General features: G+C 65.3%; 97 protein-coding genes and 3 tRNA genes (2 of these 100 cut by a window edge). 32 read left to right on the forward strand and 68 right to left on the reverse strand.

Annotated features, from left to right (window positions below; translation table 11 throughout):
- A protein-coding gene (locus G6032_RS09050; RefSeq protein ID WP_165281812.1) for an AbgT family transporter crosses the window boundary here: on the forward strand, window positions 1–45 show its final stretch. The gene continues 1,506 nt to the left of window position 1, outside the view; only the last 45 of its 1,551 coding nucleotides appear in the window; the start codon falls outside the window, past its left edge; the stop codon is at window positions 43–45.
- A 52-nt stretch (window positions 46–97) separates the two neighbouring features.
- Here G6032_RS09050 and abc-f read toward each other — a convergent pair whose 3' ends face one another.
- The 3 genes from abc-f to G6032_RS09065 form a co-directional block, all read right to left on the reverse strand.
- The gene (abc-f, locus tag G6032_RS09055) at window positions 98–2,062 is read right to left on the reverse strand and encodes a ribosomal protection-like ABC-F family protein (RefSeq protein ID WP_165281813.1); all 1,965 of its coding nucleotides are present in this window, start codon (window positions 2,060–2,062) and stop codon (window positions 98–100) included.
- 85 nt (window positions 2,063–2,147) lie between these two features.
- Window positions 2,148–4,574 carry an OmcA/MtrC family decaheme c-type cytochrome gene (locus G6032_RS09060; RefSeq protein ID WP_206211902.1) on the reverse strand — a complete coding sequence of 809 codons (2,427 nt, stop codon included), beginning with the start codon at window positions 4,572–4,574 and terminating at the stop codon, window positions 2,148–2,150.
- 222 nt (window positions 4,575–4,796) lie between these two features.
- A complete protein-coding gene (locus G6032_RS09065) occupies window positions 4,797–6,176 on the reverse strand; it encodes a TIGR00366 family protein (protein ID WP_165281815.1) in 1,380 nt (459 codons plus the stop codon).
- A gap of 138 nt (window positions 6,177–6,314) precedes the next feature.
- Between G6032_RS09065 and G6032_RS09070 the strand changes: the two genes are divergently transcribed.
- Window positions 6,315–7,871: an AbgT family transporter gene (locus G6032_RS09070; protein ID WP_165281816.1), complete on the forward strand. Its 1,557-nt coding sequence runs from the start codon at window positions 6,315–6,317 to the stop codon at window positions 7,869–7,871.
- A 15-nt stretch (window positions 7,872–7,886) separates the two neighbouring features.
- Here the strand turns inward: G6032_RS09070 and G6032_RS09075 are convergent, their stop codons facing one another.
- Window positions 7,887–8,558 carry an ABC transporter substrate-binding protein gene (locus tag G6032_RS09075; protein WP_165281817.1) on the reverse strand — a complete coding sequence of 224 codons (672 nt, stop codon included), beginning with the start codon at window positions 8,556–8,558 and terminating at the stop codon, window positions 7,887–7,889.
- Between the two features lie 150 nt (window positions 8,559–8,708).
- Between G6032_RS09075 and G6032_RS09080 the strand changes: the two genes are divergently transcribed.
- The 6 genes from G6032_RS09080 to G6032_RS09105 are packed head-to-tail and all read left to right on the forward strand — an operon-like array spanning window position 8,709 to window position 23,686.
- Window positions 8,709–11,183, forward strand: a complete 2,475-nt coding sequence (locus G6032_RS09080) for a glycogen/starch/alpha-glucan phosphorylase (protein WP_346763783.1) — start codon at window positions 8,709–8,711, stop codon at window positions 11,181–11,183.
- A 3-nt stretch (window positions 11,184–11,186) separates the two neighbouring features.
- On the forward strand, window positions 11,187–13,385 hold the full coding sequence (gene glgB, locus G6032_RS09085) for a 1,4-alpha-glucan branching protein GlgB (protein WP_165281818.1): 2,199 nt from the start codon (window positions 11,187–11,189) through the stop codon (window positions 13,383–13,385).
- Window positions 13,382–15,496, forward strand: coding sequence for a glycogen debranching protein GlgX (gene glgX, locus G6032_RS09090; RefSeq protein ID WP_165281819.1), 2,115 nt, complete (start codon window positions 13,382–13,384; stop codon window positions 15,494–15,496). Before glgB ends, glgX begins: the two co-directional genes overlap by 4 nt.
- Entirely contained in the window at window positions 15,489–17,639 is a 2,151-nt protein-coding gene (gene malQ, locus G6032_RS09095; protein WP_165281820.1) for a 4-alpha-glucanotransferase, read from the forward strand. Before glgX ends, malQ begins: the two co-directional genes overlap by 8 nt.
- Before the next feature lie 36 nt (window positions 17,640–17,675).
- A complete protein-coding gene (locus G6032_RS09100) occupies window positions 17,676–20,336 on the forward strand; it encodes a PD-(D/E)XK nuclease family protein (protein ID WP_165281821.1) in 2,661 nt (886 codons plus the stop codon).
- A complete protein-coding gene (locus G6032_RS09105) occupies window positions 20,333–23,686 on the forward strand; it encodes a UvrD-helicase domain-containing protein (RefSeq protein ID WP_165281822.1) in 3,354 nt (1,117 codons plus the stop codon). Before G6032_RS09100 ends, G6032_RS09105 begins: the two co-directional genes overlap by 4 nt.
- A gap of 9 nt (window positions 23,687–23,695) precedes the next feature.
- Here the strand turns inward: G6032_RS09105 and G6032_RS09110 are convergent, their stop codons facing one another.
- From G6032_RS09110 to gspG, 8 genes are read right to left on the reverse strand one after another with little or no spacing between them, the layout of a single operon-like run.
- On the reverse strand, window positions 23,696–24,442 hold the full coding sequence (locus G6032_RS09110) for a type II secretion system protein N (protein ID WP_165281823.1): 747 nt from the start codon (window positions 24,440–24,442) through the stop codon (window positions 23,696–23,698).
- A complete protein-coding gene (locus G6032_RS09115; RefSeq protein WP_165281824.1) occupies window positions 24,439–24,927 on the reverse strand; it encodes a type II secretion system protein M in 489 nt (162 codons plus the stop codon). The genes G6032_RS09110 and G6032_RS09115 overlap by 4 nt, the downstream gene beginning before the upstream one ends.
- Window positions 24,924–26,168: a type II secretion system protein GspL gene (gspL, locus tag G6032_RS09120; RefSeq protein WP_165281825.1), complete on the reverse strand. Its 1,245-nt coding sequence runs from the start codon at window positions 26,166–26,168 to the stop codon at window positions 24,924–24,926. The genes G6032_RS09115 and gspL overlap by 4 nt, the downstream gene beginning before the upstream one ends.
- 13 nt (window positions 26,169–26,181) lie before the next feature.
- Window positions 26,182–27,105, reverse strand: coding sequence for a type II secretion system minor pseudopilin GspK (gene gspK, locus G6032_RS09125; RefSeq protein WP_165281826.1), 924 nt, complete (start codon window positions 27,103–27,105; stop codon window positions 26,182–26,184).
- 1 nt (window position 27,106) lies between these two features.
- On the reverse strand, window positions 27,107–27,706 hold the full coding sequence (gene gspJ / locus G6032_RS09130; RefSeq protein WP_165281827.1) for a type II secretion system minor pseudopilin GspJ: 600 nt from the start codon (window positions 27,704–27,706) through the stop codon (window positions 27,107–27,109).
- Entirely contained in the window at window positions 27,703–28,218 is a 516-nt protein-coding gene (gene gspI, locus G6032_RS09135; RefSeq protein ID WP_165281828.1) for a type II secretion system minor pseudopilin GspI, read from the reverse strand. The genes gspJ and gspI overlap by 4 nt, the downstream gene beginning before the upstream one ends.
- Window positions 28,215–28,763 carry a type II secretion system minor pseudopilin GspH gene (gene gspH, locus G6032_RS09140; protein ID WP_276610993.1) on the reverse strand — a complete coding sequence of 183 codons (549 nt, stop codon included), beginning with the start codon at window positions 28,761–28,763 and terminating at the stop codon, window positions 28,215–28,217. The genes gspI and gspH overlap by 4 nt, the downstream gene beginning before the upstream one ends.
- The gene (gspG, locus tag G6032_RS09145; protein ID WP_165281830.1) at window positions 28,753–29,217 is read right to left on the reverse strand and encodes a type II secretion system major pseudopilin GspG; all 465 of its coding nucleotides are present in this window, start codon (window positions 29,215–29,217) and stop codon (window positions 28,753–28,755) included. The genes gspH and gspG overlap by 11 nt, the downstream gene beginning before the upstream one ends.
- Before the next feature lie 191 nt (window positions 29,218–29,408).
- Here gspG and fabD point away from each other — a divergent pair, with 191 nt between their 5' ends.
- The 10 genes from fabD (at window position 29,409) to G6032_RS09195 (ending at window position 37,998) form a co-directional block, all read left to right on the forward strand.
- On the forward strand, window positions 29,409–30,347 hold the full coding sequence (gene fabD / locus G6032_RS09150) for an ACP S-malonyltransferase (protein WP_165281831.1): 939 nt from the start codon (window positions 29,409–29,411) through the stop codon (window positions 30,345–30,347).
- Window positions 30,348–30,349: 2 nt separating this feature from the next.
- A complete protein-coding gene (fabG, locus tag G6032_RS09155; protein ID WP_165281832.1) occupies window positions 30,350–31,096 on the forward strand; it encodes a 3-oxoacyl-ACP reductase FabG in 747 nt (248 codons plus the stop codon).
- 119 nt (window positions 31,097–31,215) lie between these two features.
- Window positions 31,216–31,452, forward strand: coding sequence for an acyl carrier protein (gene acpP / locus G6032_RS09160; protein ID WP_165281833.1), 237 nt, complete (start codon window positions 31,216–31,218; stop codon window positions 31,450–31,452).
- Between the two features lie 73 nt (window positions 31,453–31,525).
- Window positions 31,526–32,773, forward strand: a complete 1,248-nt coding sequence (gene fabF, locus G6032_RS09165) for a beta-ketoacyl-ACP synthase II (RefSeq protein WP_165281834.1) — start codon at window positions 31,526–31,528, stop codon at window positions 32,771–32,773.
- A gap of 32 nt (window positions 32,774–32,805) precedes the next feature.
- Window positions 32,806–34,176, forward strand: a complete 1,371-nt coding sequence (locus tag G6032_RS09170) for an aminodeoxychorismate synthase component I (RefSeq protein WP_346763784.1) — start codon at window positions 32,806–32,808, stop codon at window positions 34,174–34,176.
- Entirely contained in the window at window positions 34,176–34,988 is an 813-nt protein-coding gene (gene pabC / locus G6032_RS09175) for an aminodeoxychorismate lyase (protein ID WP_240902163.1), read from the forward strand. The genes G6032_RS09170 and pabC overlap by 1 nt, the downstream gene beginning before the upstream one ends.
- Window positions 34,976–36,004 carry an endolytic transglycosylase MltG gene (mltG, locus tag G6032_RS09180; protein ID WP_346763785.1) on the forward strand — a complete coding sequence of 343 codons (1,029 nt, stop codon included), beginning with the start codon at window positions 34,976–34,978 and terminating at the stop codon, window positions 36,002–36,004. Before pabC ends, mltG begins: the two co-directional genes overlap by 13 nt.
- The gene (gene tmk / locus G6032_RS09185) at window positions 36,001–36,666 is read left to right on the forward strand and encodes a dTMP kinase (RefSeq protein ID WP_165281837.1); all 666 of its coding nucleotides are present in this window, start codon (window positions 36,001–36,003) and stop codon (window positions 36,664–36,666) included. The genes mltG and tmk overlap by 4 nt, the downstream gene beginning before the upstream one ends.
- Complete coding sequence (locus tag G6032_RS09190; protein WP_165281838.1) at window positions 36,653–37,657, forward strand: hypothetical protein; 1,005 nt, start codon at window positions 36,653–36,655, stop codon at window positions 37,655–37,657. Before tmk ends, G6032_RS09190 begins: the two co-directional genes overlap by 14 nt.
- Window positions 37,654–37,998 carry a PilZ domain-containing protein gene (locus G6032_RS09195; RefSeq protein ID WP_165281839.1) on the forward strand — a complete coding sequence of 115 codons (345 nt, stop codon included), beginning with the start codon at window positions 37,654–37,656 and terminating at the stop codon, window positions 37,996–37,998. The genes G6032_RS09190 and G6032_RS09195 overlap by 4 nt, the downstream gene beginning before the upstream one ends.
- Window position 37,999: 1 nt before the next feature.
- Here the strand turns inward: G6032_RS09195 and G6032_RS09200 are convergent, their stop codons facing one another.
- From G6032_RS09200 to G6032_RS09220, 5 genes are all read right to left on the reverse strand, one after another.
- Entirely contained in the window at window positions 38,000–39,088 is a 1,089-nt protein-coding gene (locus G6032_RS09200; protein WP_165281840.1) for a cyclic nucleotide-binding domain-containing protein, read from the reverse strand.
- A 142-nt stretch (window positions 39,089–39,230) separates the two neighbouring features.
- On the reverse strand, window positions 39,231–41,261 hold the full coding sequence (locus G6032_RS09205; RefSeq protein ID WP_165281841.1) for a 3-hydroxyacyl-CoA dehydrogenase NAD-binding domain-containing protein: 2,031 nt from the start codon (window positions 41,259–41,261) through the stop codon (window positions 39,231–39,233).
- Window positions 41,258–42,580 carry an acetyl-CoA C-acetyltransferase gene (locus G6032_RS09210; protein WP_165281842.1) on the reverse strand — a complete coding sequence of 441 codons (1,323 nt, stop codon included), beginning with the start codon at window positions 42,578–42,580 and terminating at the stop codon, window positions 41,258–41,260. The genes G6032_RS09205 and G6032_RS09210 overlap by 4 nt, the downstream gene beginning before the upstream one ends.
- Before the next feature lie 3 nt (window positions 42,581–42,583).
- Entirely contained in the window at window positions 42,584–43,282 is a 699-nt protein-coding gene (locus tag G6032_RS09215; protein WP_165281843.1) for a TetR/AcrR family transcriptional regulator, read from the reverse strand.
- 66 nt (window positions 43,283–43,348) lie between these two features.
- The gene (locus G6032_RS09220) at window positions 43,349–44,083 is read right to left on the reverse strand and encodes an endonuclease/exonuclease/phosphatase family protein (protein ID WP_165281844.1); all 735 of its coding nucleotides are present in this window, start codon (window positions 44,081–44,083) and stop codon (window positions 43,349–43,351) included.
- Window positions 44,084–44,222: 139 nt separating this feature from the next.
- Between G6032_RS09220 and G6032_RS09225 the strand changes: the two genes are divergently transcribed.
- Window positions 44,223–44,675: a hypothetical protein gene (locus tag G6032_RS09225; RefSeq protein ID WP_165281845.1), complete on the forward strand. Its 453-nt coding sequence runs from the start codon at window positions 44,223–44,225 to the stop codon at window positions 44,673–44,675.
- A gap of 43 nt (window positions 44,676–44,718) precedes the next feature.
- Here the strand turns inward: G6032_RS09225 and G6032_RS09230 are convergent, their stop codons facing one another.
- A complete protein-coding gene (locus tag G6032_RS09230; RefSeq protein WP_165281846.1) occupies window positions 44,719–45,648 on the reverse strand; it encodes a DUF808 domain-containing protein in 930 nt (309 codons plus the stop codon).
- Between the two features lie 113 nt (window positions 45,649–45,761).
- Between G6032_RS09230 and G6032_RS09235 the strand changes: the two genes are divergently transcribed.
- Window positions 45,762–46,949 (forward strand): hypothetical protein, encoded by a 1,188-nt coding sequence (locus G6032_RS09235; protein ID WP_165281847.1) that lies wholly within the window; start codon window positions 45,762–45,764, stop codon window positions 46,947–46,949.
- A gap of 101 nt (window positions 46,950–47,050) precedes the next feature.
- Here the strand turns inward: G6032_RS09235 and G6032_RS15490 are convergent, their stop codons facing one another.
- Entirely contained in the window at window positions 47,051–47,770 is a 720-nt protein-coding gene (locus G6032_RS15490; RefSeq protein ID WP_206211903.1) for a PEP-CTERM sorting domain-containing protein, read from the reverse strand.
- Between the two features lie 377 nt (window positions 47,771–48,147).
- On the opposite strand from G6032_RS15490, the gene G6032_RS09245 reads away from it, so the two are divergent.
- Window positions 48,148–49,152, forward strand: a complete 1,005-nt coding sequence (locus G6032_RS09245) for a DUF6279 family lipoprotein (protein ID WP_165281848.1) — start codon at window positions 48,148–48,150, stop codon at window positions 49,150–49,152.
- Between the two features lie 5 nt (window positions 49,153–49,157).
- Here the strand turns inward: G6032_RS09245 and G6032_RS09250 are convergent, their stop codons facing one another.
- On the reverse strand, window positions 49,158–49,805 hold the full coding sequence (locus G6032_RS09250; RefSeq protein ID WP_165281849.1) for a PEP-CTERM sorting domain-containing protein: 648 nt from the start codon (window positions 49,803–49,805) through the stop codon (window positions 49,158–49,160).
- 357 nt (window positions 49,806–50,162) lie between these two features.
- Between G6032_RS09250 and G6032_RS09255 the strand changes: the two genes are divergently transcribed.
- Window positions 50,163–50,387: a hypothetical protein gene (locus G6032_RS09255; RefSeq protein ID WP_165281582.1), complete on the forward strand. Its 225-nt coding sequence runs from the start codon at window positions 50,163–50,165 to the stop codon at window positions 50,385–50,387.
- A 12-nt stretch (window positions 50,388–50,399) separates the two neighbouring features.
- On the opposite strand, the gene G6032_RS09260 is transcribed toward G6032_RS09255, so the two are convergent.
- Window positions 50,400–51,248: a class II glutamine amidotransferase gene (locus G6032_RS09260; protein ID WP_165281850.1), complete on the reverse strand. Its 849-nt coding sequence runs from the start codon at window positions 51,246–51,248 to the stop codon at window positions 50,400–50,402.
- Window positions 51,249–51,370: 122 nt separating this feature from the next.
- Entirely contained in the window at window positions 51,371–52,273 is a 903-nt protein-coding gene (locus tag G6032_RS09265; RefSeq protein WP_165281851.1) for a LysR family transcriptional regulator, read from the reverse strand.
- Window positions 52,274–52,380: 107 nt separating this feature from the next.
- On the opposite strand from G6032_RS09265, the gene G6032_RS09270 reads away from it, so the two are divergent.
- The 4 genes from G6032_RS09270 to blaOXA (G6032_RS09285) all read left to right on the forward strand — a co-directional run bounded on the left by G6032_RS09270 (window position 52,381) and on the right by blaOXA (G6032_RS09285) (window position 58,106).
- A complete protein-coding gene (locus G6032_RS09270) occupies window positions 52,381–53,940 on the forward strand; it encodes a proton-conducting transporter membrane subunit (protein ID WP_165281852.1) in 1,560 nt (519 codons plus the stop codon).
- Between the two features lie 23 nt (window positions 53,941–53,963).
- The gene (locus tag G6032_RS09275) at window positions 53,964–56,399 is read left to right on the forward strand and encodes a DUF2309 domain-containing protein (RefSeq protein WP_165281853.1); all 2,436 of its coding nucleotides are present in this window, start codon (window positions 53,964–53,966) and stop codon (window positions 56,397–56,399) included.
- A 131-nt stretch (window positions 56,400–56,530) separates the two neighbouring features.
- Window positions 56,531–57,046 (forward strand): BON domain-containing protein, encoded by a 516-nt coding sequence (locus G6032_RS09280; RefSeq protein ID WP_165281854.1) that lies wholly within the window; start codon window positions 56,531–56,533, stop codon window positions 57,044–57,046.
- A gap of 265 nt (window positions 57,047–57,311) precedes the next feature.
- Window positions 57,312–58,106, forward strand: a complete 795-nt coding sequence (gene blaOXA, locus G6032_RS09285; protein ID WP_165281855.1) for a class D beta-lactamase — start codon at window positions 57,312–57,314, stop codon at window positions 58,104–58,106.
- A gap of 548 nt (window positions 58,107–58,654) precedes the next feature.
- On the opposite strand, the gene G6032_RS09290 is transcribed toward blaOXA (G6032_RS09285), so the two are convergent.
- The 3 genes from G6032_RS09290 to G6032_RS09300 are packed head-to-tail and all read right to left on the reverse strand — an operon-like array spanning window position 58,655 to window position 62,155.
- On the reverse strand, window positions 58,655–59,407 hold the full coding sequence (locus G6032_RS09290; RefSeq protein ID WP_165281856.1) for a fumarate reductase iron-sulfur subunit: 753 nt from the start codon (window positions 59,405–59,407) through the stop codon (window positions 58,655–58,657).
- Window positions 59,408–59,421: 14 nt separating this feature from the next.
- The gene (locus tag G6032_RS09295; RefSeq protein WP_165281857.1) at window positions 59,422–61,365 is read right to left on the reverse strand and encodes a fumarate reductase flavoprotein subunit; all 1,944 of its coding nucleotides are present in this window, start codon (window positions 61,363–61,365) and stop codon (window positions 59,422–59,424) included.
- Window position 61,366: 1 nt separating this feature from the next.
- Complete coding sequence (locus G6032_RS09300) at window positions 61,367–62,155, reverse strand: hypothetical protein (RefSeq protein ID WP_165281858.1); 789 nt, start codon at window positions 62,153–62,155, stop codon at window positions 61,367–61,369.
- A gap of 208 nt (window positions 62,156–62,363) precedes the next feature.
- Here G6032_RS09300 and pckA point away from each other — a divergent pair, with 208 nt between their 5' ends.
- Together pckA and G6032_RS09310 are read left to right on the forward strand one after the other, a co-directional pair.
- Complete coding sequence (gene pckA, locus G6032_RS09305; protein ID WP_165281859.1) at window positions 62,364–63,959, forward strand: phosphoenolpyruvate carboxykinase (ATP); 1,596 nt, start codon at window positions 62,364–62,366, stop codon at window positions 63,957–63,959.
- Between the two features lie 27 nt (window positions 63,960–63,986).
- Entirely contained in the window at window positions 63,987–65,420 is a 1,434-nt protein-coding gene (locus G6032_RS09310) for a DASS family sodium-coupled anion symporter (RefSeq protein ID WP_165281860.1), read from the forward strand.
- Window positions 65,421–65,476: 56 nt separating this feature from the next.
- On the opposite strand, the gene G6032_RS09315 is transcribed toward G6032_RS09310, so the two are convergent.
- The 11 genes from G6032_RS09315 to ccmA all read right to left on the reverse strand — a co-directional run bounded on the left by G6032_RS09315 (window position 65,477) and on the right by ccmA (window position 73,671).
- Window positions 65,477–66,352 carry a MaoC/PaaZ C-terminal domain-containing protein gene (locus G6032_RS09315; RefSeq protein ID WP_165281861.1) on the reverse strand — a complete coding sequence of 292 codons (876 nt, stop codon included), beginning with the start codon at window positions 66,350–66,352 and terminating at the stop codon, window positions 65,477–65,479.
- Between the two features lie 4 nt (window positions 66,353–66,356).
- On the reverse strand, window positions 66,357–66,617 hold the full coding sequence (locus G6032_RS09320; RefSeq protein WP_165281862.1) for an acyl-CoA-binding protein: 261 nt from the start codon (window positions 66,615–66,617) through the stop codon (window positions 66,357–66,359).
- 16 nt (window positions 66,618–66,633) lie between these two features.
- Entirely contained in the window at window positions 66,634–67,884 is a 1,251-nt protein-coding gene (locus G6032_RS09325) for a tetratricopeptide repeat protein (protein ID WP_165281863.1), read from the reverse strand.
- A complete protein-coding gene (locus tag G6032_RS09330) occupies window positions 67,881–68,336 on the reverse strand; it encodes a cytochrome c-type biogenesis protein (RefSeq protein WP_165281864.1) in 456 nt (151 codons plus the stop codon). The genes G6032_RS09325 and G6032_RS09330 overlap by 4 nt, the downstream gene beginning before the upstream one ends.
- Window positions 68,333–68,872 carry a DsbE family thiol:disulfide interchange protein gene (locus G6032_RS09335; protein ID WP_165281865.1) on the reverse strand — a complete coding sequence of 180 codons (540 nt, stop codon included), beginning with the start codon at window positions 68,870–68,872 and terminating at the stop codon, window positions 68,333–68,335. The genes G6032_RS09330 and G6032_RS09335 overlap by 4 nt, the downstream gene beginning before the upstream one ends.
- Complete coding sequence (locus G6032_RS09340) at window positions 68,872–70,857, reverse strand: heme lyase CcmF/NrfE family subunit (RefSeq protein WP_165281866.1); 1,986 nt, start codon at window positions 70,855–70,857, stop codon at window positions 68,872–68,874. Before G6032_RS09340 ends, G6032_RS09335 begins: the two co-directional genes overlap by 1 nt.
- Window positions 70,854–71,318, reverse strand: coding sequence for a cytochrome c maturation protein CcmE (gene ccmE / locus G6032_RS09345; protein ID WP_165281867.1), 465 nt, complete (start codon window positions 71,316–71,318; stop codon window positions 70,854–70,856). Before ccmE ends, G6032_RS09340 begins: the two co-directional genes overlap by 4 nt.
- The gene (ccmD, locus tag G6032_RS09350; protein ID WP_165281868.1) at window positions 71,319–71,474 is read right to left on the reverse strand and encodes a heme exporter protein CcmD; all 156 of its coding nucleotides are present in this window, start codon (window positions 71,472–71,474) and stop codon (window positions 71,319–71,321) included.
- Window positions 71,475–71,476: 2 nt separating this feature from the next.
- The gene (gene ccmC / locus G6032_RS09355; RefSeq protein ID WP_165281869.1) at window positions 71,477–72,214 is read right to left on the reverse strand and encodes a heme ABC transporter permease CcmC; all 738 of its coding nucleotides are present in this window, start codon (window positions 72,212–72,214) and stop codon (window positions 71,477–71,479) included.
- 138 nt (window positions 72,215–72,352) lie between these two features.
- Window positions 72,353–73,036, reverse strand: coding sequence for a heme exporter protein CcmB (ccmB, locus tag G6032_RS09360; protein WP_165281870.1), 684 nt, complete (start codon window positions 73,034–73,036; stop codon window positions 72,353–72,355).
- A complete protein-coding gene (gene ccmA / locus G6032_RS09365; RefSeq protein ID WP_165281871.1) occupies window positions 73,036–73,671 on the reverse strand; it encodes a cytochrome c biogenesis heme-transporting ATPase CcmA in 636 nt (211 codons plus the stop codon). The genes ccmB and ccmA overlap by 1 nt, the downstream gene beginning before the upstream one ends.
- A 237-nt stretch (window positions 73,672–73,908) precedes the next feature.
- On the opposite strand from ccmA, the gene G6032_RS09370 reads away from it, so the two are divergent.
- Window positions 73,909–75,798: a propionyl-CoA synthetase gene (locus G6032_RS09370; protein ID WP_165281872.1), complete on the forward strand. Its 1,890-nt coding sequence runs from the start codon at window positions 73,909–73,911 to the stop codon at window positions 75,796–75,798.
- 25 nt (window positions 75,799–75,823) lie between these two features.
- On the opposite strand, the gene G6032_RS09375 is transcribed toward G6032_RS09370, so the two are convergent.
- From G6032_RS09375 to G6032_RS09455, 17 genes are all read right to left on the reverse strand, one after another.
- Complete coding sequence (locus G6032_RS09375) at window positions 75,824–76,495, reverse strand: DUF502 domain-containing protein (protein ID WP_346763786.1); 672 nt, start codon at window positions 76,493–76,495, stop codon at window positions 75,824–75,826.
- A gap of 48 nt (window positions 76,496–76,543) precedes the next feature.
- The gene (locus tag G6032_RS15935; protein WP_206211905.1) at window positions 76,544–78,490 is read right to left on the reverse strand and encodes an alpha/beta fold hydrolase; all 1,947 of its coding nucleotides are present in this window, start codon (window positions 78,488–78,490) and stop codon (window positions 76,544–76,546) included.
- Between the two features lie 135 nt (window positions 78,491–78,625).
- Window positions 78,626–78,712: transfer RNA gene (locus tag G6032_RS09385), tRNA-Leu, on the reverse strand.
- Window positions 78,713–78,734: 22 nt separating this feature from the next.
- Window positions 78,735–78,808: transfer RNA gene (locus G6032_RS09390), tRNA-Cys, on the reverse strand.
- A gap of 89 nt (window positions 78,809–78,897) precedes the next feature.
- Window positions 78,898–79,731 (reverse strand): metallophosphoesterase, encoded by an 834-nt coding sequence (locus G6032_RS09395; RefSeq protein ID WP_240902100.1) that lies wholly within the window; start codon window positions 79,729–79,731, stop codon window positions 78,898–78,900.
- Between the two features lie 519 nt (window positions 79,732–80,250).
- Window positions 80,251–80,892, reverse strand: coding sequence for a hypothetical protein (locus tag G6032_RS09400; protein ID WP_165281875.1), 642 nt, complete (start codon window positions 80,890–80,892; stop codon window positions 80,251–80,253).
- 57 nt (window positions 80,893–80,949) lie between these two features.
- The gene (locus G6032_RS09405; protein WP_165281876.1) at window positions 80,950–81,789 is read right to left on the reverse strand and encodes a type II CAAX endopeptidase family protein; all 840 of its coding nucleotides are present in this window, start codon (window positions 81,787–81,789) and stop codon (window positions 80,950–80,952) included.
- Between the two features lie 148 nt (window positions 81,790–81,937).
- The gene (locus G6032_RS09410) at window positions 81,938–82,864 is read right to left on the reverse strand and encodes a hypothetical protein (protein WP_165281877.1); all 927 of its coding nucleotides are present in this window, start codon (window positions 82,862–82,864) and stop codon (window positions 81,938–81,940) included.
- A 379-nt stretch (window positions 82,865–83,243) separates the two neighbouring features.
- Window positions 83,244–83,387, reverse strand: coding sequence for a hypothetical protein (locus G6032_RS09415; protein WP_165281878.1), 144 nt, complete (start codon window positions 83,385–83,387; stop codon window positions 83,244–83,246).
- A 308-nt stretch (window positions 83,388–83,695) separates the two neighbouring features.
- Window positions 83,696–84,436, reverse strand: a complete 741-nt coding sequence (locus G6032_RS09420; RefSeq protein ID WP_165281879.1) for a tetratricopeptide repeat protein — start codon at window positions 84,434–84,436, stop codon at window positions 83,696–83,698.
- A 199-nt stretch (window positions 84,437–84,635) separates the two neighbouring features.
- Complete coding sequence (gene blaOXA, locus G6032_RS09425; protein WP_165281880.1) at window positions 84,636–85,436, reverse strand: class D beta-lactamase; 801 nt, start codon at window positions 85,434–85,436, stop codon at window positions 84,636–84,638.
- A gap of 119 nt (window positions 85,437–85,555) precedes the next feature.
- Window positions 85,556–86,500 carry an AraC family transcriptional regulator gene (locus tag G6032_RS09430; RefSeq protein WP_165281881.1) on the reverse strand — a complete coding sequence of 315 codons (945 nt, stop codon included), beginning with the start codon at window positions 86,498–86,500 and terminating at the stop codon, window positions 85,556–85,558.
- A 131-nt stretch (window positions 86,501–86,631) separates the two neighbouring features.
- Window positions 86,632–87,102: a DUF1203 domain-containing protein gene (locus G6032_RS09435; protein WP_165281882.1), complete on the reverse strand. Its 471-nt coding sequence runs from the start codon at window positions 87,100–87,102 to the stop codon at window positions 86,632–86,634.
- A 138-nt stretch (window positions 87,103–87,240) separates the two neighbouring features.
- The gene (locus tag G6032_RS09440) at window positions 87,241–87,672 is read right to left on the reverse strand and encodes an antibiotic biosynthesis monooxygenase (protein ID WP_206211906.1); all 432 of its coding nucleotides are present in this window, start codon (window positions 87,670–87,672) and stop codon (window positions 87,241–87,243) included.
- A 44-nt stretch (window positions 87,673–87,716) separates the two neighbouring features.
- On the reverse strand, window positions 87,717–89,108 hold the full coding sequence (locus tag G6032_RS09445; RefSeq protein ID WP_165281883.1) for a serine hydrolase domain-containing protein: 1,392 nt from the start codon (window positions 89,106–89,108) through the stop codon (window positions 87,717–87,719).
- A gap of 30 nt (window positions 89,109–89,138) precedes the next feature.
- A complete protein-coding gene (locus G6032_RS09450) occupies window positions 89,139–90,338 on the reverse strand; it encodes an NAD(P)/FAD-dependent oxidoreductase (RefSeq protein ID WP_276610948.1) in 1,200 nt (399 codons plus the stop codon).
- A 267-nt stretch (window positions 90,339–90,605) separates the two neighbouring features.
- Window positions 90,606–91,253 (reverse strand): TetR/AcrR family transcriptional regulator C-terminal domain-containing protein, encoded by a 648-nt coding sequence (locus G6032_RS09455; protein WP_346763787.1) that lies wholly within the window; start codon window positions 91,251–91,253, stop codon window positions 90,606–90,608.
- Window positions 91,254–91,374: 121 nt separating this feature from the next.
- Between G6032_RS09455 and G6032_RS09460 the strand changes: the two genes are divergently transcribed.
- Together G6032_RS09460 and G6032_RS09465 are read left to right on the forward strand one after the other, a co-directional pair.
- A complete protein-coding gene (locus G6032_RS09460) occupies window positions 91,375–91,959 on the forward strand; it encodes a dienelactone hydrolase family protein (protein WP_165281886.1) in 585 nt (194 codons plus the stop codon).
- Between the two features lie 206 nt (window positions 91,960–92,165).
- Window positions 92,166–92,885 carry a hypothetical protein gene (locus tag G6032_RS09465; protein ID WP_165281887.1) on the forward strand — a complete coding sequence of 240 codons (720 nt, stop codon included), beginning with the start codon at window positions 92,166–92,168 and terminating at the stop codon, window positions 92,883–92,885.
- 61 nt (window positions 92,886–92,946) lie between these two features.
- Here the strand turns inward: G6032_RS09465 and G6032_RS09470 are convergent, their stop codons facing one another.
- From G6032_RS09470 to G6032_RS09540, 15 genes are all read right to left on the reverse strand, one after another.
- Window positions 92,947–94,017, reverse strand: coding sequence for a trifunctional transcriptional activator/DNA repair protein Ada/methylated-DNA--[protein]-cysteine S-methyltransferase (locus tag G6032_RS09470; RefSeq protein ID WP_165281888.1), 1,071 nt, complete (start codon window positions 94,015–94,017; stop codon window positions 92,947–92,949).
- A 504-nt stretch (window positions 94,018–94,521) separates the two neighbouring features.
- Window positions 94,522–94,597 (reverse strand) — tRNA-Gly (locus G6032_RS09475).
- Between the two features lie 67 nt (window positions 94,598–94,664).
- A complete protein-coding gene (gene pgsA / locus G6032_RS09480) occupies window positions 94,665–95,228 on the reverse strand; it encodes a CDP-diacylglycerol--glycerol-3-phosphate 3-phosphatidyltransferase (protein WP_240902102.1) in 564 nt (187 codons plus the stop codon).
- A 4-nt stretch (window positions 95,229–95,232) separates the two neighbouring features.
- On the reverse strand, window positions 95,233–97,140 hold the full coding sequence (uvrC, locus tag G6032_RS09485; RefSeq protein WP_346763788.1) for an excinuclease ABC subunit UvrC: 1,908 nt from the start codon (window positions 97,138–97,140) through the stop codon (window positions 95,233–95,235).
- Complete coding sequence (locus G6032_RS09490) at window positions 97,137–97,808, reverse strand: uracil-DNA glycosylase (RefSeq protein ID WP_240902177.1); 672 nt, start codon at window positions 97,806–97,808, stop codon at window positions 97,137–97,139. Before G6032_RS09490 ends, uvrC begins: the two co-directional genes overlap by 4 nt.
- Before the next feature lie 42 nt (window positions 97,809–97,850).
- Window positions 97,851–99,182: an NADP-dependent isocitrate dehydrogenase gene (gene icd / locus G6032_RS09495; RefSeq protein WP_165281889.1), complete on the reverse strand. Its 1,332-nt coding sequence runs from the start codon at window positions 99,180–99,182 to the stop codon at window positions 97,851–97,853.
- A gap of 123 nt (window positions 99,183–99,305) precedes the next feature.
- Window positions 99,306–102,500 carry an efflux RND transporter permease subunit gene (locus G6032_RS09500; protein ID WP_165281890.1) on the reverse strand — a complete coding sequence of 1,065 codons (3,195 nt, stop codon included), beginning with the start codon at window positions 102,498–102,500 and terminating at the stop codon, window positions 99,306–99,308.
- Window positions 102,500–103,630 (reverse strand): efflux RND transporter periplasmic adaptor subunit, encoded by a 1,131-nt coding sequence (locus G6032_RS09505; RefSeq protein WP_165281891.1) that lies wholly within the window; start codon window positions 103,628–103,630, stop codon window positions 102,500–102,502. Before G6032_RS09505 ends, G6032_RS09500 begins: the two co-directional genes overlap by 1 nt.
- Window positions 103,627–104,976, reverse strand: a complete 1,350-nt coding sequence (locus tag G6032_RS09510) for a TolC family protein (protein ID WP_165281892.1) — start codon at window positions 104,974–104,976, stop codon at window positions 103,627–103,629. The genes G6032_RS09505 and G6032_RS09510 overlap by 4 nt, the downstream gene beginning before the upstream one ends.
- Window positions 104,977–105,003: 27 nt before the next feature.
- Window positions 105,004–107,004, reverse strand: a complete 2,001-nt coding sequence (locus tag G6032_RS09515; protein WP_165281893.1) for a protein-L-isoaspartate(D-aspartate) O-methyltransferase — start codon at window positions 107,002–107,004, stop codon at window positions 105,004–105,006.
- A gap of 155 nt (window positions 107,005–107,159) precedes the next feature.
- A complete protein-coding gene (gene aceA, locus G6032_RS09520) occupies window positions 107,160–108,443 on the reverse strand; it encodes an isocitrate lyase (protein ID WP_165281894.1) in 1,284 nt (427 codons plus the stop codon).
- Window positions 108,444–108,476: 33 nt separating this feature from the next.
- Complete coding sequence (gene aceB, locus G6032_RS09525) at window positions 108,477–110,075, reverse strand: malate synthase A (protein WP_165281895.1); 1,599 nt, start codon at window positions 110,073–110,075, stop codon at window positions 108,477–108,479.
- Window positions 110,076–110,266: 191 nt separating this feature from the next.
- Entirely contained in the window at window positions 110,267–111,388 is a 1,122-nt protein-coding gene (locus G6032_RS09530; RefSeq protein WP_165281896.1) for a hypothetical protein, read from the reverse strand.
- An 80-nt stretch (window positions 111,389–111,468) separates the two neighbouring features.
- Complete coding sequence (locus G6032_RS09535) at window positions 111,469–113,151, reverse strand: M28 family metallopeptidase (protein WP_165281897.1); 1,683 nt, start codon at window positions 113,149–113,151, stop codon at window positions 111,469–111,471.
- Between the two features lie 138 nt (window positions 113,152–113,289).
- A complete protein-coding gene (locus G6032_RS09540) occupies window positions 113,290–114,642 on the reverse strand; it encodes a 3-deoxy-7-phosphoheptulonate synthase class II (RefSeq protein WP_165281898.1) in 1,353 nt (450 codons plus the stop codon).
- Between the two features lie 182 nt (window positions 114,643–114,824).
- Between G6032_RS09540 and G6032_RS09545 the strand changes: the two genes are divergently transcribed.
- On the forward strand, window positions 114,825–115,343 hold the 5' end (the start) of the coding sequence (locus G6032_RS09545; RefSeq protein WP_165281899.1) for a saccharopine dehydrogenase C-terminal domain-containing protein. The gene runs 645 nt beyond the window's last position; only the first 519 of its 1,164 coding nucleotides appear in the window; the start codon lies at window positions 114,825–114,827; its stop codon lies off the right edge, out of view.

A 115,343-nucleotide genomic window follows, 5' to 3' on the forward strand; every position in this document is an offset into this window, starting at 1 on the left:
CTGCTGGTGACGTTTTTCGTGTTCTCGATCCCGCTAGGTTTCTGAGAGCCGACCGCTCGGAAGCGGCGCACGCAAGGATACGGCGGCAAGACGTCGCTCAGGAGGTCGATTCGGTGGCGGCGTCCAGCGCCTCGGACAACTGGAGCCATTCCGCCTCGAGCACGCCGATCTCCGCGGCGAGGCGGGCATGGCGCGCGGTGAGTTCCGCCACCTTTCCAGCATCATCGCCGGCATACAGCGCGGGGGCCGCCAGTTCCGCCTCGAGCGCCGCGCGTGCGTCGAGCAGTTTTTCCAGCGACACCTCGAGTTGTTCCAGCCGTCGTTGCCGTCGGGATTCTTCGCGCGCCACTTCCCGGGCTCGTGCGTTCTCCTTGCGACGGTTCTTGGCTGCCGTGGGCGCTTTATCCTGCCCCTCGGCCTTGGCGCCGGCACCCGACAGACGCGTCCTGAGCCAGGCCGCGTAGCCGTCCAGGTCGCCGTCGAAGCGTTCCACACCGCCGTCGGCAACCCGCCAGAAGCTGTCGCACACCAGGCCGATCAGGTGGCGGTCGTGCGACACCAGGACGATGGCGCCGTCGTAATCCGCCAGGGCTTCGGCAAGCGCCTCGCGCATGTCCAGGTCCAGGTGATTCGTGGGCTCATCGAGCAGCAACACGTTCGGCTTGCGCCAGGCCAGCAGGGCGAGCGCAAGACGGGCGCGCTCTCCGCCGGAAAAATGATCCACCACCTCGAAGGCACGATCACCCGAGAAATACCAGCGCCCGAGAAAATTGCGCATCTCCTGCGGCGTGGCTCGCGGGGCGACCTCGCGCAGGTGATCGATCGGGCTGGCCCCGGCCTTGAGGCTTTCCACGGTGTGCTGGGCGAAGTAACCGATCCGCACGTCCCCGTGCACCCGGCACTCGCCGGACAGGGGAGGGAGTTCGCCCACGAGCGTCTTCACCAGGGTGGACTTGCCGGCCCCGTTCGGCCCGAGGAGGGCGATCCGGTCGCCGGCCTCCAGGGCGAAGCCGACGTCATGCAGGACTTCCACGGCACCTTCGGGCGCATGGTCTTCAGGCAGGTGCTCATGCGATTCCTGTACCGTGGCGGCCCGATAACCGGCGGTCACGTTGTCCAGGGTGATCAGCGAAAAAGGCAGTCGCGCGGGTTGCTCGAAAGCGATCCGCAGCGCCCGCTCGGCACGCACGGCCTCGGTGCCGGCGAGCTTCTCGAGCCGCTTGATGCGTGATTGCGCCTGGGTGGCTTTCGTCGCCTTCGCGCGGAAGCGGTCGATGAATCGTTGCAGGTGCTCGCGCTCGGCCTGCTCCTTTTCGAAGGCGATGCTCTGCTGGCGGAGGTGCTCCTCGCGTTGTCGCTCGAAGGAGGTGTAATCGCCGACGTAGAGTTTCGCCTGGCCTTCGTGCAGGTGCAGGATATGGGTGCAGACGCCGTCCAGGAACTCGCGGTCGTGCGAAATCAGCAACAGCGTGCCGGCGTATTTCAGCAGCCACTGCTCGAGCCACAACACGGCGTCCAGGTCCAGGTGGTTGGTCGGCTCGTCGAGCAGCAGCAGTTCCGAAGGCGTCATCAGTGCGCGCGCCAGGTTGAGACGCACCCGCCACCCCCCGGAGAACTCCGCCACGGCGCGGCCGTGCGTGGCGGCAGGAAAACCCAGGCCATGCAGGAGCCGCGCAGCGCGCGCCTCGGCGTCGTAGCCCTGCAACTCGGCGAGATCGTGATGCGCCACGGCCGCGGCCTCGAAATCGCCCGAGCGCATGGCTTCGCGCTCGGCGCTGAAGGCGCTCCACAGCGGCGCATCCCCGCCGATCACGAATTCGACCGCCGGATCCGGCAGGGAAGGCGTCTCCTGGGCCACGCCGGCGATGCGGATCTTCGGCGACAGGCCGATCTCGCCCGCATCAGGTTCGAGTTCACCGTGGATGGCCGCGAACAGGCTGCTCTTGCCGCAGCCGTTTCTTCCGATCACGCCTACGCGCCAGCCCGCATGCAGGCTGAGATCCATCCCCGAGAGCAGCAGCTGCGGGCCGCGACGGAGGGCGAAGTTGGAGAAGCTCAGCATCAGGCCGCGAATTGTAAGGCATAAAAAGGGCCGGGGGAGTTGCCTCCCCCGGCCAGTTCAAGCGCAGCTTGATGCTGCTTGTTGGTTAGTCGTCGTGTCCCGGAACGATGCGGCCTTCGCCATGACACACGGCACAGGACTCAGCGGCTTCTGTCGTGTTCAGATCGAAGTGAGCCTTGGCAGCCGGCGTGTTGTGGCAACCGTAGCAGGACGCCGCCGTCGGCGCCATGCGACCGGTCAGACCCGGATTGTGCGGGGCAGCTTCCGTCGCACCCGGGAAGCCGTCAACCACGCTCCAGAGCGCCTCGTCGACGATCGGCAGCTTGTAGGTGTCGGGCAGATGGCAGGTTTCGCAGTCCGCCAGCGCCGCCGGATAGCCGATGTCGCTGAAGTCGTACGGGCCCTGGCCGCGGCCGCCCTCGACCGTGCCGCGAATGAAGGAGAAGGGCACGGTGCGAATCGGATCGCCACCCACCGGCTTGCCGGCGTGCAGACCGTGAATCAGGTCCTTCATGTTCTGCGGCTTCTCGCCGTCGATATCCATGCCCGCGCCGTTCACACCATCGGGAATAATCCCCGAGAAGATGTTGCTGCTGGACATTTCCGGGTTGTGACAGGCTGCACACCAGTCCGGACCATTGACACGCGAACCGCCATGGAAGCCCAGCGTCTCGTGGCAGGCCAGGCAGTTCTCCTCACTGACCACCGTGCGACGCGGCTCGCTGGCGAACCCGATCACGGCAGACGTGTCGATGCTGGTGTCCTGGCTCTGCGGACGACCCTCGATACCGAAGGCCATCAGCGTCGAATCCGGCGGGAAGGCGAACGGCGCGGTCGGGTCGATGCCTGCGACCGTCGTGAATGCACCGTCCGCCGCCGGCGTCAGGCTGTCCACGAAGTCGGAGAGATTGCCGATGCTCTGGGGCTGATCCCAGGAACGCACGCCGAGCGACACGTCGAGATTCCACCACAGGCGACCACCGCCCGGCGCGACGGGAAGGTCGTTCACCAGGTTGTTGTAGTCCTGCGGTGCACCCTCGAACGGACCCGCAGCGGCGCCGCCCGGATGGGCCACGCTCCACGCGGTGTAGAAGCGCATGTTGCCGAGACCGATACCGGCCGGCAGGTTCTGCACGTCCACCGGCTCACCATCGGCCAGCAGGCGGAAGGTGACGATCGGCTGGTTGGCGTCATTGACCGTGACCGAGTCGATCTCGTACTCGAACTGCACGAAACCGTCAGGCTGCAGCGGGTTGTTCGGCGTGGACGAGTTGCTGATATGGAACTTGTCAACACTGGCAAACGCGCCCTCGCCATGGCAGACGAGGCAAGCCGCCGTTTCGCTTCCCGCACTGAAGTGCGAGTCGTAGTCGAATTCGTCCGTTTCCACATGGCAGGTGCCGCAGGCATCCGCGCTCGGACGTGTCTGGAACGCCACGGCGTCCTCTGCACTGCGTCCTTCGGGCTTCGGCATGCGGTTGTTGTCATGGCAGGTCAGGCAGTTCGCCACCGACTGCGGGTAATGGACCGTGGAATAGTCCTTGCCCCTGAGCTGATAGCCATTGCCGTCCACGTGAATCTTGTGGGTCATGGTGGTCATGTCGATGGGCGCCCACTCCGTGTCGCTGGAGTCAAGCGAACTGAACGTGCCCGGGTTATGACAGGTCACGCAGTTTTCCATCGTGTACCGGCGGTTGCTATGGACGTTCGGGAAGTACAAGTCCGCCCGGTCCGCTGAGTTGCCGTGACAGGCGCCGCAGGACTCCGTCGTCGCGACCAGATTACTGGTCGGCGGCAACAACGTCGGCAGGTCGGCCGGCACGAAGTCGATGTTCGCATTGTAGCGCTGGCCGGAAGTCCGGCTCACGACGGAAATGCGATGAAGCGCCGCCGGATCATAGGCGAGATCCAGCGTCGGCAGGATGGCCAGCGCCGCCGGCGAGTCCAGCACGCCGCTATCGCCGACACCCGCTTCGTCACCCGACACCGGCTCATCGCCGCTGCCGTAATAGATGAAGTCCGCCGCAGCATCGATATCGGTGACGAACGTGTACTGGTACACGCCCGGCTCGATCTCGGTCGCCGGGTTGCGTTCACCGGCGGCACGCAGCACGGCCGCACCAACGTCCCTCTCGCGCGAACGATTGATGTAGCTCTGCCACTGCGGATAGTCGCCCGCGTCGCTCACCTTGGCGATGGTGAACTCCCAGCGCTCGAGCCCGGTGACCGGCGTACCGGCACTGTCCTGGACTTCGAACGTCACAGTGACGATCGCGCTCGCAGAAGTGTCGATCTCGACACTGGTGATGCCGCCGGTCAGGGTGCCTTCACCCGGCTCCACGACGCCCGCGCCCGGAGGGCCTTCAGGTCCCGGGGGGCCTTCAGGGCCCGGAGGCCCGGCAGGACCCGCAGGGCCAGTGGGGCCCGGATCGCCGTCGTCGCCTTCGCAACCGGCAAGGGCCAGCGCAGCGACGCAAGTCGCCGTGGCCAGCAGTTTCGTCCAATTTTTCATGACTCCCTCCAGAGCACGCATATCAGTCAATCCCTAGAAAACCGATCAGCCCAGGTGCCACCCGTCCTTTGAGATGGAACCAACGCCTGACATGCAAGGAGCCTAGACGCTCGGAAAAGGGTCTGCCATTAGGTATCTTACCGATATCGATACGAAAGAGACGTATTAACAGGCGTTAGCTGGACGCGTTCTAATGCCTGCTTTCCGCCATGGATCCCGGCATCACTGCAACCCGATCGTGACGGCAATCACGAGCGCGATGCTACCCGCGACGAACAGCTTCAACAGCAGCGGCCAGACGAAACGCAGCCAGCGATCGTAGGGGATCCCCGCCAGCCCGAGAATGCCCATGAGCACCGGATTGGTCGGGACGATCATGTTGGCGAAGCCGTCGCCGAACTGGAAGGCGAGGACGGCCGTCTGCCGGGTGACGCCGACCAGGTCACCGATCGGCGCCATCAGCGGCATGGTCACGTAGGCCTGGCCCGAACCCGATGGAATGAACAGGTTGATGACCGTCTGGATCGCGAGCATGCCGATGGCGGCGAACTCGGCGCCCATCATCTGCAGCGGGCTCGCCAGGCTGTTGACGATGGTATGCAACACCTGGCCGTCCTCGAGCAGCAGCGCGATCGAACGGGCGAAGCCGATGAGCAAAGCCGTGCCGGCCAGCTCCGCTGCGCCCTCGGCAAAGCGCCGCGCGGTGCCGTCCGCGCCGAGGCCGCCCGCCAGCCCCGCGACGATCGCGAGTGCCAGGAAAATTGCGCCCAGCTCGGCGATGTACCATTTCGGGAACACGATGCCGTAGACCATGGCGCCGAGGGCGATGAGCGTCAGGACACCGACGATCCGCTGGCGCGTATCCATGCCGGCGGGCAACTCGGTCGGGGCATGTTGCGCCGCTGGAATATCGTGCACCAGGCTGGCCGTAGGATCCGCCTGCACGCGCCGGGCGTAACGCCAGACATGATGGATGCCGATGGCGAGAAACGGCACGAACAGCGCCAGCCGGAAGCCGAGGCCAGACGCCGGCGGCACCTCGGCCACGGACTGGGCCACGAGTACCGTGAACGGATTCAGGGCGGCGACGCCGTAGCCGATGCCGTAGCCACACACCATGATGCCGATCGCCGTGACCGTGTCCATGCGCATGGCCACGCACAACGCGATCAGCACGAGAGTCAGCGGAATGTACTCCTCGGCCACGCCCAGCGTCGCCGAGCCGGCGGCGAACACGCCCATGCCCGACACGATCAGCAGCCCGGGGCTGTGCCCAACGCGCCGCAGCACGGCGCCGAGAAACGCGTCGATCGTCCCGGTCGCGCGCAGGACCCGGATTGCGCCACCTACGATCAGGACGAAGAAGATGATGTCCTGCGCGTCGGCCAGCGCGCGGGGGACGACGGTGATGAGGTCCCACGGCATCAGCGTGGGCGCGTCCTCGATGACGGCGAAGGTGCCGGGGACGACGACTTCGCGCCCCGCTTCATTGACGACCGTCTGGAACGCGCCCTGGGGCAACAGCCAGGTCGCCACCAGCGCGAGGACCATCATGCCGAACAGCAGCACGAGCGTATCGGGAACCTTCAGGGTGCGCGACATGTTGACGAGGCTCCTGCGTCGGTTCAAAGACAGCGGATGCTGCCTCAAGCGAGGCCACGGGGCAATTCGTCACCTCTACCGGCCCGTATCGTGTTTCAGGCGGCTATACTGCCGCCTTCGCGAACAGGAGGCAGCCGAATGGCCCGACAAGAACCCGCCGCAGAAACCTCGAGCCCGAGCCCGCTTATTGCAAGAATCCTCGACTGGATCGAACGGGTGGGGAATAAACTGCCGGATCCCGCGGTCCTCTTTCTGCTCGCCCTGATCATCACCTGGGTGGTCTCGGCGCTGCTCGCCCCCATCGACTTCTCCGCCATCGACCCGCGCACCGGCGACCCGGTGGTGATCAAGAACCTGCTGTCGGGCACCGAGTTCACCAGCTTCCTGTCGCAGATGGTGCAGGTGTTCGTCAATTTCGCCCCCCTCGGCGTCGTGCTGGTCGCAATGCTGGGGATCGGCGTGGCGGAGCACACCGGCTTCATCAACGCCGGCCTGCGGGCGTTGCTGGGCTTCACCAAGCGCAGTCTGCTCACGCCGATGGTCATCACCGTCGGCATCGTGAGCCACACGGCCGTCGATGCGGGTTACGTGCTGGTGGTTCCGCTGGGTGGCGTCATCTTCTATGCGGCGGGACGTCATCCGCTGGCGGGCATCGCGGCTGCCTTCGCCGGTGTCTCCGGCGGCTTTTCGGCCAACTTCGTCCCTTCGAGCATCGACCCGATGCTCGCGGGCATCACGCAGGCCGGCGTGCAGGTGCTCGACACCGCATTGCTCATCAACCCGCTCAACAACTATTTCTTCACGGCGAGCTCGTCGCTGCTGATCATCCTGCTGGGCTGGTTCCTGACGGACAAGATCGTCGAGCCCCGGCTCAAGGCCACACCGCTCGACGGCGACCTCGAGGACCTGCCTTCCATGGCGGCGCTGGAACCTGCGGAGCGCCGCGCCCTGCGCTGGTCGCTCGTGTCCATGGTCTTGGCCCTCGTCGTGCTGACGCTGACGGCCATCCCGGGCGGCTCGCCCTGGCGCGACCCGCTGGGCGAACTGGCCAGCCCCACGGCGCCGCTGATGCGCTCCATCGTCCCGCTGATTTTCCTGCTGTTCATCATTCCCGGCATCGTGTACGGCTACGCCGCGGGCACGGTGAAGACGCATCGCGACATCATCGAGGGCATGTCCAAGGCGATGAGCGGCATGGGCTACTACATCGTCATGGCTTTTTTCGCGGCGCAGTTCATCTTCGCCTTCGCGCAATCGAACCTGGGCGCGCTGATTGCCATCGAGGGCGCCAACTTCCTGCGCGAGCTGGGGATGCCCGCCCAGGTGACACTCATCGGCATCGTATTCGTGACGGGCCTGGTCAACCTCCTGGTCGGCTCGGCCTCGGCCAAGTGGGCCCTGCTGGCGCCGATCCTCGTGCCGATGCTGATGAGCCTGGGCATTTCGCCCGACCTGACCCAGGCGGCTTACCGGGTCGGTGACTCGACTACCAATATCATCACGCCGCTGATGCCCTATTTCCCGTTGATCGTGGTGTTCTGCAAGCGCTACGTCAGCAACGCAGGCATCGGCACGCTCGTGGCGATGATGTTGCCGTATTCCGTGGTGTTCCTGGTCGGCTGGTCGGCTTTCCTGCTGCTCTACTGGGCGATCGGGCTGCCGCTGGGCCTGCAGTCGAGTTATGTCTACCCGTAGGGGAGCGCGGCTGGTTCAGTCCGTCATGGCGGCGCGCAGGCAGCGCCCGGCGAGCGTCTGGCGGGCTTCGGGCGCGCCAGGCGGCTTTCCTGCCGAAGCTTCCAGCTGGCGGATGACGGTTTCCAGCCCCTCGCGGCGGATCGGATCCGCATAGGCGTCACGCAGGCTCAGCACATAGGACTGGTCTTCCCAACGCGCATCGTAGATGCGCCACTGGCCGTTGTTGCGCCGTGCCTGGAGGAACACCGACACCGGTTCCGGGAGCCCGGTGCGGATCCTGAGTTCGACTTCCGCCAGGGTCTCGTCGCCGCCGGGGCGGCCGCCTGCGCCGGGCCGTGGGACCTGGACGTTGTCCCGTGTGAGCAGCAGCAGACCCGACGCGTAGCGGTTCACCAGCGTGCCGTACAGCGCATCGGCGAAACGCCGCCGTTGTTCCGGGGAGGCTTCCCGCCAGTGGCGCCCGAGCACCCGGCGCGTCGCGAACAGCACATCGGCCCTGGGCCGCAGGCGCTGTTCGATGAGGCCCCGGACGGCGACCGGGTCCGCGGCCAGCTGGAGCCGGCAGGCCGACACCAGTTCAGCCAGCTCCGCCACGGTCGAGCGGACCACTTCGTCCGGCGCAGAAACGGGTTCCGCCGATCCGCTGGACGCGAGGAAAAACAGGCAGAATATGGCTGGCCAGCGCATGGCCACAACCTTAGCATCGGTCAAGGCGCGCTGCGTCGGGCCGGGTGGTCCGGCCGGCGCTGCTTGCCGCCTGGATCGGACCGTCTGCTATGCTCCGGCGCCAACCGTACACCGTCCCGGAACCGTAAAGAACTGCAGGATACGCAGCCAGTGAATATCCCCGAAAGCACATTGCCCGCGCCGCTGGGTTTCGACGACACGAGCCTGCGGGACGATACCCTCCGGAAGCTGCTCTACGGGGTCGGCAAGGATATCGACAACGCCACCCTGCACGATCTCTACAGCGCCGTTGCAATGACCATCCGCGAGCGGCTGGTCGGGCGCTGGCACGAGACCCAGCGGCGCATCCGCGCGCAGCAGCCGAGGAAAGTGTATTACCTGTCGCTGGAATTCCTCATGGGCCGGACCCTGCTCAACGCCGCGATCAATCTCGAGCTCGAGGACAGCGCGCGGTCGTTGCTGGAAGAGATCGGCGTGCGGCTCGAGCGCCTGGTGGAAGAAGAGCAGGATGCCGGCCTGGGGAACGGCGGCCTCGGCCGCCTTGCCGCCTGTTTTCTGGATTCGATGGCGACCCTGGACCTGGCCGGCTTCGGCTACGGGATCCGCTACGACTATGGCCTCTTCGAACAGCAGATCGGCCCTGAGGGCGAGCAGATCGAACGTCCCAACACCTGGTTGCGCCTCAGGAACCTGTGGGAGATCCAGCGCGAGGACGTGCGTTACGAGGTGCGCATCGGGGGCCAGTGCCGGACCGTCCAGGATGCGGACGGCCAGGTGCGCGTCGAATGGCATGGCGGGCAATGCGTCGAGGCCGTGGCCTACGACACGCCGGTGCCGGGCAATAACGGGCGCACGGTCAATCACCTGCGCCTGTGGGGCGCGCGTTACGCTCCGGCCATCGACCTCGACCTGTTCAACGCGGGGCAGTACGACGCGGCGGTCCGGCCGAAGAACGAAGCGGAGAACATTTCCCGTGTCCTTTACCCGGACGATTCGACGGAGGAGGGCAAGGAACTGCGCATCAAGCAGGAATACTTCTTCGTCTCAGCGAGCCTGCAGGACATCCTGCGGGAGCACGTCGCGGCGCGGCTCGAACTGGAAGAGCTGCCGGCCCATGTCGCCATACAGCTCAACGACACGCACCCGGCGCTGGCCGTCCCCGAGCTCATGCGATTGTTGATCGACATCCACGGCATGGACTGGGACACCGCGTGGCGCGTTTGCTGCGGGGTATTCAGCTATACCAATCACACCCTGTTACCGGAGGCCCTGGAGACCTGGCCGGTGCGCATGCTCGAGAAGATCGTCCCGCGTCATCTCGAGATCATCTACCGCATCAACCGCGAGTTCCTCGATGCGGTCTGGGAACGCTATCCGGGCGATCATGATCGCCGCCGGCGCATGTCGATCATCGACGAGTCCGGCCACGACGGCCGCCGGGTGCGCATGGCATGGCTCGCGACGATCGGCTCGCACAAGGTCAACGGGGTGGCCGCGCTGCATTCGGAACTCGTGCGCGAGACGCTGTTCCCGGATTTCGATGCGTACTATCCCGGGCGTTTCGTGAACGTCACCAACGGCGTCACGCCCCGGCGCTGGATGCGCGCGGCCAATCCGCGTCTTGCGGGACTGCTCGACGAGCAGCTCGGCCGGGACTGGACCAACGACCTCGAGCGGCTGCAGGCCCTGGCCCCACTCGCCGATGACAGCGCATTCCGCGAACGTTTCCGTGCCATAAAACAACACAACAAGGACCGGCTGGCCGCTCATATCCGCTCGCAGACGGGTATAGCAGTGCACCCCGGGTCGCTGTTCGATGTGCAGATCAAGCGTATCCACGAATACAAGCGGCAGCTGCTCAACGTGCTGCACGTGATCACGCGCTACAACCGCATCCTCCAGGCGCCGGAGCGCGACTGGCAGCCGCGCACGGTGATTTTCGCCGGCAAGGCGGCCCCCGGCTACACCAAGGCGAAGCGCATCATCCAGCTGATCAACAACGTCGCGGATGTCGTCAATGCCGACACCACGGTCGGTGACCGCCTCAAGGTCGTATTTCTGCCGAACTACAGCGTCTCCGCCGCGGAGATCATCATTCCTGCAGCCGACCTGTCCGAGCAGATCTCCACCGCCGGCATGGAAGCGTCCGGCACGGGGAACATGAAACTCGCGATGAACGGCGCCCTGACGATCGGCACGCTCGACGGCGCGAATATCGAGATCCGCGATGCGGTGGGTGAGGACAATATCTTCATTTTCGGCCTGACGGCCGAGGAGGTCGCCGCGCGCCGGGCGCATGGCTACTATCCCATCGAACTGGCCCGCAGCAATGCGGAGCTCGCGGAGGTGCTGCGCCAGGTCCGGGACGGCTTCTTCTCGCCTGGCGACCTGCGGCGCTTCTCCCCCGTGGTCGATGCCGTCCTCGAGGATGGGGAGCATTTTCTCTGCCTGGCGGATTACGAACACTACGTGGATACCCAGTCGCGTGTCGACGAAGCATACGGCGATACCGTTCAATGGACGCGCATGGCGGTGATCAACACCGTGAGCATGGGCCGCTTCAGCAGCGACCGCGCCATCGCAGAGTACGCCCAACGCATCTGGGCGCTGGAGCCGATCGGATAGGCGATGAGCATAGACGGCGCCGCCCACTGGCTTGATGAGCTGGACTCGGCCCGCTGCGCCGTGCCTTTCGAGTTCCTCGGCCTGCATCCGGCGCCGGGCGGCACCGGCATGGTGCTGCGCGTATGGCGACCGGGCTGCGACTGGATCGAGGTGATCGATCTCGACGCGCGGCGCAACCTCGGGAGAATGATGCGGGTCGGGGACAGCGACTTGTTCCTCTGCCGGCTGTCGCGCCGTCGCCAGGGCTTCAATTACCGTCTTCGACTGGGGCTGGGCAAGCGGGTTGCCGAGGACGACGATCCTTACCAGTTTCGCCGTGCCGTTTTCGCAAACACCCCCGGCGATCGTAACCGCTTGCACCAGTGTTACGGGGCCCACCCGGCAACCCTGGCCGGGGAGGGCGGCCGCCAGGTCGCCGGCGTGCGCTTCATGGTTCACGCGCCGGCCGCACGCAGCGTCAGTGTCGTCGGCGTGTTCAACGGCTGGGACGGGCGGCGCCACCCGATGCATAGTTCCTTCGAAGGTGACTGGCGACTGTTCATTCCCGGTTTGCAGCCAGGCGCGCTCTACAAGTTCGAGATCAAGGGTCCCGATGGTGCGCTCCTGCCGCTCAAAGCCGACCCCTTCGGCCGGTTTCACGAGCAGCCGCCAGGCAACGCCTCGATCGTCTGCGCCCCCTCGAGTTACGCCTGGCGGGATGCCGGGTGGATCGAGACCCGCCGCGCGGACGGCTACCGCAACGACCGCCCTATGGCGATCTACGAGCTGCATGCAGGCTCCTGGCGCCACCGCGACGGACGCCCGCTGAGCTATCGCGAGCTGGCTGACGTGCTCGTGCCATACCTGCAGGACACCGGCTTCAGCCACGTCGAATTCATGCCCCTTGCGGAGCATCCCTTCGCGGCCTCCTGGGGCTACCAGCCCACGGGCCTGTTCGCGGCCAGCAGTCGCTTCGGCCCGCCTGACGATTTCCGCCACCTGGTGGACTGCCTGCACGCCGCCGGGATCGGCGTGATCATGGACTGGGTGCCGGGGCATTTTCCGGCGGATCCGCATGGCCTCGGCCGCTTCGACGGCACTGCACTCTACGAACACGAAGATCCGCGGCGTGGCTGGCACCCCGACTGGAATACCCACATCTACGATTTCGGCAAGTCCTGGGTGCGGGATTTCCTCGTCTCGAGCGCGTTGTGCTGGATCGAGGATTTTCACATCGACGGGCTGCGCGTGGACGCCGTGGCTTCGATGCTCTACCTCGACTATTCGCGCCAGCCTGGCGAATGGCTGCCCAATCGTTTCGGCGGCAACCAGAACCTCGAGGCCATCGATTTCCTCAAGCGCTTCAACGAGACGGTCCACGCGGAGCATCCGGGGGTCATGACGATCGCGGAGGAATCGACCGCCTGGCCGGGCGTCTCGCGCCCGACCTACGACGGCGGACTGGGTTTCGGCTTCAAGTGGAACATGGGCTGGATGCACGACACGCTCGGCTACATGGCGCGCGACCCGGTGCACCGCCGCTTCCATCACGGCGAACTGACGTTCGGTTTCATCTACGCGTGGGACGAAAACTTCGTCCTCCCGCTGTCCCATGACGAGGTGGTCCATGGCAAGGGCTCGCTGCTCGGCAGGATGCCGGGCGACGAGTGGCAGCGGTTCGCCAACCTGCGGCTTTACCTCGCCTTCATGTATGCCCACCCCGGCAAGAAGCTGTTGTTCATGGGGGCGGAACTCGCGCAGGCCAGGGAATGGAATCACGATACCGAGCTGGACTGGGCGCTGCTCGACCAGCCGGGGCATCGTGGCGTGCACGACCTGCTGCGGGACCTGAACAGGCAGTACCGGGCGACCCCGGCCATGTGGGAGGCCGACCACACGCCGGACGGTTTCGAGTGGATCGATTACAGCGACGCCGACCACGGGGTGCTGGCCTTCCTGCGACATGATGCGCGCCGCGACGCGCACCTGCTTTGCGTGCTCAATTTCACCCCGGTCGTGCACCATGACTACCGGCTCGGGGTGCCGCATCGCGGCCGCTACCGCGAGGTCCTCAATACCGATGCCGGGCTCTACGGCGGCAGCAACGTCGGCAACCAGGGCGCGGTCGAAACGAGTCCCCAGCCCAGTCACGGGCGCGGCGCCTCGGTGGTCCTGACCCTGCCGCCGCTCGCGGCGATCTGGCTGATCCCGGAGCCCGGATGAGCGGGGCGGCCATGGCCCTCGGGCGCCCGACGCCGCTCGGCGCACGCTGGACCGGGGACGGGGTGAATTTCGCCGTCTTCTCGGCCCACGCCGAGTCCATCGAGTTATGCCTGTTCGATCCCGCGGGCGCGAGAGAACTGGCCCGGATCGCGCTCCCCGGTCGAAGCGGGGATATCTGGCATGGCTTCCTGCCGGGCGCCGGCCCGGGACTCGTTTACGCCTACCGCGCACACGGCCGGTATGCGCCGCGCCAGGGCCATCGATTCAACAAGCACAAGCTGCTGCTCGATCCCTACGCCCGGGCTCTCGTCGGCGAGCTGCGCTACGGGGACGAGATCTACGGTTTCAGTCGCGGGGGCGCGAAGTCCTGGCGCCAGGACATCAGCGACAGCGCCAGCAGCGTGCCCAAGGCCGTGGTCGTCGATACGCATGCCTTCGACTGGCGCGGCGACCGCCCGCCCCGCACACCGATGGATCGCACGGTCGTCTACGAACTCCATCCGAAGGGTTTCACCCGCCTGCATCCGGACGTGCCGGCTCACCTGCGGGGCACCTATCTCGGCCTCGCACAGCCCGCCGTGCTGGACTACCTTGTGAAACTGGGCGTCACCGCGGTGGAGCTGATGCCGGCACAACAGTTCATCACGGAGCCCTGGCTGCACGAGCGCGGGCTACAGAATTACTGGGGCTACAACACCCTCGCGTTCTTCGCACCCCATGCGGGCTTCGCCCTCGCGGACCCCTTGCGGGAGTTCCGCGAGATGGTGCGCGCGTTACACGGCGCGGGCCTGGAGGTGATCCTCGACGTCGTGTTCAATCACACGGCGGAGGGCGGCGATGGCGGCCCGACGCTGTCCATGCGCGGACTGGACAATCTGAGCTACTACCGCCTCGCGCCCGACGATCTGCGCCGGAACATCAACTGGACCGGTTGCGGCAACACGCTCAACCTGGATCACCCGGAAGTGCTGCGGCTGGTGCTCGACTGCCTGCGCTACTGGGCCGCCGAGATGCACGTCGACGGCTTCCGCTTCGATCTCGCCACGACCCTCGGTCGCGAAGGGCAGGACTTTCACCGGGACGGGCGTTTTTTCAGCGCCATCCACCAGGATCCGGTGCTCAGCAACGTCAAGCTGATCGCCGAACCCTGGGACCTCGGCCCCAACGGCTACCGGCTTGGCAGTTTCCCGCGGGACTGGGCGGAGTGGAACGACCGTTTCCGCAACACGACGCGCGAGTACTGGCGCGGCGACGCGGGGGTCGTGCCCCAGCTGGCGGAAAGGCTGGCGGGCTCCAGCGACCTGTTCGCCGCCGCCGGTCGCGGGCCGCCGGAGAGCGTCAACTATGTCGCCTGCCACGACGGATTCACGCTCCACGACACCGTCAGTTACAGTCGCAAGCACAACCAGGCCAATGGCGAGGAGAACCGCGACGGGGACGACCATGCCGTGTCCTGGAACAGCGGCGCGGAGGGCCATACTGCCGATGCGGAGATCCTGCGGCGCCGGGCGCGACAGCAGCGCAACCTGCTCGCGACGCTGCTGCTGTCGCAGGGCGTGCCGATGCTGCAGGCCGGCGACGAGTTCGCCCGTACGCAGCGTGGCAACAACAATGCCTATTGCCAGGACAACGAGGTGTCCTGGGTCGACTGGCGCCTCCGGGAGAGTCACCGGACGCTGGTGGCCTTCGTCGCGCAGCTGCTCAGGATCCGCGCCGAGAACGCGGTGTTCCGCCGCCAGGGCTTTCTTGCGGGCGTGCGCCGCGAAGCGGGGCGTTTCAAGGATGTTTCCTGGCTGAAAACCGACGGCAGCGAGATCGCCGCCGACGACTGGCGCGACCCGTCGCTCCGGGCGTTCGCCATGCTTCTCGACAGCACGGGGCTGCCTCCCAGCCAGCAGCAGCCGGAGATCGGCGACAGCTTCCTGGTGCTGTTCAACGCCGGGAGCGAGCCGATCGAGTTCACCCTGCCGGCGCCGATCGCCAGCGAGGCCTGGGAAGTGACGCTCGACACGAGCGAGGATGAACTGGCAGTTCCCGCGGCCGGCTATCGCCAGGGGCACGTCTATCGGCTCGCAGGCCAGTCACTCGCTTTGCTGGCCGATCATGGCTGATCGGGCGGCGCTCCTCGAGAGACTGCGGATGCTGCGCGGCATCGGTCGCGCGTTCACTGATTTCCGTGGCCATACACGCCCGCTGTCGGACGAGTCGTTGTGCGGATTGCTCGGCGCTTTCGGCCATGATGCGAACGACACGGATTCATTGGCACGGGATATCGAGTTTCTCGAGGCGCGCGACTGGATTCGAGTCCTCCCGCCGGTGACCGTCCTGCCGAGCGGGGCGCGGGTACCGTTCACGGTGCTCGTGCCTTTGCTGCCGTCGATCCGCTGGTGGATCGAGCTGGAGGACGGCGCGGTACTCGAGGGCGAGATCGACCCGGCCGAGCTGCCGCGGGTCGAGGATCGTCACCTGCGCGGCCTGTGGTATCGCCGCCTCGCACTCGACGTGCCGGCGTTACCTCCCGGTTATCACGATCTGCGCCTGTCCAAGACCGACGGCAGCGCGCTCGGCTCGACCCGCCTCGTGATCACTCCGGGCGGCTGCCATGTGCCGCAGGCCATCCGCGAAGGCGCCCGTGTCTGGGGCCCGGCCCTGCAGCTGTACACCTTGCGCTCCGCGCGGAACTGGGGGATCGGCGACTTCACCGATCTTGCCGGCTTCGCCACCGCGAGCGCTGCGCTGGGGGCCGATGTGCTCGGCCTCAATCCACTGCACGCCCTGTTCCCGGCTGAGCCCGAGCTGTGCGGCCCCTACAGCCCCTCGAGCCGTTACTTCCTGAACGTGATCTATATCGACCCGGAAGCCATACCGGAATTTTTCGCCAGCGATGCAGCGCAACGCCTCGTGGCGACCCCCGAGTTCCAGGCCCGGCTCGCCGCATTGCGCGACACCTCGTGGGTGGACTATCCGGGGGTGACGGCCTGCAAGCTCGAAGTCCTGCGCCAGGTCTACCGGGATTTCGTCCTGCAGGCCGATCGGGAACGCAGACAAGAGTTCCTGCTGTTTAAGAACAAACATGGGCATCTACTTGAAACATATAGCTTGTTTCATGCACTTCAGGATCATTTCGTCGCGGCGGGCACGATGGGGGGCTGGCCGGCCTGGCCCGCGGCCTACCATGATCCCGAGGGCCTCGCGGCGGCAGCGTTCGCTTCGGCCGAAGCCGATGAAGTCGAATTCCACGCATGGCTGCAATGGATCGCCGCCGGCCAGCTCGAGGCCGCAGCGGACGCGGCCCGCGAAGCCGGTATGCGCCTCGGCCTGTATTTCGACCTGGCCGTCGGACCGAACGCGGGTGGGGCCGAAACCTGGGGGCACTCCGACCTGTATGCCCACGGCGCCACCATCGGTGCGCCGCCCGATCCACTGGCGCTGCAAGGCCAGGACTGGGGCATTCCGCCGTTCGATCCGGACACCTTGCGTGAGCAGGCCTACGCGCCCTTTACCCGGCTGTTGCGCGCGAACATGGTGCGGGACGGCGTGTTGCGCATCGATCACGTGATGATGCTGTTCCGCCTCTGGTGGGTGCCGCAGGGCGCATCGTCGGCGCAGGGCGGATACATCCACTACCGGCTGGACGAACTGATGGGCCTGGTGGCGCTCGAGAGCACTCGCCAGCGCTGCCTGGTGATCGGCGAGGACCTCGGCACGGTGCCGCCGGAGGTGCGCGATGCGATGGCGGCTGCGGGGGTGTTCAGCTACCGGGTGCTGCCGTTCGAGCGCGAAGCAGACGGGCACTTCCGTCGGCCCGCGGACTATCCGCGGGCCGCACTGGTGGCCCTCGCGACACACGACCTGCCGCCGCTGGCGAGTTTCTGGTCAGGCAGCGACATCGACCTGCGCGAGCGGCTCGGCCTGTTTCCGGAGCCGGACCAGGCGAGCGAGGAGCGTGGGGCGCGCGAAACGACGCGGGCGAGACTGATGGAGGCACTCCGGCGCGAGGGTATCGAGCCTGCCGGTGACCCGCCACTGGCCGAGTTGCAGCGCTACCTGGGCGCCTCACCTTCCGCCGTGCTCATGCTGCAGCCCGAGGACTGGCTCGAAATGGAATCGCCGGTCAATGTGCCCGGGACCCACCTGGAATATCCGAACTGGCGCCGGAAGCTCGTGGCGGACTGGCCGGAATTCATGACCCGGGATACGGTGCGCCGACTGGCCGCCGGCATCGACCGGGGGCGCGAGCCCGAGGAGGTTTAACTGGCACCCCGGCCCACCGACCTGCTGACGACAGACGTGCTCGCGGCGCTCGATGCGGGCGCCACGATCGTTACCGCAACCCGCCGGCTGGCGCGGACGCTCCAGTTCGAAGTCGCTCGCAATCGCGGCGGCGCCAGCTGGGCGACGCCGGAAATAATGCCCTGGTCCGCCTGGGTCGAGGAGCGCTTCGCAAGCCTGCGCGACTTCGGGGAACTGGACGATCCGCGCCCGGTCCTGGACGAATGGCAGGCCGCCACGCTCTGGGAAGAGGTGTTCTCGAGAGATCCTGTCGCCGACACGCTGCTGATGCCTGGTGGTGCCGTGGAAAGCTTCCGGGAAGCGTGGGCGTTGGCCCTCGACTGGCGGCTTTCATGGCCGGAACTCGCCGCCCGCGGCAGCGAGGACTGCCAGGTCTTCCTGCGCATGGCCCGGGCCTATCGGCGGCGGCTGGATACGCTGAACGTCATCGATCGTGCGCAATTGCCCGATATGCTGGCCGCTTTGCTCACGGCGCAAGGTCCGGCCGTGTTTTTCGCGGGATTCGATACCTTCTCGCCCGCGCAGCAGCAGCTGGTGCAGGCGCTGGGCCCGCGCGCCCGCTCGCTCGGGCCGCCACGTCCGGGATCGACCGCCACGGTGACGTCCTTCGCCGACAGCCGTGCCGAACTCGCGGCCGTCGCAGCCTGGGCACGGGCCCGTCTCGATGCTGAGCCGGAGGCCCGCCTCGGCATCGTCGTGCCCGATCTCGACGCCCAGGCGCCCGTGCTCGAGTACCTGCTGGACCAGGCACTGGTTCCGCCCCGGTTGTGGCCAGGCCAGACCGAGTTGTCCCGGCCGTGGAATCTTTCCCTGGGCCAGCCGCTCGTGGACCTCCCCGTGGTGGCGGCCGCATTCCTGGTCTTCGAATTGCGTGGCGAAGCGATGGATTCGACCGCGGTAAGCCGCTTGCTCCGCTCGCCGTTCCTTGCCGGCGCGACCGCCGAGGCCGCACAGCGGGCCCGGCTTGAGCGGTGGCTGCGCCAGCATGGCGGTGATCGCATCAGTCCGGCCAGGCTGCTCGCCTGGCTGAGCGGCGCGAACGGCGCACCTGCCTGCCCGCAGCTCGCGGCGCGCATGGCCGTTTGTATGGAGGCTTTGCGGACGGGACGCAGTCGCCAGCGCCCGTCGCACTGGTGCGAGGTGTTGACCCGCGTGCTGGAGACCATGGGCTGGCCGGGCGACGGGCCGGTGGACAGCAGCACGTGGCAGACGGTGCAGGCCTGGGTCGAATTGCTGCACGTGTTTTCGCGCCTGGACGCCGTGGCCGTGCCCGCGACGCTGTCCGAGGCACTGGGACGTTTGCGGCGCATCGGAGCGCAACAACGGTTCCAGCCGGAGACACCTGAAGTCCCGGTCCAGGTCCTGGGTTTGCTCGAGACGGCGGGACTGGCCTTCGACGGGCTCTGGGTGACCGGCCTGCACGATGGCGTCCTGCCTGCGCCGCTGCGCCCGCAGCCCATGTTACCGGCGGCGCTGCAACGGGAAAAGGGCATGCCGCGCGCTTGTCCGCAACGCGAACTCGAACTGGCCGACCATCTCGTCACGCGCCTCGCCGGAGCTGCGCCCGAGGTCCGGTTCAGCCATCCGACGTCGCGGCAGGACGAACCCTTGCGGGCCAGCCCGCTGGTCGCCCGGCTCGCCAGAGCGCCCGACTCCGGCGCCTTTGCCGTCGCGGACATCGCCGCCGCGACATTTCATGGGCGGCGGCAGGAACGACTCGTAGACGAGCGGGCCCCGGGCGTAAGCGGCGCCGTGCCCGGCGGCAGCGCGCTGCTGGCCGACCAGTCCGCCTGCCCATTCAAGGCATTCGCCACGCATCGGCTCGACGCCGCACCCATGGAGGCGCCCACCACGGGCGTGGATCCGTCGAGCCGCGGATCTTTCGTCCATCTCGCGCTCAGCTTCCTGTGGGGCGAATTGCGCGACCGTGCGGGCCTCGCGGCGCTGGACGCTGCGAACCGTGCTCGCCTCGTGGAAGAGGCCCTGCGCCGCGCGGCCGCCGAGACGCTCGAGGAGGTGCCGTCAGCGCTGGTCCGGATCGAAGTGCAGGACGCAGCGATCCGCATCGGCCAGCTGCTCGACATCGAGCTGCTGCGTCCTGATTTCAGCGTCGAACACTGCGAGCGACGTATCGACTTCGAGCTCGGCGCATTGCGGCTCGGCGGCCGGGTGGACCGGATCGATCGCGTCGCCGAGGGTGTGGTCGTGCTGGACTACAAGACCGGGGCCGCCAGTGCGGCGAAGTGGCGCGGCGAACGACCGGACGAACCACAGATGCCGTTGTATGCCTTGGCCTGGCGAGAGGAGCTGGCCGGGCTCGCCTACGCCTCGCTCAAGCCGGGCGACGTCGGCCTGTCCGGCGTCGTGCGCTCAGCCGACGTCCTCGGCCGGGCGTTGCCGAACTCCAAGCCCCCCGAGGACTGGGCCGAAGAACTCGACGACTGGCGAAATGTGCTGGAAAACCTCGCAAGTGGCTTCGCCGAGGGCGACGCGCGGGTAGATCCCCTGGATCCGCGGCCACAGGGCACCTGTGAATGGTGCCACCTGGCGACGCTCTGCCGGCGCGATGAATTGCTGCGGATCGGAGCACTCGGCGGAGACGCCTCCGCGGACGCGAGCCGAGACATCGAGACCGGCGCAGACGAGGGCGAGGCATGACTGAGCGCGTTCCAGTCGACCAGCCCGCCCGTGATACGGCGCTGGACCCCGGACGCAGTTTCATCGTCCAGGCGCCGGCCGGTTCCGGCAAGACCGAACTGCTGACGCAACGCTTCCTGCGCCTGCTGGCAGTGGTGGAGCGGCCGGAGGAGATCATCGCCATCACTTTCACCCGCAAGGCCGCGGGCGAGATGCGGCAACGTATCCTCGATGCGCTCGCACTCGGCGCGGCGCCCGACGCACCGGATGAAGCCCATCGCCAAAACACGTGGAGGCTGGCCGGAGCGGCCCTGGCCAATGACCGGGAACGCGGCTGGCAGCTGCTGGAAAACCCCCGCCGCCTGCGGGTCGAAACCATCGACGCCCTGAATGCGTGGCTGGCGCGGCAGTTGCCCCTGGCCTCGAGGCTCGGCGCCCCGCCGGTCATCGCAGACGATACGGCCCCCGTTTACCAGGAGGCGGCGCGAAACACCCTGATGGCGGCCACTGGCGCTGACGGAGACGCCGCGCATGCGCGGGCGTTGCTGGCGCACATGGGCGGACGCTTTTCGCAGGCACAGGATTTGCTGGTCAGTCTTTTGCGCGGCCGGGATCACTGGCTGCACAAGATCGTGGGGCGCAGGGGCGCGGACGCCGTGGAACTGCGTCGCACGCTCGAAGTCGCGTTGGAGCACTTCGTCGAAGACGAGCTGCGCAGGACCAGCGCAGAGCTGCCCGCGGAGCTTCTGGAAGAACTGGCCGAACTGGCCGCCGGGGCGGCTGCGCGATCGCCGGAGATCGCGTTCCTGGCACCGTGGGTGGGCGGCAACGGCTTCCCGGAACCGGTGGCCGCGGAGCTGCCGCGCTGGCGGGCCCTCGCCAGGCTGCTGCTCACGCAGACAGGCTGGCGCAAGACCGTCAACAAGAACACCGGCTTCCCCCCCGCCGCCAAAACAGACAAGGTGCGCCTCGTAGCCCTGTTGGAGGCTCTCGCAGCCGGCACGGATCCGGACGGGATGAGGCGGGTGCTGAAATTGCCGGTGCCTGCCTACGACGCGACGCGATGGGAGATTCTCGAGCACTTGATCGCGTTGCTGCCGATTGCCGCCGCCCGCCTGGATCTGGCGTTCGCCGCCCGTGGTGAGAGCGACTACGTGGGGATCGCCCGGGCAGCGCTCGACGCCCTCGGCGGCGAGACGCCGACCGACCTCGCACTCGCGCTGGATTGCCGCATCAGCCACCTGCTGGTGGACGAGTTCCAGGACACCTCGCAAGCGCAGATCGAGTTGCTGGAGCGCCTGACGGCCGGCTGGAGCCCGGGAGACGGACGGACCCTGTTCTGCGTCGGGGACCCCATGCAATCGATCTACCGTTTTCGCGAGGCCGATGTGAGCCGGTTCCTGAAGGCCCGGAAGCACGGCATCGGGGATCTTCCGCTGGAACCGTTGCAGCTGCAGGTGAATTTCCGCAGCCAGGCGCGACTGGTGGACTGGGTCTCGAGCCGTTTTCCCGGCATCTTCCCGGCGCGCGAAGATCTCTCCCTGGGTGCGGTGCCGTTCGAACCCTCGGTTCCCTGGCACCCGGCGCTGCCCGGCGAGCCGGTGAGCTGCATGGCAGCGGCGCCCGGCGACCGCCTCGACGAGGCGGGACTCGTCGCGGGCCTCGTCGCTGATATCCGCCGCACGGAACCCCACGCGAGCATCGCCATACTGGTCCGCAGCCGGAACCATCTCAGTGACATCACGCCCGCCCTCAAGGCCGCCGGCGTCCCCGTGCAGGCCATCGAGATCGAGCGCCTCGCTCGCGTTCCCGCGATTCGCGACCTCGAGGCCCTGACCCGGGCGCTGTGCCATCGTGCGGATCGCACGGCGTGGCTCGCGGTGTTGCGCGCGCCGTGGTGCGGCATCGAACTCGCCGACCTGCTGGCCATCGCCGGCAGCCGGGACGAGGACATCTGGGCGCGAGCGAATGACCCCGACGTGACAGCCTTGCTCAGCGCGGACGGCCGACGGCGTGTCGCACGCGTCGTCGCGGCGCTGGCCCCGGCACTGGGAGAACGGGGACGCCGGCCCTTGCGGCGGGTCGTGGAGGGCGCGTGGCTGGCGCTCGGCGGCCCGGCGACGCTGGAGCACGACTCCGAGCTCGCCGATGCGCAGACTTTGCTGGAATTTCTCGACCGACGCTCTCGGCATGGCGACCTCGACGACCCGCCCTCTCTCAACGATCTGCTCAGTGATCTCTATGCCGCCCCGGAATCCGCAGCGACCGACGCCGTGCAGTTGCTCACCATCCACAAGGCGAAGGGGCTGGAATTCGACCATGTCGTGCTGCCCGCGCTCGATCGCCCGAGCGGCCGCAACGAAAAGCGGTTGCTGCGCTGGCTGGAGCAGGTCCGGGAGGAGGGCACCGACCTGATCCTGGCCCCGGTCGAACGATTCGGCGAGGAGAAAGACGACCTGCACGATGCGCTGCGCGCACTCGACGCCCGGCGGGAATTGCTGGAACTCGACCGGGTGCTCTACGTCGCAGCGACCCGCGCACGTTCCCGACTGCACCTGGTCGCCGGGGTCGGGCCCGACCACGAGGAGACCGGTGCGGCGCCGAAGCCACGCAGCGGGACCTTGTTGTCGCGCCTGTGGTCACAGCTCGGCGAAGCTTTTTGCGCGGCCCGGGACGCGCGCGACGCGAAACCGAGCGAGGTCCGCCCCCGCCCCGCAGCGATGCTGCGCCGGCTTGCGTCCGACTGGCGGCCCCCACCCTTGCCGGAAGCGGTTCGGTGGCCTGGCCTGGAGGCCGAGTCGCCGTCCCGGGGGGAACTCCTGGAATACGACTGGGCGGGACGCCAGGCGCGCGCGGTCGGCATCGCCGTGCATCGTCTGCTGCAGGTGATATCCCGCGACGGTCCGGAGGGCTGGGATATCGAACGTCTGCGAAGTGCGCAGCCCCGGCTCAGCGCCGTACTGCGCGAAGCCGGCCTGGGGGAACCGGAACTGGCAGGCGCCCTTGATCAGTCGCTGGACGCCCTGGAAAAAACGCTTGCGGACCCGCGTGGCCGCTGGCTGCTCGATGCCGGGAAGCAACAGGCGGCCAGCGAGCGGCGCATCTCCGGCCACCTCGACGGCCGGATCTTCAATGGCATCGTGGATCGCTGCTTCATCGACGACTCGGGCGTCCTCTGGATCGTCGATTACAAGGCGGGGCGACACACCGGCGGAGCGCTGGAAGCCTTTCTCGACCGGGAGCAGGAGCGATACAGGCCCCAGCTCGAGCGATATGCGCGGCTGCTGGCCGCTGACCACCCGGGTGCCGTCAGGCTGGGACTCTATTTCCCGCAACACAGCGGGTGGCGCGAATGGCCGGCCCCGCAATGACTCCGGGTCTCAGGGCTCGCTGGACAGCACGAGCCGGCGACGCCCGTCGCCGAGGTCCTCGCCGACGAACACCAGCCCCTGGACCAGTTCCGGGGGCGGGTTCTCACCAGGCGCAAGCTCTGCGCTGAAACGCCACTGGTCCCGAGCCGGCAGCTCCACCTGCCCGTCCACCGCCAGCGGTCCCCCGGTGGAAACGATCTCTACCGCCGGCGATCCGGGCTCGTCCGGAAAACTGAAACTGAAAGGGCCCAGCGGCATGATGACTCCGGGCAGTTCGAGCTGGGCGACTGCGGCTCTGCCGGCGATCTGCATCGGCCAGCCGTCGTCGATCACGAGACGCTGCAACGAAATCCTCAACTGTCCCGCGACTCCGGTCGGCAGGAGTGCCGGTACCAGCGTGGCCAGGTCGAGTGCCGCCTCGAGATCGGTGATCCGCTGCCGCCTGCCGTCCGGCGAAAGTGCGACGCGCGCCTCGGCAAACCCGTCGGGCCGCCGCAGCTCGAAATCCCAGGTCGGCCGCAGCACCAGCATTCCGCCGAGACGCGCATCCCAGGACAGGGTGCCGAGCGCTTGCCCCGCAACGGCGAGGTCCGCGGCATGGCCGCGCCAGATCGTCCCGCTGACGCCCCAGGCACGGATCTCGGGCGGGGCGAACCAGCCGAGCGCGACCCGCGCGGGGAAGCTGGCCACCGCGCCCACCAGCAGGGCGACGAGCCCCGCAGCGACGAGCACCGGGCGGCGCGCGGCGAAGCTCATTGCGGCCTCTGCCGGAGCACGAGACCGGCGTTCACGCGACCGGCGGCCGCGGTGCGATCGAAAGTGGCCGACTCGATGGCCAGTCCGGCCGAGGTATCGATGGCTTCCAGCCAGCGTGCCACGGATTCGAACGGTGCGTTTTCCAGGCGGACGCGAATACCATCCTCGCCCACCGGTTGATTGCGTGTCAGGGCATCGCCGAGTCCGGCTGCTCGCGCGCTCCGGTCCACGATCACCACCAGCGACTGTCCGGACAGGTCCGGACCGGCCAGCGGCGCGTCGGCCCGCCCGGCCAGCTCCACGGCGGCCCGGCGCAGGAAGGCGAGGGTATCGCGCTTGGTATCGAGACGTTGCTCGACGGCCGCCGAAGCACCGTAGAGCGGGCTGATCATGAGGCCCCACACCAGCATGATCGCCACGAGCACGCCCCCGATCGAGACGAACATGCGCTCACGCGGCTCCAGGCCGAGGAACCAGTCCTTCATGCCCCTTCTCCCGTCAGCTGGATACGCCCCTCGACGCCCTCGTCACCCTGGTCGGCCTGCTGGATGGTTGCGGTAAAGCGCCCATCCCGCCCCACCGCCTGGCGGATCGCCTCCAGCGAATCGACACTGGGCGCCTGCAGCCGGAGATCGAGCGTCCCGCCGCGGTAGCTGATTGCTTCGAGCCTGACGTCTTGCGCGGCACTTAGTGCGACACCGAGGGCCTCGAGCGCGGTAAGAAAATTCTCGTTTGCGGCGCTGCCGGCACCGTGGAGACCGGCGAGGCGCCGTTCCACCTGGAAACGCGGATCTTCCATGCGCGCGCCCGGCAGCGCCTGCTGGAACGCCGCCGCGATGGCCTCGTCGAGTTGCGCCTCCTGCTGCTGGAGGCGATACAGGGTCAGCGCCTCCTGTCCCAGCAACAGGGCAAGCAGCCCCGCGAAGAGCACTGCGGCCGCCCGCCACGGCTTCCACAAGCGATCGAGCTGCGTGCGCGGCGCAAACTCGCCCTGCAACAAATTGATCGGCTTGCCACTGATCACGCCGGCGGCAAGATGCGGCAGGATACCGTCCGGCAGCATCCTGACCTCCAGGCTCGTGACGTCGGCGCGCAACGCTTCGAGGCGTTCGCCGTACTTCTGGCGGGCGTCGGGCGTCACGTAAACCGCAAGATGCCGCGGTTGCTCCGGCTGGCCGGGAAACTCCGGGCCGTAGCGCAGCGCTTCATCGATCGAGTCGATCTCCAGCACGACAGGCAGGCCGGCGCCGCTGCGGGCCACGCAGTGCCGCATATCCAGCAGCCAGTTGAGGTGATTCGGCGCCGCCGGGCATCCTTCGGCCTCGGAGCACACCAGTTGCGGCTCCAGGCCGGCTTCCGCGAGCACTTCGAGCCATGACTCGAGCTGTTCGCGATCGACCGCCGCCGCCGAAACACTGCCGTCGGCATTCGCGCCGCCCGCGGCGAAATGCAGCGCCTCGATATCCTCGGCAATCTGCTCCTCCAGCGCAAACGGCAGCGCGCGGAGAATCTTCGAGGCACCCCGGACAGGCAAGGAGACGCTGGTCAGGAGCACGTCCACGGCGGGCACGAGCACGATGAGGCGCCGACCCGCTGCTGCGTCTCGGGCGGCTTCGACGGGCCCGCTCGCGGGCGCGCCGATCCGCCGGCCCTGTTCGTCGCAAACGATCCAGGTGCCCGTGCCGTGATCGGCAGGGTCGAGTCTCAGGACAAGGGCTTCGGTCATGGATCTCGCGGATTTACTCGTCTGCGAAGCTGCGGATCACGGTGGCTACCGATCCGGACCCGTCGCGATGGAGCAGACTGTACATGGTGAATCGCTGGGTGCCAATATCGACGCGGATCGACAGGCGGAACCAGTTGCTGGCGACGCCGAGCGAGGCGCGCGCCTCTTCGGGGATCAGATCGCCCAGCTGCTCGATGCTGTCCCAGCCTTCCTGGGGGCGGTCGAAAACGATGCGTTCCGCCTCTCCGGCGCCGAGGTTCTCCGCCGCGGTCAGCAGCACGGGAGGCTGCGCCGTGTTGATGTTGATCACGGTGCCGCGCGGCAGCGCTGCGACATAGGGACGCAGCTGGTCGTAGCCGGCGCGCCCCAGTTCCGGGTATACGAGCATGATTTCGGACACGCTGGTGATCGGCCGGTTCGCCGTGCGGAAAGGGGGTTGCCGCGACAGGTATGCCGAATCCTCGGCGCCGTCGGGAAAGTTCGGCTCGAGATCCCGATCGATCCAGTCGGCCATCCGGTCCGCCAGGCGGACGTCGAGTTCGAGCGCCATCAGCAGCCGGCGGAAGCTTTCGATCGCTGCCGGATCGCTGCCACCCTGCGCGTCGATCAGGTTGTTCAGGTTGAAGCGTCCGTTGAGGTCCTCGATGCGGCCCTGGATCTGGCCGCCCTCGATGGGCAGGGGCATGATCTGCGTGGCCCAGGGTTCGCCGGGATGATCGAAAGCGTTGTCCTCGGCATCGTCACGCAGGATTTTCTTCGCCCAGGACTCGGCGCCGAGGCTGTACATCAGGCCCTGGTCCACCGCGAGGCGCCCGAAGGCGCGCCGCTGGTCGAGAAACAGGTCCCAGGTCAGCGACGCCGCGATGGCGGTCGCCAGCGCGACGACGAGAATCGCCGTGATCAGGGCCGTGCCGCGCTGCTTCCGTGCCTTCTTCATTTCAGCGCGGCACCTCGATGACCCGGCGGATTTCGCCCCAGTCCTCGAGATCGAGAACGAACTCGACGGCGATCGGCATCAGGCGCGGATTGCTGGTGGCCAGCCCAGGCGGCCATTCGTCGGACCAGCCCTCGCTGCGCAGGAAGCGAAAGCGGATCTCGCGCACGCCGTCCAGCAGCTCCCGTTCCACCGGCTCCTCGCCCAGGGTGTGGTCGGGCACGAACCAGTGCAGCCGCAACAAGCGGTCCTCCTCGACGTCGTAGGCGACGCGCTGCACGGCCGCCCGCGGCTGGCCGAGCGGGTTGCTCCAGCCGCCACGGGTGAATTCCAGCGGATGCCGGTTGCGCGCATCGGCCAGCAGGGCGCTGCGGCTGCTGTCGCCGAGTTCCTCGCGAACGGGCCGGGGATTGAGCTGGTAGAGATCGCGGGTGATCTGCTGCATGGCGAACTGGATCTCGCGGAAGCGGTCGGCGTTGGCCTTGGCGATGACCTGCTGGGCGAGCACGGCCTGCAGGCCACCGTAAGCCATCACGCCGATCACCGCGAAGATGCCCACGGCGATCAGCACCTCCAGCAAGGTGAACCCCTGGACCCGTCTCATTCCTCTTCCTCGTCGGGCAGCGGTGCGTCCGCGGGCTCCCCGTCATCCGACGGCTCGTCTTCTTCCGGCGCATCCTCGCCGTCTTCGCCGATGTTCCCGCCCGCTGCGCCGCCCCACCAGTCGACCTGCGATGCCGGGCCGGCGACGTTGCGCGAGACGAAGCCCGTCATGATCGTGATGACGTCCTCGGGAAAGTCCTCGTAGGCGACCTCCATGTCGATCCGTCGCAGGTCGGTGACCCCGGTTTCCGAAATGTTCGCTTCCCAGCGCCACTCGCGCCCCGCGAACTCGACGAGCTCGTCGAAACGGCCGACGTCCGGAAACTCGCCGGACACGCGAATCTCGCTGATCGCGTTCATGGCGATCCAGTCGGCGAGGGCGCGCTCCCGCAGCATCGAGGTGGAATGCGCCATGTGGATGATGCCGTTGAACGCGGCGATCAGGCCGATGGAGACGATGGCGAGGGCCACCATGACTTCCAGCAGCGTGAAGCCGCCCGGACGCCTGCTCAAAGATCACCCTCCGGCGGCAGCAGCTCCAGTTCGCCATGCATGAGGCCGCGCAACGTCCATGCGTCGCGCACCGAACCGGTGACCAGGAATAACTCGAAAGGCGTGAATTCGCCGCTCGAGAATACGGCGACGTGCGGGACGATCTCGTCCGCCTCGCGCGGTTCGTCGGAATCCAGTACGACTTCCTGTCCGTCCACCGCCAGGATCAAGCGGACGTCTTCCGGCAGTGTGCGGCGGCGGAACACCGCATCGTCATTGACGGGCGACCAAAGCCTCTCGTCCGGGTCCCAGGAGAGAAAACGGTAACCGTCGGTGAAGAATTCCAGCCCGTAGTCCCGCCCCTGGACGAGCGCTTCCTCGCCGATGAGTTGGGTCAGCGCCGTCAGGCGACGGGCTTCCTTCTCGCCCCGGTCGTCGCCGCCCAGCGTGCCCATGGACAACACCGTCATGCCGACCATGATCCCGATGATGACGATCACGACCAGCAGTTCTATGAGGGAAAAGCCAGCGCGAAGCCGCGCGGGCCGGGAGCGCTCAGTAGACAGACCAGTTGCCTATTTCGGCATTGATGCCTTCGCCGCCGGGCTGCCCGTCCGCCCCGTAGGTAAAGACGTCGAACTCGCCGTGCTGCCCCGGGTAGAGGTAGCGATAGGGATTGTTCCAGGGATCGCGGGGCAGCTTGTCGAGGTAAGGCCCGCGCCAGTTCCGGACGCTCTGGTCGTTCGGCTGTTCCACCAGCGCTTCGAGCCCGAGGTTCGTGCTCGGATAGCGCGAGTTGTCCATGTAATAGAGTTTCAGTGCGCTTTCGATGCCGCGGATGTCCTGCTTGGCGCGGGTGATGGCGGCGTCGTCGATACGGCTGATCACGTTCGGCGCCACGATCGCCGCGAGAATGCCGAGGATCACGACGACGACCATGATCTCGATAAGCGTGAAGCCGGCCTGGCGGGGGCCGGCAGAACCGGCGCGCAGGGCGGAAAGAAATCTGTTTGACGGCATTTTCGACCCTCGGGAACAGGCCCCTGGAGCGTCGCTCCGGGAGCGGGATACTACATGGCCCCCATGATATCAGAACGACCCGGGATTCCCGGCCCGCGCGGCGCCCCTGGGGCGCTTACGACGAGACCGGGGCGCCTCGCTCACGGGGAGTCTGACTATAATGAGCGCCCCGAGTTTCAGGAGTCGCGACGATGGCCATCGCCATGGTGTTCCCTGGCCAGGGTTCCCAGTCCGTGGGAATGCTCGCCGATCTGCTGGCCGCCGAACCGGCGGCCGCCGCCACGCTCGTCGAAGCCGACGAAGCGCTGGGGTACGGCCTCGGCGCGCTGCTCCGCGACGGGCCTGCAGAGCAGCTCAATCGCACGGATCACACGCAACCGGCGATGCTGGCCGCCGGGGTCGCTGCGTGGCGGGCCTGGTGCGCGCACGGCGGGCCGCCGCCTGCCGCCATGGCCGGTCACAGTCTCGGCGAGTACACGGCACTGGTGTGCGCAGAAGCGATGGCTTTCGACGACGCCCTGCGCGTGGTCCGGCTGCGCGGCCAGTGGATGCAACAGGCGGTGCCCCAGGGCGCGGGCAAGGTGGCGGCCGTCCTGGGCCTCGACGACGATGCGGTGATCGCGGCGTGCGCGGCTTCCGGGAGCGGCAGCGACGTGGTCGAGGCTGTCAACTTCAACGCGCCGGGCCAGGTGGTCATCGCGGGTCACGGCGCAGCGGTGGAGCGCGCCATCGAGGCGGCGAAAGCGGCCGGGGCGCGGCGGGCCATGCTGTTGCCCATCAGCGTGCCGGTGCATTGCCGGCTCATGGACCCCGTCGCCGGGCAGTTGGCCGAGGCCCTCGCAGGCATCGAACTGCACACGCCCACCATGCCGGTCTATCACAACATCGACGCGTCCCCCCGCACCGACGTGGCGGAGATCCGGGCGGCACTCGCCGACCAGGTGCGACGTCCGGTGCGCTGGGTGGATTGCGTGAACGCCATGCGCGCGGAAGGCGTGGATACCCTGCTGGAACTCGGCCCCGGGCGGGTGCTGAGCGGGCTCGCCCGGCGCATCGACCGGGAATTGGACGCGATGCCGGTCGATGATCCTGCTACGCTTGCCACAGCTTTATCGAAGGTGAAGGGTTGACCATGCAGCAGCTGAAGGATGAAGTCGCGCTCGTCACGGGAGCCACCCGCGGCATCGGCCGCGCAATCGCCCAGGCGCTCGGGCAAGCCGGGGCCACGGTCATCGGCACCGCAACGTCGCCGGCAGGTGTGGAAAAGATCGCCACGGCCTTCGGCGAAGCCGGGATCAAGGGACGTGGCGTCGTGCTGGATGTCTCCAGCGACGGCGATGTCGAAGCCGTGTGCGCGGAGATCGCCGCCAACGAAGGCGCGGTGACGCTGCTGGTGAACAACGCGGGCATCACCCGCGACGGGTTGCTGCTGCGGATGAAGATCGAGGACTGGCAGGCGGTCATCGACACCGACCTGACCTCCGTGTACCGCACCAGCCGCGCCTGCCTGCGGGGCATGATGAAGGCGCGCCGCGGGCGGATCGTCAACATCGGTTCGGTGGTCGGCCTGATGGGCAATGCAGGGCAGGCCAACTACTGCGCGGCGAAGGCCGGCCTGGTCGGTTTCACGCGCTCCCTGGCTCGCGAGGTCGGGTCGCGCGGCATCACCGTGAATGCGCTGGCGCCCGGATTCATCGCGACGGACATGACCGCCGCGCTGTCCGAGGAGCAACGCGGGCAGCTGGAAAAGCAGATCCCCCTGGAGCGGCTCGGCACGGCCGAGGACATCGCCGCGACGGTGCTGTTTCTTTGTTCGCCGGGCGCCGGCTACATCACCGGGGAGGTCATCAATGTCAACGGGGGAATGTACATGGCCTGAAGGTCGTGGGGCGGGCGTGTAGAACACCCTGTAACATTCCAATACAATACGGCGCGCGGTGCAGTCCGGGTCATGGGGGCCGGGATGATCTCGCCGCCAGCAACGAGGATCAAGACGAGATGAGCAGCATCGAAGAACAGGTAAAGAACATCGTCGCCGAGCAGTTGGGCGTCAAAGAAGAAGAAGTGACCAATGACGCCTCGTTCGTGGACGACCTGGGCGCAGACTCGCTGGATACCGTCGAACTCGTGATGGCGCTCGAAGAGGCCTTCGAGTGCGAGATTCCCGACGAGGAAGCGGAAAAGATCACGACCGTCCAGCAGGCGATCGACTACATCAAGGCCCGCTCGAACTGAGTCCGCGGTCTGGGCGCCCCCCGGGAGGGCGCTGTTTCTCCATGCCGCCAGCCGCAACGCCGGAGGTGAAGGTTTGACCAGGCGCCGTGTCGTGATCACCGGCCTCGGGATCGTCTCGCCCGTGGGCAGCACCGTGGACGAAGCCTGGGCCAACATCGTCGCCGGACGCAGCGGCATCGGGCCGATCACGCGCTTCGACGCGAGTCGCTTCCCGACCCGCTTCGGGGGCGCCGTGGCCGGCTTCGACGTGGACGCCTACCTCGCGCCCAAGGACGCGAGGAAGATGGACACCTTCATGCATTACGGCATCGCGGCCTCCCGGCAGGCGATCGAGGACTCGGGCCTCGAGGTGAACGAGTCGAACGCCCACCGCATCGGCGTCGCGGTCGGCGCCGGCATCGGCGGCATCGAGACCATCGAGCGGAATTTCAGGAGCTACCTGGAGGCCGGCGAGTCGCCACGCAAGATCTCGCCGTTCTTCATTCCCGGCAGCATCATCAACATGATTTCCGGGCATGTCTCCATCCAGTACGGCATGACGGGGCCCAACCTGTCGCTGGTGACGGCCTGCACGACGGCCACCCACAGCATCGGCGTCGCGGCGCGCTGCATCCAGTACGGCGACGCGGACCTGATGGTCGCGGGCGGGGCGGAAATGGCCACCACGCCGCTGGGCCTCGGGGGCTTCTGCTCGGCCCGTGCCTTGTCGACTCGCAACGAGACACCCGAGCAGGCGAGCCGGCCCTGGGACCGCGACCGGGACGGTTTTGTGCTGGGGGACGGCGCCGGGTGTGTCGTGCTCGAGGAATACGAACATGCGAAACGGCGCGGGGCCGACATTTACGGTGAACTCGCCGGCTTCGGCATGAGCGCGGATGCCCACCACATCACGGCGCCGCCGGAAGGCGGCGAGGGTGCGCGCCAGTGCATGGTCAATGCGCTGCGTGATGCAGGCGTGGACCCCGCCGCAGTGGATTACGTGAATGCGCACGGCACCTCCACGCCGCTGGGCGACAAGGCCGAAACACGGGCGCTCAAGGAAGCCTTCGGCCCCGCCGCCCGGGACGTCGCAGTCAGCTCCACCAAGTCGATGACCGGCCACCTGCTCGGCGCCGCCGGCGGGGTCGAGGCCGTGTTCTGCCTCCTGGCCATGCGGGACGGGATCCTTCCGCCCACCATCAATCTCGACCACCCCGACGCCGAATGCGACCTCGACTACGTTCCCCACGAGGCGCGCCGCGCCAGGGTCCGGATCGCCTTGTCGAACTCTTTCGGCTTCGGCGGCACGAACGGCAGCCTGCTGTTCCGGGCGCTGGACTGACGGGGGCGACCCCGCCGCTGGGCAGCCTTGCCGTGGCCGCTCGTTCGCCAGCCCCCGAACTGCTGGTCGGTGCCCTGGCCGATCCCGGGGACCTGCTTGCGCTGCACCGGGTCGCGCCGCAGCGCTACCCTTTCCTGCTCGAGAGCGCGGCGGCCGGCACGCCGCAGGGGCAATGCGACCTGTTGCTCGGTGCGCCCGGCGATGCGCTGGTGCTGGATGAGCGGGGCGCGCTCAGTGGCCCCGAGGCGGCCGGGGACCACGACTTTCTCGCCGCCCTGGACCGCTGGTGGCGCGCCGAACAGTGCGGCAGCGACGACCCATGGCCGCTGGCGGCGGGGGGCTGGTTCGTCTATCTCGGCTACGAACTCGCCGGCCAGGTCGAGCCGGGCCTGCGACTCGATCCGCCGCGGGGGTTGCCGATCGCCTTCGCCGTCCGCGTCGGAGTGGCGGTGCTGCGTGACCGGCAGACCGGCCGTTGCCGCTACATGTGTGAGGACGCCGACTCCCTGGAGCGGTTGCACCAGGATCTCGATATCGCGCGAAAACTGCCGCCGCCGGACTGGGCCGGACTCGCCGGAGCGGCGATCGAAGCCCCGCCTGAGATGTTTCTCTCGGCCGTGCGCCGCGCCCGCGAGTACATCATCGCCGGGGACATCTTCCAGGCCAACCTGTCGCGTGAATGGCGTGCCCCCCTGCGACCGGATGCCGACCCCGCCGCCCTTTATGAACGCCTCCGGACGAGCAATCCCGGGCCTTTCGCCGGCCTTGCCCGCTGGGGCGATCAAGCCGTGCTGAGTTCGTCTCCGGAGCGGCTTCTGAGCCTCCGCGACGGCGTGGCCCAGACGCGGCCGATCGCCGGCACGCGGCCGAGAGGCGCCGATGCGGCCGGCGACGTCGCCCTGGAGCAGGAATTGATCGGGCACCCCAAGGAACGTGCGGAGCACGTGATGCTCATCGACCTCGAAAGAAACGATCTCGGCCGCATCTGCCGTCCCGGCTCCATCGAGGTCGACCAGATGATGGTGCTCGAGACCTACGCCCATGTGCACCACATCGTGTCCAACGTGCGCGGCCTGCTGGCCGACGACATCGGCCCGGGCACCGCCATACGCGCGGTATTCCCGGGCGGCACGATCACCGGCTGCCCGAAAGTGCGCTGCATGGAGATCATCCAGGAACTCGAGGCCGGGCCGCGCGGGGCTTACACGGGCTCCATGGGCTGGCTGGCCAGGGACGGTTCCATGGACCTGAACATCCTCATCCGGACCATGGAAATGGGGCCGGACGAGGTGCGTTTCCGGGCCGGCGCAGGCATCGTTTTCGACTCGACGCCGGAAGCTGAGCTGGCGGAGACCCGCGCCAAAGCCAAGGGCATGCTGCTCGCCCTGGGGGCGGGCGCGTGATGCTCGTCGACGGCCTGCCGGCCGCCGCCGTGCCCGCCACGGATCGCGGGCTGAACTACGGCGACGGCCTGTTCGAGACGCTGCGCCTGCATCGGGGCCGGGTCTGCCTGCTCGACCGGCATCTGCACAGGCTGCGCGCGGGCTGCGTGCGACTCGCACTTCCTTACCCGGGGGACGGCGTGCTACGCGAAGATATCGAGCGACTGGCCGGCGAGCAGGCCGGGGATGCCGTATTGCGGCTCGTCCTCACTCGCGGCGACGGCGGGCGCGGCTACACACCACCAGCCCAGGCGCAGGGCCGGCGTATCGTTGCTCTTCATCCGCTGCCGCCGATCGGGCCGGATGCTTTGCGGCTGGGACTGTGCACGACCCGGCTGGGTCGCAACACGGCACTGGCCGGGCTGAAACACCTCAACCGGCTCGAACAGGTGCTGGCCGCCGCGGAAGTCGCGGCCGCGGGTTGGGACGAGGGCCTGATGCTCGACGAAACCGGCCTGGTGATCGAAGCCACGCGACACAACGTATTTTTTCTCCGTGCCGGCCGGATCTGCACGCCCCCCCTGGCACACGCGGGCGTCGCGGGGGTGATGCGCCAGCTGGTGATCGAGACCGCGGCTGCGATGGGTATGGGCGGAGATGAGCGGCCGCTCCGTTATGATGAACTGCATGAGATCGACTCGCTGTTCCTGTGTAATGCCGTTGCGGGACCTCGCCGCGTGACTGGCATCGGCACGCGGTCTTACGAGCAGGGAGACGCGCTGGAGCGCCTCCGGCCCGGCCTGGTCGAACGAGGCGTGGCGTGGCTGGCCTGATGCGCATCCTGCTCGGCATGGCGGCCGTGGCGATCCTCGCGGCGGCCGCGGGCGCCTGGTGGGCCTGGCAGCAGCTCGAGGCGCCCGGTCCCTCGGGCGAGGCGGTGATCGTGGATATCCCACCGGGTAGCTCGCTGGCCGGAATCTCGCGCCGCCTGGAAGGCGAGGGCGTGATACGCCATGCCATGCTGTTCGAGTGGTATGGGCGCGTTTCCGGCCTCGCGACCCAGGTGCGGGCGGGCGAATACCGTTTCCCGGCCCACGACACTCCGCGCGAGGTGATGGCCCGGCTGGTCAGCGGAGAGACCGTCCTGCATTCGCTGACGGTCATCGAGGGCTGGACCTACGCCCAGATGCGCGCCGCGATCGCTGCGCACCCGGCCATCCGCCATACGCTCGACGAGGCCTCGGACGAGACCGTGATGACCCGCCTCGGACGCCCGGGAGAACACCCCGAGGGCTGGTTTCTCCCGGAAACCTACCGCTTTCCCCGCGGAACCAGCGATCTCGAACTGCTGCGCACCGCGCACCAGGCGATGGTCGAGGCCCTGCAGGATGCGTGGGAGACGCGCCGCGATGCACTGCCGCTCGAGTCGCCCTACGAAGCGCTCATCCTGGCGTCCATCGTGGAAAAGGAAACGGGCCTGGCGGAGGAACGGGGACGCGTGGCGGGCGTGTTCATCCGGCGCCTGGAGCGCGGCATGCGCCTGCAGACCGATCCGACGGTCGCCTACGGTGTCGGGCCCGGCTTCGAGGGCCGCCTGCGGCGCGTGCACCTGCAGACCGACACGCCTTACAACACCTATACCCGTCATGGCTTGCCGCCGACGCCGATCGCGTTGCCCGGAAAAGCCGCGCTCGCGGCCGCCGTGCAACCGGTCGATGGTCCCTGGCTGTACTTCGTGGCGACGGGCCGGCCGGACGGCAGCCATTATTTTTCCACCACGCTGGCCGAGCACAACCGGGCCGTGCAAAAGTATCTTGAGACATTGCGTGCGCGGAGGCAGGCCGAATGACAGGAGCGACCGGCAGGCAGGCGCAGAGGCGCGGGCGCTTCATCACGCTCGAGGGCGGCGAGGGCGTCGGCAAGAGCAGCAATCTCGCTTACGTGGCCGGGCTCCTGGAAAGCGCGGGTCTCGACGTGCTGCGCACCCGGGAACCCGGCGGGACCCCGCTCGCGGAACGCGTGCGCGACATCATCGTCGCGGCCTCCGGGGAAGCGGTCCCGCCCATCGCGGAGCTGCTGCTGGTGTTCGCCGCCAGGTCGCTGCACGTCGAGGGCTGCATCCGGCCGGCGCTGGAAGCCGGGCGCTGGGTGCTGTGCGACCGGTTCACGGACGCCAGTTATGCCTACCAGGGCGCCGGGCGTGGACTGGGTCCCGAACCCGTGCGCTGGCTCGAAACGCAGGTCCAGGAAGACCTGCGGCCGGACCTGACGCTGTTGCTCGACGCCGACCCGGAAGTGGGCCTGGCCCGGGCGGGCGCCCGCGGCGACGCCGACCGGTTCGAGCAGGAGCGGGGCGAGTTCTTCTCCCGCGTCCGCGCGGGTTATCTCGAGCGCGCCGCCGCCGAGCCCGAGAGGTTCCGCGTCATCGACGCCTCGCAATCGCTCGAGGCGGTGCGCCTCGAAATCAGGAATCACATTAATACATTTATACAAGCCAATGTCTTTACTTGAGTTTCCGTGGCATGCCCCGGCATGGGAGGAATTCGAACAGGCGCTGGCTACCGGCCGCCTCAGCCACGCCTATCTCATCGAGGGCCCGCAGGGGCTGGGCAAGCTGCACCTGGCGTTTCGCATGGCTGCGCGGGTGCTGGAGCTGCCATGGCCGGACGTCGATCCGCCGATTCCGCTGGTCCACCCGGATATCACCTGGATCACGGTGGAGACCGACGACGAAGGCAAGCAGAAGAAACAGATCGGCATTCACCAGGTCCGGGAAGCCTGCGCACAGCTCGGCATGACCAGTTATACGGGCGGCTGGAAAGTCGCCGTGATCTGGCCGGCGGAGCAACTCAATGCCCATTCCGCGAACGCCCTGCTGAAAACACTGGAGGAGCCTTCGCCGCGGACACTCCTGTTGCTGGTGCGCAGCCGGCTCGACACCTTGCCGGCGACCATCGCCAGCCGATGCCAGAAAATCCGCATCGCGCCGCCGCGGACCGAGGTTGCTCTTCCCTGGCTCGAGGCGCGCGCCGGCGGAAAAGACTGGCGCAGGCTGCTCGCCTTGGCCGGAGACGCGCCGTTGATGGCGATCCTGCTTGCGGAGGAGGGTTTCCGCGAACTGGACCAGGCCTTCACGGAGGATCTGCTGGGCGTGCTGGCGGGCCGGCGGGAACCCCTGGAAGTCGCTGCGGAGTGGGCGCGCCGGCCGTTGCCCATGACCCTGCGCTGGCTGGATGTGTGGACGTCGGAGCTCGTCCGCCTGAAGGCGGCCGATGTCGAACCGGCACTCACGCCCGGCATGGGCCGGGCTTTGCAAACGTCGCTCAAGCGAATACCCTTGCAACGCCTATTCCGCTACAAGGACGAGATCAGGTCCGCCATGACCCGCAACGACGGCGTTTTCAATACCCAGATGGTGCTGGAAGGGCTTCTCGCGCCCTGGGCCGATCGACTCGAACCCGCGACCGGCGATGCCGCGCTCGGTTTCCTCGGTGATCGATGAGTAGCGGGAAACCCGGTCTGCTCACGCTGACCATCAAGGACAAGAGCGCCCTGTACCTGGCGTACATGCCTTATGTCAAAAACGGCGGCCTGTTCATCCCCACCAGCAGCAATTATCGCCTCGGAGACGAGGTCTTCATGTTGCTGAACCTGATGGGCGAGGACGAGAAGATCCCGGTGGCGGGGCGGGTGATCTGGGTGACGCCCAAGGGCGCCCAGGGCAAGCGCACGGCCGGGATCGGCGTGCAATTCAGCGAACAGGACCGGGGCAGCACCCAGCGGCGCATCGAGACTTACCTCGCCGGCGCCCTCGGCGGGGACAAGCCGACCCACACGATGTAGCTCAGCTCGCGGCCTCGTCGGGCTTGCGGCGCTGGCTCTCGGATTCCGCCTCGGCCATCGTCAGGCCACCCCGCAGCACATGCACGTCGAAACCGCGTTCGCTGAGAATATAGGCCGCGGCACTGCTGCGTCGCCCCGTGTCGCAACAGACGACATAGCGGGTGTTCGGATCGAGCGTCTTCAGCTTCAAGCGGATGAAATAGAGCGGGATGTTGATCGCGCCTTCGCGGTGGAAGCTCTCGAATTCCGAGGGAAGGCGGACATCCAGCCAGCGTCCGCTGCTGGCGACGATCGCCCGGGCCTGGTCGAAATCCACCCACTGGAGCATGGGTTCGTTCATCAGCGTGTTGAAGTCTTCCTGCCCGAGCCGCATCAACGACCCGTCCGTGACCATCGTCACCGTGGCATTGCGTTTCGCCTGCGAGATCAGGGCTTCCTCGCCGAACGTGTCGCCGGGATTGAGATCCGCCAGCTTGATGCCGTCCTTGTTGAGCGGCGTCTCGCGGGTGACCGCGCAGCGCCCGTCCGTGATGACATAGAAATAGTCGCCTTCATCGCCCTGCTTGATGACGACGTCGCCGGCCTTGTAATTGACCTGCTGCATGCGCATGAAGATGGCCTGGATGTTGGCCGCCGGGATCCTGTGGAAGGCCTTGGTCTGGAGCAGGGTCGTCATCCAGTCGTCGCTTTCCGGCAGGTTGTCCCCACGCAGTTCGCTGACCTCGTAGGTCCCGGTCTGGTCCCATGTGAGCATCACGTCCAGCAGGTCGGAATCGACGACGATGAACTCGATGCGGCTGCGGGCGCGTGCGCTGACGCGGCGGGGGAGGCCGGGGGACAGCGGGCTCCGGGCAGCGGGGGTCCCGCCCTCGATGACCGACAGCATGCGGTCCCCGTCGCGCAGCTCGATCTCGCCCGAGATGACATAAATCGTGCGGCGATCGGTATCGCCCTTGCGAAAGAGGAACCGCCCGCCGGGGAGTTCCTGGATCGCCGTTTTCTCGGCCAGTGCCCGCAGGTTTTCGGCCTTGAGGCCATCGAGCGGCGAAAACGCCTTGAGCTGAGCGACGTCGAGCGACTTACCAGGCATGACGGGGGATCGTGCTCCGATTATTTTCTTGGTTGTATCCGCACGCGGCGGATGGCGGCGCAGCAACTGCGACGCCATCCGCGGAGAATATCACAGGAAAGCCCGCCGTCAGGGGCAACCCGTCACGCAACTGGAAGGTGCTTCAGGAGGCGATCTCCTTCCAACCGGCATCCGGCTCGAAACGCTCTCCGTAGCGTTCCTCGAGACGCTTCAGCGAGTCGACCACGTCAGCCACCCCGCGGGCGCGCGCGAAATTGATCGGCCCGCCCCGGAACGGGGCGAAGCCGGTGCCGAAGATGATCCCGGCATCGAGCAGATCGAGATCCTCCACCACGCCGTCCCGCCACACGGCCACCGCCTCGTTGACCATCGGCAACACCAGCCGGTCGGCGAGATCCTGGGGCGGGCTTTCGTCCTTGGCAGACGGCTTGACCGGCTTGCCGTCCTTCCATTCGTAGAAGCCGCGCCCGGTCTTGCGGCCCAGGCGTTTTTTCTCGACCATCTCGACGAGCCGGTCAGGCACCGGGATGCCGTAGGCGGCGCCGAGAATCCGGGCGACGTGCAACGCCACGTCGAGACCCACGGTATCCGCGAGTTCCACCGGGCCCATGGGCATGCCGAAACGCTTGGCCGCAGAGTCGATCACCCCGAGCGGCACGCCGTCCTCACCGGCCAGCAGGGCCTCCATCATGTAGGGCATCAGCACCCGGTTGACGACGAAGCCCGGCGAGCTCAGGCAGGGCAGGGGCAGCTTGTCGATCTTGCGAGCGAACGCGATGCCCTTGTCGATCTCCTCACGCGGCGTCTCGCGCGTGTGAATGATCTCGACCAGCGGCATCATCGCCACGGGATTGAAGAAATGCAGGCCGATCAGGCGATCCGGCTTTTCCAGTGCGTCCCGCAGGTCTTCCAGGCGGATGCTGGAGGTGTTGGTCGCAAGAATCGCGCCCGGCTTCATGCGCGGTTCGACGGAGCGGAACAACGCTTTCTTGGCGTCCGCATCCTCGTAGATGGCCTCGATCACGACGTCCGCGTCCGGCACGCCCCGGCCGTCTACGTCCGGCATCAGCCGGTCGAGAGCCGCCTGGACGAGGCGCGGATCACGCAACTTCTTCTCGTACAGTTTCTGCGCCCGCTTGATGACGGGCGCGATGTACTTCGGCTCGCGATCCTGCAGGGTCACGTTCATCCCCCGCAGGGCGCACCACGCGGCGATATCGCCGCCCATGACGCCTGCGCCGACCACGTGGACATGCCGGAAGCTGTGTTTCGTCTTGCCGCCGAGCGCCTTGAGCTTGTCCTGCAGCAGGAACACGCGAACGAGATTACGCGAGGTGTCGGTGCAGAACAGCGCGGCGATGGAACGCGCCTCCTTTTCCATCATCAGCGCGGGCTTGTCGCCGTAGTCCTTCCACAGGTCGATGATGGCGTAGGGGGCCGGATAATGATCGCGGCGCGCTTTCTTGGCGACCTGCTTTTCCAGCACCCCCGCGAGCACCTTGCGTGCGGGGGTCAGGTTCATGAGCCGCTCCTGGAGGGGCAGCTGCCGGCGCTTGGGCGGCTTCAGCGCCATCATGCGAGCGGCCCGCTCGAGGTGCCGGGCCGGCACGATCTGGTCGACGAGACCGATGGCGCGCGCCTGCTTGGGCCTGAGGTTCTTGCCGCTCAGCATCATGTCCATGGCCTTGAGCGGGCCGGCCAGCTGGACCGAGCGCACCGTGCCGCCGAAGCCGGGGTGAATCCCGAGCTTCACTTCCGGCAGGCCGATCACGGTCTTGGGATCGTCGTTGAGGATCCGGTAGCGGCACGCCAGGGCGAGCTCGAGTCCGCCCCCGAGCGCGAAACCGTTGATCAGGGCGATCGTGGGGCACTTCAGCGCTTCGAGACGATCGAGGACTTTTTGCCCGGCGCGCACCATCTCGTAGGCCTGGTCGGCATCCTTGAGCTCGGTGAATTCCTTGATGTCCGCGCCGGCGACGAAACCTGATTTCTTGCCGGAGCAGACCACCACGGCCTTGGGCAGGTCTTTTTCGAGGCCCGCCAGCTGATCGTTCAGCTCGCTCATCACGTCCCGCGAAAGGACGTTGGTGGATGCCCCGGCCTTGTCGAAACAGAGCCAGGCGATGCCGTCCTCGTCGCGGCGCAGGTTCCAATGCTTCACTGATTCGTTCATGACGTTTCTCCAGCCGTGCCCTTGAGGAGCATGGCGCCGCCCTGGCCGCCCCCGATGCACAGGGATGCGACCGCCGTGCCGCCGCCCTGGCGCTCGAGCACTTTCAACGCGTGCAGCACGATGCGGGCGCCGCTCGCGCCCACGGGATGTCCCGTCGCGACTGCGCCGCCGTCGATATTGAGCTTCGCCTCGTCGATCCGACCCAGCGCGTCGTCGAGACCGAGTTCCCGGCGCGAGTACTCCGGATCCGCGAGCGCCTCGATGACCGCCAGCACCTGGCCGGCAAAGGCCTCGTTGATCTCCCAGTAATCGACGTCATCGATCCCCAGCCCGTGTCGTTGCAGCAAAGGCGCGGAGGCGTGGGCCGGCCCGAGACCCATCTCGGCGGGGTCGAGCGCGGCCCATTCGGTGTCCTCGATCGTGCCCAGCACCTCGAGCTTGTGCTTTTTCACCGCCGCTTCGCTGGCCAGCAGCAGCAACGCCGCGCCGTCGGTGATCTGCGAACTGTTGCCGGCGGTGACCTGGCCGACGCGCCGATCGAAGAACGGCTTCAGGGTCGCGAGTTTCTCTTCCGAGCTGTCGCGGCGCAGGCCGTCGTCTTCCTCGTAAGTGCGCCCCGAAGGGTCGTAAAGCGTCACGACTTCCTCGTCCATCCGACCCTCGTCGAAGGCCTCCGCGAGACGGTGGTGGCTGCGCGCGGCGAAGCGGTCCATTTCCTCGCGGGAAATACCGAAGCGCTGCGCGATCACCTCGCAGGTCTGGCCCATGTTCATGCCCACGATGGGGTCGGTGAGCCCCTTGATCAGGGCGATGTCGGGCGCCAGGTGTTTCGGCCGGAGGCGCGTCATGTGCAATGCCTTGTCCAGCGGTGCCTTGGCGCGGGCCAGGTCGGCCAGCCAGTTGACCATGTCCTCGTTGAACAGCACGGGTGCCCGGCTCATCGCCTCGGTGCCCCCGGCCAGCACCATGTCGGCCCGTCCCAGCCAGATGTTACGCACCGCGGAGTCCAGGGCCTGCATGGCGGACGCGCAGTTGCGCATCACGGTGAAGCCCGGCACCTTGTTGCCGCATCCCAGGCGCAGCGCCACGATGCGGCCGATATTCGGCTCGTCGGGGCTGGGCATCGCACAGCCGAGAATGACCTCGTCGAGCTGGTCGGGCGCGATCGGCTGGCGGGCGAGGAGCGAACGTCCGGCGCTCAGCGCCAGGTCGGAAGCGCTGAAGGGTCCTGGTCGACCGCGGGCTTTCAGAAAGGGCGTCCGCGCGCCATCCACCACGTAGGCGGGGCTCGCGTAGGACGCTGAGCGGGATTTGGCCATGATCTACTCCTGACGTTTCCGATTTGCGGTGGACCGCCGGCGCGGGGCGCGGCGGCGGGTCTTGTTCTGTTCGGGGACGACCCGGAAGCCGGCCGCCACGAACGGCAGCAGGCGTTCGATGAGCTGGCTGACATCGTCGTTCACGGCGGACTCCCCGGACGCCAGCTCGACCAGGTGACCCTCGGCCACCGGATAGCTGAGCGCCCCTACGAGGAACTGCATGCGCCAGCGGACATCCTCGGGCGGGACCTCGGGCAGCAGGCGGCACAAGGCCGAGTGATAGCGTTCGAGCACCTGGCGATACTCGCCCACGAACCAGGACTTGAAGGACTCTTCGGCCTCCGTGTGGCTCTGGCCCAACAGGCGCATGACGGTCGGTCCACCCTGCGCCGGATCACGGGCGATCTGCGACACGGGACTCATGAAGGCCTCGAGCACCTCTTCCAGCGTCGGCTTGCGCGCCCGTTTCTCGAGGCGGTCCAGGTTCTCGAGGCGAGCGCGATTGAGCGGCTCCAGCCGACGCCTGTAGACCTCCTCGACGAGTCCCTCCTTGGAACCGAAATGGTAGTTGACCGCCGCGAGGTTGACCCGGGCGAGGGCGGTGATCGCCCGCAACGAGGTGCGCGCCACGCCGGTGTGGGCGAATAGCTCTTCTGCGGCCGCAAGGATGCGGTCCTTGGTGGAGTCGATCAGGCTGGTCAAACTGGAACCCCGGATTGAAACAAGCGTTTAATGTTAGGCGCAGGGGTCCGCGACCGCAACACGGGGTCACTGGTGCTCGAATTCCCCGATCAGGGGCAGATGGTCCGAGAACCGGACCTGCGGCACCTCGAAACCCGTCGATCTCAGGCCCCGCCCATAGAGGATGAAATCCAGCTGCTTGCGGGGCGCCTGGCTGGGGTAGGAGGGCAATCCCTCGACGTTGGCGCTGCGCAGGCCGGCGGCCTGCATGAAAAGGTACATCTCGTGCTCGCCCCAGAAGGTGTTGAAGTCCCCGGCGACGATCACGGGCTTTTTCGACGCCTTGACCAGGTCGTGGAGGTGCCTCAGCTGCCAGTGCCGGTGCCGGTACTTGAGCGACAAATGAACCAGGAAGATCGCCAGGTCCTCCAGTTCAAGCTCGAGTATCAGCCGCTTGATCCCGGTGTCGAAGTAGTGGAAGCGCTCGCCGTGCACCTCTGGCGCCGCGAGGAAGGCATTGGCCTGCTTGCGAATGACGGGAAGCTTGTTGTTGAAAGAACCGGTGCCGTACTTGCACTGGTAGCTGCTGTAATGGCCGAGGCGCCGCGCGATGGCCTCCGCCTGGTTCACCATCCGGGTGCGGATCGACCCGGTATCGACCTCCACCAGGCCGACGACGTCCGGGCTATGGGACTTGATGAACTCCGTGATCGCGTTGAGGTTCTCGAAATTGCCGCGCAGATACCCGGCCCCGGGGACGGGGAGGTTGAATCGTGCCCCCGTGCCGGCGGCATAGCGGATGTTGTAGAGGAGGAACTTCAAGCCGGCTCCGGCCGATGGGCAAATTCTGGCATGCGGCGATTCTATCTAAGCGGACCGCGCCTTGCTCGGGGTTGCAGCACCGAATGCTGCAGGTCGGTTACACTTTGAGACCAGGCAGGCAGGCGAACAGGAGGACGCCATGTCGGAAAGCAATCCGATCCGCGTATACGCGGTGCATGGTTGGCAGAAAGACGAGGACTACGTACGCCTGTTCGAGTATATCGAAAGCGCCGACAACTTTTATTACCGGGCGCTTTCCGATCCCGACGCGACCTCCCCGCAGGGAGATGGCGTGGCGGCGCGTCGCACGATGATCAGCCAGGGCCTCAAGGAGGCCGAGTGCGTGATCTGCCCGGCCGGGACCTGGGAGCGTTTCAATGACTGGGCACGTTTCACGGTGGAAACCGCCGCCGCGATGAACCTCCCGGTCATCGCAGTTGAGCATTTCGGCCCGAAAAACATGAACATGAGGCTCAAAGGGCGCGCGACGGCGACGGTCGGCTGGGACTCCCGCAGCATCATCGACGCCATCCGCCGCGAAGCCCGGCACGAAGACACCAACCGCTTCGACACCATCGAATTCGACATGTGAGCCGCGCGGCGTGCCGCAGCCGTGTCAACCCGCCTCGCCGGGGCTACTGCGGCGCACCGGCGGGCTTCGATGCGATCCGGCGTACGGCGGTGACGATGCCGAGCACGATGGCGCCCGCGGCGATGCCGATCGCGGCATTGAACACCATCGGGAGCAGCACCTCCGGCAGGGTCCCGAACCCCTCGACGAGCGCATCGAACCACGGTTCCAGCCCCGGAATGCCGTGCGCGAGAATGCCGCCGCCGACAAGAAACATGGCGGCGGTCCCGGCGATCGACAGGCCTTTCATGAGATAGGGGGCAAGCCACAGGATGCCCCGCCCCAGCCTTACCGACAGCCTGCTGTCCTCGCGTCCCGCCAGCCAGAGCCCCAGGTCGTCGAGCTTGACGATCGCGGCGACCAGGCCGTAGACCCCGATGGTCATCAGTGCGGCGATCACCACCAGCGCGGTGACGCGCGTGGCGAAAGGCGCCTGGGCGACGATGCCGAGCGCGATGACGATGATCTCGGCCGAGAGAATGAAGTCCGTGCGAATGGCGCCCTTGATCCGGCTTTTCTCCAGCGCGACGAGATCCACCGAGGGGTCCTGCAATGCCGCGGTGATCTTGGCGCGGTGCGCGCGCTCCTCGGCCTGGTCGTAAAGAAAACGATGCGCAACTTTCTCGACGCCTTCGAAACACAGGAACAGGCCGCCCGCCATGAGCAGGGGGAGCACCGCCCATGGCGCGAACGCGCTGATCGCCAGCGCCGCCGGCACCAGGATCGCCTTGTTGAGCGCGGAACCCTTGGCCACGGCCCACACGACCGGCAGTTCCCGGTGCGCCCGCAGGCCGGTCAGTTGCTGGGCGTTCAGCGCCAGGTCATCGCCGAGCACCCCCGAGGCCTTCTTCGCGGCGACCTTGGTCAGCAACGCCACGTCGTCCAGCATCGTGGCGATATCATCGAGCAATGCAAGCAGGCTGGCTCCAGCCATGGGGATGCTCCTGGTGGCGATCGTTGGCGGGCCCGCCGACCGGTTCGATAGCGAACATGCATCGGCACATGATTCTGCTTGTCGCCCGGCAGGCCGTCCGCTAGGTTCAGTGTATGGCAAATGAGCCCGACCAGGCCCGGTCACGCGTGGACTTCGCGCGACGCGCGATGGATTCGTTCGCCACGCGCACTGGCTTGAACGACGATCGGCCGCCGACGCGCTACCTCTGGACGGATGCCTTTTCCGTCTGCAACCTCCTGTATCTCGCCCATGCGACGGGGTGCAACGAATACCAGGCGCTCGCCCGGGAACTGATCGAGCAGGTCCATGAAGTGCTCGGCCGCCATCGCCCGGATGACCCGCGCAGCGGCTGGATCAGCGGACTCTCCGAGGAGGAGGGGCGCGCCCATCCGACGGCCGGCGGACTGCGGATCGGCAAGCCGATGCCGGAACGCCAGGCCGGCGAACCCCTCGATGACCGGCTGGAATGGGAACGGGACGGCCAGTATTTCCATTACCTCACAAAGTGGGCCCACGCCCTCGACGTCGCGGGACGCAGCACCGGGGACCCGGACTACGGCCGGTATGCCAGGGAACTGATGCAGGTGGCGTGCGACCGTTTCATCGTCACCGCGCCCGGCGAGGGCCTGCGCATGGCGTGGAAGATGAGCATCGATCTCAGCAGGCCGCTGGTCTCGTCGATGGGACATCACGACCCGTTGGACGGCTATGTCCGTTGCATCCAGCTGCGCGCAGCCGCCGTCGCCGGCGGCGAGGAGGAAGAGGCGGCACCCATGGACCGATGCGCCACCCGCATGGCGCGCATGATCCGCCGCAACGCATTGCCGACCACGGATCCGCTGGGCCTCGGCGGGCTGCTGATCGACGCGGCGATGCTCGCGCAACTGATCGACGGCGAACACCTGCCGGACGACGGCCTGCTGGATGCGCTGCTGGCGGCTGCGAAACTCGGCCTGGCGCACTACCGGGAAGAGGGTGAACTCGACCGAGGCCCGATGCAGCGGCTGGCCTTCCGCGAGTTGGGACTGTGCATCGGCCTGGGTGCGCCGGCGGTGATCGCCGCCGAACTGGCCAGCCGGCCCGAGGCCTTCCGCGACGCCGCCGGTTTGAAACAGAAGCTCGACACGCTCGCCGAAGCCGGCACGCTCGGACAGCAGATCCAGATCTTCTGGCTGCAATCTGCGCACCGCGACACGGCGCTCTGGAAGGCGCATGAAAACATCAACGAGGTGATGCTGGCCACGGCGCTTCTGCCGGATGGCATACTGCGTTTACCTTGACCGAAGTTACCGCGCCTCGCCAACGGGCTAACGCTACTCGTACAAGAAAAAGGCGGCTCGATGAGCCGCCTTTTTCAGTCCACAAGACTTGTTCCGAGGTGCTACCGCGGCCGAAGGCGCCTGGCAAATCCAACGCCGGCCAGACCGAGACCCAACAAGGCCAGTGTGCCGGGCTCAGGCACCGAGGCCATCTTAATGCCTGCAAGGGCAAAGTCGCTGTTTCTCGGGCTGCTGAGCTTCGCAGTGTCTGCGAAGAATTCGATCGAGGTCACGCCGATGAAGGACTGCGGATTGAACGTCCCCGAAGTCAGAAAGACGTTCGACGTATCGCCGACGAAGAACCCGGTCTTGTCCGAAGCGGTGCCATCGTAACCACCCCCGGCGCCACTGCTGTTGACCTGGAACTGAACCCGTTCAGCGGGGTCGTCGGTCGTGCTGTCCGCACCGAAAAGATCGAGAAAGATGATGGACGCGATATCCACCGGCTTCGAAAACTTGATTTGCAGCCGCTCGACTTGAGTCTTTTCGCCGTCTCCAAACGTAACTTCGTCATCGCCGATACCAATGCCATCGCTCTTGCAGACCAGGCCGAGCGGACCGCATTGAGCAGATTCCCCGTCAAAATTGCTCTCGGTGAAAGCGGTGGGGTCGTTGTCGCTGTCGAACGCCAGAAGCGTAACCTGGACTCCCGCGACAGTCTGAGGATTAGCCGTTTCCCACGTGCCGGTCGTGAAGTCAATGAGGCCAGCCTGGGCAGTCCCTGCCATGCCGAGGGAAAGCGCGGCAGTACCCACGGAGGCTATAAATCTTGATTTCAACATGGTTTTTCCCTTTGTCCCGCATTTCAATGGAAATGAATCAAGTTGCTAACTGCATGTCCAAATTCAAGTATGCAAATCTCATGCCGAATATTTAAGTTACTGTTTTTTATAAAAACAAGCTGGCTCTCGTGGCGCAATCCGATGAAGTCTGTAAAATAATCCGACGTTGCTTGGGCTTCTTACTCTCGTGCACCGCCGGTTCATCCGCACGGAAACAAGCAACCGCCGCCCTCCGTTTTATCGAACCTTGTAGAAGGAGAATGTGCTTATGACGAAGTTGCCACGAGGACGGCCTGCAATGGCATCTCGAAACACTGCCGATTATTTCCGTAGCAGGTGACAACACTTCGGCGGTTACAGATACAGTCACATCGATCATGATCGATTTACGCAGGGTGTTGCTGTTGGTGCTGGGCCTGACATTGTTCGTTGGATGCAGCACGCGCCTGGCCTACGACAACCTCGACTGGTTCACGGTGCGCTGGGTCGATCAGCAGGTTTCTCTCGACGAAGCGCAGCGCACGCTGCTTCGCGACGTCATCGAAGCGCAACAACTCTGGCATTGCGCCACGCAACTGGATGACTACCAGGCTTGGATCGAGGAGGCGCGGCTCGATCTCCTGGCCGATCGGCTCGACCAACAGCGCCTGGCCGAGCACGGAGAGCGCCTCGCCGAGTTCGGCCGGACTCTCGCACAGCGGATCCAGCCCGTCCTGGTGGAACTCGCAACCTCGCTGGATGACCAGCAGGTCGAAGAGGTGCTGTCGTCCCTGGACGATCGCATCGCCGAACTGCGGGATGAAATCGAGAGTGACTCCACGGATCAGTGGGCGCAGCAGCGCGCCGAAGGGATGGAACGGGGATTGCGGCGCTTCATGGGCCGGATCAACGCGCCACAACGCGATCGACTCGAGCGCTGGGCCCGCGAACTGGAACCGACACGGACCTACCAGTTGGCACAGCGAGTGTACTGGCGCGACCGGATTGCCGGCGCGCTCGCACGGCGGGACGATCGCGCCTTCCTGGAGCAGGAAGTCGCCGCATTGCTCGAGCCCTCATCGGTCTGGCCGGAAAGTTATCGCCAGGCGATCGAGGCCAACCGCGGACGTACGCTGGCTGCATTGGAGGAAGTCTTTGCGCTGATGGAGCCGAAGCAGCGCGCGCGGCTATCGAGCAGGCTCGTCCGTCTCGGCAATGACTTCGAGCGCCTGAGCTGCGAGGGCGAAGCGCCACTGGCGAAGCTGAGCGTCTCTCGCGAGCCGCCGGAATCCCCCGGGGCTGGCCTGGGCCGCGCTCACGGGGTTGCACTTCCCAGGGTTGCACTTCCGCAAATAAAAACGCCCGCGAGTTTCCTCGCGGGCGCCGTTTTCGCTGTCCGCTGAGAAGATCAGTCCGCGCGGCGCCGGCGCATCATGCCGGCACCCAGCAGGCCAACGCCCAGCAAGGCGAGCGTGCCAGGCTCGGGGACCTTCCAGGTCAGCATGTTCTGGTTCCCCTCGGCATCGTAGATCGAGAATGCGTACAGGCCCTTGGCCTTGTTGCCTGTTATGCCGGTGAGATAGTCGCCAGCCTTTTGCACCACTGAGGGGTCGAAGGTTGACATGATGACGTCCGGGCTCTCGCTATAGATGATCGACCAGATAGCAAGCTGAAAAGCCGCCGAGTTGGCTTTCCCCATTCCTGAGTCGCTGTAGAACTTTTCGAACAGGACGCCCAGGGCATTGAGATCGAGACCACCAGCGGACTCGACCTCGTAGGAACCGCTGGACTTCAGCGTCGTCGAAAGGTCGATGCAAAAGCCGTCGAATGTGCCGCCGCCCTGGATATTGAACGTGAGTTCACCAGCGTAAATACGTGGGGTCGTCGCCGTACCCGGGTCCGCCGGATACGTGACTGTACCTGTCGGCGCACCGCTCGTGCCGTACTTGAGCTTGTAGCTCGTGTATTCGATCGGGCCTGCATTGGCCACCACCGACAACATCAAGCACGCCAGGCCAGCCAGCAGCATCGTTGCCTTGTTCTTCAGTACATACACTGCGAAATCCTCTCGCTATCGAATCGTACGAGCACAACTGCAGAATTCATGCCAATACAGTTATTTATATTAAAACCAATGGATTGCGGTCCCGGCACTCGCGCTGGTGCAGCGAATATGTAAGTTTTATCGACATCACGCCCGTCACATTTCTGATCACGGCCCCGCGCTCCTCCCCGCGCCGTTCGTCTGATCTGTCATGCAATCAGTCGATCCTAGCCGCGTCGGTGGTCCTCCCAATGGCCCAAGCTGCGAACGCGAGGCCGTGTTGGCGAAGCTGCAGGATTCTTACTAGTTTCAACAGAGAATCGCGCGAACATCCGGTTCGCGCAGCTGCCAGTTCAACAGGAGGTTCACATGGGCGAGAAGCCGAAAAACCAGGGCGAAGGCGATCGCGAGTCTGCAAAGCGCTACAACGAGAAGACAAAGGAATACGTCGAGTCCGGCAAAGTCGAGGACGCCGCCAGGAAAGCGGGCGAGGGCGATGTCGAGGAAATGGCGAAGGCCGAGAAGGCCGGCGAGAAACGGGCAAAGGAGCTCGATCCCTCGGTAGAGCGGGATTACTCGAAGCCGACTCGCTAAAAAGGCGCCTCGCTAGATCGGCTGCAGCTCGAGGCCCAGGTCGCGCTCGATCAGCACCATGTGATTTCGCGGCACGGGCTCCCACTGCGCCGACTTGTTCAGCGGTTCCGAGCTGACCAGGATGGCGCGGACGTCGCCCGTGTCCGGCTCCATCCAGCACCTGTCTCCGTCGCAACGGTAATTGCCGCCGCGGTTGTAATACAGGCTGTCGATATAGTCGGGGTCGGAACTGTAGCGGCAGGCGACGGCATGCGCACCGTCCGTGAGCACGCAATTCAGGTAGCAGTGAGAACCCGGGGCATGCGCGTCGATGAGTTCGCGCACGGTCGCCACCGCAGCCGAGAGCGCCGCAGCCAGTGACTGGCAGGAGCCCTGGTCCTCCCGGCCACGAAGGTGTTCGGAGACGAGCGCGAACACGTGCTCGGTGTCGGTCGTCCCGCGGATGCTGTTGAAGCCCGCGTCGCTCAATCGCCCCATGAGGCTGCGCCGCAGTTGCTGGAAAGCCGGAATGTGGCCGTTGTGCATGAAGGCGAAGCGATCATGACGGAACGGATGGCAGTTCGCCTCCGACACCTCGAAGTTGCCGCTGGTGGCGGCCCGCACATGCGCCAGGATACAGCGGCTGGACGTCACCCGCGCCAGCTCATCGAGGTTGGCGTTGCTCCACGCCGGGGTCAGTGAGCGAAACCGCGCAGGGGACGTCTCGCCGTCCACGTACCAGGCGAGGCCGAAGCCATCTCCGTTCAGCGGCTCCGGGCGCTCCCGGGCGCGCACGCTCTGGTTGATCAGCGAGTTTTCGGGCCGGGTGACCAGGTCGGCGACCGAAAGCGACTCGCCCATGTAGAAGACAAAACGGCACATCGGCTGAGCGCTCCTCGCGAAAGCCATGACATGCCGCACAGCGTGCCTGAAGGGCTCCGCGTGTCAATCGGTGAATGCGTGCGAAGATCGGCAAGCGAGCAGGTGCCCCCGTCCGATGGAGGTCAGACCCCATCGGCTTCCACTGCGTTTTTGCGATTCAGCAGCATGCCGAGCAGAGGATTCGGGAAACGGCGTTCGATGGTGACCGCGTAGAACGTTTCGACGATATCCGGCAGGTGCGCCGCGCGCACGAGCAGGCCCGAGGCGAGCTCGTCCTTGACGACGATCTGGGGCAGCACCGCGAGACCCACGTCCTCGAGGGCAAGCAGGCGCATCAGCGCCATGTCGTCGACTTCGGCGGCGACCTCCGGGCGGATACCCAGCTGGCCCGTAAGCGCGTCGAAGCCCGAGCGGATGATGCTGTGTTGCGTGGGCAGCACGACCGGGTGCGCCGCCAGCAGGGCCGCGATACCCACGTTGCCGACATCCGCGAGCCGCGCAGGCGTGCCGATCAGGCTGATCGGCTGCTCGGCCACACGATGCACCACACAGGGCGTCAGTGCGTCGCGCATGGGCGCCTGGTTGGTCAGGACCGCATCGAGGCTGAGTGTCTCGAGCGCGCTCATGAGTTCCGTCGCGCCAGCAGAGCGGAGCACCACTTCGACGTCGCTTCGCCGCAGCACGGGGCGCAGGAAATCTATCTGGAAATTGCGCGACAGCGTGGAGAGGGCGCCGACGCGCAAGACATTCCGGGTCCTGCCGGCATCACTCAAGGTACCGATGAGTTCTTCGCCCGCGGCGAATATCTGATCCGCGTGGTCGAGTGCGATGCGCCCCGCCTCGGTCAGGTGCAACTGCCGCCCCCGGCGCTCGAACAGCGCGTGGCCCAGGCGATCCTCGAGCTTCCTTATCTGCACTGAAAGCGCCGACTGGGTGATGTTCAGCCGGCCGGCCGTTCGGGTGAGATTGCCGTCATGCGCGACAGCCCAGAAGTAGCGCAGGTGATTGTAGTTCAGTGTCTTCATATCGTTCGATAATAACGAACGTAAAAGAAGAAACAATGCATTTTTATACCGCTGGCTTTCTGGGTAAATTCCTGCGCCGAACGTCCTGATGTCCCGGGGGAGCCATCTTGCACCACTACTACCTTCCACTGGCAGCTCCGGCAGCGCTGCTCATCGTCGCCGCGATCGCCTTTCTCCAGCCCGGCCGACGCCCGGCATTCCTGCCCGGCCTCGCGCAGGGCGGGGCGCTGCTGGCGCTTGCCACCGCAATCGGCGCGGCGATCTCCCTGGCTCTCCACGGCCCGGGCACCGGCGCTTTCTTCAGCGTGGGGGGCGTCGAGCTCTCGACGCGGCTCGATCCGCTAAGCGCGACGATGCTGATCCTCGTCGCCTTTGTCGGCTGGGTGGTGTTGCGTTACTCGGCATCCTATCTCGACGGCGAGGCGCGCCAGGGTGCCTTCCTCGGCTGGATGGCGGCGACGCTGACGGCCGTCCTGTTGCTGGTGCAGGCGGGAGACCTGGTCGTGCTGGTGATCGCCTGGATCGCCACCGGCCTGTGCCTGCATCGCCTCCTGCTTTTTTATCGTGACCGCGTCCAGGCGATCCGGGCCGCACGAAAAAAATTCATTGTCGCGCGAAGCGGCGATGCGGCGCTGGTCGGCGCGGCGGTTCTGCTGTTTATCAGCTATGGCAGCTCCGATATCGCCACCATCCTGGCCGCTGCCCGCGATGGTGTTGCCCCGCCCGCGGCCGGCTGGGCGACCGGCCTGCTCGCGCTTGCCGCGATCCTCAAGTCCGCCCAGTTTCCGGTTCATGGCTGGCTGACCGAAGTCATGGAGACTCCCACCCCGGTCTCGGCCCTGCTCCATGCCGGGGTAATCAATGCCGGCGGCTTCCTCCTGATCCGCTTCGCCGACGTCATGCTGATCAGCCCCGGTATTCTCGCGGGACTCGTGATGGTCGGCGGTTTCAGCGCCTTGCTGGGCGGGCTCGCCATGCTCGCCCAACCGGCGGTCAAGACCTCGCTTGCGTGGTCGACCATCGCGCAGATGGGCTTCATGATCATGCAATGCGGCCTGGCGCTGTTTCCCCTGGCGCTGCTGCATATCGTGGCGCATTCGCTCTACAAGGCGCATGCCTTCCTGGCCTCCGGCACCGCCGTGAACAACGTGTCGGCGATTCGCCGGCCGGGCCCGATCGCGGTTCCCGGCCCCGGGGCCGTCGGCCGCGCCTTCGCGCTCGCCCTCGGAATCTACGTCGTCATCGGCTTCGGTTTCGGCTTCGACACCAAGGCACCGCAGGTGGTGGCGCTCGGCGCCATTCTCATTTTCGGGGTTGCTTACCTGTTCGCGCAGGGCCTAGCGGATGCCGCGCCGCGCGTCCTGACGCGCCGCATGGCCCTTTATTCGGTGGCTGTCTCGGTCAGCTACTTCACGCTGCAGGCGGGGATCGAGTGGTTGACGGCCAGCACGCTGCCGCCGACGCCGGCGCCCGGACCGCTCGAATGGGCGCTCATGGTGCTTGCGGTGACCAGTTTCGGCATCGTCGCCGTGGCCCAGTCGATGTTCCCGCTCTGGGCCTATCACCCGGCCGCCGCCGGATTGCGCGTACACCTTGCGAACGGGCTCTACGCGAACGCCGTATTCGACCGGCTCGTGGACAACTGGTCCGTGCGCCGCTCTGCATGACACCGGAGAGGAACTGGAACGTCATGAAAACTGAACGGGGAATTGACCTCTCGACCTTGGCGAATGCTGCGGACGCCGCAGCCCGGCATATTCCACCCGTCTGGCCGCTGGCCTCCTATGTGGCGGTGAATCCTTTCCTGGGGCAGACAGGTGAAACGCTGGCGGAGGCGGGCGCACGGCTTGCGCGCGTCGGCGGGGTCCCGATTGCGATGCCGCGCAACTGGTATCACGACCGGATCGTGTCGGGCGCTATCACCGAAGCGGATCTCGCGGCAGCGCTCGCGGCATCCCCGCATGCTCGCAAACCCGCCGATGTCGAGAAGCTCAGGGCCGCAGCCGGCGAGTCCAGGCCGTCCCCCGAGGCGGTGCCGATGGTCGAGCAGCTCGCCGCGCAGGCGAGCGGCATCGACTGGCCGGGCGTTGTTGCCGAGCGTTTCGGAGCCTGGGCGGGCGGTTACTTCGACGCGGGGCAGGCGCTATGGGCCGCCCCGCGAGGCAAGAGCGCATGGGACGCCTTCCGCGCGCACGCGATCCATGACCTGACGCCCGAGATCGTCGGGCTGAAAGGCTTTGCCGCTTTCGTGGCCGACTCTCCCGAGGATCCCGTCGAGGCGATCGCCCGGGCCGTGCACCGGCTGGGTCTTCGTGCAGCGGCGCTCGACAGCTATTTCCATCAGCTGCTGTTTTCCCTCGGTGGCTGGGCCCAGTATGCCCGCCAACAGCTCTGGCGCGCTGAACTTGCGGGCGGCACCGATGCGACCCTGACCGACTTCCTGGCGATCCGGCTTCTCTGGGAACAGGCGCTGTTCGAGCAGTACGAATCGACGATCGGAGCGTCCTGGTCGGAGTCACGGAGAGCGCATGAGAATCCGATTGCCGCCGGTGAAGACGAGATCGTGGACGGAATCCTGCAGGAGGCAGCGGAGCGCGCGGCCCAGCGCGGGCTCGCCGACAGGCTTGCTGCGGCCCCGCCGGAAGCGGGAGCAGGGGACGGGCGACCCGCGCTGCAGGCCGCATTCTGCATCGACGTTCGATCGGAGGTCTTTCGCCGCGCACTCGAAGGGATCGACCCGGGGATCCGGACGCTGGGCTTCGCGGGATTCTTCGGCGTGTTCGCCAGGCATCGCAGCTTCGCTTCGGATGTCGAGGAACTGCGCTTGCCGGTGCTGCTCAATCCGACCATCGCTTCATCCTCGGGGGGTCCGCACAGCAAGGCGGCGGACCTCGCGGCGCGCTATAGCGCACGTGCCAGGCGTGCGTGGGGCCGCTTCAAGTTCGCGGCGGTCTCGTCGTTCGCATTCGTCGAGGCGATGGGCCCCGTCTACATCGCCAAGCTCCTGCGCGACGCGCTCGGCCTCAACCCGATGCCGGTGCCGAACGACCCGCCGCCGCGCTTCGATCCGGACCTCGATCCGGAGACGCGGATCGAGGCGGCCGAGACCGTGCTGCATGCGATGTCACTGACCGACGGATTTGCACGGGTCGTTGTTCTCGCCGGCCACGGGGCCAACGTCGTCAACAATCCGCATGCCAGTGGCCTGCATTGCGGCGCATGCGGCGGCTACTCCGGCGAAGTCAATGCCAGGCTCCTCGCGTCACTCCTCAATGATCGCGAGGTACGCGAGGGTTTGACGAGAAGAGGCATCGAGGTGCCGGAAGACACGCTGTTCGTCGGCGCTCTGCATGACACGACCACGGACACGATCACCCTTTATGACAGCGACCGTCCCGCGCCCGACCATGGGCCGGACCTGGCGCAGGTACGTCTATGGCTGGCGGCAGCGGGAAAGCTGTCACGTGGTGAGCGCGCGCTGCGCCTGCCACGTGCGGCCAGCGAGCATGACATCGCATCGCGGGCCCGCGACTGGGCGGAGGTCCGTCCCGAATGGGCGCTGGCAGGTTGCAAGGCATTCATCGCCGCCCCCCGGGAGCGCACGATCGGTCGCAGCCTCGAAGGCCGGGCCTTCCTGCATGATTACGACTGGCGCCACGACAGTGAAAACGGTTTTTGCGTCCTCGAGCTGATCATGACTGCACCCGTCGTCGTCGCGAGCTGGATCAGTCTCCAGTACTACGGCTCGACGGTGGCGCCCGATACTTTCGGCTCCGGTAACAAGCTGTTGCACAACGTCGTGGGTGGCGTCGGGGTTGTCGAGGGCAATGGCGGCCCGATGCGCGCCGGCCTGCCGTGGCAGTCGGTTCACGATGGCGAGGATTACGTCCATGAGCCGCTTCGGCTGTCGGTCTGCATCGAAGCGCCATGCGAGGCGATGAGCGATATCCTGGAACGACACGAGGGCGTGCGCCGGTTGTTCGACAATCGCTGGCTGCATCTTTTCGCGATGGATGATGCGGGGCGCCTGGCCTACCGCTATTGCGGCGATCTCAAATGGGAGCGGACCACTCTATCGGCAATCGATCGGCCGGTAATCGATCGGCGCCTGGATAGCGTCGCATAACGTTTTCCGGCCGAATCGAGGCACACCAAGCCGGGAAACACCTGTCTCTCGCTTAAGTTCGGCATCCAACAGACGCGCGCGTTCGCAACAGCTACGCTCAGAGTATCGGAATACTCGCAAGAGAGCATCATATGAACAGCAAATCGCCATTTCTGGCCATATTCGCCGCGTGCCTCCTCCTGGCTTATGGCCCGGTCGCCTCCGCCGAAACCGAGACGCGCGCCGAACCGGACGAGACCGAGGACACGAAGGAGATGGAAGGATCGTGGTTTGAGGGCTCAGCGGCCCCCGAAAGAGACACGCCCGCCGAAGAACGTGCCGAAGACCAGATCATAGACGAGCTCGATCCGGTCGCCCCGGGCAAAACGAGCCCAAGCTCCGGCCAGGCACGTCCGGAGAACGAACCACGCGATGCCGATGACAGGTGCCTGGTGCGCACGATCGAGGCCGTGGTGGATGTCGACAGTGCGGGGCGTAGCTCTGAACTGACGATTGACGCACGGAACGGCGTCGTGTCGCTGGCTGGCACACTCCCGGACCAGGCTTCGATCGAGCGGGTTCGCGAGCTGGTCTCGGGCGTCAAAGGCGTCAACCGGGTTGACGCCACCGGGCTCACGACCTCGGCAAATCGGCCGAAGAAAGACTAGCCAGGGCTCTGGCCTACAGGAGCCAGGACAGGGGCGAAGGTTCGAACAGCTCGCACGACGGGGCGCGCGGATTGCGCGCCAGGGCGTCGTGGATGGTTGTGGCTGCGACGGCTGCATGCCCCCACCGCCGAAGTCGCGACGCTCACCGCTCACATAGGCAAAGCCACAACCGTGGGCTGGGCCGGGGAGGGCGAGAGGGATATCATCACCTGAATTCGATCCGTGCGATGCCGCAGTTGATGTCGGTGAACCGCTCTAGCGAACCGTGACAAGAAAGCTGGCTTTACTGCTGTTTTTCGTCTCCTTTCCGGCCCATGGTCAATGGCAGGAGCGGCCTGAGTGGGCGGGGATTTTTGCGGCCGCGGAGGTCGAGGGCACGATTGCAGTGCTCGACCAGCGAGGCGGGGCGACTCGGTACTGGGCGCATGATGCGGAGCGCACCAGCCAACGCTACATGCCGGCCTCGACATTCAAGGTGCCGCACGCGCTTTTTGCCCTTGATGCAGGAGCCATCCGCGACGAATTCGAAATCATCGAATGGGACGGCGAGAAGCGTTGGCTCGATGCGTGGAACAGAGACCAGGACCTGAGATCGTCGATGAGAAATTCGGTCGTCTGGGTCTACCAGCGATTTGCTCGCGAGATCGGCGAAGCGCGAGAGCGTGAGTACCTCGAAAGCATCGACTACGGCAATGCGGATGCGTCCGGCGGCGTCGATCGCTTCTGGTTGGACGGCAATCTGAAGATCTCCGCGGCCGAGCAGGTCGAGTTCCTGCGCAGGCTCTATTACAACGAGCTGCCCTTCAGTCTCGATCATCAGCGCCTCGTCAAGGACGTGATGATCACCGAGGCAGGCCCGGACTGGATCCTGCGCGCCAAGACGGGTTGGCAGGCGAGGGTGGAACCGAACGTCGGCTGGTGGGTGGGCTGGGTCGAACGACCGTCCGGACCGGTATTCTTCGCGCTGAATATCGACATGCCTTTCGGCAGCAAGGACGTCCCGAAACGGACTCAGATCGCACGCGAAGTGCTGCGTTCGCTCGGTGCCTTGAACGACTGAAAGGTGATCGAGTCGCGGCCGGCGATCGAAGGCCATGAGAGCCTCCGTCGATCGGCTTTCTGTTGCTATAACGAAAAATACCGTAGAGAGATTATTGTTTTCGCGGCTTTCTCCGTCGCTTACCTGAAACCGATTGGTTGCAATTGGTATTTGACCGTTTGCGCGCCCGTCTTGGCTAATGCTTTAAGAGTTCCATCCCGAGTCGGAGTGGGAGTTCATTCTTAGGCGTTTCCCGCACTCGATCATCTATTCAGTGATCGAAGAAACGCTGGTTATTGTCGCCATCGCCCATGCACGGCGAGAACCAGGATACTGGCGCTCCAGAACCGAGGATTAAACTGTCACGCCTTGGTGATCTCTGAAACAACCCTCTCCAATGCGCATAATGTATATTATGTTAACTCTAGTACGCGCCAAGCCGCCCATCGGTCACCTGAGAAGACCTCTCCGGCCTTCAGGTATCTCATAGTATTCCGATACTTAGATTTACTCTCTCACCCGTTCTCTAGGTTAATGGCCGGTTTTGCGGCATCTGACCCGCTCGCAGCTCAGGCGCCAGGTGCTTTCTTCCCAAGCAGCCCGCCGAGGGACTTGCGACGCAGATAGGCATAGACCTCGCGCAGCGGGAGCTCCTTCGGACAGATGTCCTGGCAAGCCATCAGCCCGAGACAGCCGAAAACACCTTCGTCGCTGCTGACCACTTCGAACCAGTCGCCCTCGGTGCGCTTGTCCCGGGGATCCATCATGAAACGCGCGATCCTGTTCAGTCCGGCGGGCGCGACAAAAGCCGGCCGCGTGTTGGCGACCGCACAGGCCGCCACGCAGCAGCCGCACTCGATGCAGCGCTCGCGTTCATAGATGGCCTGTGCCAGCTCGTCCTCCATGCGCTCTTCCTGCGCGCCCGGATCGAATGGCGCCTTTTCGCTGATCCAGCCGCCGATCTGCTCGGACATCCCGCGGAACCAGCTCCCGGTATCCACCGAAAGATCGCCCACGAGCCGAAATGCCGGCAAGGGATGCAGACGGATGGTGGCATCGAGTTGCGACGTCAGGGTCTTGCAGGCCAGGGACGCCCGCCCGTTCACCATCATGCCGCATGACCCGCAGACGGCCGACCGACATACGAAGTCAAACTGGAGACTTGGATCCTGTTCTTCACGTAACTTGTTAAGTGCGAGGAACAGCGACATGAATGGCGTTTCGCGGAGTTCGAAGGTCTCCATGTGGGGCTTGGAAGACGGATCTTCCGGGTTGTAACGGAAAATTTCGAACTTCAGCTTGCGGCCGGTGATTGGCGACATGGTCTCGGATCTCCTCAGGTCGGCGCGCTGAATGCGCCCTGCCAGGCACCGGGCCGCAGGCGTGCGCCCAGGGCCTCCGTGCTGGGCAGACGCCCGGCGGCGGCCTGGGCCGCGGAAACCGACGCGTTGTAGTCGGCGACGGTCTGTTGCATTTCGACCTGGCTGCTCGCGCCATAACCTCGATGTCCAGGTGGCAAGTCGAGCAGCCCGACGGGTTCGTAACTGAGTTCCGGCGCATCCGCACCCTCGCGCCAATGCGCCAGCGTGCGGTTAAGCCACTCGGCGTCATTGCGCTGGGGATAGTCCGTCCGATAGTGGGCACCGCGGCTTTCCGTGCGCGCGAGGGCGCCCATCGCGGTGATGAGCCCCAGTTTCAGCATCCCGAGCAAGCGCAACGCGAAAGTCAGCTCCGGGTTCGATCCGGGCGCTGACGAACGCAAGCCGATGCCCTCCGCTTCCCGTATCAGGCCGTTGAGGTCGCCGATCGCGGTCTCGATTTCGTCGCCGCTGCGGAACACGCCGAGGCGGTTCATCATGATCTCGCCCAACTCGTCGCGGATCGCATAGATACTCCGTCCGCCGTGGCTCCGCTGCGCCAGGGCCGCAATGCGGCTCTCCTGCGCGCGTAACGCCTGGCGGCCAAGGCCGGAGTCCGGGCCGGGCCCCGACGCGGAAACGAACTCGGCGATCCGCGCGCCCACGACGCGCCCGGCGACCAGCGTCTCGGCGAGGCTGTTGCCGCCGAGCCGGTTGAAACCGTGCATATCCCAGCAAGCCGCCTCGCCGACGGCAAACAGGCCGCCCAGCCCATAGGCCTGCCCGTCCTTGTTGACCCGCACGCCGCCCATCGAGTAGTGCTGGGTCGGGCGCACCGGCACCAGCGCCTCCCACGGGCGGATGCCCAGGAAGTCGCGGCAGATCTCGTAAATTTCGCGCAGGCGGGTGGTGAGGTGCTGTTCCCCGAGATGGCGCAGGTCGAGCCACAGATGCGGGCCGTTCGGGCTGTTTTCACCGCGCCCGGCGAGGATCTCGTTCATCATGTGACGGGAGACGACGTCCCGGCTGGCGAGTTCCTGCTTCTCCGGCTCGAGATCGACGAGGAACCGTTCCCCCGCGGCGTTGAGCAGGTATCCGCCGTCACCCCGGCATCCTTCCGTGACCAGGATGCCGGCCGGCCACAGGCCCGTCGGATGGAACTGCACGGCCTCCATGTTACCCAGCGGCACAACGCCGGTATCGAGCGCCAGCGAGGCCCCTACCCCTTCGTTGATCACCGCGTTGGTCGTGTAGTTGCCGTAAATGCGTCCGTAACCGCCCGTCGCAATGACCGTGGCCTTGGCCATGATCGTTTCCAGCCGGCCGGTGCGCAGGCAGCGCACCACCGCACCATGGCAGCGTTCGCCGTCCTGAACGAGCGCGATGGCTTCCATGCGGTCCAGCACGTCGATGCCGAGCCGGACGACCTGGCTGTCAACGGCGTAAAGTGTGGCATGCCCCGTGCCGGCTGCCGCGTAGCAGGCACGCCACTTCGCGGTACCGCCGAAGTCGCGATGCATGATGAGCCCGGCATTTTCCGCGGGCTCTTCGATGTCCACCTGCTGTCCCTTGATGTGATACCGGTTGGTACCGGGCCTCAGCCGCGTCCAGGGCACGCCGAAATGTGCCAGCTCGCGGACTGCCACGGGGGCGTTGTCGGCGAAGATGCGGGCCACCTCCTGGTCTGCGCCCCAATCGGAGCCGCGGACCGTGTCCAGGAAATGCACGTCCGGGCTGTCGCCCTCGGCCTTCGCACAATTTCCCAGCGCGGCCTGCATGCCGCCTTGCGCCGCGCAACTGTGGCTGCGGCGCGGCGGGACCAGCGAAAGAATCAGCACGGAATGACCGGCGGCGGCGGCCTCGATCGCGCAGCGCTCGCCGGCCAGGCCGGCGCCTATGACCAGCACATCGGTGATCTTCAAGTCAGGACCCCATCAGGAATGCGAACGGCGCCGGGACCCAGCCCGCCATGACGACCAGCACGAAGACGCCGAATACCAGGAATGCGATACCGAAAATCCGTGCGAATCGCTGCAGCGCCGGGCGCGAGTAGCTCGCTCCCACTCCCCACTTGATCGCGAGGCGATAAAGGCCCGCAGAGGCGTGGATCGCGAGCAGCACCAGCAACGCGAGATAGAACCACGACAGACCCGCCGCCACCCTTTCGATGGTGGTGGCGGCTTCCATGCCATGGCGCTCTCCCCACAACGAGGTGAAGGTATCGAGCGTCACCAGGCCGATGTGGAAACTGCCCAGGAGCAGGATCAGCATGCCGGTGCGGATCTGCCAGATCCATACGCGGGTGTCCTGGTGCGGCCTTTCGATGCCCTCCCCCGCGATCCAGCTGCGATCGGACTTGGCGAGTTGCCTGGCCAGGCGATTGTAGCGTCGCCGCTCACGCATGCGGGCCGGGATTTTCCGGGCTGCCACCACCGCGTGGATCAGGAACAGCAGGGTCACGAGAACGACCACGGGCTGCGCGATGTAGAAGCCTTCGAGAAATTCCGCGAGCCGATCAAAGCCCTCCGGGCCGAACAGCAGGGAGCCGACATCGAAAAGATGGAGCCAGATATACACGGTAAGAAGAAAGCCGGAGCCGCCGCTGATGATTTCCCAGCGCAATTCGCGCCGGGCCGCTGCCCGGTCGGTTGCCCGTGACCGTGCCTGCTCAGCCGGTCGTTCGGCGTCAATGACGTCTGAAGGTTGTCGCATCACGAATTCCACGCAGTCACGGAGGCCGAGTCTAAGTCGCGCGGAAAGCCTTCGCGTACTGTGGATTGCCGCAAGCATGGGATTTCTCCGGGCCCGGTATATAATTCCGCTTTAATGTCGACGCCCGGGCCTCCTGGTCCTCGAGGCGCTATACAGGCGAGCGAGATGCATCGTGCGCCGCAAGAACACACATATGGAGGCCAATCGGATGGCAGCGCGTTTTTCCCTGGAACAGTACGGCATCGGCGTCGAGGACATTCATCGCAACCTGCCGCCCGCCGTGCTTTATGAGCATGCTCTCGCCTGGGACCGCGGCTCCGCGATTTCAGCGTCCGGTGCGCTGGTCGCCATGTCCGGCGTCAAGACCGGCCGCAGCCCCAACGACAAGCGCATCATCGACGATCCGAACGTGGCCGAGGACGTCTGGTGGGGCAAGGTCAACATGAAGCTCGACCAGGAGACCTTCGAGATCAATCGCACCCAGGCGGTCGATTTCCTCGGCACCCGCGACCGGCTGTATGTCGTGGACGCCTACGCGGGCTGGGATCCGAAGTACCGCATCAAGGTACGCGTCATCTGCGCCCGCCCCTACCATGCGCTGTTCATGCACAACATGCTGATCCGGCCCACGGTTGAGCAACTCGCCGAATTCGGCGAACCCGATTACGTTATTTTCAATGCCGGCAGTTTCCCGGCCAATTCGCGGGTCCCCGGCATGACCTCCGGCACCAGCATCAGCCTGCAATTCGGTCACCGGGAAATGGTGATTCTCGGCACCGAGTACGCGGGAGAAATGAAAAAAGGCGTGTTCACCATCATGAACTACCTCATGCCGGCGCGCGGCGTGCTGTCGATGCACTGCTCCGCGACCGAGGGCGCGGATGGGGACACGTCGATTCTTTTCGGTCTCTCCGGCACCGGCAAGACCACTTTGTCCGCGGATCCGAAGCGTCGCCTGATCGGCGACGACGAGCACTGCTGGAGCGACGAGGGCATCTTCAACATCGAGGGCGGCTGCTACGCCAAGGTGATCGACCTCTCCGAGGAGGCGGAACCCGACATCTACCGCGCCCTGCGTTTCGGCTCGGTGCTGGAAAACGTGGTCTACGACGAGGAAAGCCGGGAGGTGGACTACGAGGACACCTCGGTGACCGCCAACACGCGCGGCTCCTATCCCATCGAGTACATCGACAACGTCAAGATCCCCTGCGTCGGCGGGCACCCGAAAAATATCATTTTCCTGACCTGCGACGCCTTCGGCGTGCTCCCCCCGGTGAGCCGCCTGACGCCGGAACAGGCCATGTATCACTTCATCAGCGGATACACCGCGAAGGTCGCCGGGACAGAGGTCGGCGTGACCGAGCCCGAGGCCACCTTCTCCCCATGCTTCGGGGGGCCGTTCCTGGTCTGGCATCCGGCCAAGTACGCGGAACTGCTCGCAGAGCACATCCGGCGCCATGATGCCGACGTCTGGCTGGTGAACACGGGCTGGTCCGGCGGGGCCTACGGCACGGGCAAGCGCATGAAGCTGGCCTACACGCGCGCGATCGTGGACGCCATCCATTCGGGCGCCCTCGCCCAGGTGCCGACCGAGGTGGACCCCGTGTTCGGCCTGGCGATTCCGACGTCCTGCCCCGGCGTACCGGACGAGATCCTGGTGCCGCGCAACACGTGGGCGGACAAGGAGGCGTATGACTCTACCTGCCGCAAGCTCGCCCAGCTCTTCATGGAGAACTTCGAGCATTACGAAGACGTTGCGGGAGAAGCCGTCACGAACGCCGGTCCTAGCGTCAAGGCAGCCTGACGGCGCCGTGCGGCCAGGACCTGACGGGTGAGAGATACTCGTCGCGCCGCACGTCGCTTCGTCGAGTCGGTCCAGTTCGATGACACGGGCGCCCTGCTGCGTTTCTGCGGCTGCCTGTTGCTTGCGGCGGCGGTCGCGTTCCTGCCCGAGTGGCAGGGCCTGGAACCGGCGGCCCGGCGGTGCCTGTTCGTGCTGCTGCTCGCAGCCGGCTTGTGGGCCACCGAGGCGATCCCGGGCTTTGCCGTGGCCTTCCTGGTCATCGGCCTGTCCATCCTGCTGCTGGGGCGCCCCGATGGCGTATTCGCGGCTGCCGACGAGCCCGACCGCTGGCAGATCTTCATCGCCCCCTTCGCGAGCCCGCTGATCTGGCTGTTCCTGGCCGGATTCATTCTCGCCGAGGCGGCCGCCAGAACGGGGCTCGACCGGACACTGGCCAGCATGGTGTTTCGCGCCGCCGGAACGAGCGCGACATCGGTCCTCGTGGCCGCGATGGGCATCACCTTCGTGCTTTCGATGTTCATGTCCAACACGGCGACGGCCGCCATGATGATCACCGTCATCGCCCCACTGCTCGCCACCCTCCCGCCCGGGCACGTGTTCCGTCCGGCGCTGCCCCTGGCGATCGCACTCGCCGCCAACCTCGGCGGCATGGGCACCCTGGTGGGGACGCCGCCCAACGCGATCGCCGCCGGCTTCATGAGCACGGCCGGAACGCCCCTGTCCTTCACAGGCTGGATGCTGCTCGGGCTTCCGCCGGCCCTGTTGCTCGCTGCCTGCCTCGGCGCCTTTATCGTGCGTCGCTACGGCGCTCGCGGGTTGATGCTCGATCAGCGGGTGCTCGAAACGGTCCAGGCGTCCGACACGCGGGCCCCGCTCTGGCAACAGGGCGTCGTGGTGCTGGTCTTCATCACCACGCTCTCATTGTGGATCTTCGGCTCCGCGCCGGCCGCCGTCGTGGCGTTCGTACCCATCACCGTGCTCTCCGTGACCGGCGTGATCGGCATCGCGGAAATCCGGCAACTCCGCTGGGACGTGCTCATCCTCATGGCGGGCGGGTTGTCACTCGGGGTAGCGGTCACCGCCACCGGGCTCGCCGGCTGGCTCGTCGAGAGCCTGTCTTTGACCGGACTCGGCCTCATCGGTGCCGCATTCGCCTTCGCCCTGCTCACGGCCGGCCTGTCGAATTTCATGAGCAACACGGCCGCCGCCAACATACTCGTGCCGCTCGGGGCTGCGGCCGCGATGGGCGTCGGCGGCGCACCGGGGGTTCTGCCGGTGATCATCGCCCTGTCGGCCTCCACCGCAATGTGCCTGCCGATCGCGACGCCGCCGAACGCGATCGCCTATTCGACGGGAGAACTCAGGGCGAGCGCCTTCCTGGTCCCCGGCCTGGTCCTGGCGATACTGACCCCGCTGCTGACCGTGCCCTGGGTCAGCTGGCTGTTGCCGCTCATCGACTGACCCGCTCTCACGTGGCAACCCTGGACCTGGCCGCGTCGCAACTGCAGCGCGCGTCATTACGCATCGGGATCCCCCGGCCTCCAGGTGCCCCGAAGGTACGGCGTGAGCCCTTCCGTGGCCACGAGCCAGAAGGCCTGGTCCCCCGACGCCTCGGCATCGGCCACGCAGAGGCTCGCGTGGCCGGGGAGCAGCAGCGGCTTGAGGAAACGCACGTCCAGTCGCGCCCCCGGGCCTGGCGGGCCGGCCGCGAGGCGCCCCAGGCATCGCGCGACGGTCCACATGCCATGGGCGATGGCGCCGGGAAAGCCGAACGGGCGCGCCAGCAGCGCCGCGAGATGGATCGGGTTCCAGTCGCCGGATACGCGAGCGTAGCGGCGACCCGTATCCCCTGCCACGGGCCACGAACACGAGACCGGGGGCAATTCGAAGCTCTCCGCACGGCTGCGCCGGTCCTTGCGTGGGGCCGGGGCGAGAAAACTCATCGTCTCCCGCCAGGCAAGGCGGCCGTCCCAGAGCGCCTCCGTGACGAGGCGGAATTCATCCCCGCGTGGTTTGCTGCGACCACTCTCCAGGCGACAATCGAATGCCAGCCGGGCGTCGATCGGCATGGGCACGAAGAGTTCTATGTCATTGGCCAGGTGCACCAGGCCAACCATCCGGATGGGGAAATCGGGATGGCGCAGCATCGCCATGTGCAGGCCGCTGGCGAGAATATGCGGATAGGTCAGCGGCAGGAAGCCGTCGTCGGCGAGCTCGCATACCTGGCGATATGCATCGAGGCGCGACGGTTGCGCGCGGGCCCCGGTGGCCTCGGCTTCTATGCATACGGCGCCCGTGCCTGGCGGCGTACGGCCGGGACGACGATCGAAAAGCGCATGCCAGTAGGCGGTTGCGACCGAGGGCGGACTCGCGAAACTCAGCCGGCCGGACAAGTGCCTAGGCGCCCAGGCTTCTGACCTTGTCGATGTAGCGTTGCATGGCCTCCTCGGCGCTGGTCCCCTGCAACCCCTCCCAGGCTTCATATTTCGCCCGCGCGACGAAATCGAAGAACCCGGGCTTGTCTCCGCTGGCATCGCCCTCGGTGGCCTGCTTGTAAAGCGCGTAAAGCGCGAGCATGTCGTTATCACTCGGCCGCTGGTCGAGCGCCTTGATATCGATCGAGGCCTGCTCGAAACGCGCCTTGAGTTCGTCTGTCATGATCGGTTCCCTCGGTCTACTCGGCGACGCGATCGATCCTGATTCGCGTGGGGCCGGAGCTGCCCCGAGTGTAATTGACCGCACCGTAAAGGTCACCGGGGCGTTGCGCCGGACTGCCGGAGAGAGACACCCGCGCGATCAATTCGAGTTCCGCCTGGTCGGAGATCGTGACGCCATCCATCATCGCGTTGGCGTCGCCCATCTCGACGGCCATCGGCAACTCCGAAGCGGTCGCACGGATCACGGCGAGCGGCGGGCCGCCGGCGGGGTTGCGCGCGATGATGAACACCGGCGTGCCGTTCGAGACGCGTTCCGCGAGCGACGGGTCGAGGCTGATCTCGAGATCGATGACGCCATCATCGCCGCCTGCCATGCCAGCGTCATCGGGCTCCACGGGCTCCGGCTCGACCACGGCGACGACTTCAGCTGCCGGTTCCGCATCTTGCTCAGCACTGCCTGGCTCGGGATCGGTCGCGCCGGGCTCAGGCACCGCGCCCTCCGCCGGACCGGAGGCCACCGTGTCGGCGGCCGGCGCCTCATCTGCCGGGACTTCCGCGCTCGGCATCGACGGCGGCATGCCTGCAGGCGGCATACCGGCCGCTCGCGCCCGGGCCGTTTCCAGGCGCTCCTGGATCAGCGGTACCAGCGTTTCCGGCGGGCCAAGGGTCAACAACAGGCTGAGGCGCTCATCGGCCAATGCCCAGTTGGCGTTCTCGTAAGCATTGATTCCACCGTACCAGAGCCCCTTGGGATGCGAGGGGCTCATCGCGAGGACACGCTCGAAGATCGCCCCGGCCTCACCCTGCAAGCCGCTCGGGTCAGACAAGGCCAGCGCCTCGCCATAGTCCGCGAGCACTTGCGGCGAATCGGTGTTATCGAGTGCGACGGCCCGCCGATAGGCGCCGGCGGCCGCATTGAAGCGCTGCATCGACATGTAGCTGCGACCGAGCAGCAGCCAGCTCTCGAGGTCGTCGGGATTCTCCGCGAGGCGCTGCTCGAGCGCGTTCAGGGCCGCATCCATTTCGTGCATCCCCGCGGATGCGTCCGTTTGCACGGTGCCCGTTCCCCAGTCCCAGAGTGTCCAGTGCGAGTACATCATCAGCGACAGCACCGGGATGGCCAGGGCGATGACGATGCTTACCGCAAGCGCATTGGTCGAGCGCTCCGGGCCCTGCCCCTGCCGCTTCCAGGCAAGTAACACGGGCACGAGCACGAATGCCGCGGCCGCCAGCCCGAGGGCCAGGGCCGCGATCCAGAATTGCGTCATGTATTTTCTCCCATCCCTGCGGCTTCATCACCGGCGTCGCCGCTGCGGCGGCCGACCACGCTCACCATCACGCCGGCACCGATCAGCAGAAGAATCACCGGCGCGCCCCAGAGGAGGAAGGTCAGGGCGTTGAGCGGTGGATCGTAGAGTACAAAGTCCCCGTAGCGATCGACCATGTACTGCTTGATTTCATCGTCGGTGCTGCCGGCCAGGATCATGTCGCGGGTGATCTGCCGCAGGTCCCGTGCCAGGTCGACCTGGGACTCGGCAACGCTCTGGTTCTGGCAAACCACGCAGCGCAGGTCGTTGATCATGCGTTCGTAGCGGAGTAACTGCTCCTGGGTGTCAAAGACATCCTGCGGGTTCTCGGACAACACACCCTCGCCACGGGCTGCATCACTCGCCGCCAGCGCCAGGCCGGCCGCCAGGATCAGGACAACAAAGCATCTCATTGGACGCCCACCTGCATCTGGGCGATGCGCGGGCGGAACTCGCGCTGCCATACGGCCGGACTCAACGGGCCTGCATACTTGAAGACCACCGTGCCCTGCGGATCGAGCAGGAAGGTCTCAGGCGACCCGACGATACCCCAGTCCACCGCAGCACGACCCTCAGGATCATAGGCGATGCCTTCATAGGGATCCCCCAGGTCTCTCAGCCAGCCGAGCGCCTTGCGCCGTTCGTCCCGGGAGTTCATCCCGTAAATAGCCACTTCACCGGACCGCGCCAGCTGCATGAGGAAAGGATGCTCATGCCGGCAACTCACGCACCAGGTGGCCCACACATTCAACAGCGCGGGTTTGCCGAACATGTCGGCCGTGACGAAAGTCACGGACGGATCGCGCAACTCCTCGAGCTCGAAAGCCGGCGCGGGCTTGCCGATGAAAGGCGACGGCACTTCCCTGGGGTTGAGGAACAGCCCGACGTAGAGGAACCCCGACAGCACGAGAAACCCTGCTACGGGGATGAGGAACTTCAGCCCTTTCATCAGGCGGTACCCTCCTGCAGCTTGCCGCCCGTGGCCGGTTTTTCGGCCCGCTCGTCGGCTTCCTCTTCACGACGCACCCGATAGCGCTTGTCGGTCATGCCGAAGAACGCGCCAATCGCCATGACAAGAGCGCCGAGCCAGATCAGCCGGATATAGGGCTTGTACTGGATCCGCATGCTCCATGCGCCCTGGCCCAGCGGTTCTCCCATGGCCACGAAGATGTCCCGATGGAGGCGCGGATGGATCGCTGCTTCCGTCATGGGATTCTGCTGTACCAGGTATGTCCGCTTTTCCGGGAAGAGTCGCGTGACCTCGGACCCCCCTTTCTCGACGATCACCTCGCCACGAATCGCACTGTAGTTGGGGCCCTGGACGTTGCGGGTCCCGACGAAGGTGAAGGAGTAATCCTCGACCGTGACGGTATCGCCTGCGCGCATCCCGATATCGCGCGCGATGCCATAAGTCTCCACCATGGTCACGCCGATGACGAACAGGCCCACACCGAAGTGCGCCACGGCCATGGAGATCATGGTGCGGGAATAACCGCGCAGCGATTTCTTTTTCCACAAGTACTTGACCGGGTCGATGAAGGCCACTGCCATCACCCACACGCCAAGCAGGACGCCGATGAACTTCATCAGGCCGAACTGCTTGTACACGACCAGCGGCACGATCAGCGCAAACAGGAAGGCTGCAAGCGCGAACGGCCAGAGCTTGCCCTTCAGCTGGCTCCAGTTGGTCTTCTTCCAGGTCGAATGCATACCCAGCCCCATCAAGAGCACGAGCGGCAAGGTCGGAATGATGAAGACCGTATTGAAGTACGGTGGACCGACCGAAATCTTGCCGAGCCCGAGCCCGTCCAGGATCAACGGGTAAAGCGTTCCCAACAGGATCAGCAGTGTCGCCACGACGAAGAGCATGTTGTTGGCCAGCAGGAAGGTTTCCCGCGACAACACGTCGAAACCACCCTTCTGCGCCAGTTGCGGCGCACGCCAGGCATAGAGCGCCAGCGCAGTGCCGATGAAGAACACCAGCATGGCCAGGATGAACATGCCGCGTGACGGATCGGTCGCAAAAGCGTGCACCGACACGAGGACGCCGGAGCGCACCAGGAAGGTCCCGAGCAGGCTGAGAGAGAACGCCGACACGGCCAGCAACAGGCTCCAGCCCTTGAACAGCCCGCGACGCTCGGTCACGGCCAGCGAGTGCAACAACGCCGTGCCGACGAGCCATGGCATGAATGAGGCGTTCTCGACCGGGTCCCAGAACCACCAGCCGCCCCAGCCGAGCTCGTAGTAGGCCCACCAGCTGCCGAGGGCGATCCCGATGGTCAGGAAGGCCCAGGCCGCCGCGGTCCAGGGACGGACCCAGCGGGCCCAATCCTTCTCCACCTTGCCCTCGATCATGGCGGCCACGGCGAACGAGAAGGCCACGGCAAAGCCGACATACCCCATGTAGAGCAGCGGCGGATGAATCACGAGGCCGAAGTCCTGCAGCAGCGGATTCAGGTCGCGGCCGTCCAGCGGCGCCGGGATAAGGCGCTCGAAAGGATTGGACGTGGCCAGGATGAACCACAGGAACCCGACGCTGACGATACCCATGACGCCGATGACCTTGGAGGCCAGCGGCAAGGGAATCCGCCGCGTGTAAACGCCGAGCAACCCGCCCCATGCGGCCAGCATCAGGGCCCACAGCAGCATCGATCCCTCGTGGCCGCCCCAGACACCGGCGATCCGGTAGATCACCGGCAGCGCGAGGTTCGACTGGGCCGCCACGTAGGCGACCGAGAAATCATTGACGACGTGCGAATAGGTCAGCGCAGCATAGGAGATCGCGACGAACACGAAGTGGCCGATGGACACCGGTTTCGTGGCCGCGCTCCAGCCCGGCTTGTTGAAGATCGGTCCTGCAAGTCCGAAGAAGCCCTGCGCTACCGCCAGGCAGAGCGCCATGGCGAGCGCGACATGGCCGAGTTCAGCGATCATTGCCCTCCCCCGTAACCCGCCTCGGCGTACCCCGGCTTCTGGCTGCGAGTGTGCTCGAGCGAGGCTGCAACCTCGGGCGGCATGTAGTTCTCGTCATGCTTGGCGAGGATTTCGTCCGCGACGAACTGCCCACCGTCCATGCGGCCGTGAGCGACGATACCCTGGCCCTCGCGGAACAGGTCCGGCAGGATGCCGTTGTAGACGACGGGCAGCGTGTGCGCCTCGTCCGAGAGCGCGAACCGCACTTCCATCGTGCCGTCCGTGCGCTGGATGGATTCCTCGACCACCAGGCCGCCGACCCGGAAGCGGCGATCTTCCGGCGCCTCGCCGGCCTGCATCTGGGTGGGACTGTAGAAATAGAGGATGTTCTCGTTCATGGCCTTGAGCAGGAACGTCGTGCCGAGGCCGACGCCGGCGAGTACGAGACCGATGGCGACCAGGCGCTGGTGGCGAGATTTCATTCAGACCTCCTCTGTGGCCAGCCGACGGCGGGCCTTTTCGATGTGCAATTGCAGGCGACGACGCGCCAGGAAGATATTAGCGCCAAGTACGACAAACGTCAGCGCTGCGCTCGACCAGACGTACCATGTGTATTTACCGAAAGTCAGGTATTCCACGACTATCCCTTTCCGATGACATCACGAAGCCACTTTTTGTTCCGCTCCCGGACGAGAATTTCTGCCCGCGCGCGGACCATGAGCACCGCGAAAAAGAAAAACGTGAAACCCAGCCACATGACCAGCAGCGGGATCAGCATGGAGGGCTCCATGCTCGGCTTGCCCAGCTTCGAGATCGTGGCCGGCTGGTGCAGGGTGTTCCACCACTCCACCGAGTACTTGATGATCGGGATGTTGATCACGCCGATGATCGCGAGCAGCGCACTGGCGCGATCCGCGCGGTTCTCGTCATCGATCGCTGCGCGCAGCGCCATGTAGCCGAAATACAGGAACAGCAGCACCAGGGTAGACGTCAGGCGCGCATCCCACACCCACCAGGTGCCCCACATCGGCTTGCCCCAGATCGAGCCGGTGGCCAGGGCGACCACCGTGAAAGAAGCACCGATCGGGGCGCAGGCCGCCGCGACGGCGTGGGCCAGCTTGATGCGCCAGATCAGGCCGACGGCCGCAGCGACCGCCATCACGACGTAGCCGAACTGCGACAGCCATGCGCTCGGCACATGGAAGTAGATTATTCGGAAAGCATCCAGCTGCTGGTAATCGGGTGGTGCAATCCACAACCCGCCCACGGTGCCCACGGCGATCAGGGCCAACGCGATCCAACCGAACCATGGAATCATGGATCCGGACAACCGCCAGAAATGGGGCGGCGAACCAAACTTATGTATAAATTCCCACATGACGGCTATTTAACAACCAACTAGAACGAGTCTCAATTGCGACGAATACTCATGCGCTCGTGCGGCAAAATGTATCCACACGCGACGCCGAGGGCCTAATACACTGATTATCCGCTGATTCGACGACGGACGCGAGGCCTAATCGAGGCTGATGCGCATCGCGACGGCCATCCCCGCAGGCGCCAGGCTCACGGCCAGGAGCAGGACGGCCGTCAACAGGTACATCACGCCGCTGACCTCGAGGCCCTGCATCGACAAATCGGTGGCGCGCGCGCCGAAGATCAGCACGGGCATAACGATCGGCAGGATCAGCAGCGACAACAGTCCCCCGCCCCGCCGCAGCCCGACCGTCAACGCCGCCATCACCGCGCCCGCAAGGCTCAACACGGGCGTCGCCAGCAGCAACGCCAGCATCGTCGCCGGTACGGCGTCCGCGGGCAGGAACAAGGCGTGTCCCACCACCGGCGCCATCAGCACGAGCGGCAGGCCCGTCATCAGCCAGTGCGACGTCGTCTTCGCCAGCAACAGCAGCGACAGCGGCTGCGGCGACAGCGCAAGCTGCTCCATCGTGCCGTCCTCGATGTCCTGCCGGAACAGGCTCTCCGCAGCCAGCAGCGAGGCCAGCAGCGCCGACACCCAGATCACCCCCGGCGCGATCGCCATGAGCAGCTCGGGCGCCGGGCTCAGCGCCAGCGGGAACAGGGTCGTCACCATGACGAAGAACATCAGCGGGTTCGCCGCCTGGCCGATATGGCGATAGGCGAGGCGCAGATCGCGCGTCAGCTGCAGCCAGAAGGCGGTACCGAGACCTGGCCATTCCATCAGCCCAGCTCCAGGCGCCGCGTGACACCGGCACCGACGCCGTGCGCCTGGTGCGCCACCAGCAGCACCAGCCCGTCCCGCTCGAGATGTTCGCTCATCATCTGGTCCACCAGCTCCCGGCCGTGCACGTCGAGGTTCGTATAGGGCTCGTCCAGCACCCACAGCTTGGCGCGGCTGGCGAGCGCCCGCGCCAGCGACACGCGCCGCTTCTGCCCGGCCGACAGGCTGCGGGCGGGCACGCCGCGCTGCCGCGTCAGGCCGACCCGATCGAGGGCCGCATCAACATCGGCCGCCGTCAACGAAACCCGCAGGCCCAGCTGGAAGACGAGGTTCTCCTCGGCAGTGAGATCGGCCTTGAGGCTCTCGCGGTGGCCCAGGTAACAGGTGCTGGCGTGAAAATCCGCGCGATTGCGCAACAGTTTCCTGCCGCGCCACATGACCTCGCCGGTCTCCGGCAGGGTCAGTCCGCACAGCACGCGCAGCAGGCTGGTCTTGCCGCAACCGTTGGGTCCGACGACGTGCAGCAATTCACCGGCGCGCAATTCGAAGCTGACACCGGTGAACAGGCGGCGCTCGCCGCGCCAGAGCTCGAGCCCCTGGCCTTCCAGCAGCACGCCGGGCGCGGCGGCACTCATGACGGGCGTCGCCGGTCGCGGCCGGGCGCCTGGGTTGGTTTTGCCGGCAATGCAGCTCTCCATCCTGAACCTGGATTTCCCGGCCGGGCGACTCTCGCCGCCTCTCCGGCCCGCTCCGGAGTCGGCCTCCGGGCGCCGCGCAGTATACACTCCCCGAAAAGAGACGCGGCATCAGGGCGGCCCGCAATAGCCGCACCCGGACCGCGGCGAGAAAGCAGCCAGGAGGGAGAACCGGCCATGGGATACAAAGAAGTCTATGAGCAATCCATCCGCGAGCCCGAGAAATTCTGGGCGGACGCGGCGCGCAACATCAGCTGGGAAGCCCCGTGGAGCAAGGTGCTCGACGACCGCAACCCCCCGCTGTACCGCTGGTTTCCCGACGCGCAGCTGAACACCTGCTACAACGCGCTCGACCGGCACGTCGATGCCGGGCACGGCAGCCAGGTCGCCCTGATCTACGACAGCCCGGTGACGGGCACCAAGGCGCGCTTCAGCTACCGCGAACTGCGCGACCGCGTGGCGCGCCTGGCCGGCGGGCTGGCCGGGCTCGGCGTGACGAAGGGTGACCGGGTGATCCTCTACATGCCCATGGTGCCCGAAGCGGTGATCGGCATGCTGGCCTGCGCAAGAATCGGCGCGATCCACTCCGTGGTATTCGGTGGCTTTGCCGCACGCGAACTGGCGACGCGCATCGACGATGCGAAACCGAAAGTCATCCTGTCGGCTTCATGCGGCATCGAGGTCAGCCGGGTCATCCCCTACAAGCCCTTGCTGGACGAAGCCATCGGGATCGCCGCTCACCAGCCGGACCGTTGCGTGATCCTGGCGCGTCCCGAGGCGCGCTCGGAACTCAAGAACGGGCGCGACCTCGACTGGGCGGAACTCGAAGCGGAAAGCACTCCCGCCGACTGCGTCCCGGTGGCCGCCACCGATCCGCTCTACATTCTCTACACCTCGGGCACGACCGGAATTCCGAAGGGCGTGGTGCGCGACAACGGCGGCCATGCAGTCGCCCTCGCCTGGAGCATGAGCAACGTCTACGGCGTCCAGCCGGGTGAAGTGTTCTGGGCCGCGTCCGATGTCGGCTGGGTCGTGGGCCACAGTTACATCGTGTACGCGCCGCTGCTGCATCGCTGCACCACGGTGCTCTACGAGGGCAAGCCCGTCGGCACCCCCGACGCAGGCGCCTTCTGGCGGGTGATCGAGGAACACGGCGTCAGCGTGATGTTCACCGCCCCGACGGCATTTCGCGCGATCAAGCGCGACGACTCCGAGGGCGAGTTCATCAAGCGCTACGATCTCGGCCGGCTGCGCGCCCTGTTCCTCGCCGGGGAACGCTGCGATCCGGACACGCTGCAGTGGGCCAGCGACAAGCTCGGCATCCCGGTCGTCGATCACTGGTGGCAGACCGAGACCGGCTGGCCGATCGCGGCGAACTGCCTCGGCATCGAGCAACTGCCGATCAAGCCGGGCTCCCCCACCCGTGCGGTGCCGGGCTACGACGTGCGTGTTCTCGGGGACGACGGCAAGGAGGTCGCGGACGGAGACATCGGCAGCATCATGATCCGCTTGCCGATGCCCCCGGGCACCCTGCCGACCCTGTGGGGCGACGATCGCCGCTACATCGAGTCCTATCTCAGCGCGTACCCGGGCTGGTACCTGACGGGCGACGCGGGTTATCGCGATGCAGACGGCTACCTGTGGATCATGAGTCGCATCGACGACATCATCAACACTGCCGGCCACCGGCTGTCCACGGGCGCGATGGAGGAAGCCCTCGCGGCACACCAGGACGTCGCCGAGGCGGCCGTCATCGGCGCCCAGGACACGCTCAAGGGGGAGCTGCCGGTCGGGCTCGTGGTGCTGAAATCGAACGTGTCGCGCTCCCACGACGAGATCAAGGCGGAACTGATTCGCATGGTGCGCGACCGGATCGGCCCGGTGGCCTCGTTCAAGAAAGTCGCGATCGTGGACCGGCTGCCGAAGACCCGCTCCGGGAAAGTGCTGCGCGCGACCATGCGCAAGATCGCCGACGGCAAGGACTACGCGGTGCCGGCCACCATCGACGATCCGCTGATCCTCGACGAAGTGACAGACGCGCTGAAGTCCATCGGCTACGGGAAGTAACCGGTCCCGAGGGCTTTCGACACGCTCACGTGTCGGGGTTCGCGCCGAACGGCGGCGCGGGCGACGCCCCCGGGGCCGACGCTCCGCCGCGGGACACGCCGGCCGTGAGGCTGAATCGCAAGGCCTCGTGGACCGGCATGTCGATTTCTTCCAGCTGCTCCCGGGGCAGCATCAGCATGTAGCCGCCGATCTGGTAGCTCATGGGGAAGTAGACCGCGACGATGTCCTCGGCACCCAGGTTCCCCGGCAGGTCGGCGGTGTTCTCGCGCGTGACGAAGCCGATCATCCGCGCATCGGTGCCGGGCCAGTTGAAGGCGACCACCGAGGCGAAATGACGCTCCTTGTGCGGCGAGAACATCGTGATGACGTCCTTGACGGCGCCGTACAGCACCTTGAGGACAGGCAGGCGCAGGAACGCCGCCTCGAAGCTGCCGAACAGGCGTTGCGCCAGCCAGGTGCTCATCATCGCGCCCACGAGCAGCACCAGCCCGAGCCCCGCCAGGAAGCCGAGCCCCGTGACGTACAGCCCCTCCGGCAGCAGCCACTGGATGATGCCGCCGAGCACCGCCTCCAGCGTGACAGCGAACCACGCGAGCACCGCCAGCGTGATGGCGATGGGCAGCACCGTGAACAAGCCGGTCAGGAACAGGCGCGAGACCAGCTTCCACATCGAGCGAGGTTCAAGCGGCGCCTTCACCTCGCCCACTCGATGCAATCGATGCCGCGGCGATTACTGCCGCGCCAGTCACTCCGCCGACGCGCCGCCGAACAGTTCCCGCAGGAACATGATGGTGGCGGCCTGGAAGTAATCCCGGTTGGTCTTTTTCCTGAAGCCATGACCCTCGTCCATCGCGAGCAGATACCAGGCCTCGAGCCCGTTTTCCCTCACTGCCGCAACAATCTGTTCCGATTCAGTGTAGGGGACGCGCGGATCGTTGTATCCCTGGGCCACGAACAGGGGCGACGTGATGCGCCCGGCATTGTTCAGCGGCGAGATGTCCTGCAGGAAGGCGCGCATCTCCGGATCCCGCTCGTCGCCGTACTCCACCCGTCTGAGGTCGCGCCGATAGGACTCCGTGTTCTCGAGGAAGGTCACGAAATTGCTGATCCCCACGACGCTGACGCCGCCCTGCAGACGCTCGTCGAAATGCACGAGCGAGGCCAGCACCATGTAGCCTCCATACGATCCACCGTAGACCACCACGCGGCTCTCATCCAGGTCGGGCTGGGTGGCGATCCAGTCGAGCAGCGCGCCGATGTCCCGCACCGAGTCCTCGCGCAGGCGGCCGTTGTCCATCTTGAGATAGCTCTTGCCGTAACCGCTCGAGCCGCGCACGTTCGGACTGATCACCGCGGTCCCGAGTTCGTTCACCAGGTACGCGTTGAACGAACTGAAGCTGGGCCGCGACTGGGACTCGGGCCCACCGTGAATATCCACCAGGACGGGATGGGGTCCCTCGGTGGCCGGCCGGTAGACCCATGCAGGAACCGGGAGCCCGTCGAAGCTTTCCACCCGCACGAGTTCCGGCATCGGGAACTCGGATGTGTCCAAACCGCCGACCTCGCTGCGGGTCCAGCGCGCCAGGTTCCGGTCCTCCAGTCCGTAGACGAACACATCGCTGGGGGAACGCGCGGTGTTCAGGGTCATCGCCAGGGAATCCCCGTCCGGGCTGTAGGCCAGCCCACCGATCAACCCGGTCGGGAGGGCCGGAGCCGGCAGGGCCGCGTAGGTATCCACGTCCACGAGGTACAGCTCGGACGTGCCCCCGGCATTGACCACGTAGGCCAGCTGGTCCCTGGAGCGCGGCAGGGTGAAGGCGCTCACGTCCCATGGGATGTGCGCCGAGACGGGCGTGCTTTCGCCCGTGTCCAGTCGCAGGTGATGCAACTGCTTGAACTCGGCGTTGTGATCGTGGGCGATATAGACGCCCTCGCCCGTGCGATCGAAGGCCGCGCCCGCATGCCCCACCGGGACATCCTGCCGATTGACCTGGGTGAGGTCGCCGCTCTCGATATCGAGGATATGAATCTCGCTGTCGTTGATCGAACGGTAGTTGATCAACAACAGGCGCGTGTCGTCCGGCGACCAGTCCATGGCGACCCATAACCCGTCGGCGGTAAATATCCGCTTGTGCGTGGTGTAATCGCCGTCGAGTGTCGCAAGGTAGATGTCGTAGTTACGTCCGTCGCGCCGCGTGCTCGAATAGACGAAACGATCTCCCTTGTTCGACCAGTTTGCGCCCGTGTTTCGCGACGTGCCGTCGCTCAGCAGGCGGCTCTCGCCGCTCACGAAATCGAACCAGTAGAGCTGGAAGAACTCGTTGCCGCCGGTGTCCCGGGTGTAGACGAAGCCGTTCAGCGACGGATCCGGCGACACGGCTGCGCCGGACACCGGCTCCTTGAAGAATGTCAGCTGTTCACGCATCGCCAGTGGCGCGGCGACACGATGGATCTGGCTTGTTTCGCCGAATCGCGTCGAGACCAGGACCCCGCCGTCATGCAGCCAGCTGGCGAGCCCCGCCGAGCGGGTGTTCTGGTACTGCTCGAGGCGTTCGGTGACATCCGCGGGAATCTCCGGAATGTTCTCGAGCACCAACGTGCCCCGCTCGACGCGTTCCGGCGCAGCATGCAGAGCGGCGGGCAGCAGGACGAGGAGACAGACGAGGAAGGCGGGACGTGAAAACTTCGGCACGGCGGAACTCCAGGGAAGGGACTCCCGATATCCTAGCCTGCCATGCCGAGTGAATCGAGTGGCGCTAGGCGCCCGGCGCCAGGGCCAGACCGGGTTCGGGCAGGACACATCTACGGTGCGTGGCTGGGAATAGATTGGTGCCCGGGGCCGGAGTCGAACCGGCATGGCCTTGCGGCCGGGGGATTTTAAGTCCCCTGCGTCTACCAGTTTCGCCACCCGGGCCGTGCCGCCGCGTGCATTCGACTGGAGGCGCGGACCGGAATCGAACCGGTGTTCACGGCTTTGCAGGCCGCTGCGTAACCACTCCGCCACCGCGCCACATGGGCTCCCTTGCCTCCGGGAGGGCCGAGACTTTAACACACGCGGCGGCCCAACGGGATGTGTCACCCGATGGACGGATATCCTCGCTAGTCGATGGATGAGCGGTCGAAACCGAAGCTGTAAGCGTGGTGTTCAAGCGGTTCCAAACTGCCGGTCTGGTAGGTATCTACCTGGACCTCGCCACCGTCCATGATCGAGACGACGCGAAACATCGGCGTGTGCCGCGTCTCGTCGGGGATCTTGGTGCGTTCCAGGGCCGGAATATGGAGATAGTGGACGTGGCCGATCTGCCGCGAATGAACCACCCGGTCCATGTCCATATGCAGGTCGCCGGAGATGACCGCGGCGAGATTGGGCTGGGCGACGACCTCGGCAAAACGCGGGTTGTGGACGCCTTTTTCCGCGTTCTCTGGATACACCCCGGCCTGGGCGGCATGGACGACCAGGAAGACCGGCTTCGGCGCGGCGCGCTTCACCTGTGCGAGGATCCAGTCGATGCCGTCATCGTCGAAGTCCCGGCTGAAATCGGGCGAAGCATGAACCATGACGACCGGCCCATGGTCCCGGACATAGCTTGGTCCCGATATCTCCGCGTTCCAGCGACCCGCGTAATCAATGAAACGCGCTACCGTCGAGTTGTGTTCCTCGTTGCCCATGATCGGGTAGAAGGGACGACTCAGGCCTTTCAGTACCGGAGTGACATTCTCGTACTGGACGATCGTTCCCTTGTGCGCCAGGTCGCCCACGCCGACGACGAAATCGATGCGTCCACGGGCTGCAATCGAGTTGACGTCTCTCACCGCAGCCTCGACGCCGGGAAAGCGAGGCTCCGGCTTGGGCTCGGCATCACCGAGCACGGCGAAGCGCAGCAGTACCGCATCGGTGTCCGCCGCGCTGGCACCGCCCCAAGCGGCTGTCATCGACAAAAACAAAATCGCTGTGACCGTCTTGAGCCGGACTTGGATATCCATTGAGTTGGCAGGCCTCCATCATTCGCGCCGGCGCCATACCAGTGCGTTCAGCCGATAACACTACCTGCCCAATGGTGACGGTATTATGAAAATAAAAAAAAGGCCCCGGCAGACGGCTGGGACCTTTTTTACCTGCGGCAGCCAATGTGCCGGCTTCCGTGCATGTCCGCACCCGCCGGAGCATCCACGCAAGCTATTGAAATCTGGAGCGGGAAACGAGACTCGAACTCGCGACCCCAAGCTTGGCAAGGTTGTATCGGGCCAAAAAATGCGTCCACATGAAATCTTAACTCCCTGTTTTCATTGGTTATCGGTCCGCATGAGTCCCTATGAGTCCACCTCAGGTTTTTATTGCTTTTTAGTACTGCCGATAACAGAAGCATCTGGCCCACGTTGAGAAATGGCACTCGGTGCGGTCTGCGAGCCTGGAGACTTCTCACCGAAATCGGAACGACAATGCCTGACCTCTCACGAAAGTGAGAACGCGAACGGTTGCGCGTACGTCGCGGGCCGTACTGGCAGCGCCTGGATAAAGGGAAGTATCTGGGGCTCCGCCGCAATCCCGGCGTCGACACGTGGCATGTACGACTGCGGGACCGCTCCGGGAAGCAGCACCACCATAGCCTCGGGCCAATGAATTCTTACGACGAGGCCAAGAAAGCCGCTGAAGCCTGGCTCACACAGGCAGGAGCGACACTCTTGGAATGCCCTGGCACGTTCATTCCAGTCCGAAAATAGGGCAACCGCTAGATCGAATTGCGCCTGTGCGTGGGCAAGGCGACCATAAACCTGAGCACAGCGATCCATCGGGTCGTTTGTCTCAAGCAGGAAATCGAGGTCACCGAAGGTGATACTTGGCATGCTCGATGGAATTCCGGGGACTGGCCTCAAACAGTCGGTACTGGGTTTACCGCCCTTGAGTTGAGGTCGCGTCGCCTGCAAGTATTCGAGAACAGTCAGCATGCTGCCAAGCGTCGATATGAGCTTATTCCCTTTCGCGCATTGACTACTTGTGGGCTCCCTTCGGCGATGACGACGCTCCAGCTCAAAGGCAGCGAGCGCCCCAAAAACGAGCGGGCAATTTTCAGTCGTTTCGCGCTTATCCTTCACAACCCTTTCATCCGGTTGCGGTGGTCAGCGACCGTCGCGGCTGCGGCGACACGAAGCTCAGGAGAAACTTCGTCGCCGTTGCCTTCTGAACATAGCAATGCCGCAGATTACCGCTGGAATGGCGATCACGAAAAGCCAGATATTGGCATTGGCAATTTCCACCTGCGAGATCGGATCGATTTTTATCATCGGGAAAGTGCCACGGGAGATCAGTTGCGACGCGAGTTGGTAACCCAGGTGCAACCCGATGGATGCCCAGATAGTGCCAGTGAGCTCCTTCGCCAATGCAAGCAGAAAGCCGAAAGATAAGAACTGCAAGGCACGATCCCATCCGATCGACCAGCCATTGGTGAACCCGGTCCACTGAAGTAACGTAACAAAGACGAAGGCCCAGACCATGAAGAGAAGCGCTTGGATGGCGATGGCCTGCCATAGTCCAAGCTGCCTCTTCAGCTTGCCGAGCAGAGCCTGCCGGAAGATCAGCTCTTCGGGGATTGCTTCGGCAATCAGCACAAGAATGGCCAACCACAATGCACTGGTGACGGCCTGTGCTGTGAGAGGCGCCAACTCGATCTGGTAGTCACCGATCAATAACCCGAAGCCAAGACCGGTCAGCGCCAACACGCTGACCGGGACAAGGACGAAGCCCAGAGCACTAACAGCCCGCGAGATCGAAGGCGCCTTCCTCCCTCGACCTTTTGCGTCCTTTTCCCTGAAAGTGAAGGTAATCAAAAGCCCCGCCATGCAAAATACGATTGCAATCACCCAATACGGGATGCCCAGGGATTGACCGACAAAGCTCGGGATGAACCAGGCCAGCACTGCCAGCACAAGAATCGTGAAGACCGAAAACCAGTCCCCCTGCTTTCCGCTGTCAGACATCATCAGACGCTTCATCGATTGATTCTTCCTGTCTGTCCGCTTGCAGGACCGCCGCCGCCCACGGCGATCGTGAACTGCCCCCTGCGATCATCCTCCCAGCCCGACGAACATTGATGATGAAACTCGCTGTACCGAGATCCAATCCCGGGCAAGTCACGATCGGTCATTGCCCGAAGGCACCAGAGACGACACTCGGGATCTCGGACCTCGGTATCCGCGACAGTTCCGCAAAGCTTGACCCCCCGAACAACAATTGGTCCACCACGTGCCAGCCGACGCAGTACGCCTCGCGCTCAAGGCCGGCGGTTCCTTCCCCAACGGTGAACCGATTGACCGCCTCTGGATTTTCTTCTAGGAGATGCTCCACGATCCCTGCCATGATCTCCTCGAGGCGTGCGTTGCACTCCTGAAGCCAGTCGTGGCTCGCACTCAAGTGCTTCAGATCCGGGAGCTCGGGAAACAGCGCGCGGGTTGCATGCATCGCCAATCCTTCTGTGAAGACTACGTCGGCCACTCTCGTTTTCGGCTCTGCCAGCAGTCCTGACAACACGAAGTGGACCGCATGAACAAACTCATGCGCCATGGCGATTTTGCGTTTCTCTGGCGCCATCTCCGCGGGAACTGCCACGAACAGACTCCCATCGGGATTCGGAGCGAAAAACGCATTGTCCTCAAACATCCCAACGAAATAGAGCAACCCCATGGGTGGTAATTCTTCAACGGCACCAAGCAACTCAACAACACTGTCAACCACAGTCTCTGGCAAAGGCGAAAGTATCGATGCGCCGGCGCGGATGTGAGGCTCTGCCTCGGCATAGCGAGGCCAGACACGATCCAACATTTCTCTTGCTCGCTCATCTCGATCAGGGAGGCCCGGTGGCAAAGCGACGAAGTCATAGTGCTCCTTCCAAAGCTGGAAGCGGGCATCCAGGTCGTCGACGTCGATAGCCTGTGAATAGAACGACATGAACCTCGGTGTGAGATCGATAACGCGAATACCGGCACCGGAATTGCTGGACGCTAAACCAGGCGTGGACCAACCAAAGAGAACCATTACCAATGAAACTATTATCTTTGCTGCAATCGCCATCAGATTCTCCGCGGACAAGCCCTTGTCAAAACACGGGCTGAAACAACTTTAGGTTTCAACAATCTGACCATTCCGGAAAAACTTCTTCATGTGGGGGCTCTACCGGCCTCTGCACGTAGCATCCGGAGCAACTCCTCGCCCCGTGATGACAGCCGGTAACCCGTACCGAGGCTTTCGGTAAGACCGAGTTTCTTCAGTTTCCGCACGTTGGCCTTAAATCGCTCCTTTCCCTGCCCAACAAGACCACAAATGTCCAATGCGCGGACGCCCGGGTGAGCATCCAGTGTTTCCAGCGTAGACATCGTCCAGGGGCCTCCTGGCGCCCTCGAATCCAAACGACGTAACCCGATCTGCAGATCTTGGAACACCGCTGCCGTGGCTACCCCAGTTTCGCGTAGCGCGACTCTTGGGTCTGGCTGTAGCGCGCCAAGCGCGATTCGGTAAACGTCACCATCAGCTCGACGGTGCAACTCATCCAGCAACGCAGCTTTCGACTCGTAACCTGCATGTCGCGCATCTTCATTTGAGATTTGCTCTAGTGACACCACTTGGACAGTTTCGATCGTAAGTTGCCCGACCGGAGTGAGGAGGGTTCCGCCCGCGCGAACGGACGGTCGCCGCCAACGTCTGAACGCCAGCGTGATACTCCCTTTGCGAATTCCTTCAAGGAACGTGGCCCGAAAAAGCATCACGTCCTCTCGGTTGGAGGCCATTGGTAAATCCCGGCCCGACGGGACGCCCATTTTTTTTCGGATATCCCGAGGCCGAGCGCCGAGCCTCGCCGATCTTCCAACGGCAAGAAATTGCGGAGGCGGCGAACGCCTGGTGAACTCATAATGATTCAGCGATATCCGGCGTCCTGGCTAAAATTAAATTCATTCCGGCCTCAGCGCGGCGGTAGCCAGGCTGCACGGCGAGTGCCGCAGAAAACGCCCGCGCAGCCGACTCGTACTTGCCTTCCTTATATAAGATCTCTCCACACCATACGTGGGCCTCCGCGAGGCCCCAGCCTGCGACCGGGTCGTCTGCCGACTGGCCGAATAATTCAATAGCCCGATCCAGCGCGTCTAAAGCAAGACTATTGCTCCCACCAAAGATCCGTGGGCGCCAGTACAAACCGACGCCTTCCATATACCAGGCAGTCGCACTGCTCGGATCCAGCGTGAGGGCGAACTGGATTGCACGGGCAGAGCGAGGCCCAAGCCGCATGCCCTTGAGGAACCCCCCGGTGCCGATCAGCATGCCCTCTATACCACCGCGCAAAGCCATGAGATCGGCGTCGGAAGTGACTCTGTGCGACTCCGATTCAATAATGCTAAGCGCCTGGCGCAATCTTCGCGCCGCGTTATCTTCATCTCCACGCATCATATGCATGCCGGCGAGCCGATAGTCGGCCAGTGCCGCGATGAAAACCCGATCCGGCTCAATGCGATCTCGAGATGCCAGCGCTCTGTCAAGCTCGTCGGCGTGATACGCATCCGAAAATTCAATCCAGCTCGCTAGCTCGGAAGAGTGGCTTTCAGCACAGAGCCAGAATGTTGCAACGATAAAGAAGACGGAGAGGGATCTCATCGGATATTACCCGGCATGTCGACCACTTGCTTTCAGTCTGACTTACCCCGAATTGATACGGTAGTGACCAAACTCAGTCCCTGCAGATGACAATTGTCACAGCCGACTTGAGTGGTCAGCTGCCTTGGGGCAAGGAATAGTCCGACCAGTCGTTCGCGAACATCAAATATGCTTCCTCCGTGACACCGGACTTCTATCGCTAAGGTAATGCATCCACGGACCTGAGGACTGCCCGCCCAATCTTTTCTCTTTTGGCAAGGTCACTCAGGCGATCAGGCGTATCGATATTGAGCGCAAAAAACACCGGCCCTGTTGGCCATTCGATCCATCCAACCCACCAGCCCATTGACCCCTCCCAGCCAGTCTTCGCACGGAGAATCCAGTGACGTCCGGCCTCAACGATCATGATGTCTTTCACTAAACGTTGATGCTCCACAGAGAATGGAAGTGCGTTCCGGTAAAGACGCTCCAACATCGCGATCTGCTCGTAGGCTGATATGGCAAGGTTGCCATCCACCCAATAGCTCCCATCTTGGACCGTCGGATCCGCATTTCCATACGCTATCCGCTCCAGGTATTCCCGAGCTCCTTGAACGCCGATTGCGTTCGCGAATTCCTGGTAAACCCAAATCGCAGAGCTGCGCATCGCCGAGCGCAGGTCCTGGTCGCGATTATGCTGTGCAAAACTCCGTTCAATCCCATCCCACGCAAAAACTTGAAATTCATCTCTGACAACTCCCGCATCAAGAGCGAACAAGGTGTGCACTATCTTGAAAGTTGAGGCGGGTGAGAACCTCACGGCCGCGCGCTCGGGGGCATATACAAGAAGCTCACCTCCAGCTCCCTCGCCCTGAGTGGAACCACGGCGATCCGCTACGACAATAGTTCCCGTAGCGTCTTCATTGTCGAAGAACTTTTCCCAATCAGGGCGCTGCTGTCCAGCACCGATCGCGAGCGATGGCGTAGCGAATACCAATAGCGACAACAACCGAAGGAGCATTGTTCCTCCACGAGACTGGCAGGCCATATGGACCGTGAACGTGTCAATTCAAGGATTCTTTGTGACCGTACACACTGGTCTGTGACTCGGCCTCATTGAAACCTTGACTCGTCACCGCACTATAACTGCACGACGGGGACGCAGATGCGGCAGCCAAACCGCCCCTCGGCATCACCGGGCTTCAACCCGTCCGGGTAATGTTCAAAGCAGGGACGGTGGTCGAGCTGAAGGCCGCTGGATGGCAACCATTCCCGGAGCAGCGCCGTCCATGCATCACCAATCTCGTCCGGCGTGCCAAGAAAATCGAGTACCGCGTAGCGCCCTCCGGGCAGAATCGTGCGAAACGGACGCCGGGTCAGTAATAGTTCTTTAGGTACTTCGACGCAGGCATCGTAGCGGCACAGATTTTCAAGCGTGATGTTCTGATCGTCATGGCTCACGCCGAACAGCGGCCGCGTAGAGATATGGTTTTCTTGAAGCCACGGCGAAACGACCTCCTCCCAGAACTTGCCGACGTTTCGGCCATACGGACCGGTATAGCGAAGGTAGGCGACCGAGGCAGGGCGCAGTGTGTGAATGCGGACTTTCATGGCGGACTCCGACATTTGGGGGAACACGACCCCATGATGGCGCCCACCTAAGCCCTCCTCATGACTGGGGTTGCTCCACGCTGGACTGGATTTGCTGAGTTCAGATCCTTCGTGAGCGTTCTCGATTCGCCAATAGCGAGGGGAGCTGATGAAACGTTTTTTGAATGCGCGCGAAAAAGCCTCCACGGACTGGAAACCCACACCCAGTGCAATGTCGGTCACGGAACAGGCTGGTTGCGTAATCAGCCGCGTGGCAGCCACCTCGAGCCGTCTGCGTCGGATATAGGCGCCAAGGCTCTCACCGACCAAGGCCCGGAACAACCTGTGAAAATGGAAGGGGGAGAATGCAGCAACCTTGGCGAGGCCTTCGAGTTCGAGCGGTTCCGCAAGGTTGTCGTCAATGTATCCAAGAACCCGATGCACGCGGAACTGGTATGCGGCGCGACTGGAGTCAGTAGGACTGTTTCCCTTCATTCAGTGATCGCCTCGCTTTGCGCTGAGTTTCATCGCCCAGCGAAACCCATGCGCGGGGCCTTGGGAAGCCAGATATCTGGCTGGCAGGGGAACGGCGAAAGAAAAGACAACGACATCACCCGTATTCCATGTCAGCGCACACCCGTGGCGCGAGCAAAAAAACACCCGGCCGCCGCGAAATGGATATCCACATGACTGACGTGTTTGCTGCGAAATATATCTTTCAGGCACGAATCCAGGCTCGGTCCTTCGACCAGTTCCGCGGTCACCATCATTGCCTCGTGGTCGAACGCGCGCACCGATAACGACCGGCCAAGTAAACACGGGGGTATTTCTCCGACACGGGAAAAACGTTCCACGCAGCCCTCAAGAACGAAGATCGCATGCGATGACCGGTATGGAGAATGCACCGCCATGTGTTCGTAATTGACAAGTATGATGCTGGCGTTCAGCGGCGCATCTCGCAGTGAGATCCGGTCTGGGAAGCCCGGTTCGGAGTCGACGCGCAGACGCCTTGCACGATGAGCTGCCAGCCCCGCATCATCCCGGCCCCAGAGATACTCGAACCTGCGAGGATCCAGCCCTTCTATCTTGTAATCCATGTTCAGCTCCACACTTGCCAAGGCGCCCGTTCAACGCACCCGTCCTGCGGCGAAGTCCTACGGAAAGTGACAAGTCGGTCGAGTGGCTAATTCCGCGGGCCAGACGGAAATCACCTCTTCTGCCCGCGTGTCGGCAATCTACCTGGGTGTAAACATCGGGACCGCTGTTTCCCCCGGTCCATCTTTCCTGATCGCCTTTCGGAGCCTCGCGGAGACCGTGCCACCAACCGGTGTTGTCTCGAACCGCTCACCGAATGTCCAAATAAGTGACCGGCCTTCCGAGATCGCATCCTGAACCGAAGGGACAGAGAGCGATGCCTCGTGGCTTTCCTTATTCTCCCAGACCTCCGTGACCCATAGCGCATCTTCGTCCTGCAGGTCATACGCCACGATGTAGCTGAGGCAGCCAGGCATACCGCCAACCCCATCAATCAGCACCCTGGCCAGGGCTTCTCGCTTGCCGTGTAAAGCGATAATTTTTCCCAATAATCCGAACATTTCATCTGGTCTCCTGGTCGAAAACACTCCGACTCCCATCAGGGCCACCGCACCACCCGCGAGCGCGAACATGAATGCTCGCCTTGCCGGCGAGTCACACTCGGTTTGTGCCCTAGTCATATACAGGACTTACGGGCAAGGGCCAGTACCCTGCGCTCGAAGTCACTGAATACGTCGGTGTCAGGGTTGTACTGTGGCGAGCTTTCAACCATGCGCACGGCGACCAGTCCTGCTGCAGGGAGTACCACCAGATACTGGCCGAGGTATCCCCGCGCGCTATAGCCGATGACTTCCTCACCATCCCGGACCAGCCACCAAAGCAGCCCAACCTTATCGGTCAGTTCGGAACTGGGCTGAATACTCTCGTCGAACCACTGCTCGTCAATCAGGCGCGCACCGGCCCACTCACCTCGTCGGATGACAAGCTCACCAAGCGTGGCGAGATCACGAGCATGGATCTGCAGACCTGCCATTCCGTGCGGGTTTCCAGCGCTGTCGCGTGACCAGCTGAAATCGGTAATGCCAAGTGCACTAAACAGGTTGTCACGCAGGAACTCGTCGAGTGGCTGACCCGAGGCTCGACCTATGACTCCGGCGAGCAGATTCGTTGCGCTATTGTTGTAGACGAAGCGTGTGCCAGGCCTCTGTACGATCGGCGACTCGAGAGCGAACCTGACGAAGTCATCACTCTCATAGATCGGATGCGTTGGCATGGGCGAAAACAGCCCTGAAGTGTGGGACAACAGGTGACGGACGGTGATCGATTCGCGCCCCCCGGAACTCCATTCACGATAGAAATCATGAACCGGGACGTCTATGGATTCGAGAAGCCCCAGCGTTAGCAATCGGCCGATAGCCAGGTTCAGGATTGATTTCGTGGCGGACATCGCCTCGATCCTTCGGCTCTCGCCTTGGGCGTACCACTCGCCGACGAGCTTTCCATTCAGGTTGATGACCATAGCCGTCGAGCCGCTGGCGGCGGCCGCCGTCACCATACATTCCAAGGCGGTTGGGTCAACGCTTTCCGCGGCTGGCCCTACCGTCGTTTGCTCCAGCGTGGTAATGCGCGCTGCGATCGCTGCTTCACGCTCGGCCCGTCTCTTCTCTCGCTCGACGAGGTAGCCCTGCCAGGCAACAGAGTTCTCGCGAACAAGGCGCATCGGGACGGCACGCTCACCCTGATCGTGCAACACCAGCGTGCCACGCGCTTCGCCGTCATGGACAGTGCCGCGAAATATCCGCGCGGGCGTAATGCGCATGACTAGAACATCTCCGTCTAGCTCGACGGACGCTATCGGAATATCAAGCACACCTTCGGCCGGAAGCGAAAAGGTGCCGGTCAGTCGTCCGTTTTCGCGATTGAGCGAGATCAGCACTTCGCTGGCGTCAGGGGCTTCCCCGAGTTCTCCCTCCCACGTGCCTTCGTATGTTGGCGTGAACAGTTCACCTGATGCAGTCTGTGCACCGAGCGTAAGGACTATCAATGCGATATGGGTTAGATGTTTCATTGAGTTGCCTCTTGGAACCAAAAACAGGGTTTAAGCCGGCGCAGGAGTGATGGGTTCATGCCAATCAACGCGGTAGTCATGTATCCACGCCAGCCTTTCTTCTGTCGCGAACAGACGTAAAGCGATCGGCATCATCAGATCCCTCAGCCATGCTGCCGCGCGATTCGGAGGAGCCTTGTAGTTTCCTCGCTGCCGACCCACCGCGACGATTCGCTCTGCACGCGGCTTGCGCAAAGCCTCGTAGCGTTCCAAAGCCGCTCGTGTCGGGGCTAGATCACGAAGGCACTTCGCCAGGACTAACGCATCTTCTATGGCCAGCGAAGCGCCCTGCCCTGCGCTTGGTGATACTGCATGAGCTGAGTCACCGACCAGGACCGCACGCCCGCGATGCCATCTGGGGATTGAAGGGATATCATGAATCGGCGCAACCCAAATACTCGGCGCGCGGCGAATGAGATGGGTGATGTAGGCAGGATCTGCCGAAAACAGCTCCACGAGCTTCTGGCGCCAGCTCGCCATGGAAATTTCATCCAGCTCGTCGCGTTTCGGTTCGCTCTTGTGCCCAATATTGGCAAACCACCAGGCTTCCCCGTCATCACGTACCGTGTAACCGAAGAACGCGCGACGCCCCCAGACCATACGCATTGTGTCAACCGTAGGTTCAAGGCCAGAGTCTCGAACAATGCCCCCGAAATTCAACAGGCCCGTATAACTCGGACCAGGCGCAATAGGCGACATGATTTGTCGGACACGCGAATGAATTCCATCGGCACCGATCAGCAGGTCCGCACACGCCTCGGTCCCGTCAGTGAAGCGTGCCGTGACCGAGTCACTTGCCACTTGGTAGGTTAAGAGCCGCTTGCCGTAGTGAAACTGAACTCCTTTTGATTGCGCGGCCACTGCGAGGGATTCCTGCAGCGCGCCTCTTGAGATGGTCACACTGGGGATTCCGTCACGCAGGCTGCCGTTGCAAACAATCCCTAAAAGTTGGCCTGCAGCATTCCGGAACTCCGACCTCGGGGTCGGGATCGTCTGTTCACGAAGGACCGGCTCCAAGAGGTCCAATTCATCGAGCGCGCGCATTCCATTGACGCCGAGCCCCAAGAAGAGACCCGGCGATTCGGGTTGTCCTCTGCGGGCTTCGTAGACAGTTGCTTCAATACCAATGTTTCGCAATGCCATTGCCGTCACGGGGCCCGCGATTCCTGCGCCGATTATCAATACCCGCATGTCCCTCTTCTTCCTCTCTAGATCAGGCCATGGCCAAGGTAGGATTCGCTCGGTTTTGCGACCGGTCTATCGGTACGCCGTGGGCCGGAAAATACTGAAGAGAATCGGATTGGCGTACTTGACCGTACTTGCTTTTTTCGGACCATGACCACGCGCGATGGTGGTCCAGGTCGGATGCTCGTCTTTCGATCGCGGCCGAAAGCCGCCAATGATTCCCCTCGGAATGCGCGGTACATCATGGCAACTCGCTCTCCATTTCTCAGCCAATCAATTGGCCAGACCGCGCAGCAACGCCGATAGTCCGCATAAGAAATCCACCTCTCCGGGATGCTGAGCCAGGTGTGCAGCATGCCGTCGCGTATGCGGAAAGTTGGCAGCGGGAAGTCTGGTGTTTCGCGCGTGCGCACGTGCCTGACGGTCCGTTCGATCAGGTTCGTTGAGCCGAGCCGCTTCCAGGGCGACGTGTCCTAGCGTGTACGCCAATAGAGCGCGGACAGCGCGCACCCCGTCGTTGCCGCGGATGCCCCCCTCATCGAGCCAAGCGAGCATTTTTTCGCCGAGAGCGACGGCCACAGGACCGCCGGGCCGACTCAGGAAGGCCGGAGCAAGCGTCGGGTGCGACAACACCGTTGAGCGCGTGGACAGCATGAGCATACGAAGACGTGCATCCCAAGTTGATTCTTTATCCCCGGGGATCGTGATGCCTTCGAGCACACGCTCGAGCATTGCCGCGAGCAAGGCGTCCTTGTCCGCCACATAGGTATATAGCGAGTTAGGAGCGACGCCGAGCCGTTCGGCCAGTTTTCGCATCGAGAGCCCCTCCAGCCCTTCCGAGTCCGCCAACCTGAGAGCCATCTCCAATATGTATGTCTGGGAGAGTCCGGCCCTCTCCCCCCGGCCGCGCATATTCGCCATGTTGGTCCTCAAACAATCACCAGCTTTTTGGGATTGTTCCCGTCGTTATCATATTGTACAGTGTCCAATATAGCACGATTTTCTATGCCCAGGAATCATCAATCTGTGCTGAGGAGTTGCCGTGTCGCACGAAATCGTACTTTTCCATTCCGTCCTTGGACTGCGTCCCGCGGTAACACGCTGGGCCGAGTTGTTGCGCGCCGCAGGGCACACCGTGCACACCCCGGACCTTTACGACGGACAGGTGTTTGATGGATACCCGGCAGGGCTGGCGTTTCTCGACTCGATTGGCGGCATTGAGACATTGATGGCGAGAACGCGGGCGGCTGTCATCGATCTGCCGAAGGACGTCGTTTACGCTGGATTCTCCAATGGCGGAGGGTCGGCCCAATACCTGGCACTTACGCGACCCGGTGCCCGCGGCATCATCCTTTATCACGCGGCACTCCCGCTTGAAGCCTTTGGCACCGCCTGTTGGCCCACGGAGCTTCCAGTGCAGATTCACTATGCAGAGGAGGATCCCTTTCGTGACCCCGCCAATGAAGAGGCACTCCTCAATGCCGCCAGGCAGGCCGATAGTCGAGGGGAGCTCTGGATCTATAGCGGCGATGGACACCTGTTCTCCGACCCTCAACTGCCGGACTGGGATGCTGCCGCCGATGCCCTAATGAAAGAGCGCACGCTGGCGTTCCTCGACGCGCTGTGAGGTCACCGTGCGGCGGCACTACTCGTATGCAGGCGCACGCGTCGGCCAAGCATCGCGGGTTTTGGGTCCGCCAATCCGCAAGCGTGATCGAGCGTTTAATGATGGTGTTGTTCAACAATTTCCATTTCCAGACGCCGCCATGAATCAGCTTTTCGGCTTTGCAAGCCCCGGTTTTTTGCTTCGTGCAGGGTGATGGACGATAGCCGATGGCAAGGAGAGACCACGAGATGTGTGGTATCAGGACGATCAATTTCCACTTGATGAACCTGATGATTATTGCAGTGGCAACGTGGTCCTCACAGCACACGGCAGCCGAAACTCAGATCATTGATCCCGCCCCGAATTTCGCATCTCTTGTTACTGAGGGAATCGAAGAAGAGGATGCAGACCTGGGGTTCCATATGTGGACGGAGCATGGCGATTTCGTCGCACTGCTACCTGGACTATCGGCTCATGACGAGCAATCACGCCCGATCCTGGGTTCAACACGGCTGCATCATTCGGAGGCAAGGCATTATCCGCCAGGGGGCGCGGTCGATCTTTTTCCGTCACATGATGCAGTGGTTGTGCAAGTCACCGCCTTCGTGGGCGCAGACGCAGTGGCTCCATCAGTTGTGCGGACGTATTTCGCCGGGATGTTCGATAACAACCCGCTCTCCGAGTCCCGGCCGGGCGGGGAGCACCTTGGCGCGGGCCGCGACTCGGAGCCCGAATGTGCAAAACACATTGATGCGGCATTAGCAGAACTCTCTCTGTTCCTTTCACGCTGGAGCTGGGATGCCGTCAGACACTTTGCCGCACGGGACACCCTCACGGGATTCGTAAGCGAAACCTATTGCGCCGGCTGGCACCTTTTCCGTCGCGTTTTGGCTAAAGTTCGGGTTGTCGGCGAACGCGTGCAGTTCTCTGGCCTGCGGATCAGATAGGTCCTCCAACAGCGATCACGCGAGGAAGCGCGTTGCGGTCCCGAAGCCCGAACCCTGTGCTTCACGCACGGCGCGCCGCATTCCATGCAATCCGGCTTTCGAGGTCGATGAGCTTCTGCTTGCGCCAGAGCCCGCCGCCGTAGCCGGTCAGGGAACCGTCGGCGCCGATTACGCGGTGGCAAGGGATGACGATTGCAATCTGATTGGCCCCGTTTGCGCGGGCGACGGCGCGGGCGGCCGTGGGCTGCCCGATGGCGCTCGCGATGTCGAGGTAACTGCGGGTCTCCGCGACGGGGATCCGCTGCAGTTCATCCCACACCCGGCAGGTGAAGGCGCTGCCGTGGCGCGTGAGAGGCGTCTGAAAGTCAGCACACTCGCCACGGAAGTACGCTGCCAGTTCCGTTGCGATCTGTTCGGTGGGTTCATAGCGACCGATCCCGATGCGGCCTTTTGCAAAGTCGCGCAGCTTGCGCAGTTCCGATGGCAGGGCACGCCGGTCGGCGAACTCCAGCAGGTGCAGGGTCTTGGGATCGGCCGCTGCGACCATGGGTCCAAGGGGCGTCTCGACCCAGTCGCACAGGAGGCCCTTGCCGCGGGCAAATCGCGTCGGCGCCTCCCCGAGCAGGCGTGTGAAAGCGGCGCGAAAGCCGCTGGACGAGTCGAACCCCGCGTCGAGTTGGGCATCGATGACCCTGCCCCCCGCGGAGAGCGAGCGGAAGCCCTCGCGCAAGCGATGGAGCCGCGCCATCTCAAGGAACGTGATGCCAAAGTGGCGGCGGAAGGCCCGCCGGACAGTTGACGGGTCGTAACCCGCATCCGCCACATCGCTTTCAGTCCAGCGCCGCCCGGGGTTATCGAGTAGCCGCCGCATGAGTTCGCCCACCTGAGGGTCGGTCTCAGCCGTGGGGGTCAGGGGGTGGCAGCGCTTGCAGGCTCGATACCCCGCCTCAAGCGCTCCGGCAGCCGTCTCAAAGAACTGGCAGTGCTCGCGCCTGGGCTTGCGAGCCGGGCAGGTAAGCCGACAAAAGATGCCCGTAGTCGTTACGCCCACCCAGGCGCGCCCCTCATACCTAGGATCCCTCGCCACCAGGGCCTCGTAGAGGACTTCGTTGCTGGGAAGTTGGAAGCGCATGCTTCCTTTATACCCTACCGTCTCAGCGCATTTGCGCCAGTTTTCGGGCGTGTATTTTTTTGAGCCGGCCCGTCGGCGATCCGGATAGCGAACTTCGATGGGCCCCCATCAGCCACCCCCTTATGCCCCAGCCTTCGGCTTGGTCGAATCAACAGGGACGCCCTGCTCGTCATATCCGCTATCGCTATGAAACACCACGACCCAAGGCCAGCCTGCCTCCCCTGCCCTCGGGCCACCGAAAGTCCTGTCAATTGCGACCATTGGACAGCGGGATCACTGCCACGATGCTGAACTTCGGGAGGACACGAGAACGAGAAGCGAACTGATCAGGGGAATCCTGTGCAAAAAAAGGGCTCTGGCTTTACGGCCAGAGCCCTTTTGCTATGCGCTACACTACCGAGATTGCAGGCCAATCAAGCGTGCCGCCGACCGGAACATCTTCTGCGAGCGTTTTTAGTACTTTTTTGGTACTCGCCAGCACGGCACGTGTAAGTCATTGAAATCTGGAGCGGGAAACGAGACTCGAACTCGCGACCCCAACCTTGGCAAGGTTGTGCTCTACCAACTGAGCTATTCCCGCGTCAGGACGCGCAATTCTAAGCCCTGGCCGCACCCTGTCAAGCTTTCCCCATGCATTGAGGGTCGGCTCAATAACCCCGCAGGTGCGGCCAGGCGGCCATGAGGTACTTCCCCATCGACCAGAGTGTCAGCAGCGCCGCCAGCAGCAGGAAACCGTAGCCGATTTCATACATGGGTATGAACCACAGCTTCTGGCCCCACAGCATCATGATCAGGGCCGTGATCTGCGCAGTCGTCTTGTACTTGCCGATCCCGGATACGGACACGTGCTGGCGCCCGCCGAGCTCCGACATCCACTCGCGCAGTGCGGAGACCGCGATCTCACGGCCGATGATGACCGCTGCAGGGATCGCCACGGCGAAGCCGGGATACTTCGAAACGAGCAGCACCAGCGCGGTGGAGATCATCAGCTTGTCGGCCACGGGATCGAGGAAGGCACCGAACGCGGAAGTCTGGTTCAGCTTGCGGGCGAAATAGCCGTCCAGCCAGTCGGTGATCCCTGCGAGCGAGAAGATGATCGCCGCGACCGGACCCGACCATGGCTGGGGCAGATAGAAGACCACGACGATCAGCGGGATCAGGACGATCCGGATCCACGTGAGCGTGTTGGGCAGGTTCAGCCGTGCTGACATGATCTTATTCCGCCGGGTGAAGTGCGTCGTATATGCGTTGCGCCAGGTCGCGACCAATACCCTGGACCCTGGCCAGATCATCCGTGCCCGCGGACATGACGCCCTGCATGCCGCCGAGCTCACTCAGAAGCGCGCGGCGCCGCTTGGGCCCGAGCCCCTCGATACCCTCCAGCGGACTGGTTTTCCTGCTGCGTGCGCGCCGCTGGCGGTGGCCCGCTATTGCGAATCGGTGGGCCTCGTCGCGCACCTGCTGCACGAGATGCAGTGCGCCGGAGTTCCTCGGCAGTATAAGCGGCGTCGGTTGGCCCGCCAAGAAGAGCCGCTCGAGGCCCGGGCGCCGGGTGGGGCCCTTGGCCACGGCAACCAGCTCGATGCCCTCGATCTGCAGTTCATTCAGCACCGCGACCGCCTCTGCGAGCTGGCCTGCGCCGCCGTCGATCAACAGCACGTCCGGCAGCGGCGCCTCGCCGCGCTTCAAGCGGCTGTAGCGTCGCAGCAGGGACTGGCGCATCGCCGCGTAGTCGTCACCCGCGGCGATCCCGGAAATATTGAAGCGGCGATAATCGGACTTCAGCGGGCCCTCGGTGACGAAAACGACGCAGGACGCGACGGTCGCCTCGCCGCCCGTGTGGCTGATGTCGAAACACTCGATACGGCGTGGCGGCGCGTCGAGACCGAGCGCCTCGCCGAGCGCCTCGAACTGGGCAGTGAACCCCGCCGTGCCCGCGATTTTCAGCTCCAGCGACTGACGAGCGTTCTCCATCGCCATCTCCAGCCAGCGGCTGCGCGGCGCGCGCACTCGGTGGCGCACGGCTACCTGGCGGGACACCTGCTCGGAAAGCGCCCTGGATAGCAGTTCCTCGTCCTCGAGCGGCTGCGCGGTGAGGATCTCGGCCGGCGGGCTGCCGCCGAGATAGTGCTGGGCGACGAAAGCGCCCAGGACCTCGGCCGACTCGGTGCCCGGGGCGGCGCGAGGAAACCAGCTCCGGCTGCCCAGAATCCGCCCGCCGCGAATGAACATCGCCGCCACGCAGAACAACCCGCCTTCCTCGTGCAGTGCGAGCGCATCCGCGTCCACGGCACCGCCCTCCCCGCCGACGGCCGATTCCTGGATCGCCGCGAGCCGGCCGATCTGGTCCCTGTAGCGCGCCGCCTCTTCGAAAGCCAGCCGGCCGGCGGCTTCGTCCATGCGGCGCCGTAGCTCGGCGCGGATCTCGTTGCCCCGGCCCTCCAGGAAACGAATCGCGTGATCCAGGTCCCGCGCATAATCTTCTTCTGAAATCAGTCCCACGCAAGGCGCGGAGCAGCGCTCGATCTGGTACTGCAGGCAGGGCCGGCTGCGATGTGCGAAGTAACTGTCCTCGCAGGGACGGATGCGGAACAATCGCTGCAGGTCGCGCAATGTGGCGCGCACCGCGGGCACATTCGGGTACGGTCCGAACAAGCGACCGGAGGCCCGCCGGGTACCGCGATAGAACGACAGCCGCGGATAGGCATGCGCCGTGTCGAGGCGAATGTAGGGAAAACTCTTGTCGTCCTTGAGCAGGACGTTGAAGCGCGGCTTGTGGCGCTTGATCAGCGTGTTCTCGAGGACCAGCGCCTCCGCCTCGCTGCGGGTGACCGTGACCTCGATGCCCCGGATCAGGTTCACCATGAAACCGGTCTTGCCCGGGCGCGGAACGCCGCGGAAATAGCTCGAAACACGCTTTTTCAGGTCCCGCGACTTGCCGACGTAAAGGATCTCGTCGTTTTCCCCGAGCATGCGATAGACCCCGGGGCGATGCCCGAGCCGACGCAGGACGGGGCGCGGATCGAACGGGGCCTTCGGCGCCCGACGCGGCTTCAGGGCCGGTTTTTTCGCGGCGGCATCGGCTTCCGCGTCCGTTCCGGTTGGACCCGTCGGCTTGCTCACGCGCCGGGCCCCACCCCGGCGAGGCGCGCGGCCCGGCTCACGACGTCCATGAACATCGACTCGGTCAGCCGTCGCGTCTGGGTGTTGTAGCGGCTGCAATGATAAGAATCGACCAGCCTGGGATGCGCCGCCTCGAGTTCGTGCTCCGCCCCGTGAGCGAAACGGTAAGCCGAGCGACGCGCTCCGCAGGCATCCAGCGCAGCGTCGTGCGCGATGCGCCCAAGCGCGAGCACGACCCTGGGGCGGCTCTCCGCGAGTTCCGTGCCCAGCCACTTCTGGCAGCAGCGGATCTCCGCAGGGGTCGGCTTGTTCGCCGGGGGCAGGCATTTCACCGCGTTGCTGATGCGGCAACCGATCAACTCCAGCCCGTCGCCGGGGCGCTCCGAGTCCGGACGGCTGGCCAGCCCGAGCGTGTGCAATGTCCGGTACAGCAGCAGGCCGGCATAATCCCCGGTGAACGGTCGCCCGGTGCGATTCGCACCGTGCATGCCGGGCGCGAGACCTACCAGCAGCAGCGGCGCATCCGCCGGCCCGAAGGGCGGCACCGGCGCCGCATGGTAGCCCGGCTCCTTCTCGCGCACCTCTGCGAGAAAGGCGGCGAGGCGCGGGCACCGGGTGCAACCGCCGTCGAACCAGCTTGCCGGATAGTCGTTTTCGGGCAGTTTCAGGCGTGACACTTCGCTTTAATTATAAGTTCTATCCACATGTTTTTATTGTTCCATATGCCTGATGACGGCGTCGCCGAAATCCCGCGTGCCGAGCAGCGTGGCGCCCGGCACCAGCCGCTGCAACTCCTCTTCCACCGATGCCTGGCCGGCGACCATCTTCGGTTTGCGAATCGCCTCTCGGAGCCGGGCCAGGTCGAAGGTGAGTTCCTTGGCCGCGATGGTCTCTGCCACGCCCCGCAGGATGTTGTCCGCGGCTTCCCGCCAGCCGAGATACCGCAACAGCATCTCAGCCGAGAGAATCAGTGAGCCCGGGTTGACCCGGTCCTTGCCGGCGAAGCCCGGCGCGGTGCCATGGGTCGCTTCGAACACTGCCACGGCATCGCCGATATTGGCGCCCGGCGCGATGCCGATCCCCCCGACCTGGGCCGCGAGAGCATCCGAGATGTAGTCCCCGTTGAGATTCAGCGTGGCGATCACGTCATACTCTTCCGGGCTCAACAGGATCTGTTGCAGGAAGTTGTCGGCGATCACGTCCTTGATGACGATCTGCCGGCCGGTGCGCGGGTTGTCGAAGGACAGCCAGGGGCCGTCGTCGAGCTCGGTGGCACCGAATTCGTCCCGCGCAACCTGGTAACCCCAGTTACGGAACGCACCCTCGGTGTATTTCATGATGTTGCCCTTGTGGACCAGGGTCACCGAGCTGCGATCCTCGTCCACGGCATAGTTGATGGCCTTGCGCACGAGCCGTTGCGAGCCCTCCTTCGACACCGGCTTGATGCCGAGTCCGGAGCTCGAGGGAAATCTCACCGCGTGAACCTTGAGCTCGTCCTGAAGGAACTTCATCAGCTTCTGGGCTTCCGGAGAGCCCGCGGGCCACTCGATCCCCGCGTAGATGTCCTCGGTGTTCTCGCGGAACACGGTCATCGATACCAGCTCGGACTCCTTCATGGGGGTCTGCACGCCCGGGAAGTACCGGATCGGGCGCACGCAGGCATACAGGTCGAGACGCTGCCGGATCGAGACGTTGAGCGAACGGAAACCCCCTCCTACCGGCGTGGCGAGCGGACCTTTCAGGGACACCAGGTAGCGCTCGAGGGCGTCGAGCGTCTCTTCCGGGAGGAACTGGCTCCCGCCGTACAGCTGGGTGGCCTTGTGGCCGGCGTACACCTCCATCCAGGCGATCCGGCGTCGGTCGCCATAGGCTCTGCGCACGGCGGCGTCCACGACCTTCCGCGCGACGGGGGTCACGTCGATGCCGATGCCGTCGCCCTCGATGAAAGGCACGATCGGCCGATCGGGGACGTTCAGCGTGAAGTCGGGGTTGCCGGTGACGGGCTCGCCGCCATCGGGAAGCTGGATGTGTTCGTAGCGCATGAGACTGTTCCGGGTGAAACGGGGGGAAGCCACGGACCACGCATCACGGGCGACGCGCCGGGCGGCGTGGGCTCTCATTATCCCTGCCGCCGCCGGGCGACTCAACTTGGGGCTGCGGGGGATTCAACCGCCATCCCGACGACCGAAGGCATGCATGTACAGCGTCGGCACGAGCACGAGCGTCAGCAACGTCGAGACCAGTACGCCGCTTGCGAGCGTCAGGCCCAGCGGCTTGAGGGCCGGCTCGAAGATCAGCGAACCGCTGCCGAACATCACGGTGCCTGCAGTCAGCAGGATCGGCCGGGTCCGCAGCGCCACCGCCCGGACGAGCGCGTCGTCCACGGCCATGCCCTGCTGAACGCGTTGCGCCGTGAAATCGACCAGCAAAACGGCGTTGCGCACCACGATCCCGGCCAGCGCGATGACGCCCAATACTCCGAAACCGGCGATATCGAGCCCCATCAGCCAGTGACCGGGAATCACGCCGATGAAGATCAACGGGATCGGCACCATGATGACCAGCGGCACCAGGTAGGACTTGAACCACGCCGACAAGAGCGCGTAGATCAGCAGGATCACCGCGAGGCCGGCCAGGCCGAGATCGCGATAGACCTGCTGCGTCATTTCCCACTCGCCGCCCCAGTAGAGCACCGGCGCCGCATCGTCCCGGGGGACGCCGAACCAGCGTATTTCGGGCATGTCGCGCTGTTGCGCGCGAAGCTCGGCGACGATGTCCCGTTGCACGGACACCGGCTGGCTCCGGCCACGATCCACCGCTGCCGCGACGTAGCGCACCGGCAACTGGTTCTTGCGGTGCCGCGGCGGCGTCCATGCGCCCGTGTCGATCTCGACGAGGTCGAGCAACGGCACCGCACGCCCGCTTTCGCTGCGGACGTGCAGCCCGGCGAGGTCCGCCAGGCGGTTGCGCTCGGCTTCGTCCAGGCGCAGCACCACCGGCACCGGCTCCCGTTCTGCGGGCAGGTCCAGGGAGGTCGCGGTCCGACCGGCCAGCGCCATGTGCACGCTGGCCGCCACGCGGGCGGGCACGACGCCCCGGGCGGCACTGCGGACCGTGTCCACCACGAGCCGCACTTCCGGTCCCGCCGGCTTCGGAAAAGACTCGATGCCACGCACGGCCGGGTGCTCGCGCAGCAGTTCCGCCGCCCGCTCCGCGAGTGCCTCGCGCGCGGCGTCGTCCGCGGCAAAGATCTCCGCCTGGATGGCGTTGTCGCTGGAGGGGCCCGACGGGATCCTGCGCATCCATGCCCGCGCATCGAATTCGGCGAGCACCTCCACGAGGTCTTCGGCGAGAGCCTCCTCGAGTTCGAAACTGAGCATCTCGCGCTCATGCTCGGGACGCAGTTCCACGTAAACGAACGCGCGGTGAGAATCCGCCGCATCGATCTCCACCGGCCCGGGAAACGGCATCAGCAACGGCCCGGCGGTACCGGCGAACGTGGTGTAGCCCTTGACCTCCGGGTACTGCCGCAACTCTCGACCGACCGAAGTGCTGGCCGCCAGCGTACTTTCCAGCGTGCTTCCCGGCGGCAACGCAAGCTCCACGACGAAGGCCTCGCGGTCCAGGAACGGCACCAGGGTCAACTGCACCTGGCGCAGCAGGACGATGGCGACGCTCGCCGCCAGCAACAACAGGAGCGCCAGGTAGAACAGCCATTTCAAGCCATCGGAATCGAACAGCGGCTGCACCAGCCGGCGATAGCGACGCGCGAATGCGCTCGGGGGCTGGTCGTGCTCCGCTTGTTTTCCCGCCTGCCCCTCGTTCTCCGCCCGTCCTTCGGTCGGACTCGAAGGTGCGCGCAACAGGCGAAATGCGACGTAGGGGGAGACGGTCAACGCGATCGTCAGGGAGAACAGCACGGCGAGCGACGCACCGGTCGGAATCGCGCGGGTGTACTGGCCCATTTCCCCGGAGATGAACGCCGTCGGCAGCAAGGTGGCCACGATCAGGAACACCGCCAGGATGGTCGGATTGCCGACTTCATCCACCGCCCGAACCGTCAATTCACGGTTGCGCTTGCCGGCTTCACGGTAGTGCCGGCCGATGTTCTCCATGATGATCACCGTGTCATCGGCGACGAGCCCGATGGCCAGGATCATGGCAGCGATGGAAACGGGATTGAGCGTGAAGCCCATCAACAGGTAGACGAAAGGCACGATGGCGAGGATGGCCGGAATCAGCAGCGTGACCGCCAGCGCGGCACGCCAGCCCAGCCCGAGCAGGATGATGACGATCACGACCACGGTGGCGATCGCGAAATTGCGCAGGACGCTGCGCACGGTCTTGTTCGCGGCCTGCCCTGCGTCATACGCGATATCGACCTGCACGTCGCCGGGAATCACCTGCCCGACCAGTTCGTCGAGCCGCGCCTGGACACGCTGGGTCACGGCCGTGACGTTCTCGTGGGGAACGATCGATACCGCCAGGCTGACCGCCGGCGCCTCGATCGGCCACGACCGTCGCCAGTGCACGCTTTGCGATTCCGCGGGCCCGGGACCGTCGACGACGTCCGCCACGTCGCGTAACTCCACGACCCCGGTCGGTCCGGCGCCCACCTGGATCTGCTCGATGTCCTGGATGGAAGCCGGCGCCGCACCCACCCGGACCTGGCGGGTCGGGTCGCCATGCAACGCATCTGCCGATAACCGCAGGCTCGCGGCCTCGACCGCAGCAAAAAGCCCGACCAGGTCGAGATCGTACGCGGCCAGGTCGTGCACGCGGGGCAGAATGGAAATCTGCCGCTCGTGACCGCCGTGGATGATGACGTCGCGAACGCCCTCCACCGCCATGAGTCGTGCGGCGACTTCGGAACCCAGGCGACGGAGTTCGAAACCGCTGGCCGCGGCGCTCGACAAGGTCACCATCAGGCCGGCAAGCAGGTCGTCGCCGACCATGCTGATGTTCTCGGGGCCGACACCGGGAGGCAGCCGGTGACGGCTGCTCTCGAAGACTTCCTTAAGCAGCCCGTAGGCTTCCGCATCGCCGATTCCGGTGGAGAATTCGACCTGGATCAGCGCGGCATCGACGGAAGCCACGGTCGTGACCTCGTTGACCTCTTCGATCCGGGCCGCCCAGGCGCTGACCGGCCGTGCGACGAGCTCATCCACCCGCGCCACCCCGGCGCCGGGAAAGGGCACCAGGATGCGTGCGGTCGGGACTTCGATCTCGGGCCGGTCCTGGCGTGGCGTCATGAGCAGCCCGTAAGCGCCCAGCGCCAGGGCGACCACCAGGATCAGCGGCACCACCGGCGAGTCGATGAGGCGGCTGGCGATGCGACCGGCGAAACCTGGCGTTTCCATCAACGCGCGACGGTGACGGCTTGTGCGTCAGCCAGCTGGCCGACGGCGTCGCCGATCACTACCCGTTCTCCGGCCCGCAGGCCGCGGGTCACCACGACCCGTTCCGCAAGGTCGCGCCCTGTCGCGAGGCTGATCCAGCGCAACTGCGCCCGCAACTGGCCCGCGTCGTCCTCCGCCACGACGAACAGCCCGTCGAGTTGCCCGCGGCGCAACACCGCTTCCGCGGGGACACTCACAGCCTGTGCGGCCGGCTCGCCCGCAGGCAGGCGAATCTCCGCGACCATGCCGGGGGAAATCCCCGCGGGCGGGGATTCGATAGCCAGGCGCAAGCGCAACCCGACGCCCGTGTCGCGCAACGCCGACAGGACCGCAACCACCCGGCCGCTGACCGCGCCATCATGCCCGACCACGCGCATCTGCAGCCGGTCGCCGGGCGTCACCCGCGCCGCCGCCTCCTGGTCGATCCCGGCATCCACCTCCAGCTGCGACCGGTCTTCCAGTATCACCAGGGGCACCCCGGGTGCCGCGAAGGTCCCGGTCTCCGCCAGCACCTCGCTGACGACGCCGTCGAACGGCGCCTGGATCACGGCATAGTCGAGATTGATCTCGATACTTTCCAACTCCGCCCTCGCCCGCTCGAGGACCCCGGCGGCACGCTCGGCCTGCAACTCGCGTTCCTCGAGCTGGACCTTCGCGACCAGCGAGCGGGCATACAGGCGCCGGAAGCGCTCCCGGTTGAGAACGGCCTGTTCGCGGGCCTCGCGGGCCGCCTCGAGCTGACGCATCGCGGCCTCGCGCGCCGCCTCGAGGTCACGTGCGTCCACGCGCAGAATTTCCTGCCCCGCCGCAACCGCATCGCCCGCCTTGACCAGCACGCGGTCTACATGGCCGGCCTGGCGCGTGCTCATTCGCGCCCGACGCACGGGCCGGACGATCCCCGGCACGACGGATGTCACCGCTGTCTCGACGGCTTCCGCGCGAACCACGCTGACGGCCTGCGATGCCTGCGCGGGTTCCGGCGCCCCGGGCTGCTCGCAGCCGGGCATCAGCATCGCGGCCACGACCACGAGCGCCACGGGAGCCGCGACCCCGGGGGCCCGGCGGCGCGAGTGCAGCGGCGCGCAGCTCACGGCCGCCACCGTCCGGCCTCGACGGCATCCGTGGCCAGTCGATAGCGTTGTGCAGCCAGCACCGCGTTGTAGCGGGCCACGATCTCGCGGGTCCAGGCACCCAGCGCCTCCGCCTGGGCCTGCAGGAGCGTGGTCATGTCGTCGAGCCCCTCCGCATAGCGACTCTCGACGAGCGCGAGGGCCGCCTCCGCATCCGCCACGCCGCGGGACGCGCTTTGCCAGCCGATGCGCTGGGCGTGCCACTCGGCATAGTTGTCACGGATCTGGGCCTGGCCCTGCTGGCGCAGTGCGCGCCACTCCGCGTTCGCCTGCCGTTCCACCGCCTGCGCCTCGTCCAGCCGTCCTGCCTGGCCGAAGCCGGAGAAGACGCTCCACCCCAGGCGAATGCCGACCACCCAGTCCGTCTCGTCCAGGTCCAGGGGCCGCCCCAGGTCCGTTCTCTGGTAGCGCCCCACCAGGCTGATCTCCGGCAGGTAGGCGGCCCGCGCGCGTCGCACGCCGGCCTCGGCGGCGCGAACGATTTCCTCGGCGGCGCGGACATCGCTGCGTTGCTCGACCGGTGACACGGTCGCAGGGGCCGGCAACGTGGCGGGCGGCCGCGGTACCTCGTCGGTGAGCACCCAGCTCGGCGTCTCCTCCAGTCCCAGCACCAGCCTCAGCCGTGATTCCGCAAGGGTCACCCGGCTCTCGGCCACGGCCACGCGGGCACGCATGTCGGCGACCCGCGTGCGCGCCTGCAGGACGTCCAGCGGCGACACCAGCCCCTCTTCCAGGGCACCTTTGGCCCGGGCCAGCCCGCGCCGGGCCGCCCGCAGGCCCCGCCTTTCCGCCGTCACTTGCCGCTGGGCGCTGCGGATCCCGTAGTACGCGGCGACCGTGGCCACCGTCACTTCGTCCTCGGCCCGCTGCACACTCAAGCGGGCGGCATCTTCCTGCCGACCGGCCTGGCGCCGCGCCTCCCAGGCGCCGAAATTGACCAGCGGCTGCACGACCTGCACGCCGACCGCGTTCCCTTCAACCGGATTGACGTCCCGCCAGCCGATCCCCGGCGGCACGCCGGGTTCGATCGTCGGCACATTCTCAAGGAGCCCGAATTCGCCCCTGAGGTAGGTCGCATCGAAGCTGATCGAGGGCAGAATTCCCTGGCGCGTGCTGAGCAGGCGCCCTTCGGCGCCGGCCTGGCGTGCACGCAATACCAGCAACTGCGGGTTCTGTGCCTGTGCCATTTCGAGGGCACGAGCCAGCGACAGCGGCGTCTCGTGTCCCCGGCCTTCGGCTCCGCCCATCGCCCCGGTCGCGAGGGCCTGGCCCGCCGCACACAGCGCGAAGGCGGTCAGCATCGACATGTGGAGCATCCTGCCCATGAAGCAGCCCTAAAGCCCGAACGGATAAGTCTCCGGCGCCCCAGGCTTGGCATGCCGGGGGCCCAGCGGCGTGACGGCCGAAGTCTGGTCGAACCAGACATAGGCGTCGTATTGCCGCGGGAGTCGCGTATCCGAGTAGTGGCTCATCAATTCGGTTTCCGGTCGATAAATGACCCCGATGAAGCGCTGCAGGCGCGGATTCATCAGCGCGCCCCGCGCTGCGGCGCCGTGTCCCGCCCGCAGATCGAGCAGGAACCGCTCGATGCCGGCGTCATGGCACAACCGTTCGTAGCTCTCGGCATGCGAAGGCCGCACCCGTTTCACTTCCATGTCGCCGTCCCAGTCGTCCGCGGCCGCCACCGTCCCCGCGTGGGTGCCGAAGCCGATCAGCGCCGCTGCGTCGCCGAACTTCTCGCGACAGAGCTGGCCGATATTCAGCTGGTCGCGCGCTACGCCCATGTCCGTGTAGCGGGCGTCGCCGATGTGCGAGTTGTGGGCCCAGACCACCGCCCTGGATTCCTCGCCCCGTGCTGCCAGCAGGTTCTCCAGCGTCTCGAACATGTGCGTATCGCGCAGGTTCCAGGAAGCCGCGCCGCCGTAATACATGATCCGGTAGTACCGTTCGGCCGCGGCGACCAGGCGGGCGTTCTGCGTGGCGTCGAGAAACTCCTCGCCGTCACGCGCGATGTACTCGAGGCGCCGCTCCAGGAGGTCACGGCATTGCTCGACCACGACCTGCTCGCATTTCTCGTAGCCGGCACTGAGCACGGCGCGACCATAAGTCGCGGGATCTTTCTGCCAGGGCGTCAGGCAACCATAGCGCTCCCGCGCCACGGCGGCCGCTTCCGGATCGACCTCGTCGAGATAGGCCAGCACTGCCTGGATCGAGCCATTCATGTTGTAGATGTCGAGGCCGTAAAAACCGGTCCTCGCGGACAACCCAGGGATGCCCGCATTATGTTTCCGCAGCCATTCGACCAGGTCCTCTACATCCGTGTTGCGCCACATCCAGGTCGGAAAACGCTGGAACGGCGCCTCGGTGCCGGGCCGGAACGGACGATGCCGCACGTGACGATCGACGGCCGCCGCATCCGGCCAGTCGGCTTCCACCGCGATGATGTCGAAACCGTGCTCGGTGACCAGCCGTTTCGTGATCGCCGCGCGCGCCCGGTAGAACTCGGAAGTGCCGTGCGAGGCTTCTCCTAGCAGCACGACGCGGCTGTCCGCAAAGCGGTCGAACAGGGCACCGAAGGCCGGGTCATCGAATTCCGGCAGGGGCTCCGCCGACTCCGCGATGAGCTCCGGCACGCTGCGCTTGCGGGCGTGGCCGGGCGCGTGGTTGCTCGCCCCGCGCTCGCCGTTTTCGCTCCAGCCCTGTTCGCCGATCAGCGGCACGAAACGCACCGAAGCCAGCTTTTCTTCCTCGAACTCGGTCTCGCTCGTTCGCCGCACCCGCACCAGGACCTGGTGCATGCCCATTTCACCCACCGGGATCACCAGTCGTCCGCCCACGGCGAGCTGCTGCTTCAGATGCTCGGGCACGGCAGGGCCGCCAGCCGCCACCAGGATCGCATCGAAGGGCGCCGCATCCGCCCAGCCGAGCGTGCCGTCGGCGATACGCACGGCCACGTTGTCATAGCCGAGCCTTGCACAGCGATTCGCCGCTTTTTCACCGAGCGCGGGGAGCCGCTCGATGGCATGGACCTTTGCGGCGATACGGCTCATCACGGCGGCGGCATACCCGGAGCCCGCGCCTACTTCGAGCACGGTATCCTCCGGGCCGAGCTCGGCCGCCTCGATCATGAAGGCGACGATATAAGGCTGAGAGATCGTCTGGCGTTCGCCGATGGGCAGCGGCGAATCCTCGTACGCGAACTCTTCGTAGCCCGGCTCGACGAAGGCCTCGCGCGGCACGCTGCGCATCGCGTCGAGCACTGCGGGGTCGCGGATTCCCCGGCGCGCGAGATGCACGTCGACCATGCGATCACGAGCGCGTTCCAGGTCTTTCATCACTATGGGCCAATGCAACGGGGCGATGCCAAAGGTATAGGCAAGATCTGCCCGGCCTTCAACGTGAGCCCGCAAGTGGGCCCTGTATCGCGATGGAACGAAAAAGGCCCCGGGGCATTGCCGCCGGGGCCTCTTGTCATGCGAACCGACGGGAATCAGCTGCTCTTGGCGAACTGCTCCTCTTCGGTCGATCCCGCGAGGGCGCTGAGCGAAGACTGTCCGGCAGTCACGACCTGGGTGACGGCATCGAAGTAGCCGGCGCCGACCTCGCGCTGGTGCTTGGTGGCCGTGTAGCCGTCCTTCTCGCTGGCGAACTCCGCCTCCTGCAGCTCCACATAGGCCTTCATCTGGCTTTCCTTGTAGCCCTTGGCCAGCGTGAACATGCTGTAGTTCAGGGCGTGGAAGCCGGCCAGGGTGATGAACTGGAACTTGTAGCCCATCGCCCCGAGCTCCTTCTGGAACTTGGCGATCGTGGCGTCGTCAAGGTGCCGCTTCCAGTTGAACGACGGCGAGCAGTTGTAGGCCAGCATCTGGCCCGGGAATTCCTTGTGCATGGCCTCCGCGAATTTCTTCGCCATGCCGAGGTCCGGCACGGAAGTCTCGCACCACACCAGGTCGGCCAGCGGCGCGTAGGCGAGGCCGCGGGCGATGGCCTGGTCGATCCCGGCGTTCACACGGAAGAAGCCCTCGGAAGTGCGCTCCCCGGTGATGAAGGGGGCGTCACGCTCGTCGATATCCGACGTCAGCAGGTTGGCCGCATCGGCGTCGGTGCGCGCCACGAGCAGGGTCGGCACGCCGCAGACGTCGGCCGCGAGCCGCGCCGCCGCCAGCTTGCTGACGGCCTCGCTGGTGGGCACCAGCACCTTGCCGCCCATGTGACCGCACTTCTTGGCCGAGGACAGCTGGTCCTCGAAATGCACGCCCGATGCCCCGGCGTCGATCATGTCCTTCATCAGCTCGAAGGCGTTGAGCACGCCACCGAAACCGGCCTCGGCGTCCGCCACGATCGGCTGCATCCAGTCGATGCTGTCGTCACCCTCCGCATGGTGCAGCTGGTCGGCCCGCAGCAGGGTGCGGTTGATCCTGCGCACGACGGCCGGCACCGAGTTGGCCGGATAAAGCGACTGGTCGGGGTACATCTCACCGGCCAGGTTGGCGTCGCCCGCCACCTGCCAGCCCGAAAGGTAAATGGCGTTCAGGCCGGCCTTCACCTGCTGCATCGCCTGGTTGCCGGTCAACGCGCCGAGCGCATTGACGAAAGGCTTTTCATGCAGGTAGCCCCACAGCTTCTCGGCACCCTGGCGGGCGAGCGAATACTCGATGTCCACGGTACCGCGGAGACGGGTCACGTCCTCGGGTGCATACGGACGGGTAACGCCCTTCCAGCGGGGGTTCTCGTTCCAGTCCTTCTTGATCTCGTCAGCCGAAAGGCGTGTCATCGCGCGTTCCTCTTTGATTGTGTCCCGATACCCTCAGTCGATGGCCTCGTAAGCCACCAGCGTCAGGAAGTCCATGCAATAGTCCTCACCCGTGATCTGGTCGAGAAGCCCGGCCGCCTCGCGGTAGTGCCCGCCCGAGAACGCCTCCTCGCCCACTTCATCCTTGATCTTCTCCAGTTCCTCGTCGCGGACCTGCTCGTACATCGCGTACGTGACACGTCGGCCGTCGGTCAGCACTCCCTGCGGGTGACGGATCCACTGCCAGACCTGGGCCCGCGCAATCTCGGCGGTCGCCGCGTCCTCCATGAGGTTGTGCAAGGGAACACAGCCGTTGCCGCCCAGCCATGCCGCCAGGTACTGGATGCCGATGGAAACGTTGCTGCGCAGCCCTGCCTCGGTGATCTCGCCTTCCGGCACCTTGAGCAGGTCGGCTGCACCCACCTCGACATCCTCGCGCAGCCTGTCCAGTTGGTTCGGACCGGGCATGTGCTTGTCGAATATCTCCGTCGCCACCCCGACGAGGCCGGGATGCGCGACCCAGGTGCCGTCATGCCCGTCGCCGGCCTCGCGCTCCTTGTCGGCGCGGACCTTGGCGAGAGCCGCCTCGTTGGCCTCAGGGTCGCCCTTGATCGGGATCTGCGCCGCCATCCCGCCGATCGCCAGCGCGCCGCGACGATGACAGGTGCGGATCACCAGCTGCGAATAGGAACGCAGGAAATGCGTGGTCATGGTGACCTGCTGGCGGTCGGGCAGCGTGAACTCGGGATAATTCTGGAATTTCTTGATGAAGCTGAAGATGTAGTCCCAGCGGCCGCAGTTCAGCCCGACGATGTGCTCACGCAGCTCGTAGAGTATCTCGTCGATCTCGAACGCCGCCAGGATCGTCTCGATCAGCACCGTGCACTTGATGGTGCCGCGCGACAGGCCGAGGGTGTCTTCCGCGAAACGGAACACCTCGGCCCACAGCCGTGCCTCGAGGTGACTCTCCAGCTTCGGCAGGTAGAAATAAGGTCCCGAGCCGAGCTTCGCGGTGCCTGCGGCGTTGTGAAAGAGATACAGCCCGAAATCGAAAAGGCCGCCGGGAATGCGCTCGCCGTCGACGGCGACGTGTTTCTCGAAGAGATGCCAGCCACGCGGCCTGACGAACAGGGTCGCCACGTCGCCTTTCAGCTGGTAGCGCTTCCCCTCGGGGGAAGTGAAACTGATGGTCCGCGAGACGGCATCGCGTAACGCGATCTGTCCGAGCACCAGGTTGTCCCAGTCCGGCGTCATCGAGTCCTCGAAGTCCGCCATGAACACCTTCGCGCCCGAATTCAGCGCATTGATGATCATCTTGCGATCGACGGGACCGGTGATCTCGACACGCCGGTCGCGCAGGTCGGCCGGGATCTCCCCGACCCGCCAGTCACCCGCGCGCACATCGGCGGTCTCGGGAAGGAAATCGGGCATCCGGCCGGCATCGATCTCGGCCTGGCGGGTCTTGCGCCGCTCGAGCAATTCGTGCACCTGGGGACCGAAACGTCGCGCCAGGGTGGCGACGAAGCCCATGGCTTCAGGCGAAAGAATGGCTTCGTAACCTTCCCGGATGGGACCGAGAATCTCGTATTCAGCGTCCGTGCGTTGCTTGGTCATGGCATGCCTTCAAGTTCCAGGGCCAGGGATAGCGTGACCGCTGCCCGTTCGGCTCGAGCGCCAGCCGGGGCACGGCCGGTTGAAGCCCGGCAACAGCGGTTACTGCACCGCGTCATATTAAGCGGCGATCCCGGCCAATGCAAAAATTCGCCGCTCTCCCGGAAAGAATAGTGCCCGTGGCGTTCGGCTGCCTAACCGCCCGCCTGCGCGCGTTGCTGGCGGACGAACTCCAGCTGGCCGGTGTAGGTCACGCGAGCCGCATCTCCTGGCTCAGTCAGCTCCACGGCGCGCAAAAAGGCCGCCTCGGCAGCCGCGAGATCGCCCTGGCGGCGCAGGATCCGGCCGTGGGCCGCATGAAAACGCGCCGCCTGGTCCGGAAAATCCTTCACGGCCGCGCGCGCCCGCTGCTCCGCGTCGGCCAGCAACAACTCCGTGGGATCACGGAATGCCAGGTAGAGATAACGCGCCGTGGCGTCGGGATCGTCAATGCCGGCATAGGCCTCGCGGACGAAAGCCAGGGCCGCATCGCGTTCGCCCAGCGACAACAGGGACCACGCGCGCGCATAGACATATTCAGCCTCCTCCCGTCCTTCGGGATAGGCCGCGGCCCAGGCGTCGAGCTCGGCCAACGCCCGTCGATGATCCTTCTCGACTCGCTGGGTGGGCTGCAAAACCGACTGGAGAGCGACTGCACGGCGTTCCTCGTACGACAATTCCTCGCGCAGCAGCACGGACTGGAAGATGCGCCGTGCCGCGTCGGCCTGGCCCGCGGCCAGGTAGGCACGGGCGAGTTCCTGCAGCGATGCAGCGTCGTTGCGCTCGCGCACCAGTACCTGCGCCGCCGCGATGGCGTCATGGCCGGCCGCGGCGCGCGACAGCTGCTCGAGATAATCCTCCGGGAAGCCGACGATCGCAGCGAGTTGCCGCGCGTCGCCGAGCCGTTCGTCATCGGGCCCCGGCTTGAGAAGCAGGGTCGTCGGCGTGCCGAGGAAACCGAGTCCCTGTGCGGCCAGCACGGAGGCATCGGGCTCGTCATACCCGAGGATCTCGAGCACCACCCAGTCCTCGGTCAGTTCCGCCACCTCGTGCGCCTCGGGGTTACGCAGCAGCGCACGATCCAGCTGGATGCAACCCGGACACCAGTCGGGCTGAGTGATGACCACCATCACGTTGGCATCCCGCGCGGCCGCCCCTTCGATCACGGCGTCGATGGTGTCCGGCGACCATTCCGCGAACCGCACCGCGCCCAGCGCGGGAATGCTGGACATCAGCAGGAGGCCGGTTCCGACAAGCGCGCGCATTACCTTGGTCATGATCAGTTCCTGAAAAATCGAAGCCTGTCTATTGCGACCTGCCGGCCGCCCCCGCGTTTCACCGCTCCGGACCGGCCCGCTCAGTCGGCCGGCCGCTGGATGTCGCGGATGGCGCGGAATTCGTTGCCCGGCGTCCAGTTCGGCCAGTCGGAAGACATCGCCAGTGCCCGCCCGATGTCGAAATACAGGAGCAAATCGAGCGCGCCGCCGCGCCAGTCCTGCGTCGGCGAATACTCGTCGGCCGGCTTGTGGTAGCGCTCATCGTTGTAGGCCTGCGAAAGCGCCTTGCCGCGGGCCGTGCCGCCGTCCAGCAAGTCCAGGCCCATCCTGGGGTACAAGGCGGGCACACCGCGCTTGGCCAGGTTGAAATGATCGGAACGATAGTAGGAGCCCGCCTCCGGACGCTGGTCAGGCAATACCTTGCGGCCCTGCTTCGCGGCCGCCTGATCGACGAACTCATCCAGTTCCGAAGCGCCGTAACCCACGACGGAGATATCCCGGGTCGGACCGATGTAATTCAGCCCGTCGATGTTGATGACCGCGACGGTGTTCTCGAGCGGGAATGCCGGCTGTGCCGCGTAATGCGCCGACCCCAACAGGCCCTGTTCTTCCGCGGTCACGGCGACGAAGGCGATGCTTCTTGCGGGCGGCGGATCCATTTTCGCGTAGGCCTCCGCCAGGACCAGCAGTCCCGCCGTCCCCGAAGCATTGTCCACCGCGCCGTTGTAAATCTCCGCCCCATCACGGCCGAGGTGGTCCCAGTGGGCGGTGAACAGCACGACCTCCTCCGGCCGTTCGCTGCCCGGTATCACGGCGACGATGTTGTAGGAGTCGGACTCGGCCAGGCGGCTCTGCACGCGCGCGGTCGCGCGCAACTCGCCGAGCGCGCGGGCCCGGAAGCCGGGGCGTTGAGCGGCGGCTTTCAAGGTGTCGAAATCCTCCCCGGCCGCGGCGCAGAGGCGCCGTGCCGTCGCAGCGCTCAGCCAGCCCTCCACGGTTGCCATGGCTTCGTCCCGGTTCGCTCCACGCAGGCCGCGGCGTTTCGTGGCGCCCTGTGCAATGACCTCCCAGCCATAGCTGGCCGGCTCATCCTCGTGGACCACGAGCACCGCCGCTGCGCCCTGTCGCGCCGCCTCCTCGAACTTGTAAGTCCATCGGCCGTAGTAGGTCATGGCCCGCCCGGTGAACAGTGCCGGATCCCCGGTCGCAAAGCCCGGGTCGTTGACCAGCACGACCACCGTCTTGCCGCGCACATCCAGGCCCGCATAGTCGTTCCAGCCATACTCCGGCGCCACGATGCCGTAGCCGGCGAACACGAGCGGGCTGTCCTGCACTGTCACTTCCTCGCGCAACAGCCCGGTCGAGGCAATCATATCCACGCCGAATTCGAGATCCGCCTGGAAATCCGGGCCCGCCACCGACAGCGTCGGCGCCGGGTCGAAGGTCCAGGACACCAGCGGCACTGCCTGCCGGTAACTGTCACCGTAGGCCGGCTGCGCGCCCGCGGCCGCAAAACCCTTCTCCAGGTAGTCGAGCGTGAGGACCTCGCCCGGCGTCCCGGGGAATCGTCCGCCGAAGGCGTCCGAGGCGAGCGCCCCGATGTGACGATGCAGCGCCGCATCCGTGAATGACGGGTCCGGCTCGGTCGGCGTGGCGGCCACGACGATCGTGCCGGCCAGGGAGAGCAGGAATCCTGCGCTGCTGGAGACGAATGCGCGCCGGCGGCGCGTCGCAGGCTGCCTGCGGGGGGTGTGCTGTTTCAATGCTGGCCTCGCTTCTCGTTCGATGGGCGGCCCAATGATGCCAGATTAGCCGGCGGCCGCGGCAGGGTTGCCGCGACTCGATGAGCCCTGGAATGTCGTCTGCCCGTTCAGACCGGCGGGTGCGAAACCCGGATTGGCTCAGCGACCCCGCAGATCGGCGATCCGCATCGCGAGTTCGAGCGCCTGCTCGTAGTTCAGCCGAGGATCGACCTGCGAAAGGTAGGCGCGCTCGAGATCGGTCTCGGTAAGGCCCCGCGCGCCCCCGATGCATTCGGTGACGTCGTCGCCGGTCAGTTCGAAATGCACCCCGCCGAGGTAGCTGCCCATCTCCTCGTGGATGCGGAAGGCCTGTTCCACCTCGGAGAGAATACGGTCGAAACTGCGCGTCTTGACGCCGGTCGAGGTGTTCTCCGTGTTGCCGTGCATGGGGTCGCAGACCCACAATACGGTGGCCCCCGCAGCCTGCACCGCCTCGATCATCGGCGGCAGGTGCGACGCGATATTGCCGGCGCCGAAACGATGGATCAGCGTCAGCCGGCCCGGCGTATTGTCGGGGTTGAGCGTGTCGATCAGCCCGCGCAGCCAGTCGTTGCTCATGCCGGTGCCGACCTTCACCGATATCGGATTAGCGATCCCGCGGAAATACTCGACATGCGCGCCGTCGAGTTGCGCCGTGCGCATGCCGATCCACGGATAGTGCGTGGACAGGTTGTACCAACGGCCGCTGCGCTCGATGAAACGCGTCTGCGCCTGCTCGTACAACAGGTGCAGACCCTCGTGCGAAGTGAAGAAATCGATCCGCCGGGTGCGATGGACGGGCTGCCCCGAAATGAACTCGAAAAAATCCATCGAGTCGGTGATGCTCTTGACGATCTGCTTGTAGGCATGCTCGAAGGGCGTCGACTGGGCAAAGCCGATGTTCCAGTATTCCGGATGATGCAGATCGGCGAAGCCGCCTTCGGCGAGCGCACGAACGAAGTTCAGCGTCAGCGCGGCGCGATGATAACCCTCGAGCATCAACTCCGGGTCGGGAACGCGGTCCGCCGATGTGAAGCCGTTCCGGTTGACGAGGTCGCCGCGGTAACTGGGCAGTGTCTCGCCGTCGCGCGTCTCGTTGTCAGCGGACCTGGGCTTGGCATACTGGCCGGCCATCCGTCCCACGCGGATCACGGGACGCTTGAGGCTGTGCAGGAGCACCACGCTGACCTGCAACAGGATCTTGAGCTTGCGCGCGATCTGGTCCGAGTTGCAGTCGGCGAAATTCTCGGCGCAATCGCCGCCCTGGAGCAGGAACGCCTCCCCGCGCTGGGCCCGGGCGATCTTGTCCTGCAAGGCTTCGACTTCCCAGGACACCACCAAGGGCGGCAGCATGCTGAGCCGCTGCACGACGGAGGCGACGGCGTCGGCATCGGGGTACATCGGCTGCTGGCTGGCGATCTTGTCCTGCCAGCTTGCCGGATGCCACTGCTGGGGCTTTGTCTTGGCGTTCATGTCGTCATCCTACCGCGCATTGCCGCAGTGCAAAAGCCGTCCTGCCGACGCCTCGGCTGGCGCCATGCGGCGAGAGTCGCGATAATTGCCGGATATCGTCAGGCATCCCCCGGAACGAACGCGCCCCGCAGGCGAGGGACGGGCCGGACACGTCTCAAAAAAACAATCCTGGAGTCACCTTGATGCATCGAGTACTCGTTCTCGGGGCCGGCAAGATCGGAGCCCTGATTTCCGGCCTGTTGGGCGAATCGGGCGATTATCGTATCGATCTCGCAGACCTCGACGGCGCCGCGGCGGAAAGCGTCGTCAAGGCCCATGGGCTCGCCAATGTGCGGGCTTTCGCCCTCGATGCCACCGCGCCGGAGGACCTGGCCGCCCATCTCGATGCCCATCCCGTGGATGCCGTGATCTCGGGATTGCCGTACTTCTGCAACGTGCCGGTGGCGGCGGCCGCCCGGCAGCGGGGCATGCACTATTTCGACCTGACGGAAGACGTCGCCGTCACCGAGGAGGTCCGCACGCTCGCGGCCGGCGCATCCACGGCGTTCGCCCCGCAATGCGGGCTCGCACCCGGCTTCGTCAGCATCGCGGCCAACGAGCTCGCCGCGCATTTCGACGAGATCCACACCGTCAAGCTGCGCGTCGGCGCCCTCCCCCAGCACCCGAACAACGTCCTGAAGTACTCCCTGACATGGTCGACC

The sequence above is a fragment of the Wenzhouxiangella sp. XN24 genome, from assembly GCF_011064545.1.
In the GTDB taxonomy this organism is placed as follows: Bacteria; Pseudomonadota; Gammaproteobacteria; order Steroidobacterales; family XN24; genus XN24.

What these genes read in the sequence shown, in the direction of transcription:
- abc-f (WP_165281813.1), bottom strand. Translation starts at nt 2,062, where the DNA reads ATGCTGAGCTTCTCCAACTTCGCCCTCCGTCGCGGCCCGCAGCTGCTG.
- G6032_RS09060 (WP_206211902.1), bottom strand. Translation starts at nt 4,574, where the DNA reads ATGAAAAATTGGACGAAACTGCTGGCCACGGCGACTTGCGTCGCTGCG.
- G6032_RS09065 (WP_165281815.1), bottom strand. Translation starts at nt 6,176, where the DNA reads ATGTCGCGCACCCTGAAGGTTCCCGATACGCTCGTGCTGCTGTTCGGC.
- G6032_RS09070 (WP_165281816.1), top strand. Translation starts at nt 6,315, where the DNA reads ATGGCCCGACAAGAACCCGCCGCAGAAACCTCGAGCCCGAGCCCGCTT.
- G6032_RS09075 (WP_165281817.1), bottom strand. Translation starts at nt 8,558, where the DNA reads ATGCGCTGGCCAGCCATATTCTGCCTGTTTTTCCTCGCGTCCAGCGGA.
- glgB (WP_165281818.1), top strand. Translation starts at nt 11,187, where the DNA reads ATGAGCATAGACGGCGCCGCCCACTGGCTTGATGAGCTGGACTCGGCC.
- glgX (WP_165281819.1), top strand. Translation starts at nt 13,382, where the DNA reads ATGAGCGGGGCGGCCATGGCCCTCGGGCGCCCGACGCCGCTCGGCGCA.
- malQ (WP_165281820.1), top strand. Translation starts at nt 15,489, where the DNA reads ATGGCTGATCGGGCGGCGCTCCTCGAGAGACTGCGGATGCTGCGCGGC.
- G6032_RS09105 (WP_165281822.1), top strand. Translation starts at nt 20,333, where the DNA reads ATGACTGAGCGCGTTCCAGTCGACCAGCCCGCCCGTGATACGGCGCTG.
- G6032_RS09110 (WP_165281823.1), bottom strand. Translation starts at nt 24,442, where the DNA reads ATGAGCTTCGCCGCGCGCCGCCCGGTGCTCGTCGCTGCGGGGCTCGTC.
- G6032_RS09115 (WP_165281824.1), bottom strand. Translation starts at nt 24,927, where the DNA reads ATGAAGGACTGGTTCCTCGGCCTGGAGCCGCGTGAGCGCATGTTCGTC.
- gspL (WP_165281825.1), bottom strand. Translation starts at nt 26,168, where the DNA reads ATGACCGAAGCCCTTGTCCTGAGACTCGACCCTGCCGATCACGGCACG.
- gspK (WP_165281826.1), bottom strand. Translation starts at nt 27,105, where the DNA reads ATGAAGAAGGCACGGAAGCAGCGCGGCACGGCCCTGATCACGGCGATT.
- gspJ (WP_165281827.1), bottom strand. Translation starts at nt 27,706, where the DNA reads ATGAGACGGGTCCAGGGGTTCACCTTGCTGGAGGTGCTGATCGCCGTG.
- gspG (WP_165281830.1), bottom strand. Translation starts at nt 29,217, where the DNA reads ATGCCGTCAAACAGATTTCTTTCCGCCCTGCGCGCCGGTTCTGCCGGC.
- fabD (WP_165281831.1), top strand. Translation starts at nt 29,409, where the DNA reads ATGGCCATCGCCATGGTGTTCCCTGGCCAGGGTTCCCAGTCCGTGGGA.
- fabG (WP_165281832.1), top strand. Translation starts at nt 30,350, where the DNA reads ATGCAGCAGCTGAAGGATGAAGTCGCGCTCGTCACGGGAGCCACCCGC.
- acpP (WP_165281833.1), top strand. Translation starts at nt 31,216, where the DNA reads ATGAGCAGCATCGAAGAACAGGTAAAGAACATCGTCGCCGAGCAGTTG.
- pabC (WP_240902163.1), top strand. Translation starts at nt 34,176, where the DNA reads ATGCTCGTCGACGGCCTGCCGGCCGCCGCCGTGCCCGCCACGGATCGC.
- tmk (WP_165281837.1), top strand. Translation starts at nt 36,001, where the DNA reads ATGACAGGAGCGACCGGCAGGCAGGCGCAGAGGCGCGGGCGCTTCATC.
- G6032_RS09190 (WP_165281838.1), top strand. Translation starts at nt 36,653, where the DNA reads ATGTCTTTACTTGAGTTTCCGTGGCATGCCCCGGCATGGGAGGAATTC.
- G6032_RS09195 (WP_165281839.1), top strand. Translation starts at nt 37,654, where the DNA reads ATGAGTAGCGGGAAACCCGGTCTGCTCACGCTGACCATCAAGGACAAG.
- G6032_RS09200 (WP_165281840.1), bottom strand. Translation starts at nt 39,088, where the DNA reads ATGCCTGGTAAGTCGCTCGACGTCGCTCAGCTCAAGGCGTTTTCGCCG.
- G6032_RS09205 (WP_165281841.1), bottom strand. Translation starts at nt 41,261, where the DNA reads ATGAACGAATCAGTGAAGCATTGGAACCTGCGCCGCGACGAGGACGGC.
- G6032_RS09210 (WP_165281842.1), bottom strand. Translation starts at nt 42,580, where the DNA reads ATGGCCAAATCCCGCTCAGCGTCCTACGCGAGCCCCGCCTACGTGGTG.
- G6032_RS09225 (WP_165281845.1), top strand. Translation starts at nt 44,223, where the DNA reads ATGTCGGAAAGCAATCCGATCCGCGTATACGCGGTGCATGGTTGGCAG.
- G6032_RS09230 (WP_165281846.1), bottom strand. Translation starts at nt 45,648, where the DNA reads ATGGCTGGAGCCAGCCTGCTTGCATTGCTCGATGATATCGCCACGATG.
- G6032_RS09235 (WP_165281847.1), top strand. Translation starts at nt 45,762, where the DNA reads ATGGCAAATGAGCCCGACCAGGCCCGGTCACGCGTGGACTTCGCGCGA.
- G6032_RS15490 (WP_206211903.1), bottom strand. Translation starts at nt 47,770, where the DNA reads ATGTTGAAATCAAGATTTATAGCCTCCGTGGGTACTGCCGCGCTTTCC.
- G6032_RS09245 (WP_165281848.1), top strand. Translation starts at nt 48,148, where the DNA reads ATGATCGATTTACGCAGGGTGTTGCTGTTGGTGCTGGGCCTGACATTG.
- G6032_RS09255 (WP_165281582.1), top strand. Translation starts at nt 50,163, where the DNA reads ATGGGCGAGAAGCCGAAAAACCAGGGCGAAGGCGATCGCGAGTCTGCA.
- G6032_RS09260 (WP_165281850.1), bottom strand. Translation starts at nt 51,248, where the DNA reads ATGTGCCGTTTTGTCTTCTACATGGGCGAGTCGCTTTCGGTCGCCGAC.
- G6032_RS09265 (WP_165281851.1), bottom strand. Translation starts at nt 52,273, where the DNA reads ATGAAGACACTGAACTACAATCACCTGCGCTACTTCTGGGCTGTCGCG.
- G6032_RS09275 (WP_165281853.1), top strand. Translation starts at nt 53,964, where the DNA reads ATGAAAACTGAACGGGGAATTGACCTCTCGACCTTGGCGAATGCTGCG.
- G6032_RS09280 (WP_165281854.1), top strand. Translation starts at nt 56,531, where the DNA reads ATGAACAGCAAATCGCCATTTCTGGCCATATTCGCCGCGTGCCTCCTC.
- G6032_RS09290 (WP_165281856.1), bottom strand. Translation starts at nt 59,407, where the DNA reads ATGTCGCCAATCACCGGCCGCAAGCTGAAGTTCGAAATTTTCCGTTAC.
- G6032_RS09300 (WP_165281858.1), bottom strand. Translation starts at nt 62,155, where the DNA reads ATGCGACAACCTTCAGACGTCATTGACGCCGAACGACCGGCTGAGCAG.
- pckA (WP_165281859.1), top strand. Translation starts at nt 62,364, where the DNA reads ATGGCAGCGCGTTTTTCCCTGGAACAGTACGGCATCGGCGTCGAGGAC.
- G6032_RS09320 (WP_165281862.1), bottom strand. Translation starts at nt 66,617, where the DNA reads ATGACAGACGAACTCAAGGCGCGTTTCGAGCAGGCCTCGATCGATATC.
- G6032_RS09325 (WP_165281863.1), bottom strand. Translation starts at nt 67,884, where the DNA reads ATGACGCAATTCTGGATCGCGGCCCTGGCCCTCGGGCTGGCGGCCGCG.
- G6032_RS09330 (WP_165281864.1), bottom strand. Translation starts at nt 68,336, where the DNA reads ATGAGATGCTTTGTTGTCCTGATCCTGGCGGCCGGCCTGGCGCTGGCG.
- G6032_RS09335 (WP_165281865.1), bottom strand. Translation starts at nt 68,872, where the DNA reads ATGAAAGGGCTGAAGTTCCTCATCCCCGTAGCAGGGTTTCTCGTGCTG.
- G6032_RS09340 (WP_165281866.1), bottom strand. Translation starts at nt 70,857, where the DNA reads ATGATCGCTGAACTCGGCCATGTCGCGCTCGCCATGGCGCTCTGCCTG.
- ccmE (WP_165281867.1), bottom strand. Translation starts at nt 71,318, where the DNA reads ATGAAATCTCGCCACCAGCGCCTGGTCGCCATCGGTCTCGTACTCGCC.
- ccmC (WP_165281869.1), bottom strand. Translation starts at nt 72,214, where the DNA reads ATGTGGGAATTTATACATAAGTTTGGTTCGCCGCCCCATTTCTGGCGG.
- ccmB (WP_165281870.1), bottom strand. Translation starts at nt 73,036, where the DNA reads ATGGAATGGCCAGGTCTCGGTACCGCCTTCTGGCTGCAGCTGACGCGC.
- ccmA (WP_165281871.1), bottom strand. Translation starts at nt 73,671, where the DNA reads ATGAGTGCCGCCGCGCCCGGCGTGCTGCTGGAAGGCCAGGGGCTCGAG.
- G6032_RS09370 (WP_165281872.1), top strand. Translation starts at nt 73,909, where the DNA reads ATGGGATACAAAGAAGTCTATGAGCAATCCATCCGCGAGCCCGAGAAA.
- G6032_RS09395 (WP_240902100.1), bottom strand. Translation starts at nt 79,731, where the DNA reads ATGACAGCCGCTTGGGGCGGTGCCAGCGCGGCGGACACCGATGCGGTA.
- G6032_RS09405 (WP_165281876.1), bottom strand. Translation starts at nt 81,789, where the DNA reads ATGAAGCGTCTGATGATGTCTGACAGCGGAAAGCAGGGGGACTGGTTT.
- G6032_RS09410 (WP_165281877.1), bottom strand. Translation starts at nt 82,864, where the DNA reads ATGGCGATTGCAGCAAAGATAATAGTTTCATTGGTAATGGTTCTCTTT.
- G6032_RS09415 (WP_165281878.1), bottom strand. Translation starts at nt 83,387, where the DNA reads ATGAAGATGCGCGACATGCAGGTTACGAGTCGAAAGCTGCGTTGCTGG.
- G6032_RS09420 (WP_165281879.1), bottom strand. Translation starts at nt 84,436, where the DNA reads ATGAGATCCCTCTCCGTCTTCTTTATCGTTGCAACATTCTGGCTCTGT.
- blaOXA (WP_165281880.1), bottom strand. Translation starts at nt 85,436, where the DNA reads ATGCTCCTTCGGTTGTTGTCGCTATTGGTATTCGCTACGCCATCGCTC.
- G6032_RS09430 (WP_165281881.1), bottom strand. Translation starts at nt 86,500, where the DNA reads ATGAAGGGAAACAGTCCTACTGACTCCAGTCGCGCCGCATACCAGTTC.
- G6032_RS09435 (WP_165281882.1), bottom strand. Translation starts at nt 87,102, where the DNA reads ATGGATTACAAGATAGAAGGGCTGGATCCTCGCAGGTTCGAGTATCTC.
- G6032_RS09440 (WP_206211906.1), bottom strand. Translation starts at nt 87,672, where the DNA reads ATGTTCGCGCTCGCGGGTGGTGCGGTGGCCCTGATGGGAGTCGGAGTG.
- G6032_RS09445 (WP_165281883.1), bottom strand. Translation starts at nt 89,108, where the DNA reads ATGAAACATCTAACCCATATCGCATTGATAGTCCTTACGCTCGGTGCA.
- G6032_RS09450 (WP_276610948.1), bottom strand. Translation starts at nt 90,338, where the DNA reads ATGCGGGTATTGATAATCGGCGCAGGAATCGCGGGCCCCGTGACGGCA.
- G6032_RS09455 (WP_346763787.1), bottom strand. Translation starts at nt 91,253, where the DNA reads ATGGCGAATATGCGCGGCCGGGGGGAGAGGGCCGGACTCTCCCAGACA.
- G6032_RS09465 (WP_165281887.1), top strand. Translation starts at nt 92,166, where the DNA reads ATGGCAAGGAGAGACCACGAGATGTGTGGTATCAGGACGATCAATTTC.
- G6032_RS09470 (WP_165281888.1), bottom strand. Translation starts at nt 94,017, where the DNA reads ATGCGCTTCCAACTTCCCAGCAACGAAGTCCTCTACGAGGCCCTGGTG.
- pgsA (WP_240902102.1), bottom strand. Translation starts at nt 95,228, where the DNA reads ATGTCAGCACGGCTGAACCTGCCCAACACGCTCACGTGGATCCGGATC.
- icd (WP_165281889.1), bottom strand. Translation starts at nt 99,182, where the DNA reads ATGCGCTACGAACACATCCAGCTTCCCGATGGCGGCGAGCCCGTCACC.
- G6032_RS09500 (WP_165281890.1), bottom strand. Translation starts at nt 102,500, where the DNA reads ATGGAAACGCCAGGTTTCGCCGGTCGCATCGCCAGCCGCCTCATCGAC.
- G6032_RS09510 (WP_165281892.1), bottom strand. Translation starts at nt 104,976, where the DNA reads ATGTCGATGCTGACCGCCTTCGCGCTGTGTGCGGCGGGCCAGGCCCTC.
- G6032_RS09515 (WP_165281893.1), bottom strand. Translation starts at nt 107,004, where the DNA reads ATGAAAGACCTGGAACGCGCTCGTGATCGCATGGTCGACGTGCATCTC.
- aceA (WP_165281894.1), bottom strand. Translation starts at nt 108,443, where the DNA reads ATGACACGCCTTTCGGCTGACGAGATCAAGAAGGACTGGAACGAGAAC.
- aceB (WP_165281895.1), bottom strand. Translation starts at nt 110,075, where the DNA reads ATGACCAAGCAACGCACGGACGCTGAATACGAGATTCTCGGTCCCATC.
- G6032_RS09530 (WP_165281896.1), bottom strand. Translation starts at nt 111,388, where the DNA reads ATGACCAAGGTAATGCGCGCGCTTGTCGGAACCGGCCTCCTGCTGATG.
- G6032_RS09540 (WP_165281898.1), bottom strand. Translation starts at nt 114,642, where the DNA reads ATGAACGCCAAGACAAAGCCCCAGCAGTGGCATCCGGCAAGCTGGCAG.